The sequence below is a fragment of the Rikenella microfusus DSM 15922 genome (assembly GCF_000427365.1).
In the GTDB taxonomy this organism is placed as follows: Bacteria; Bacteroidota; Bacteroidia; order Bacteroidales; family Rikenellaceae; genus Rikenella; species Rikenella microfusus.
This window is the reverse complement of sequence record NZ_KE386488.1, coordinates 2,087,609-2,202,951: the sequence shown is the minus strand read 5'-3', so window position 1 is coordinate 2,202,951 and position 115,343 is coordinate 2,087,609. Positions and strand designations below refer to the sequence as shown.

The 115,343-nt window shown below is 58.8% G+C and carries 87 protein-coding genes (2 of these 87 running past the window's edge); 49 read left to right on the top strand and 38 right to left on the bottom strand.

Annotated features, from left to right (window positions below; genetic code table 11):
- Positions 1 to 592, bottom strand: partial view of a S28 family serine protease gene (locus RIKMI_RS0110135; protein ID WP_027291514.1) — the beginning only. The gene continues 704 nt to the left of window position 1, outside the view; the window shows 592 of its 1,296 coding nt (coding positions 1-592); it begins with the start codon at positions 590 to 592; its stop codon lies off the left edge, out of view.
- Between the two features lie 10 nt (positions 593 to 602).
- Positions 603 to 1,748, bottom strand: coding sequence for a glycosyltransferase (locus tag RIKMI_RS13865; protein ID WP_037291845.1), 1,146 nt, complete (start codon positions 1,746 to 1,748; stop codon positions 603 to 605).
- Positions 1,749 to 1,852: 104 nt separating this feature from the next.
- Between RIKMI_RS13865 and RIKMI_RS0110125 the strand changes: the two genes are divergently transcribed.
- The 5 genes from RIKMI_RS0110125 to RIKMI_RS15290 all read left to right on the top strand — a co-directional run bounded on the left by RIKMI_RS0110125 (position 1,853) and on the right by RIKMI_RS15290 (position 6,927).
- A complete protein-coding gene (locus RIKMI_RS0110125) occupies positions 1,853 to 3,523 on the top strand; it encodes a formate--tetrahydrofolate ligase (RefSeq protein WP_027291513.1) in 1,671 nt (556 codons plus the stop codon).
- Positions 3,524 to 3,650: 127 nt separating this feature from the next.
- Positions 3,651 to 4,727 carry a metallophosphoesterase gene (locus RIKMI_RS0110120; protein WP_027291512.1) on the top strand — a complete coding sequence of 359 codons (1,077 nt, stop codon included), beginning with the start codon at positions 3,651 to 3,653 and terminating at the stop codon, positions 4,725 to 4,727.
- A 5-nt stretch (positions 4,728 to 4,732) separates the two neighbouring features.
- Positions 4,733 to 5,323 carry a hypothetical protein gene (locus RIKMI_RS0110115; protein WP_027291511.1) on the top strand — a complete coding sequence of 197 codons (591 nt, stop codon included), beginning with the start codon at positions 4,733 to 4,735 and terminating at the stop codon, positions 5,321 to 5,323.
- Complete coding sequence (locus tag RIKMI_RS0110110) at positions 5,320 to 6,504, top strand: PP2C family protein-serine/threonine phosphatase (RefSeq protein WP_027291510.1); 1,185 nt, start codon at positions 5,320 to 5,322, stop codon at positions 6,502 to 6,504. Before RIKMI_RS0110115 ends, RIKMI_RS0110110 begins: the two co-directional genes overlap by 4 nt.
- Positions 6,505 to 6,795: 291 nt before the next feature.
- Complete coding sequence (locus tag RIKMI_RS15290) at positions 6,796 to 6,927, top strand: hypothetical protein (protein ID WP_336433351.1); 132 nt, start codon at positions 6,796 to 6,798, stop codon at positions 6,925 to 6,927.
- A 66-nt stretch (positions 6,928 to 6,993) separates the two neighbouring features.
- Here RIKMI_RS15290 and RIKMI_RS0110095 read toward each other — a convergent pair whose 3' ends face one another.
- The 3 genes from RIKMI_RS0110095 to aroQ form a co-directional block, all read right to left on the bottom strand.
- Positions 6,994 to 7,239: a GlsB/YeaQ/YmgE family stress response membrane protein gene (locus RIKMI_RS0110095; protein ID WP_027291509.1), complete on the bottom strand. Its 246-nt coding sequence runs from the start codon at positions 7,237 to 7,239 to the stop codon at positions 6,994 to 6,996.
- Positions 7,240 to 7,674: 435 nt separating this feature from the next.
- The gene (gene pyk / locus RIKMI_RS0110085) at positions 7,675 to 9,108 is read right to left on the bottom strand and encodes a pyruvate kinase (protein ID WP_027291508.1); all 1,434 of its coding nucleotides are present in this window, start codon (positions 9,106 to 9,108) and stop codon (positions 7,675 to 7,677) included.
- 520 nt (positions 9,109 to 9,628) lie between these two features.
- The gene (gene aroQ, locus RIKMI_RS0110080; protein WP_027291507.1) at positions 9,629 to 10,057 is read right to left on the bottom strand and encodes a type II 3-dehydroquinate dehydratase; all 429 of its coding nucleotides are present in this window, start codon (positions 10,055 to 10,057) and stop codon (positions 9,629 to 9,631) included.
- Between the two features lie 111 nt (positions 10,058 to 10,168).
- Between aroQ and xerD the strand changes: the two genes are divergently transcribed.
- From xerD to ilvC, 5 genes are all read left to right on the top strand, one after another.
- Positions 10,169 to 11,143, top strand: coding sequence for a site-specific tyrosine recombinase XerD (gene xerD, locus RIKMI_RS13855; RefSeq protein ID WP_051214582.1), 975 nt, complete (start codon positions 10,169 to 10,171; stop codon positions 11,141 to 11,143).
- 118 nt (positions 11,144 to 11,261) lie between these two features.
- Complete coding sequence (gene ilvD, locus RIKMI_RS0110070) at positions 11,262 to 13,085, top strand: dihydroxy-acid dehydratase (RefSeq protein WP_027291506.1); 1,824 nt, start codon at positions 11,262 to 11,264, stop codon at positions 13,083 to 13,085.
- 55 nt (positions 13,086 to 13,140) lie between these two features.
- Positions 13,141 to 14,868, top strand: a complete 1,728-nt coding sequence (gene ilvB / locus RIKMI_RS0110065) for a biosynthetic-type acetolactate synthase large subunit (RefSeq protein WP_037291841.1) — start codon at positions 13,141 to 13,143, stop codon at positions 14,866 to 14,868.
- A 24-nt stretch (positions 14,869 to 14,892) separates the two neighbouring features.
- Complete coding sequence (gene ilvN, locus RIKMI_RS0110060) at positions 14,893 to 15,453, top strand: acetolactate synthase small subunit (protein ID WP_037291838.1); 561 nt, start codon at positions 14,893 to 14,895, stop codon at positions 15,451 to 15,453.
- Between the two features lie 1,059 nt (positions 15,454 to 16,512).
- Entirely contained in the window at positions 16,513 to 17,562 is a 1,050-nt protein-coding gene (gene ilvC, locus RIKMI_RS0110055; protein WP_027291503.1) for a ketol-acid reductoisomerase, read from the top strand.
- Between the two features lie 563 nt (positions 17,563 to 18,125).
- Here the strand turns inward: ilvC and RIKMI_RS0110045 are convergent.
- Positions 18,126 to 19,289 carry an acyltransferase family protein gene (locus RIKMI_RS0110045; protein WP_027291501.1) on the bottom strand — a complete coding sequence of 388 codons (1,164 nt, stop codon included), beginning with the start codon at positions 19,287 to 19,289 and terminating at the stop codon, positions 18,126 to 18,128.
- 552 nt (positions 19,290 to 19,841) lie between these two features.
- Here RIKMI_RS0110045 and RIKMI_RS0110040 point away from each other — a divergent pair.
- The 6 genes from RIKMI_RS0110040 (at position 19,842) to RIKMI_RS0110010 (ending at position 26,612) form a co-directional block, all read left to right on the top strand.
- Positions 19,842 to 20,417, top strand: a complete 576-nt coding sequence (locus RIKMI_RS0110040; protein WP_051214581.1) for a superoxide dismutase — start codon at positions 19,842 to 19,844, stop codon at positions 20,415 to 20,417.
- A gap of 190 nt (positions 20,418 to 20,607) precedes the next feature.
- Positions 20,608 to 21,276, top strand: coding sequence for a redox-sensing transcriptional repressor Rex (locus RIKMI_RS0110035; protein ID WP_027291499.1), 669 nt, complete (start codon positions 20,608 to 20,610; stop codon positions 21,274 to 21,276).
- A 9-nt stretch (positions 21,277 to 21,285) separates the two neighbouring features.
- A complete protein-coding gene (locus RIKMI_RS13850; RefSeq protein WP_051214499.1) occupies positions 21,286 to 21,993 on the top strand; it encodes a hypothetical protein in 708 nt (235 codons plus the stop codon).
- Between the two features lie 161 nt (positions 21,994 to 22,154).
- Entirely contained in the window at positions 22,155 to 22,964 is an 810-nt protein-coding gene (nagB, locus tag RIKMI_RS0110025; RefSeq protein ID WP_027291498.1) for a glucosamine-6-phosphate deaminase, read from the top strand.
- 1,305 nt (positions 22,965 to 24,269) lie between these two features.
- The gene (locus RIKMI_RS0110015; RefSeq protein WP_037291832.1) at positions 24,270 to 24,728 is read left to right on the top strand and encodes a type I restriction enzyme HsdR N-terminal domain-containing protein; all 459 of its coding nucleotides are present in this window, start codon (positions 24,270 to 24,272) and stop codon (positions 24,726 to 24,728) included.
- A 3-nt stretch (positions 24,729 to 24,731) separates the two neighbouring features.
- On the top strand, positions 24,732 to 26,612 hold the full coding sequence (locus tag RIKMI_RS0110010) for an ABC-F family ATP-binding cassette domain-containing protein (protein ID WP_027291495.1): 1,881 nt from the start codon (positions 24,732 to 24,734) through the stop codon (positions 26,610 to 26,612).
- A gap of 87 nt (positions 26,613 to 26,699) precedes the next feature.
- Here the strand turns inward: RIKMI_RS0110010 and RIKMI_RS0110005 are convergent, their stop codons facing one another.
- Positions 26,700 to 28,622 carry a RecQ family ATP-dependent DNA helicase gene (locus tag RIKMI_RS0110005; RefSeq protein ID WP_027291494.1) on the bottom strand — a complete coding sequence of 641 codons (1,923 nt, stop codon included), beginning with the start codon at positions 28,620 to 28,622 and terminating at the stop codon, positions 26,700 to 26,702.
- A gap of 56 nt (positions 28,623 to 28,678) precedes the next feature.
- Entirely contained in the window at positions 28,679 to 29,242 is a 564-nt protein-coding gene (locus RIKMI_RS13845) for a GNAT family N-acetyltransferase (RefSeq protein WP_051214498.1), read from the bottom strand.
- 217 nt (positions 29,243 to 29,459) lie between these two features.
- Here RIKMI_RS13845 and rpe point away from each other — a divergent pair, with 217 nt between their 5' ends.
- The 20 genes from rpe to RIKMI_RS0109900 all read left to right on the top strand — a co-directional run bounded on the left by rpe (position 29,460) and on the right by RIKMI_RS0109900 (position 56,534).
- Positions 29,460 to 30,110, top strand: coding sequence for a ribulose-phosphate 3-epimerase (rpe, locus tag RIKMI_RS0109995; protein ID WP_027291493.1), 651 nt, complete (start codon positions 29,460 to 29,462; stop codon positions 30,108 to 30,110).
- A gap of 34 nt (positions 30,111 to 30,144) precedes the next feature.
- Positions 30,145 to 32,139: an ABC-F family ATP-binding cassette domain-containing protein gene (locus tag RIKMI_RS0109990; RefSeq protein ID WP_027291492.1), complete on the top strand. Its 1,995-nt coding sequence runs from the start codon at positions 30,145 to 30,147 to the stop codon at positions 32,137 to 32,139.
- Positions 32,140 to 32,374: 235 nt separating this feature from the next.
- A complete protein-coding gene (rlmB, locus tag RIKMI_RS0109985; protein WP_037292534.1) occupies positions 32,375 to 33,145 on the top strand; it encodes a 23S rRNA (guanosine(2251)-2'-O)-methyltransferase RlmB in 771 nt (256 codons plus the stop codon).
- Between the two features lie 199 nt (positions 33,146 to 33,344).
- Positions 33,345 to 34,091 carry a polyprenyl diphosphate synthase gene (gene uppS / locus RIKMI_RS0109980; RefSeq protein ID WP_037291828.1) on the top strand — a complete coding sequence of 249 codons (747 nt, stop codon included), beginning with the start codon at positions 33,345 to 33,347 and terminating at the stop codon, positions 34,089 to 34,091.
- Between the two features lie 31 nt (positions 34,092 to 34,122).
- Positions 34,123 to 36,720, top strand: a complete 2,598-nt coding sequence (locus RIKMI_RS0109975; RefSeq protein WP_051214497.1) for a BamA/OMP85 family outer membrane protein — start codon at positions 34,123 to 34,125, stop codon at positions 36,718 to 36,720.
- Positions 36,721 to 36,791: 71 nt separating this feature from the next.
- A complete protein-coding gene (locus RIKMI_RS0109970) occupies positions 36,792 to 37,316 on the top strand; it encodes an OmpH/Skp family outer membrane protein (protein WP_027291488.1) in 525 nt (174 codons plus the stop codon).
- A gap of 96 nt (positions 37,317 to 37,412) precedes the next feature.
- Entirely contained in the window at positions 37,413 to 38,204 is a 792-nt protein-coding gene (gene murI / locus RIKMI_RS0109965) for a glutamate racemase (RefSeq protein WP_027291487.1), read from the top strand.
- Positions 38,205 to 38,512: 308 nt separating this feature from the next.
- Positions 38,513 to 41,671 (top strand): FtsK/SpoIIIE family DNA translocase, encoded by a 3,159-nt coding sequence (locus tag RIKMI_RS0109960; RefSeq protein WP_115356432.1) that lies wholly within the window; start codon positions 38,513 to 38,515, stop codon positions 41,669 to 41,671.
- A 2-nt stretch (positions 41,672 to 41,673) separates the two neighbouring features.
- Positions 41,674 to 42,306, top strand: a complete 633-nt coding sequence (gene lolA1 / locus RIKMI_RS0109955) for an outer membrane lipoprotein periplasmic chaperone LolA1 (protein ID WP_027291485.1) — start codon at positions 41,674 to 41,676, stop codon at positions 42,304 to 42,306.
- 521 nt (positions 42,307 to 42,827) lie between these two features.
- Complete coding sequence (locus RIKMI_RS0109950; protein WP_027291484.1) at positions 42,828 to 43,049, top strand: DUF2795 domain-containing protein; 222 nt, start codon at positions 42,828 to 42,830, stop codon at positions 43,047 to 43,049.
- Between the two features lie 82 nt (positions 43,050 to 43,131).
- Positions 43,132 to 44,124 carry a transcription antitermination protein NusB gene (locus RIKMI_RS13840; protein ID WP_051214496.1) on the top strand — a complete coding sequence of 331 codons (993 nt, stop codon included), beginning with the start codon at positions 43,132 to 43,134 and terminating at the stop codon, positions 44,122 to 44,124.
- Positions 44,117 to 44,605, top strand: a complete 489-nt coding sequence (locus RIKMI_RS14400; protein WP_027291483.1) for a DUF1573 domain-containing protein — start codon at positions 44,117 to 44,119, stop codon at positions 44,603 to 44,605. Before RIKMI_RS13840 ends, RIKMI_RS14400 begins: the two co-directional genes overlap by 8 nt.
- Positions 44,606 to 44,714: 109 nt before the next feature.
- On the top strand, positions 44,715 to 45,041 hold the full coding sequence (gene yajC / locus RIKMI_RS0109935; RefSeq protein WP_027291482.1) for a preprotein translocase subunit YajC: 327 nt from the start codon (positions 44,715 to 44,717) through the stop codon (positions 45,039 to 45,041).
- 505 nt (positions 45,042 to 45,546) lie between these two features.
- A complete protein-coding gene (tgt, locus tag RIKMI_RS0109930; protein ID WP_027291481.1) occupies positions 45,547 to 46,677 on the top strand; it encodes a tRNA guanosine(34) transglycosylase Tgt in 1,131 nt (376 codons plus the stop codon).
- A gap of 16 nt (positions 46,678 to 46,693) precedes the next feature.
- Positions 46,694 to 47,800: an LptF/LptG family permease gene (locus RIKMI_RS0109925; protein WP_027291480.1), complete on the top strand. Its 1,107-nt coding sequence runs from the start codon at positions 46,694 to 46,696 to the stop codon at positions 47,798 to 47,800.
- A 382-nt stretch (positions 47,801 to 48,182) separates the two neighbouring features.
- The gene (gene purL / locus RIKMI_RS0109920) at positions 48,183 to 51,935 is read left to right on the top strand and encodes a phosphoribosylformylglycinamidine synthase (protein WP_256620814.1); all 3,753 of its coding nucleotides are present in this window, start codon (positions 48,183 to 48,185) and stop codon (positions 51,933 to 51,935) included.
- 479 nt (positions 51,936 to 52,414) lie between these two features.
- Positions 52,415 to 52,795, top strand: coding sequence for a hypothetical protein (locus RIKMI_RS0109915; RefSeq protein WP_027291478.1), 381 nt, complete (start codon positions 52,415 to 52,417; stop codon positions 52,793 to 52,795).
- 13 nt (positions 52,796 to 52,808) lie between these two features.
- A complete protein-coding gene (locus RIKMI_RS0109910; RefSeq protein ID WP_027291477.1) occupies positions 52,809 to 53,522 on the top strand; it encodes an ABC transporter ATP-binding protein in 714 nt (237 codons plus the stop codon).
- A 432-nt stretch (positions 53,523 to 53,954) separates the two neighbouring features.
- A complete protein-coding gene (gene ettA / locus RIKMI_RS0109905) occupies positions 53,955 to 55,631 on the top strand; it encodes an energy-dependent translational throttle protein EttA (RefSeq protein WP_027291476.1) in 1,677 nt (558 codons plus the stop codon).
- A 105-nt stretch (positions 55,632 to 55,736) separates the two neighbouring features.
- Entirely contained in the window at positions 55,737 to 56,534 is a 798-nt protein-coding gene (locus RIKMI_RS0109900) for a 1,4-dihydroxy-6-naphtoate synthase (protein WP_027291475.1), read from the top strand.
- A 4-nt stretch (positions 56,535 to 56,538) separates the two neighbouring features.
- On the opposite strand, the gene RIKMI_RS0109895 is transcribed toward RIKMI_RS0109900, so the two are convergent.
- The 3 genes from RIKMI_RS0109895 to RIKMI_RS0109885 all read right to left on the bottom strand — a co-directional run bounded on the left by RIKMI_RS0109895 (position 56,539) and on the right by RIKMI_RS0109885 (position 58,988).
- The gene (locus RIKMI_RS0109895; protein WP_147288483.1) at positions 56,539 to 56,826 is read right to left on the bottom strand and encodes a hypothetical protein; all 288 of its coding nucleotides are present in this window, start codon (positions 56,824 to 56,826) and stop codon (positions 56,539 to 56,541) included.
- Between the two features lie 415 nt (positions 56,827 to 57,241).
- On the bottom strand, positions 57,242 to 58,093 hold the full coding sequence (gene folP, locus RIKMI_RS0109890; RefSeq protein ID WP_027291473.1) for a dihydropteroate synthase: 852 nt from the start codon (positions 58,091 to 58,093) through the stop codon (positions 57,242 to 57,244).
- Between the two features lie 61 nt (positions 58,094 to 58,154).
- The gene (locus tag RIKMI_RS0109885; RefSeq protein ID WP_027291472.1) at positions 58,155 to 58,988 is read right to left on the bottom strand and encodes a GIN domain-containing protein; all 834 of its coding nucleotides are present in this window, start codon (positions 58,986 to 58,988) and stop codon (positions 58,155 to 58,157) included.
- A 61-nt stretch (positions 58,989 to 59,049) separates the two neighbouring features.
- Here RIKMI_RS0109885 and pdxA point away from each other — a divergent pair, with 61 nt between their 5' ends.
- From pdxA to RIKMI_RS0109860, 4 genes are all read left to right on the top strand, one after another.
- Complete coding sequence (pdxA, locus tag RIKMI_RS13830) at positions 59,050 to 60,249, top strand: 4-hydroxythreonine-4-phosphate dehydrogenase PdxA (protein WP_084135258.1); 1,200 nt, start codon at positions 59,050 to 59,052, stop codon at positions 60,247 to 60,249.
- A gap of 95 nt (positions 60,250 to 60,344) precedes the next feature.
- Positions 60,345 to 61,724, top strand: coding sequence for a histidine--tRNA ligase (gene hisS, locus RIKMI_RS0109875; RefSeq protein ID WP_027291471.1), 1,380 nt, complete (start codon positions 60,345 to 60,347; stop codon positions 61,722 to 61,724).
- Between the two features lie 70 nt (positions 61,725 to 61,794).
- The gene (locus RIKMI_RS14395) at positions 61,795 to 63,297 is read left to right on the top strand and encodes a GDSL-type esterase/lipase family protein (protein ID WP_051214495.1); all 1,503 of its coding nucleotides are present in this window, start codon (positions 61,795 to 61,797) and stop codon (positions 63,295 to 63,297) included.
- Between the two features lie 99 nt (positions 63,298 to 63,396).
- The gene (locus RIKMI_RS0109860; RefSeq protein ID WP_027291470.1) at positions 63,397 to 64,437 is read left to right on the top strand and encodes a peptidoglycan DD-metalloendopeptidase family protein; all 1,041 of its coding nucleotides are present in this window, start codon (positions 63,397 to 63,399) and stop codon (positions 64,435 to 64,437) included.
- A gap of 481 nt (positions 64,438 to 64,918) precedes the next feature.
- Here the strand turns inward: RIKMI_RS0109860 and RIKMI_RS13810 are convergent, their stop codons facing one another.
- The 5 genes from RIKMI_RS13810 to RIKMI_RS0109835 all read right to left on the bottom strand — a co-directional run bounded on the left by RIKMI_RS13810 (position 64,919) and on the right by RIKMI_RS0109835 (position 71,315).
- Positions 64,919 to 66,184 carry a BaiN/RdsA family NAD(P)/FAD-dependent oxidoreductase gene (locus tag RIKMI_RS13810; protein WP_051214494.1) on the bottom strand — a complete coding sequence of 422 codons (1,266 nt, stop codon included), beginning with the start codon at positions 66,182 to 66,184 and terminating at the stop codon, positions 64,919 to 64,921.
- Complete coding sequence (locus RIKMI_RS0109850) at positions 66,177 to 66,926, bottom strand: copper homeostasis protein CutC (protein ID WP_027291469.1); 750 nt, start codon at positions 66,924 to 66,926, stop codon at positions 66,177 to 66,179. The genes RIKMI_RS13810 and RIKMI_RS0109850 overlap by 8 nt, the downstream gene beginning before the upstream one ends.
- Entirely contained in the window at positions 66,920 to 68,635 is a 1,716-nt protein-coding gene (locus RIKMI_RS0109845; protein WP_027291468.1) for a M23 family metallopeptidase, read from the bottom strand. Before RIKMI_RS0109845 ends, RIKMI_RS0109850 begins: the two co-directional genes overlap by 7 nt.
- A gap of 531 nt (positions 68,636 to 69,166) precedes the next feature.
- Entirely contained in the window at positions 69,167 to 70,594 is a 1,428-nt protein-coding gene (locus RIKMI_RS0109840) for a CCA tRNA nucleotidyltransferase (RefSeq protein ID WP_027291467.1), read from the bottom strand.
- Positions 70,581 to 71,315, bottom strand: coding sequence for a pyridoxine 5'-phosphate synthase (locus RIKMI_RS0109835; RefSeq protein WP_027291466.1), 735 nt, complete (start codon positions 71,313 to 71,315; stop codon positions 70,581 to 70,583). Before RIKMI_RS0109835 ends, RIKMI_RS0109840 begins: the two co-directional genes overlap by 14 nt.
- Before the next feature lie 487 nt (positions 71,316 to 71,802).
- Here RIKMI_RS0109835 and RIKMI_RS0109830 point away from each other — a divergent pair, with 487 nt between their 5' ends.
- Positions 71,803 to 72,591, top strand: coding sequence for an NAD(+)/NADH kinase (locus tag RIKMI_RS0109830; protein ID WP_027291465.1), 789 nt, complete (start codon positions 71,803 to 71,805; stop codon positions 72,589 to 72,591).
- Positions 72,592 to 73,526: 935 nt separating this feature from the next.
- On the top strand, positions 73,527 to 73,901 hold the full coding sequence (locus tag RIKMI_RS0109820) for an MmcQ/YjbR family DNA-binding protein (RefSeq protein WP_027291463.1): 375 nt from the start codon (positions 73,527 to 73,529) through the stop codon (positions 73,899 to 73,901).
- A gap of 277 nt (positions 73,902 to 74,178) precedes the next feature.
- Here the strand turns inward: RIKMI_RS0109820 and RIKMI_RS0109815 are convergent, their stop codons facing one another.
- On the bottom strand, positions 74,179 to 74,760 hold the full coding sequence (locus RIKMI_RS0109815) for a DUF3109 family protein (protein ID WP_027291462.1): 582 nt from the start codon (positions 74,758 to 74,760) through the stop codon (positions 74,179 to 74,181).
- A gap of 315 nt (positions 74,761 to 75,075) precedes the next feature.
- Between RIKMI_RS0109815 and RIKMI_RS14390 the strand changes: the two genes are divergently transcribed.
- Both RIKMI_RS14390 and RIKMI_RS0109805 read left to right on the top strand, forming a co-directional pair.
- Positions 75,076 to 75,618, top strand: coding sequence for a DUF4293 domain-containing protein (locus RIKMI_RS14390; RefSeq protein WP_051214493.1), 543 nt, complete (start codon positions 75,076 to 75,078; stop codon positions 75,616 to 75,618).
- A 145-nt stretch (positions 75,619 to 75,763) separates the two neighbouring features.
- Positions 75,764 to 76,531: a class I SAM-dependent methyltransferase gene (locus RIKMI_RS0109805; RefSeq protein ID WP_051214492.1), complete on the top strand. Its 768-nt coding sequence runs from the start codon at positions 75,764 to 75,766 to the stop codon at positions 76,529 to 76,531.
- A gap of 39 nt (positions 76,532 to 76,570) precedes the next feature.
- On the opposite strand, the gene trxA is transcribed toward RIKMI_RS0109805, so the two are convergent.
- The 3 genes from trxA to RIKMI_RS0109785 all read right to left on the bottom strand — a co-directional run bounded on the left by trxA (position 76,571) and on the right by RIKMI_RS0109785 (position 79,022).
- On the bottom strand, positions 76,571 to 76,936 hold the full coding sequence (trxA, locus tag RIKMI_RS0109800; RefSeq protein WP_037291821.1) for a thioredoxin: 366 nt from the start codon (positions 76,934 to 76,936) through the stop codon (positions 76,571 to 76,573).
- Between the two features lie 657 nt (positions 76,937 to 77,593).
- The gene (locus RIKMI_RS0109790; protein ID WP_027291459.1) at positions 77,594 to 78,325 is read right to left on the bottom strand and encodes a LolA family protein; all 732 of its coding nucleotides are present in this window, start codon (positions 78,323 to 78,325) and stop codon (positions 77,594 to 77,596) included.
- Between the two features lie 67 nt (positions 78,326 to 78,392).
- On the bottom strand, positions 78,393 to 79,022 hold the full coding sequence (locus tag RIKMI_RS0109785; RefSeq protein WP_084135256.1) for a rubrerythrin family protein: 630 nt from the start codon (positions 79,020 to 79,022) through the stop codon (positions 78,393 to 78,395).
- Positions 79,023 to 79,273: 251 nt separating this feature from the next.
- Here RIKMI_RS0109785 and RIKMI_RS0109780 point away from each other — a divergent pair, with 251 nt between their 5' ends.
- From RIKMI_RS0109780 to RIKMI_RS0109770, 3 genes are all read left to right on the top strand, one after another.
- The gene (locus tag RIKMI_RS0109780; RefSeq protein ID WP_027291457.1) at positions 79,274 to 80,650 is read left to right on the top strand and encodes a dipeptidase; all 1,377 of its coding nucleotides are present in this window, start codon (positions 79,274 to 79,276) and stop codon (positions 80,648 to 80,650) included.
- Positions 80,651 to 80,695: 45 nt separating this feature from the next.
- On the top strand, positions 80,696 to 81,625 hold the full coding sequence (era, locus tag RIKMI_RS0109775) for a GTPase Era (protein ID WP_051214491.1): 930 nt from the start codon (positions 80,696 to 80,698) through the stop codon (positions 81,623 to 81,625).
- An 82-nt stretch (positions 81,626 to 81,707) separates the two neighbouring features.
- Positions 81,708 to 82,589 (top strand): arginase family protein, encoded by an 882-nt coding sequence (locus RIKMI_RS0109770; RefSeq protein ID WP_027291455.1) that lies wholly within the window; start codon positions 81,708 to 81,710, stop codon positions 82,587 to 82,589.
- Positions 82,590 to 83,077: 488 nt separating this feature from the next.
- On the opposite strand, the gene RIKMI_RS0109765 is transcribed toward RIKMI_RS0109770, so the two are convergent.
- From RIKMI_RS0109765 to prmC, 7 genes are all read right to left on the bottom strand, one after another.
- Positions 83,078 to 85,921: a PD-(D/E)XK nuclease family protein gene (locus RIKMI_RS0109765; RefSeq protein ID WP_027291454.1), complete on the bottom strand. Its 2,844-nt coding sequence runs from the start codon at positions 85,919 to 85,921 to the stop codon at positions 83,078 to 83,080.
- A 3-nt stretch (positions 85,922 to 85,924) separates the two neighbouring features.
- The gene (locus RIKMI_RS13800; RefSeq protein ID WP_051214490.1) at positions 85,925 to 87,454 is read right to left on the bottom strand and encodes a beta-N-acetylhexosaminidase; all 1,530 of its coding nucleotides are present in this window, start codon (positions 87,452 to 87,454) and stop codon (positions 85,925 to 85,927) included.
- A 17-nt stretch (positions 87,455 to 87,471) separates the two neighbouring features.
- Positions 87,472 to 88,575 (bottom strand): metallophosphoesterase, encoded by a 1,104-nt coding sequence (locus tag RIKMI_RS13795; protein WP_051214489.1) that lies wholly within the window; start codon positions 88,573 to 88,575, stop codon positions 87,472 to 87,474.
- A gap of 70 nt (positions 88,576 to 88,645) precedes the next feature.
- Positions 88,646 to 89,152 carry a KdsC family phosphatase gene (locus RIKMI_RS0109750; protein WP_027291453.1) on the bottom strand — a complete coding sequence of 169 codons (507 nt, stop codon included), beginning with the start codon at positions 89,150 to 89,152 and terminating at the stop codon, positions 88,646 to 88,648.
- Positions 89,153 to 89,597: 445 nt separating this feature from the next.
- On the bottom strand, positions 89,598 to 90,827 hold the full coding sequence (locus tag RIKMI_RS13790) for a THUMP-like domain-containing protein (RefSeq protein WP_051214488.1): 1,230 nt from the start codon (positions 90,825 to 90,827) through the stop codon (positions 89,598 to 89,600).
- A gap of 204 nt (positions 90,828 to 91,031) precedes the next feature.
- The gene (locus RIKMI_RS13785; protein WP_245584957.1) at positions 91,032 to 91,613 is read right to left on the bottom strand and encodes a regulatory protein RecX; all 582 of its coding nucleotides are present in this window, start codon (positions 91,611 to 91,613) and stop codon (positions 91,032 to 91,034) included.
- A 108-nt stretch (positions 91,614 to 91,721) separates the two neighbouring features.
- A complete protein-coding gene (gene prmC, locus RIKMI_RS0109730) occupies positions 91,722 to 92,558 on the bottom strand; it encodes a peptide chain release factor N(5)-glutamine methyltransferase (RefSeq protein WP_051214487.1) in 837 nt (278 codons plus the stop codon).
- A 29-nt stretch (positions 92,559 to 92,587) separates the two neighbouring features.
- Between prmC and ribD the strand changes: the two genes are divergently transcribed.
- Positions 92,588 to 93,703 (top strand): bifunctional diaminohydroxyphosphoribosylaminopyrimidine deaminase/5-amino-6-(5-phosphoribosylamino)uracil reductase RibD, encoded by a 1,116-nt coding sequence (gene ribD, locus RIKMI_RS13780; RefSeq protein WP_051214486.1) that lies wholly within the window; start codon positions 92,588 to 92,590, stop codon positions 93,701 to 93,703.
- 273 nt (positions 93,704 to 93,976) lie between these two features.
- Here ribD and RIKMI_RS0109720 read toward each other — a convergent pair whose 3' ends face one another.
- From RIKMI_RS0109720 to RIKMI_RS0109695, 6 genes are all read right to left on the bottom strand, one after another.
- Complete coding sequence (locus RIKMI_RS0109720) at positions 93,977 to 95,167, bottom strand: cation:proton antiporter (protein ID WP_027291451.1); 1,191 nt, start codon at positions 95,165 to 95,167, stop codon at positions 93,977 to 93,979.
- Positions 95,168 to 95,748: 581 nt separating this feature from the next.
- The gene (locus tag RIKMI_RS0109715) at positions 95,749 to 96,813 is read right to left on the bottom strand and encodes an agmatinase family protein (RefSeq protein ID WP_027291450.1); all 1,065 of its coding nucleotides are present in this window, start codon (positions 96,811 to 96,813) and stop codon (positions 95,749 to 95,751) included.
- Positions 96,797 to 97,651, bottom strand: coding sequence for a 3'(2'),5'-bisphosphate nucleotidase CysQ (gene cysQ, locus RIKMI_RS0109710; protein WP_027291449.1), 855 nt, complete (start codon positions 97,649 to 97,651; stop codon positions 96,797 to 96,799). The genes RIKMI_RS0109715 and cysQ overlap by 17 nt, the downstream gene beginning before the upstream one ends.
- Before the next feature lie 899 nt (positions 97,652 to 98,550).
- Entirely contained in the window at positions 98,551 to 100,896 is a 2,346-nt protein-coding gene (locus RIKMI_RS0109705) for a DUF4906 domain-containing protein (RefSeq protein ID WP_084135255.1), read from the bottom strand.
- A gap of 783 nt (positions 100,897 to 101,679) precedes the next feature.
- Positions 101,680 to 103,500, bottom strand: coding sequence for a peptide-N-glycosidase F-related protein (locus RIKMI_RS13775; RefSeq protein ID WP_051214485.1), 1,821 nt, complete (start codon positions 103,498 to 103,500; stop codon positions 101,680 to 101,682).
- A complete protein-coding gene (locus tag RIKMI_RS0109695; RefSeq protein ID WP_027291447.1) occupies positions 103,497 to 105,761 on the bottom strand; it encodes a GH92 family glycosyl hydrolase in 2,265 nt (754 codons plus the stop codon). The genes RIKMI_RS13775 and RIKMI_RS0109695 overlap by 4 nt, the downstream gene beginning before the upstream one ends.
- A 78-nt stretch (positions 105,762 to 105,839) precedes the next feature.
- Between RIKMI_RS0109695 and thiM the strand changes: the two genes are divergently transcribed.
- Positions 105,840 to 106,622, top strand: coding sequence for a hydroxyethylthiazole kinase (gene thiM, locus RIKMI_RS0109690; RefSeq protein WP_027291446.1), 783 nt, complete (start codon positions 105,840 to 105,842; stop codon positions 106,620 to 106,622).
- A 112-nt stretch (positions 106,623 to 106,734) separates the two neighbouring features.
- On the opposite strand, the gene RIKMI_RS13770 is transcribed toward thiM, so the two are convergent.
- From RIKMI_RS13770 to RIKMI_RS0109665, 5 genes are all read right to left on the bottom strand, one after another.
- The gene (locus RIKMI_RS13770; protein WP_051214484.1) at positions 106,735 to 108,039 is read right to left on the bottom strand and encodes a glycoside hydrolase family 16 protein; all 1,305 of its coding nucleotides are present in this window, start codon (positions 108,037 to 108,039) and stop codon (positions 106,735 to 106,737) included.
- A 36-nt stretch (positions 108,040 to 108,075) separates the two neighbouring features.
- Positions 108,076 to 108,642, bottom strand: a complete 567-nt coding sequence (locus RIKMI_RS0109680; protein ID WP_027291445.1) for a cob(I)yrinic acid a,c-diamide adenosyltransferase — start codon at positions 108,640 to 108,642, stop codon at positions 108,076 to 108,078.
- 670 nt (positions 108,643 to 109,312) lie between these two features.
- Entirely contained in the window at positions 109,313 to 110,494 is a 1,182-nt protein-coding gene (locus RIKMI_RS0109675; RefSeq protein WP_027291444.1) for a peptide-N-glycosidase F-related protein, read from the bottom strand.
- A gap of 728 nt (positions 110,495 to 111,222) precedes the next feature.
- Complete coding sequence (locus RIKMI_RS0109670) at positions 111,223 to 114,549, bottom strand: glycoside hydrolase family 2 TIM barrel-domain containing protein (RefSeq protein ID WP_027291443.1); 3,327 nt, start codon at positions 114,547 to 114,549, stop codon at positions 111,223 to 111,225.
- A gap of 25 nt (positions 114,550 to 114,574) precedes the next feature.
- Positions 114,575 to 115,343, bottom strand: partial view of a hypothetical protein gene (locus tag RIKMI_RS0109665; RefSeq protein WP_027291442.1) — the 3' portion only. Its footprint extends 35 nt past the window's final position; 769 of the gene's 804 nt are visible here — the last part of the coding sequence; the start codon falls outside the window, past its right edge — the gene reads right to left on this strand; it ends in the stop codon at positions 114,575 to 114,577.

Sequence of the window (115,343 nt, the reverse complement as noted above, 5' to 3'; positions counted from 1 at the left end):
CGTCCTCGACCCCGAAACAAATCGGCCCCACGTAAGCCACCGTCACGTCCACGTCCTGCGGATAGTACATCCGGTAGATCAGCGAATTTTCGCCCCCCTTGCTGACCCCCGTGCCGACCCACTTTTCCGGATAGACCGCCGCGAGCGCCTGCCGCACGGCATGCAGGTCGGCAGCCGCGTTTTCGGCGTTCAGGTAATCCCAGTTGCGCGGCGAAGGCGTCGATTCCCCGAAATAACGGTGCTCCACGAAGATCTGGTTCGCGCCCAGTCTCGACGAAAGCTCCTCCCGGTAACGCGGATTCAGCGCCCGCGCTCCGCCGTAGCCTTCCGTCACGATCACCGTCGGGCGGTCGAAACCGGCATGGGCCACCACGAAACGCTGTTCGAAGTGCCCTTTCGAAGGGTTCTTGTGGTCGAGCGGCTGGTCGAACATCACCACATAACGCTCCTCGAAAAAGCCTTTGTCCAGTTCCTCGACCGAAACCACCCCTTTCAGGGCGATCAGCCTGTCGTACAGCTCCGTGGCCCCGGCCACGGCCAGCCCCGCCAGCAGCAGAGCCAGGAATGAGAAAGTAAGCCTGAAGTATTTCATAAACAATCGGTTATTTTTCGATTTCCTCATACAGTCTGAAAAAAGTCCCGGTCAGGGCCTCCCACCCGAAACGTTTTTTTTCGATTCCGATACAGGCGCGGAACTCCTCCGCCTTGCGCTGATCGTAAAACCGGGCTATCGCCTCCGCGATGGCTCCGGGGTCCACATCGACGACATAGCCCGTCCGTCCGTCCGGAACGATCTCCGGCAGGCCGCCCACGCGGGTGACGACCATCGGCACGCCGAAATGGTAGGCGATCTGCGTCACTCCGCTCTGCGTCGCGCTCTTGTAGGGCTGTACCACCAGGTCGGCGGCCCCGAAATAGTGGCGCACCTCGTTTTCGTCGATATACCGGTCGTGGACGATCACCTCATCCGCCAGTCCCAACGACCGGATCAGGGTATCGTATTTCTCCTTGTTCCCGTAATATTCCCCGCCGATCAACAGTTTTTTCCCGCCGGTCTTTCCCTCCGCCCGGAGCCTCGCCCAAGCCTCCAGCAACAGGTCGAGTCCCTTGTAATCCCGGATAAAACCGAAAAAGAGGACATAATCCGTCGCCGGGTCGAGCCTCAGGGCTTCGCAGGCCTCCGCCTTGGATACCGGCGGGCCGTAAACGTCGTAAATCGGATGCGGCGTCATCGCCTTCAGCCCCCGGTAACCGAACGAATCGAGGTCGCGCCCCACCTCGTCCGACATATAGACAACCGCGTCGGTCTGCCGGAGAAAATAACCGGTCAGCGGCCGGTCGCCGGGCCGGTGCTCGTGCGGCACGATATTGTCGGCCAGAGCGACGACGCGCGTCCGGGGCGAATGGCGCCGCACGGTACGCGCGATCGTTCCCAGCGAAGGCCCCATGAAAGGCATCCAGAAACGGGGAATGAGCAGATCGGGCCGCTCGCGGGCGATCTCTCGTCCCACGGCAGGCCAGTTCAGCGGGTTCACCGAATTGATGCGCCGCTCGATGGCGACCCCCTCCGGAGCCGCCATCCGGGTATATTGCGTCCGGCCCGGAAAGAGGAACGCAGGATATTGCAGCGTGAAGCTGACGATCTTCACGTCGTGTCCTTCGCGCCCGAAAGAGGCGGCCAGTACCTCGTTGAACTTAGCGATTCCTCCCCGGTAGGGATGCGCCGGACCGAGTATGCGGATTTTCATACGATGCTCCTGTTTCTGATTTAAACCACTAATATACGAAAAAGGTATTATATTTGATTGGTCAATCTACCATGAATATTAAAATTCCAAACCATACAACCGCTATGAAGACAGATATCGAAATCGCCCGCTCGGTGCGGATGAAACCGGTCACGGAAGTGGCCCGGCAGCTGGGTATCGCCCCCGACGACCTCGAACTGTACGGAAAATACAAGGCCAAAGTGCCGCTGTCGTATATCGACCGGGAGAAACGAAAAAACGCCAAACTGATCCTCGTATCGGCCATTTCGCCCACTCCGGCCGGCGAAGGCAAGACGACGGTCTCCATCGGGCTTTCGCAGGCGCTGAACCGGATCGGCAAACGCTCGTGCGTAGTACTGCGCGAACCTTCGCTGGGGCCGGTTTTCGGGCTGAAGGGAGGAGCCACCGGAGGCGGCCTGTCGCAGGTACTCCCGATGGAGGACATCAACCTCCACTTCACGGGCGACTTCGCGGCGATCGAAAAGGCGCACAACCTGCTGGCCGCCTTGATCGACAACAACATACAAAGCAAGACCCGTTCCCTGGGGCTGGATCCCCGCACGATCTCCTGGAAACGGGTGATGGACATGAACGACCGGTCGCTGCGCCACATCGTGGCGGGTCTGGGCGGCACGGCGTCCGGAGTGCCGCGCGAGACGGGCTTCGACATTACGGCCGCCTCGGAAGTGATGGCGATCCTCTGCCTGGCCACGAGCATCGCCGACCTGAAACGGCGTCTGGGAAATATCTTCGTCGGCTTCACTTACGACAAAAAACCGGTTTACGCCCGCGACCTGCATGCGGAAGGGGCGATGGCGGCGCTGCTGAAAGACGCGATCAAACCGAACCTGGTGCAGACCCTCGAAGGGACTCCGGCGCTGATCCACGGCGGGCCGTTCGCCAACATCGCCCAAGGGACCAATACGGTGGTGGCCACCGAGATGTCGCTCTCGCTGACGGACTATACGGTGACGGAAGCAGGCTTCGGCTTCGACCTGGGGGCTGAAAAATTCCTGGACATCAAGTGCCGGGCCGCGGGCCTGTCGCCCAATGCGGTGGTGCTCGTGGCGACGGTGCGGGCGTTGAAATACCACGGAGGCCAACCGCTGAAAGAGCTGAAAACGCCGGACGTGGAAGCGCTGGAACGGGGTATCGTCAATTTGCAGAAACATATCGAGAACATCGGCCTGTTCGGTCTTTCGCCGGTGGTGGCGATCAACAAGTTCGCCACGGACAGCGACGAGGAGCTGCAATTCATCCGGGATTATTGCACGATGCGCGGAGTGCCGTGCGCGGTGGCGGACGTATGGGGACAGGGCGGCGCCGGAACCGAAGAGCTGGCCGGACTGGTGGCGGAGACGGCCGACCACTGCTGTCCGCAGTTCAAACCGCTCTACCCGCTGGACGAACCGGTGACCCGAAAAGTGGAAACGATCGCCAAAAACATATACGGGGCCGAAGCCGTCGATTATACGCCGAAAGCGAAAAACGCCCTGAAACGCATCGCCGATCTGGGACTGGACGCTCTGGCGATCTGCATGGCGAAGACGCAGAAGTCGCTGTCGGACAATCCGGCTCTGCTGGGACGGCCCAAAGATTTCGTCATTACGGTGCGCGACATCGAAATCGCCGCCGGGGCGGGATTCCTGATCCCGATCACGGGCGAAATCATGCGTATGCCGGGCCTGCCTGAAGAACCGGCGGCCGAACATATCGACATCGACGACGAAGGCAACCTTTCCGGACTTTTCTAAATCGCCCGGCGACCGTCAGCGGCCCGGCCGTCCTGAAAGACGGCCGGGCCGCTGACGGATCGGACGAGAATCGCCGGATACCCTGACCACCCGATTCTATCCACAAACAAACCGACCCAAACCGAATATGAAACTCAGATTTTTCTGTCTGGCCGCCCTGTTGTCGGGCGCGAGCCTCATGCCCGCCGACGCGCAGGTGCTGCCGCTGCGACCCAAACTCGAAAACCCGGAATCGTTTTCGATGATCCTGCTGCCCGATCCGCAGAGTTATACCAAATTCGACGCCAACCAACCCATTTTCGAACTGATGACGGCCTGGTGCGTCAATAACGCCGACTCGCTCCGGGTGAAAACCGTGATCTGCACCGGCGACCTGGTGGAACAGAACGAAACGCGCATCCCGGACGGCGTGAACGGCAACCAGACCAGCGAGGAGCAATGGCGTGCCGCTTCGCGCGCTTTCGAACGCCTCGACAACCGGCTGCCTTACGTGCTCTGTACGGGTAACCACGACTACGGCTACTACCGTTCGGAAAACCGGATGAGCCGGTTCCCGGACTACTTCCCCAGCGAACGCAACCCGCTGTGGCGCAAGTCGCTCGTCTCGACCGGACTGAACTACAAAGGGATCCCCACGCTGGAAAACGCCGCTTACGAGTTCGAAAGCGACACCTGGGGAAAACTGCTGGTCGTATCGCTGGAATTCGCCCCCCGCGACGAGGCCATCAAGTGGGCCAAAGAGCTGGTCGCGCAACCGAAATACAAGGACTCCAAAGTAATCCTGCTGACCCATTCTTACCTGTCGTGGACAGGCAGGCACATCGAGAAAGAAAATTACCTGATTTCGCCGGCCAATTACGGGAAAGCCATCTTCGAAAAACTGGTCGTCCCGTCTCCCAACATCCGGCTGGTGCTGTGCGGCCACGAATGCGAAATCAGCGATTACGAGGGCAATGTCAGCTTCCGCACCGACCGCAATGCGGCGGGCCGGACGGTCGCCCAGATGATGTTCAACGCCCAGACGGCCGATAACCAGTGGCACGGAAACGGCGGAGACGGATGGTTGCGCATCCTCGAATTCATGCCCGACGGAAAGACGATCAAAGTCCGCACCTTCTCGCCCCTGCTGGCCGTTTCGGCCCTGTCCTGCGACAAGGCATGGCGCACGGCCCCTTACGACCAGTTCGACATCGTTCTCGATTGACGCATATGGCATCCCAGGAAGAACTGCTCGGCCGCATCGAACGGCTCGAAGCCGAAAACCGCCGACTGCGCGAACGCGAAAAAGACAGCATCGAAACGCTGCATACGCTGGTCCGCAAACTACCCTCCCCCTCGGCCGCGATCGGAGCCGGGGCCGGAATCCTGCTCGCCAACGAACCTTTCGTCCGGGCAGGCGGCTACAAAGCCGCCCAGCGGGCCGAAAACGCCCCCTCCCTGGCCGGAGTGCCGTTAAGGGACATACTGCCGGACGAACTCTGCGCCCTGGCGGAAACCGTCCATGCGTCGGGCGAAGACACAGAACGGGAAGACATCGTCTGGAACGGTACGCCTTACACCTTTTCGGCCTATAACATTCGGCGCGGGGAACTGACCATCGTGCTGCTGAGAAATCTGGCCGATCCCGACATCCGCGTCGAGGAGCTGACGGCACGGTTGCAGCAGACGGCCGACCGCAGCATCCGGATGATCCAGCAGGTCGCTTTCCTGCTGGGCGAAGAGGTATCGGAAAACGCGAAGAGCATCGGGTCGGTGATTCGGGCATTGAAAGTCGCACCTGAAAACGGACAACGGCGATGAATACCTCCGGCCTTTTCGTGGAAACGGTCTGTAAACAGGCCTGCTGCGGCAACGAAGCCCCGTGCGGCGACAGTTTCCTGCAACGGCAGTTTCCGGCCCACGGCCATACGGTACTGGTACTCTCCGACGGGATGGGCCACGGCGTCAAGGCCCACCTGCTATCGACGCTGACCGCTTCGATCTTCATGGGGATGGCCGGCGCGCCGCAATCCATCGAGGAGACGGCGCGTACCGTGATGCAAACCCTGCCGGTATGCAGTATCCGGAAAATCAGTTATTCCACGTTTACCATCGTGGATATCGACCACCGCAGCGGCATCGTCCGCCTGATCGAATACGACAATCCGCAGGCTTTCGTATTCCGGGGAGGCGAGCCGCTGGAGATCGGGCGCAAGGCTCACCCCTACAGCCACCCGCAAACGGGCCGCACGCAGACTTTCCATACCGGCAGTTTCGCCATGCGCCGCGGCGACCGCATCGTGCTGACGACCGACGGCGTGACGCAGAGCGGCCTGGGCACCGACCGGTATCCGTTCGGCTGGGGCCGGGACAATGTCGCAGCGTACCTCGGCGAATTGCTGCGCGGCGATCCGTCCGTTTCGCCGTCCGCCCTGGCCGGACGGATACTGGACCGTGCGGTGGGCAACGACGCGGACATCCCGAAAGACGACATCAGCTGCGTGGCCGTCCACATCCGCGAACCGCGCAAAACGCTGCTGTGTTCCTGCCCGCCGTCGCTCACGTCGGACATCGCTTCGCTGGCCGAACGTATCCGGACTTTCGACGGCCGGAAGATCATCTGCGGCCACCTGCTGGCGGAGCAGATCGCGGGCTATTGGAAGACGGGGCTGCGGCGGCAACTGACTTCGACCGACCCCGAACTGCCGCCCCAGTGGGAGATCGACGGGGTGGACCTGACGACCGAAGGATTGCTCACGTTGAGCAAAGTATTGGAAATCCTGGAAAATTATGCCGAGATGCCGACAGGACGAGGCCCGGCGTACCATATTTGCGAAATACTGCTCTCTTCGGACCGGATCGAGCTGGTGGTGGGCATGCGCAAAAGCAATACCGCGGCGGCGGACAAAGAGACGCTGATCCTGCGGCGCAAGGTATTGGGAGCGATCGCCCGGACGCTGGAAACGCGTTTCGCCAAACAGGTCGTCGCCACCTATTTATAAGTCTGTTTTTCTTCTCAGGCATGTGGAAATGGTATGCCATACTCCCGGCCCTGTTCGCCGCCCTGACCGCCATACTGTTCAAAGTCGGAGCGCGAAGCGTGAATTCGAATCTCGCACAGCCGTGCGTACCGCCGTGATTCTGCTGATTACGTGGGAGATCGTCATTTTCTCCGGTCACTTCCACGAAGCCAGAACACTGTCCGGACACAACCTGCTCTTTTTGGTGCTGTCGGGAATCGCCACGGGGCTTTCCTGGCTCTTCTATTTTAAAGCACTACAGCCTCCAAAGTCGTGCCGAGCGACAAACTCAGCGTGACGTTCACCATACTGTTAGGGATTGTCGTCCTCGGCGAACCGGCCGACCCGAAAACGTTAATCGGCGGATTGATGGTCCTTGCGGGTTCCATTCTGATTATGCTTTAAAAGGACGAGGCGAGCGTCCCGAAATAATTCCGGGACGCTCGCCTCGTTTTACATATCGCTGACGGATCAGTTTTTCTTCCGTACCAATGCGGCGAGCCACAGCAGAATGATCGCTCCGACCAGCGCCGTCAAAAGGCTGCCGAAAGTCCCGACGGGAATCAGGCCGAACAGGCTGAAAAGCCATCCGCCGAGAACGCCGCCGAGAATACCGATAATGATATTGACGATAAATCCGGAACCGCTGCCTTTCACGATCAGGCTGGCCAGCCAGCCGACTACCAGGCCGATCAATATAAACCAAACGAAATACATAAGACGATAATTTTAAAGATTCGACATTCGCTTTTACTATAGCACATAACGACAACAACCGTGCCGTATCCGATCAATCGTCCGATTTTTCACGGCCCGCTGTACGGAACCGTTCTCCTGGTGAACAACCGATGCCGTCACCGCACCCAAAGGCCGCTTGCCGACTACGGTGAGCGGCGAGGAAGAAACCGCTTCGCGGTTCGCGGTAAGACTTCCGCAGACGCCGCGCATCCTGAAGCTGTCGAAAGATTCCGGTCTTTAGGTACGAAAAACGGCTGCCGCTTTATGTAGCAATTACATCAGCGGCAGCCATTTCCGTATCCCAAGAAGTTCCGGCGAACACGTCTGGATTAGCGAAGCTCCCGGAAATCTCTTCGGACCTTTTTCTTTCAAAAAGGGACAATCACACGCGGTAAGGTAACGGAATTTCGGAGTTTATTCGATCATCGCCTTATTGAGCAGGTGGATCACCTTGCTGATCTCCATGAACGACGCCCCTTTGGCGGCGCCGAACGATCCGCCCACCACGACCACCAGGTCGTCGTTGGCGATCTTGCCCTCCCGCTCCAGTATCAGCAACATCTGGTAACTGAACCGATCGTGGGCGATCGCCGGTTCCGCATATTCCGCATATACCCCGTAGGAGAGCGCCATCTCGCGCATCACATGCTTGCGGTAACAAAGGGCATAGACCGGTTTTTCGCCCCGGAAAGCCGCCAGATAACGCCCCGTGCGACCGGACAGGGTGTCGATCAGCACCGCCTTGACCGGCAGGTTGGTACATGCCCTCACCGCCGAACGGGCCAGCTGTGCCGTAATTTCGTTATTGATGCGCACCATATTGACATCGATGATCGGAGCGACCTCCTGTTCGATCGCCAGCGCGATCTTCGCCATCGCCTTCACCGCTTCCACCGGGTATTTGCCGTTAGCCGTCTCGCCGCTCAGCATGATCGCGTCCACTCGTTGGAAAATGGCGTTCGCCACGTCGCTCACTTCCGCCCGCGTCGGCCGCGGATTATTAATCATCGAATGGAGCATCTGGGTGGCGATAATCACCGGCTTTTTGCTCTCGATACACTTCTGCACGAGGTTCTTCTGTACGATCGGAATCTGCTCCGCATTCAGTTCCACGCCCAGGTCGCCGCGGGCCACCATCACCGCATAAGTGTGATCCAGTATCTCGTCGATATTGTCCACCCCCTCCTGGTTTTCGATTTTCGAGATGATTTTGATCGTGCTGTGTTCCGCGTCCAGGATTTTCTGGATGTCGAGCAGGTCTTGTTTGTGCCGCACGAACGAGTGGGCGATGAAGTCGAGGTTCATGCGAACCGCCCAGTGGATATATTCCCGGTCGCGTTCGGTCAGTGCGGGCAGGTGCAGATGCACGGCGGGAATATTGACGCTCTTGCGTCCTTTGATGACGCCGCTGTTCCTGACCCGTGCGATCAGCGCGCCGTCGATTTTGTCGGTCACTTCGAGGGCTATGTCGCCGTCGTCGATCAGCACCGCCACGCCGACGGGCACTTCGTCGAAAATATCGCGGTCGTTCAGGAAAATGCAGTCCCGCGACGACAACAGGTCGTTGTCGTCCGTCCCGCGCAGGGTGAGCAGGTCGCCTTCTTCGACGGCGATGCCTTCGTCGGTCATTCGCGTGGTACGGATCTCCGGTCCCTTGGTATCCACCAGAATGGCGATCTTCTCGGATACGGCCCGCGTGTTATTGACGATATTCGTGGCCCCTTCGAAGGACGTGTGGGCCGAATTGATGCGCACCACGTTCATCCCCGCTTCGTACAACGAACGGATAAATTCCACGTCGCAACGACGATCTGAAATGGTAGCTACTATCTTGGTCTTCTTTTCCATCTCGTTTTTATTGTTTTTTAACCGTCCGTATATTCGTACGATTCTTAACGATGCGATTCTTAAGAATCGCCGGCTTTTGCGCCCAAGCCGCTTTGCGGCTTCGGGGGCGGGCGCAAAGCCGAAAGTGTAAAACAGTTTAACCGTATGGTTAAATGTACTGTCTTTCACCGACGGGCGTTTATTCTTTTCTTACCCGCTCATGCCGCGGGGCACTTAACTTTTTTTTTGCGCGACCCAAAAAGTAAGCAAAAAAAGTCGCCGGGAATGCGATTCCCCGCTCCCGACTCCCGTCGGATCGGGAAATCGCACATTCCCGGGCCGGCAGCCTCTACCCGTACTTCGTACTTGTAAGAAGCCGGGAGTACTTTTTAAACCTACGGTTATTCATAAAATCCGGACGCCCGGGAGCGGTCGCAACTTTCGGCGCGTAGAGCGACGAATTGCGGGCCTCCCGATGGGGAGGCGTCCGGCCCGCCCGCTGACGCGGAAACTTATTTTATTGTACGAAGTAAACGGACGGTTATAAAAAGCTATATACAGCGAGCCGGTAGGATTGCATGCCGAACCCCATTACCGATCCCGCGCAGCGCGGCGCGATGAGCGACACATGGCGGAACTCCTCGCGGGCCATGATATTGGAGATATGCACCTCCACCGTTTTCAGCCCGCAGGCCGCCACCGCCCCGATCGCATCCGCGATCGCCACCGACGTGTGCGTATAGCCCCCCGCATTGAGCACCACCCCGTCGTACCTGCCCCGCGCGTCATGCAGCGCATTGATGATCTCCCCCTCCACATTCGACTGGAAATAGTCCAGCTCCGCCCGGTCGCCGAACTCCGCGATCAGCTCCGTCAGGTAATCCTCGAACGTCTGCGAACCGTAAACCTCCTTTTCTCGCAGGCCCAGCAGGTTCAGGTTAGGCCCGTTGATAATCAGCAGTTTTTTCATGATTTCTCCGATTGAAGCCCAAAAATAGTGCAATTTTGGATAACTTCGCCCGCCGTAAGCCGTTATTTTTTCATTACGGCGGCATTACGCCGAACGGCATACGAACGGGAAATGAGCGATCAGACGACAGAAAACACCTGGAGACAATCCATCGACGACTACCGGGATTACCTCCGTTTCGAACGCGGCTTGTCCGCCAACAGCATCGAAGCCTACCTGCGCGACGTGGACAGGCTCCGCGCCTTCATCCTCGAAAACGGCACCCCGAAAGAACCCGCCGCCGTCATCGCGGCCGACATAGAAGCGTTCATGGCCAGCATTTACGACAGCGGCGCCGGCGACACCACCCAGGCCCGTACCCTGAGCGGCGTGCGGAGCTTCTTCGCCTTCCTGCTCCACAGCGACCGTATCGAAACGTCGCCCACCGAACTGATCGAATCGCCCAAAATCGCCCGCAAACTGCCCGACACCCTCTCCTACGAAGAGATCCGCCGGATGATCGACGGCATCGACCTGAGCGCCCCTCTCGGACACCGCAACCGGGCCATCCTCGAAGTGCTTTATTGCTGCGGCCTGCGCGTGAGCGAACTGGTAAACCTGCGGCTGAACGACATCTTCGCGGAAGAAGGGATCGTGCGCGTCACCGGCAAAGGGAACAAACAACGGCTCGTCCCCATCGCCGACACCGCGCTCCGTCAGGTACGGCACTACCTCGACCAGCGGCGCACGATGCCCGTGGCGGCAGACTCGGCCGACATCCTGTTCCTCAACCAGCACGGCCGGAAACTGACCCGCGTGATGATCTTCACCATCATCCGCAAAAGCGCCGCAGCCGCAGGCATCGCCAAAACCGTCAGCCCCCATACCCTGCGCCACTCCTTCGCGACCCACCTGTTGCAGGGCGGCGCCGACATCCGGGCCGTGCAGGAACTCCTCGGCCACGAATCCATCCTGACCACCGAAATATACACCCATCTCGAAATGCGCGACCTGCGCAGAGCGATGGAAATGCACCCGCTGGCCCACCCCGCAACCGACGAAAACAGCATGGTGGAAACCCTCCATGAAAAACACACAAACAACTGAAAATAAAATATAAATAGAAACAAAAAACCATTTGGTTTTCGTAATCCCCCGGAACAAATCTTTGACCGGGGGATTTTTTATTTCTTCATTTGCGTGACAAAGATTGCTAACACGAAGAATGAAACCATTACGCAGCGATGTAACCACGAAAGGACGCCGGATGGCCGGCGCCCGGAGCCTCTGGCGGGCCAACGGCATGAAAGACGCCCAATTCGGACAGCCGGTAATCGGCATCGTCAATTCCTTCACGCAGTTCGTACCGGGACATACCCACCTGCATGAAATCGGCCAACAGATCAAACGCCTGATCGAAGCCGAAGGCTGCTACGCCGCCGAATTCAATACGATCGCCATCGACGACGGGATCGCCATGGGACACGGCGGAATGCTTTACTCGCTCCCCTCGCGCGAGGTGATCGCCGACTCGGTGGAATACATGTGCCAGGCCCACGGCGTGGACGCCATCGTCTGCATCTCGAACTGCGACAAAATCACCCCCGGCATGCTGATGGCCGCCATGCGGCTGAACATACCGGCCGTCTTCGTCAGCGGAGGCCCGATGGAAGCCGGCATGGTGGACGGCCAGGCCTACGACCTGATCGACGTAATGGTCAAAGGAGCGGATCCGACTATTTCGGACGAAAAACTGACCCGGATCGAACAGGGCGCCTGCCCCACCTGCGGCTCCTGTTCGGGCATGTTCACGGCCAACTCGATGAACTGCCTGACCGAAGCGCTGGGCCTGTCTCTGCCGGGCAACGGCACCGTCGTAGCTACCCACGCCAACCGGCGGAAACTGTTCGAAGCGGCAGCCAAACTGATCGTCAAAAACGCCCGCGAATACTATTTCAACGACAACGACAAAGTACTGCCGCGTTCCATCGCGACCAAACAGGCGTTTCTGAACGCCATGAGCCTGGACATCGCCATGGGCGGATCCACCAACACGGTGCTCCACCTGCTGGCCGTAGCGCAGGAAGCCGGCGTGGACTTCACGATGAAAGACATCGACACGCTGTCGCGCAAACTGCCCGTACTCTGCAAAGTGGCGCCGAACCACTCTTCGTACCACATCCAGGACGTGAACCGCGCCGGAGGCATCATGGCTATTCTCGGCATCCTGCTGCGGGCCGGACTGATCGACGGCACCGTTTCCCGCGCGGACGGCCTCGATCTGGCGCAAGCCATCGCGAAATACGACATCCACAACCTCGGCACGACGGCCGAAGCCGCGGATACCGAACGATACCTCTCCGCGCCCGGCGGTAAATTCAATATCACCCTGGGGTCGCAGCACGCGATGTACCCGGATTACGACAACGACCGCACGGCGGGCTGCATCCGCGACATCGAACACGCCTACATGAAAGACGGCGGGCTGGCCGTGCTCTACGGCAACATCGCAGCCGACGGCTGCATCGTCAAGACCGCCGGAGTGGACGCCTCGATCCTCGTTTTCGAAGGGACGGCGCGGGTCTTCGACTCGCAGGAACAAGCCAGCAAAGGGATCCTCGACGGCACGGTCAAAGCGGGCGACATGGTGGTCATCCGCTACGAAGGCCCCAAAGGAGGACCGGGGATGCAGGAGATGCTCTACCCCACCTCGTACCTCAAGACCGTGAAACTGGACAAGGCCTGCGCCCTGCTGACCGACGGACGCTTCTCCGGCGGCACTTCCGGGCTTTCCATCGGCCATTGTTCGCCCGAAGCGGCGGCCGGCGGCCTGATCGCGGCGGTCGAAGACGGGGACAAAATCCGCATCGACATCCCGAACCGCTCGATCACGCTGGCCGTGGAAGACGACATACTGGCCGGACGCATGGACCGCCTGCGCGCGAAAGGGTTCCGGCCCGACCGGGAACGAGTCGTCAGCAAGGCGCTCAGGGCGTATGCCAACATGGTCTCTTCCGCGGACAAGGGCGCCATCCGGATCGTTGAGTAACAACGCCGGAAGAGACCCTGCCACAACTCTTAACGCATCATCCAGGGGACGAATCATGAAATATACCGAAAAACAGAATATCACCGGAGCGGAAGCGTTGCTCGCATCGCTCATCAATCAGGGAGTAGAGACCGTGTTCGGCTACCCGGGCGGGAGCATTACGCCCGTTTACGACCGTCTGCAAGACTATCCCGAACTGCGCCACCTGCTGACGCGCCACGAACAGGGAGCCGTGCACGCCGCGCAAGGCTACGCGCGGGTATCCAACCGGACAGGGGTCTGCATGGCCACCTCCGGACCGGGCGCCACGAACCTGCTGACCGGCATCGCCGACGCGATGCTGGATTCCACCCCGATCGTCTGCATTTCGGCTCAGGTACCCTCCACCGCGCTGGGCACCGACTTCTTCCAGGAAGCCGACATGATCAACATGACCGTGCCGATCACCAAATGGAATTACCAGATCACCCGGTTCGAAGAGATGGTACCCACCATCGCCAAAGCCTTCTATATCGCCCGGGCCGGACGCCCCGGACCGGTCTATATCGAAGTGACCAAAGACGCCCTGCTCTCCCGCGGGGACTACAAATGGACGCCGTGCACCGGCATCCGGAGCTACAACCCCGTGCCCGCCGTCGATCCGCAGGCGGCCGCGGACGCGCTCGCCCTCATCAACGAAGCCGAACGGCCGCTGATCCTCGTGGGCAACGGTGTGAAGATCTCCGGAGCGGAAGAGGCCGTAATCCGGCTGGCCGAAGCGGGCAACATCCCGGTGGCATCGACCCTGATGGGTCTCTCGTGCATACCGAGCGACCACCCGCTTTACATCGGGATGGTCGGCATGCACGGCAACGTGGCCGGCAACCTGATGACCCAGGAAGCCGACCTGCTGATCGCCGTGGGCATGCGCTTCAGCGACCGCGTGACGGGCAACCTGAAGACCTACGCTCCGAAAGCGCGGGTGATCCACATCGAAATCGACCCGGTGGAGATCAACAAGAACGTGCGGACGGACCTGCCGATCGTTGCCGACGCGCGCGCGGCGGTGGAAGCCATCCTGGACGCCGGCCCGGTAACGAACAAACCGCGGGCAGAATGGTTCGCGAAAGCCGCCATGCACGCGGAAACGGAACAGGAAAAGGTCATCGACCGGCAACTGCGCCCGAAACGGGACGAACTGACCATGGGCGAGGCGGTAGCGGCCGTGGCGCTGGAGAGCGGCGGCGAAGCGGTCGTCGTGACCGACGTGGGGCAGCACCAGATGATGGCGGCCCGCTACTCCACCTATAAACATACCCGCAGCCTGGTCACTTCGGGCGGGCTGGGAACGATGGGCTACGGTCTGCCCGCCGCCATCGGGGCCAAAGTGGCGCTGGAGGAGAATCCGGCCACCGCAGGCCGCGACGTGGTGGTATTCCTGGGCGACGGCGGTTTCCAGATGACCATGCAGGAGCTGGGAACCATGATCCACTGGGGTATTCCGGTCAAAGTCGTGGTACTCGACAACTCGTTCCTCGGCATGGTACGCCAGTGGCAGCAGCTTTTCATGGAAAAACGCTACAACGCCACGGAACTGGTCAATCCCGATTTCGTCAAAATCGCCGAAGCCTACGGAATCCCGGCACGACGCGTCGCCCGGCGGGACGAATTGCAGGAGGCCGTACGGACGATGCTCCGGAGCGACGGCCCGTACTTCCTCGAAGTGATCGTCGGCAAGGAAGACAACGTATTCCCGATGGTTCCGGGCGGAGCCTCGCTGAACGACCTGCTCTATTGCGAATAACCCCGATTTACCGAACGACAGACTATGGCACCAATCAAAGATACGGATCCCGCGATCCGCGAATACATCATCACGGTATTTACCGAGAACCAGGTCGGGGTACTGGGGCGCATCACCTCCATCTTCACCCGACGCAAGATCAATATCGAGAGCCTCAAGGTCAGCGAAACGCCGGTCAAAGGGATCAGCATGTTCACGATCCACGCTTTCACCACCGAAGATACGGCCTGCCGTATCCTGAGCGGCATCGAACGCATCATCGAGGTACTGCGGGCCGACAAATACCGCACCGACGAGTTCACGGCGCAGCAGATCGCGCTTTACAAGGTCTCGCCGGAGCTGTTCCTGCGCGGAGGGGACGCCTGCCTGAAAGCGCACAACGCACGAGTGATCGAAATCAATCCGGAATATGTGGTGCTGGAACGCACGGGAGCCAAGGAGGAGATCGAAGCTTTACGGAGTTATCTGGCGCAAAGCGGTATGCTGATGCAGTTCACCCATTCGGAGAACATCGTGCTGCACGACGCTACGGTGGAAAACGCCCTGAGCGGCATCATCGACCGGCGCGACTATCTGGGCGACTGAGCGCAGGGAAAGGCGGTTCCGCTTCGCCCGACCGCGCTATCTGGAGGTCCTCGTAACAGCGGTCCGGGCCGGTTTCCGCCCATGACAGAGGCCGGCCTTTCTCCGGTTTCGGATACCCCCCACCAGCCCTGCGCCAAGAGCAGTTCCGGGCTGACCGCTACGCGGCTGACAATTAACAGTATGGTTAAATGGCAGGGAGATGCTTTGCAAGCTTTAGGTCGCGCGGGCCGCAGCCTCCCGCAGCGGCGGCACGGTACCGCTGGGCACTCCGGCCGGATTGTAATTACCCCATTCCCGTGGTCCGTGGCTTTTGAGTAAACAAATTGACGGTTCTTTAGAGTCCGGACGCCCGGGAGCGGTCGCAACTTTCGGCGCGTAGAGCGACGAATTGCGGGCCTCCCGAGGGGAGGCGTCCGGCCCGCCCGCTGGCTCGGAAACTTATTTTAATTGTAGGTTTAAAAAGTACTCCCGGCTTCTTACATTGGTGTCGCAGTACGGGTAAAGACTGCTGACCCGGGAATGTGCGATTTTCCGTTCCGACGGGAGTCGGGAACGGGGAATCGCATTCCCGGCGACTTTTTTGCTTACTTTTTTGGTCGCGCAAAAAAAGTAAGTGCCCCGCCGACATGAGGCGTCCGGCACAGCCACTGTCCCCGCGGCACGAGCGGGCGGAGAAAAAACAAACGCCGTCGGCGAAAGACAGTACATTTAAACCTACTTTTAATTGCAGATTCAAGGTCGGAACCAGCGGAGCCGCAACAAACGCAGTACAGTTGCAGGCCCTCGCCGGAGATGACTCCAGGCGACAATAAATAAATTTAACCGTACAATTTAGCGGGCGGGCCGAGCCTCCTCCCAACGGCGCCCGACCGGGAAATCACCCCCGCAGGCAGACGAATAAGAACCACCGATACATTTAAAAACCGTTCCGTCGAACCCGAAATTCCGCCATGCGGAAATTTATGTCCGACATACGGACTAACGGATAAATTACGTACCTTTAGCAGTCCGCATACGACCAATACAAACAACCAATACTACATAAATCAACACTCGAAAATGGCAAAAATCAATTTCGGCGGTGTGGAAGAAAGCGTGATCACACGCGAAGAATTCCCCCTGAGCAAAGCGGCAGAAATCCTCAAAGACGAAACGATCGCAGTGATCGGATACGGCGTGCAAGGCCCGGGTCAGGCCATGAACCTGCGCGACAACGGTTTTAATGTGATCGTAGGTCAGCGCAAGAATTCCAAGACCTGGGACAAAGCGGTAGCCGACGGCTGGGTGCCGGGCAAGACCCTGTTCGAGATCGAAGAAGCCTGCGAAAAAGGGACCATCATCCAATACCTGCTTTCGGACGCCGGACAGATCGCCCTGTGGCCCACCGTGAAAAAACACCTGACCCCCGGCAAGGCCCTCTACTTCTCGCACGGTTTCGGGATCACCTATAAAGAAAAAACAGGTATCGTTCCGCCGGCCGACGTGGACGTCATCCTCGTTGCCCCGAAAGGTTCGGGCACCTCGCTGCGCCGCATGTTCGTGGCAGGGCGCGGGCTGAACTCCAGCTACGCCGTATTCCAGGACGCTACCGGCAAAGCCAAGGACCGCGTGATCGCGCTGGGTATCGGCGTAGGTTCGGGTTACCTGTTCGAAACCGACTTCAAACGCGAAGTGTTTTCCGACCTGACCGGCGAACGCGGTACGCTGATGGGAGCTATCCAGGGGATCTTCGCCGCCCAGTATCAGGTACTGCGCGAACACGGCCATACGCCGTCGGAAGCCTTCAACGAAACCATCGAAGAGCTGACCCAGAGCCTGATGCCGCTGGTAGCCGAAAACGGGATGGACTGGATGTACGCCAACTGCTCGACCACCGCACAGCGCGGCGCGCTGGACTGGTGGAAGCCGTTCCGCGACGCTACCCTGCCGGTATTCGAAAAACTGTACAGCGAAGTGGCCAACGGCAACGAAGCGCAGCGTTCGATCGACTGCAACTCGAAACCCGACTACCGCGAAGGTCTCGAAAAAGAACTCAAGGAACTCCGCGAGAGCGAAATGTGGCAGGCCGGCGCCGTTGTCCGTCAGCTGCGGCCGGAGAACAACAAATAACCCCGGTTACATATCTTGTATAGAAAGGTCGGCTCTCCGTACGGAGAGCCGACCTTTGTCGTGCAATAGCATCGGTGCCGTCATTGCACATTTCCACATAAACTATTTACACTAAGGTATTTACGACTGATTTTCAATATACCCGATTATATACTCCGATATACCCATTCGTTTGCGTCGATACTTTTTCGGCTCGTGCCGGACCCTCCGGATCTTTTGCCCGGGTTTGCACCGCCTTATGCCGTCCGACACGGAGCCGACCGAGGAAGCCTGTATCTTCCTATATTTTGTTATATCAATGTATCTAATCGGGATATATTCCTCCTTCAAGCGGAAAAAACGTCAGTCCCCTGTGCCGAGCGGCACCGCAGGGCCGTTTGAAGAGATCGTTATCCGGTTACGGGAAAAGTCGTATATACTTTAAGCACCGTAACCGGCTTTCTCCAAGATTCCCATACGATTCATGGTTCGGCTCTACGCCTTGCACCGCCTCGCGCCGCAAGCCCAAACAAAAACAGACCGAAAACAGATACCGCGGAGATTTAGAAGATAATGCTTTCCCTTTATTTTCTGCCAGTCATCACTTTCAACAATCCTGGAGTATATCGCCGCAAAAGATAAAAACTCATCAACAGGAACGTTAGCGTCGCACCCACGGCCAAAGCATAGACAAGAAACACACTGAATCCGGAATCCGGCCGGACTAAATAAAACACGCCTTTCAAAACCAATGCGATAATAATACCATGGGTTATGTAAATAAAAAACGAAGAAGACGCCAAGAAACGATTCACTTTACAAATCCCGCATTTCAACAACCAGACAGCCAAATTATAAGCAAAAATCAAACCGACCAATATATTCAGTCTTTTTATCGTAACGGCAACCTCCGGCCAACAATAAGCCGCCGTTATATACAACAAAGCCAGTAAAGGATATAAAATATTCGTCCATCGAGAAAATCGTCCGAACTCCGCAAGCATATCTTTCCCATTCACACTCATATAAGCCCCCCATGAGAAAAAGAAAAAAGCGGAAAGAAGCTGATCGACACGTCCCAAATCAAAATAAACTACCATGAACCATAGAATGCCCAACAGCCATATCAGGTAATGACGCATCCGCTTTAACAGCCAGTATAGAATCGGCGTACACAAAACAACAATCATCAAATCACGAATGAACCACAACGGTCCGTCTATGGGTGCAGTAGTACCCCAAATATTCCCGAAATTATTAATCTCCTGAGGAAGATTCCAATAACTCGAGAAAATCCGAGAAAGAGAAAAATCCCATTCCAATTTATGAACATTGGGAAAAAGAGCAGAAAAACATGGCATCAAATAAATTAACGGAAGCAATAAAGCGACAGTGTTCCAAATAACATACGGGATCAGTAACGTATGTACCCTATTTTTCAATTTCCGTATATAAATTTTTGTCGTCCAATCCCTCCCCAGAAAAAACACAAAACCAGATATGAAAAAATAAATCGGCACACTTTGCTGCCGTAGAAAACCGCTTATAAAATGATTAATCGCGACAAAACCGGAATAAATATTCACACTGTATTCTTGTCCGTGAATAGCCAACTCCTGTATATCAAACGTATGGATAATCAAAATGACCACAGCCAAAGGAAAACGCAATAAATCCAAACTTTGTGAGCGTAGATCATTTCGGGCAATTTCATGCGGTTTTATCGAGACTCGGCAGTTTTCACTCATCTCCCGTCTAACAAACTCTTCGTCTTTTCTGACTCCGCAAAAGACAGATTGCAGGAAAAAAGAAAGTGTGGAGTCGTTAGTTTATCCGGCAGGAGGCTCTGGTAAGCCCAAGTCACAAATAAACAATACCCCACACCTGTATATAGTATACGCTCAGAACGAGGCATACGCATACAAGTGACGAGTGTTATTGCTATCCTTGCGACTTTGAAATTTACCAGATTTCCTGCCAAGGACAAAAGCTAAACACTTTCATCGAAATATGTCGTGCCGGAACTCCCCGAAAGAAGACCCGACGCCGCAAAGATAGAAAATGTTTCGCAGCAAAACACTCCGTGGGGTATTGCAATGACAAAAGTCGGCGAAATTTTCCGAAAATCAGATATTGTACGGAAACTATGTTCTGACTATGTTGTCATTTACGTCTGGCATAGCATTTGAGACATCTATGCCGAAAAACGGAAAATCATGAAAAAACACCTGTTGCTCTGCGCCCTGGCCCTCGGTTCGGCCATCCTGACCGTATCCGCGCAAACCGTCCGCAAACACGAAATGACGCCCTTGCCCTACGCCCTCGACGCATTGGCGCCCGCCATGAGCGAAGAAACACTCGAATACCATTACGGCAAACACTACAAAGCCTATATCGACAACCTCAACGCCCTGCTCCCCGGAAGCCCTTACGCCGCCCTCTCGCTGGAAGAAATCGTAACGAAAGCCCCTGACGGTCCGATCTTCAACAACGCGGGGCAGGCTCTGAACCACCGGCTCTTTTTCCTGGGCATGTCGCCCGCACCCCAGTCGCGGCCGGACGGCGCATTGGCCCAGGCCATCGACAAAGCGTTCGGATCGTTCGAACAATTCCAGGCACAGTTCGCCAAAGCCGCCGCAGGACTGTTCGGGTCCGGCTGGGCATGGCTCGCCGCCGACAAAGCCGGCAACCTCAGTATAACGACCGAACCGAACGCCGGGAACCCGCTGCGTTACGGCCTGACCCCGCTGCTAGGCCTCGACGTTTGGGAACACGCCTACTACCTCGACTACCGCAACCGCCGGACCGACTATATCGCCAACTACTGGGATCTGGTGGATTGGAAAATCATCGGAGAACGATACGACCGCAGATAAAGACTTTCACCCTGCCGGAACCTCCCGGGCACGCCGTTCCGCATCATTTTCCGAAGAACCGGGACACACCCGGAACCAACATCAGACACGCCATGCAAAAGCGGCACGCGGTCGGGAAAAAAGTATTATATTTGCCTACTGTTAATCGCATCACACACCATTTAAACGACCGAATACACCCCACCGCCCCATGACCACCGACGCCGCGCACACAGTTGCGAAAAGACTTCCCGAACGGACTATCGAACGCCTGAGCGAATACCGGCGCATGTTGCTCGAATGCCTGCGACAGGGGCGCACCCATATCTATTCGCACGAACTGGCTTCGATGCACGGCATCACGGCCGTGCAGGTCAGACGCGACCTGATGCTGATCGGATTCAGCAGCGACACGAAAAAAGGGTACGACGTGGGAGTGCTGATCGAATTTATCGGCACCATCCTGGACAGCCCCGACGGACTGAACGTGGGGATCATCGGGATGGGTAACCTGGCGCAGGCCGTCACGCACTACTTCAACGGAAAACGCTCCAGACTCCGGATCACCGCGGCTTTCGACATCGATCCCCGGAAAGTGGGCCGGACTGTGGCCGGAGTGCCCTGCTACCATATGGACACTTTCGCGCAGGAAGTACCCCGGCACGACATACGGGTCATCATCCTGACCTCGCCCTCGTCGGTGGCCGCCGGCATGGTCGGGCCGATCACCGACGCCGGAATACGCGGCGTACTGAACTTCACCTCCACCCCGCTGACCTTTCCCGACAATATCTACGTCGAAGACTACGACATCATCACCCTGCTCGAAAAAGTGGCCTATTTCTCCAAAGACCCCGAACCCGCCGAGGACTCCGAATAACCCCGCCCCATGCAGATACACTACGGATTCGACAATTTGCCGCACCTGCGGCGGACGGCCGTCGCCGTGGGGTCGTTCGACGGCGTACACCGCGGGCACCGGCTGCTGATCGACCGGCTCAACGAAATCGCGCATAACGATCCGTCGGCGGACGGGGAATCGGTCGTGGTGACCTTCGACCCCCACCCGCGTTTCGTCCTCAGAGGCGAAAACCGCCTGCTGAGCACCCTGCCCGAAAAGCTCGAACTGCTGGCGGAAACCGGCGTCGATCACACGGTGGTCGTGCGCTTCACCCCCGAATTCAGCCGGATAGACAGCGAAACGTTCACGCAGGATTACCTGAAAAAACGGCTGAAAGCCGAAACCGTGCTGTCGGGCGAAGGCCACCACTTCGGCCACAACCGTTCCGGGTCGGCGGCGATGCTGGAACGGGACGGGATACGCACGGCCAACCTGGGCCGGTACGAAAACATCAGCTCGACATCGATCCGCGCCGCGATCGAAGCAGGCGACATGGAAACGGCGGCTTACATGCTCGGCGGCCCGTACCTCGTCCTGACCGAGCCGCCGCACGACCCGACCAAACTGCTCCCGCCGGAAGGCGAATACCGCGTTCTGTTGCCGGACGAAGGCGGAGCCGAACGGTTGGTCCGGATCGACCGTTCGCTCTTCGACCGGCCCGACCGGCCCCGCCGCCTCCGTATTCTTGGAAAATAACGGCACTTATCTTACATTTGTACAGGTTATCCCCCGGAATACCGGAACGGCCGCCCCGTCCCCGAATGCGCCAGGGCGTCCGGGCGCCGGATTCCGCCCGCTTCAATCGAATCCGGACGAAGCCGAACGCGAACAAAAATTAACCGAACAAACATATCCCTATGCGACTGATTATCGAACCCGACTACGCCCACATCTCGCGCTGGGCCGCCAACTACATCGCCCATAAAATCAACGCTTTCGGGCCGACTCCCGAAAAGCCGTTCGTGCTGGGCCTCCCGACCGGTTCCACACCGCTGGGTACCTATAAGGAGCTGATCGCGCTGCACAAGGCCGGCAAAGTGTCTTTCGCCGACGTAGTAACTTTCAATATGGACGAATATTGCGGCATCCCGAAAGAACATCCGCAGAGCTACTATACCTTCATGTGGACCAACTTTTTCAGCCACGTGGACATCCGGCCGGAAAACGTCAATATCCTGAACGGCAACGCCCCCGACCCCGCCGCCGAATGCGCCGCCTACGAAGCCAAAATCGCGGCCCTGGGCGGTATCCGGCTTTTCATGGGCGGCATCGGGCCCGACGGTCATATCGCTTTCAACGAACCGGCCTCGTCGCTGACTTCGCGCACGCGGATGAAGACCCTCACCCTGGATACCATCATCGCCAACTCGCGCTTCTTCGACAACGACGTCGATAAAGTCCCGAAGACGGCTCTGACCGTGGGCGTAGGCACCATCATGGACGCAGACGAAGTGCTGATCCTCGTGAACGGGCACGGCAAGGCCCGCGCCCTGCGCCACGGAATCGAAGAGGGCGTAAACCACATGTGGACCATCAGCGCCCTGCAACGGCATCCGCACGGCATCATCGTCTGCGACGAAGACGCCACGGCCGAACTGAAAGTGGGGACATACAAATATTTCAAAGACATCGAAGGCAAAAACCTCGATCCCGACACCCAATTGTAAACCCTCCCGTCGCCGCCGCGTACCGCAACCGCCGCGCGGCGGCTTCCGGACGGCGGAAACGAACCGCGAACGGATCGGGCGGCTCCACCCGACCGCACGGAACGAGAGGCACGGAAAGAAAAAATCTGCAAAACCGGCACGATTTTCTCCCCGACGATCCGTTCCGTAAAACGGACACGGCAGCTGCCGGAACGAATCGTTCCGGTAGCTGCTTTTTTATGTCTCCATCCTTTGTCTGTTTATTCATCAAGCAAAAGCGCCGACCCCGGGAATATGCGATTTCCCGGTCCGACAGGAGTCGGGAGCGGGGAATCGCATTCCCGGCGACTTTTTTGCTTACTTTTTTGGTCGCGCAACCGACGCAGCAGCCGAGAGCCATCGGGGTTGGCTTCGCCTTCCTCCTCGTCGTTCGGCAGTGCTTAAGCCGGCTTGCACTACTCTCACCGGCAGCGTCGGTTGCACGAATGGCCGAGGCGCCAAGAGGAACCGAGCAGCGTACCGAGGCCAGAGGCCGCTTGCGGACTTTGGCGAGGCAGCGCGAGGAAGCCGCCGGCAAACCGTAGGTAAAAAAGTAAGTGCCCCACGGCATAAGGCGTCCGGAGAAGCCGGTACTCCCGCGACATGAGTGGGCGAAGAAAGAACAAACGCCTGTCGGTGAGAGACATTACGATTAAACATAGGTTTAAAAATACTTCCGGCTTCTTATATTGGTATCGAAACAGGGGCGGAGACTACTGGCCCGGGAATGTGCGATTTCCCGGTCCGACGGGAGTCGGGAGCGGGGAATCGCATTCCCGGCGACTTCTTTGCTTTCTTTCTTGGTCGCGCAAGAAAGAAAGTGCCTCCGCGACATGAGCGGACGAAGAAAGAACAAACGCCTGTCGGTGAGAGACATTACGATTAAACCTACGGTTTATTACAATGTTCTCCCTTAGTCAGGCCGGAGCCGGCGTAGGCCTGCAAGCAGTCCACGCTGGCTCCGGCCTTGAATTTGCAAATTAAAAGTACATTTGTTTGTTCAAAGCGCGGTCTGCGGGGAACGGAGTATTTATACTCCGACTGGAGTGCCCAGCGACACCGGGTCTCCGCTGCGGGAGGCTGCGGCCCGCGCGACCATAGGTCGCAGGCTAACATAAACGTTACGATTTTAATGTACTGTTAAAACTAAATTTCCGCGTCAGCGGGCGGGCCGGACGCCTCCCCCTCGTGAGGCCCGGTGCCGCTCGGCACAGGGGGCCGGGCTGTAATTACCCGAGACCTCCCGGGCGTCCGACCGTAGAAATAATTGTACTTTTGTAGCGAGTTATGACCGGAAACGCCAAATACCCGCCACTGAACCTGCCCGCCGCCAACCTCAGGCTGCGCCGCACCGGCCCCAAACCCGAAGTCTGGGACATGCTACGGGGCAAATGGCTGGTACTCACCCCCGAAGAGTGGGTACGACAGCATTTTATCCGCTTTCTGGCCGATACCTGCGGCATCGACCTCTACCGCATCGTGCAGGAGCGGCAGCTGCTCATCGACGGTTTTTCGCTCCGTGCGGACATCGTGGTCTATTCCCGGAAAGGCGAACCGCAACTGATCGTGGAATGCAAAGCCGCCGGCGTGGCGATCACCCAGGACGTATTCGACCAGGTAGCCCGCTACAACATACGATTGAGCGTCCCCTACCTCGTGGTCACGAACGGCCTGCGCCACTACTGCTGCGAGATCGACCGCGCCGCCCGCACCTACCGATTCATCAACGAAATACCCCGCCTCTGAAATATGGCCATCCACATGCAGGTCTCCGCGCTCACCAAGTCGTTCGGCGAGCGCGTGCTTTTCGAAAACATCTCCTTCGGCATCGCCGAAGGGCAACGCATCGGGCTGATCGCCGCCAACGGCACCGGTAAAACCACCCTGTTGAACATTATCGCCGGACATATGGACTACGACAGCGGCGAAGTGGTTTTCCGCCGCGACCTCTCCGTCGGCTACCTCGAACAGGATCCGCGTTTCCCCGCCGGCCTGACCGTCCTGGAAGCCTGCTTCCACGGGCAGAACGAAATCGTGCGAACCATCGCCCGTTACGAACAGGCCCTCGCCCGCAACGACACCGCGGCGATAGACGGCCTGCTGGCCCGAATGGAGGCCCTCGGAGCGTGGGATTTCGAACAGCGGGCCAAACAGATCCTGACCCGGCTCCGCATCGCCGACCTCGAACAGCGCGTGGAGACCCTTTCGGGCGGACAACTCAAACGGGTGGCGCTGGCCGCGGCCCTCATCGTGGAACCCGACCTGCTGATCCTGGACGAGCCGACCAACCACCTCGACCTGGAGATGACCGAATGGCTCGAAGAGTACCTCGCCGGACGACGCATGAGCCTGCTGATGGTCACCCACGACCGTTATTTCCTCGACAGGGTCTGCAACGAAATCATCGAAATCGACGACCGGCGGCTGTACAGCTACAAAGGCAATTACAGCTATTACCTCGAAAAACGGCAGGAGCGGCTCGACGCGGCGGACGCGACCGTGGCCCGGATGAAAAACCTGTACCGCCGGGAACTGGAGTGGATACGCCGCACGCCGTCGGCCCGGTCGGGCAAGGCGAAATACCGCATCGACGCTTTTCAGGACATTAAGGACAAGGCACACACGCGGCGCAGCGAAGAGACGGTGCAGCTGGACGTACGGCAAACCTATATCGGGAAAAAGATTTTCGAAGCGCAGCACCTCTGCAAACGGTTCGGCGACCGGGTGATCCTCGACGATTTCAGCTACCTGTTCTCGCGGTACGAGAAAATGGGCATCGTCGGGAACAACGGAACGGGAAAATCGACCTTCATCAAAATCCTGCTGGGGTTGGAAACAGCGGACAGCGGAACAATCGACATCGGAGAGACGGTGCGATTCGGCTATTACAGCCAGCAGGGGATGGAATTCGCCCCCCAGGCCCGGGTCATCGACATCGTTACGGCCATCGCCGAGCACATCACCCTGAGCGACGGCAAACAGATCAGCGCATCGCAGCTGCTGACCCGGTTTCTCTTCTCGCCGCAGGCCCAGTACGACTACGTGGCCAAACTGAGCGGCGGCGAACGGCGGCGGCTCTACCTCTGCACGATCCTGATGTCGAACCCGAATTTCCTGGTGCTGGACGAACCGACCAACGACCTGGACATTCGGACCCTCAACGTGCTGGAAGAGTACCTGTCGGCCTTCTCGGGCTGTCTGATCGTAGTCTCGCACGACCGTTATTTTATGGATAAGGTGGCCGACCACCTGCTGGTGTTCAACGGACAAGGGAACATCAGGGATTTTCCGGGCAGCTATACCGATTACCGTACCTGGCGCAAGGAACAGGAGGCCGCGGCGGCGCAGGGGGCGGCCAAAACCGTCAAACCCGCGGCGGTCGCCCCGACGACGGCATCGAAACCGAAAGAGCGCGTCAAGGGAAAACTATCGTTCAACGAAAAGCGGGAATTCGAACGGTTAGAAGCGGAAATTCCGGAACTGGAAGCGGAAAAAGCGGCTCTCGAAACGGAGATGAGCAGCGGCACGCTCTCCACGGAGGAGTTGATCGCCAAATCGGAACGCATCGCCGCGCTGATCGAAGAAATCGACGCCAAATCCATGCGCTGGCTCGAACTTTCCGAACTCTGAGCCGGCCGCGGGCGGCAATCCCCCGCCATTCCCGCATCCCGGCGATGCCGTCGGGCGCGGTTTTGTCCCGACCGTCGTTCCTCCGGCTCACCGGTTCAACGCCAGCCCCCCGTCGTCCGACTGCCGTACCCGCCCCTCCGCGAGCAACCGGCGCAGCACTGTCAGCACCATCATCGGACGCCCGGGCACCGCGGCCACCAAAGCATGCAACGTAATCGACCTGCCGGCAGGCACCTCCGCGAGCACGCGCAGCAATTCCGTCCTCAACCCGGCAAAAGCGTCGCTCTCCCGGAACAGCTCTTCCCGGCGCCTCGACAGGCAGACATCGCAGACCCCGCACGGTTCGGGATCCCGCTCGTCGAAATACTCCCTCAACAACACGCTGCGGCACTGCGAACCGTTCTCCGCATACTCCGCCATCGCCGCCGCGCGAAGCTCCTCCATCTCCCGCCGCCGGTGATAAGTGGCCGGAGCGATCGCCACATCCTCCGCCGGCAGCCGTTCCTCCTGCAGAATCAGGAGCGGCGAACTGCGCCGGGGAATATAACGGATCACCCGCATCACCGACAGCTGGTACAGCAACTCCTTGACCCGCTTCTCCGTATAGCCCGACATCCGGGCGATATACGCCTCGTCCACCGCCACGAACTCCGTGAACAGCCCCGTATAAAGCCGTAGCACGACGCGCAGGAAACCGTCCAGTTCCGTGCGATCGACCTGCAATTTGTACAGCTCCTCGCGCGAAAGGCGGAACATGATCCGCGTCGGGTTGTCCAGTACGTCCGTCAGCGTCATGTAACCGTTCAGCTCCAACAGTTTGATCGCATTGAAAACCGTCAGCGGAAACATTTTGAACCGTGCCGAAAACTCCCGGATGTCGAAATCGAAAATCGCCTCCTTACCTCCCCCCACCGTCACCTGCAAATGGTTGAAAATCGCTTCGTACACCTTCCGAACCGTATCCAGCGGCGGATAAGAGGTCTCGATCCGCTGCCGGGCCGCCCGGGCGTCCATCCCGTTGTACAGGAGCACCGCATACGACGGCAAGCCGTCCCGCCCGGCCCGGCCCGCTTCCTGATAATAGGCCTCCAGCGAAGCCGGCATCTGGTCGTGCACCACGAAACGCACGTCCGCCTTGTCGATCCCCATGCCGAACGCATTGGTCGCCACGATCACCCGTACCTCGCCCCGCAACCACGCCTCCTGTTTCGAAGCCCGCATCCGGAACCCCAGCCCGGCATGGTAGAAATCGGCCGCAACCCCTTCCGCCCGCAACTGTTCCGCGATCTCCTCCGTCGCTTTGCGCGTGCGGGCATAGACGATCCCGCTGCCCGCCACGCCCCGAATCACCCGCAGCATCTGCTCCAGCTTGTTCTCCCCGTGGCGTACCACGAAACTGATATTCGGCCGCGCGAACGATCCCCGGAATACCTGCGGATCGTCCAGTTTCAGGTGTTCCCGGATGTCCGCCAACACCAGCGACGTCGCCGTGGCCGTTACCGCCAGAAAAGGCGTCCGGGGCAACCACTCCCGCAGCCGGGCGATCTTCAGGTAAGCCGGCCGGAAATCGTACCCCCACTCCGAGATGCAGTGCGCCTCGTCCACCGCCACCAGCGACACCTCCATTTTCCTTACCCGCGCATGGAAAATACGGGTATCGATCCGTTCGGGGGCGATATAGAGCAGCTTGACATCCCCATAGACGCAGTTGTCCAGCGCGACGTCGATCTCGCGGGCCGAGAGGGCCGAATGGATCGCCACGGCATTGATATGCCGGCGGCGCAGGGCATCGACCTGGTCTTTCATCAGGGCGATGAGCGGCGTAACGACGATCGTCACGCCCGGCAGGGCCAGCGCCGGCACCTGGTACGTCAGCGACTTGCCGCCCCCCGTAGGCAGCAGTGCCACCGTATCGCGCCCGGCCAGCACCGACGAGATGATCTCCCGCTGCAACGGCCGGAACGCCTTGTAACCCCAGTATTTTTCGAGTATCTGCTGAATATCCGCCATTTTTCCTTGATTCCGTTTTCGGTGCCCGTCTGCATACGGAGCGGCGCCCTACCCGTTCATTCCGTTTCCGGCGCCGGAACGGCTCCCGCCGGACGGCCGTCTGCCATGACCACCCCCGCCAAGTCGCGGCAGAATGCCGCATACTCCCCGCCGGTCAGCTCCCTTTGCGTCGTCAGCACGACCAACGGGTGCGCCCCGTACCCCTCCCGATAAGGTGGATGCCGGTGGGGATAGGGATTTTCATAAAACCCGCACCCGCGATAAAACCTCAGACGCGCTCCCGACACCGCGTCCACGACCGGGTCTATCTCCAGCAACACGATTTTGGCGGAAGAACGGACGAAATCCCGCAGTATCCCGCCTCCGTATCCTTGTCCCCGCCGGGCGGGACTGATCGCGAAATGCTCGATATAACGATAATCTTCGAATTCCCAATACGACAAAAAACCGACGAACGCGCCATCCGTCCCGTAACCGACCAAACGGTACCGGTTCCCGGCGAACGCCCTGAGCTGCTGCTCCTCGGTCCGCTGCTCGAACAGCGGGAAACTCGCGGCATACAACCCCCTGAACGCAGTATAAAACCGGTGGCCCGGACCTTCGATCTCGAAATGCTCCATATTTTGTCTATTCGTTTCCATTTTCGGGAACGCCCCTTCTCCGTGCCGTCCTGCGCCTCCCGCCGGCCGAGACAACGGCACGGAACCCGGAACCGGCGCATCTGCCCGGCGAACCCCGAACAAAATTAAGCAAATTAATGCTACCTTTGCCACGGCCCGGCCGGACAAGCATCCGGAACGCTCCGGGCACCATATCCCAATCAAGACCGGACACGCCATGCCACGCATCATCTCCCCCTCGTTCCTCTCCGCCGATTTCCTGCATCTGGGCGACGCCGCCCGGACGGTGAACGACAGCCGGGCCGAATGGTTCCACCTCGACGTGATGGACGGCGTATTCGTCCCGAACATCAGTTTCGGCCTGCCGGTAGTGAGCGCCCTGCGCAAAGCGACCGACAAAGTGCTGGACGTGCACCTGATGATCGTGCAGCCGGAACGCTACGTGGCCGATTTCAAGGCCGCCGGAGCCGACTACCTGACCGTCCACGTCGAAGCCTCGACCCACCTGCACCGAACCCTCCAGTCGATCCGCGACGCCGGTATGCGGGCCGGGGTGGCGCTGAACCCCCACACGCCGGTAAGCGCCATCGAAGAGGTGGCGGCCCTCACGGACATGGTGCTCATTATGAGCGTCAATCCCGGTTTCGGCGGCCAGCGGTTCATCGCCTCGTCGCTCGACAAGGTGAGCCGCGCTAAAGATCTGCTCCTGCGCAAGAACAGCCCGGCCCTGATCCAAGTGGACGGCGGAGTGAACGCAGACAACGCGGCGCAGATTTTCGCCGCCGGGGCCGACGTGCTGGTGGCCGGCAACGCCGTGTTCGGCGCCGAAGACCCCGTGGCGGCCATCCAGCAGTTGATCGAGGCGTAAGGCGCCTCTCCACCCTCCAAGCAGAACAACATCCATGCTATCCGTAGATAATCTGACCGTTTCGTTCGGCGGAACCGACCTGTTCCGCGACATTTCGTTCCTGGTCAATGCCAAAGAGCGCATCGGGCTGGTCGGCAAGAACGGAGCCGGCAAATCGACCCTGTTGAAAATCATCGCGGGCCTGCAAACGCCGACCTCGGGCGCCGTGTCCAAAACCGAAGACTGCACCGTCGGTTACCTGCCCCAGCAGATGCGCGTGGCCGACGATACCGACCTGGTGACCGAATGCGGCAAGGCTTTCGCCGAAATCATCTCCCTCGAAAAGGAGATCGAATACTGCACGGCCGAAATTTCGGCCCGCACCGACTACGAATCGGACGAATACGAGAAGCTGCTCCACCGGCTCCACGACGCCACCGAAAGATACCACCTGCTGGACGGGGACAACCGCGACGCCGAGGTCGAAAAGACCCTGCTGGGACTGGGTTTCAAACGCGAGGAGTTCAACCGCCCCACCTCCACCTTTTCGGGCGGGTGGCGCATGCGCATCGAGCTGGCGAAACTGCTTCTGAAGCGCCCTACCCTGTTCCTGCTCGACGAGCCGACCAACCACCTCGACATCGAGAGCATCCAGTGGCTGGAAACCTACCTGCAAAACTACGGCGGGGCGGTGATCCTCATTTCGCACGACCGGGCGTTCCTCGATAACGTCACCAACCGCACCATCGAGATCTCCTGCGGGCGGGCCACCGACTACAAAGTGCCGTACAGCCGCTACGTCGAACTGCGGGCCGAACGGCGCCAGCAGCAGATCGCCGCCTACGAGAACCAGCAGCGGATGATCGAAAAGACCGAAGAATTCATCGAAAAATTCCGCTACAAGCCGACCAAATCGAACCAGGTGCAGTCGCGCATCAAACAACTCGACAAGATCGAACGCATCGAAGTCGAAGAGGAAGACAACGCGACGATGAACATCCGGTTTCCCCCGGCCCCGCGTTCCGGACAGGTGGTCGTCGAGGCCAAAGAGGCGGGCATGACCTTCCCGGCCCGCGACGGCAAGGCCGAGAAACACGTCTTTTCGGGCGCGAACATCGTCGTCGAGCGGGGTGAAAAGGTAGCCCTCGTGGGACGCAACGGCGAAGGGAAGACCACTTTCGTCCGCCTGACGCTGGGCGAGCTGGCCCCCACCGAAGGATCGGTCCGGACGGGACATAACGTGCATATCGGTTACTTCGCCCAAAACCAGGACGACCTGATGGACGGCGAATTCACCGTCTTCGACACCCTCGACCGCGTGGCCGTCGGCGATATCCGCACCCGCCTGAGAGATATTCTGGGAGCATTCCTGTTCCGGGGCGAAGACATCGACAAGAAGGTCAAAGTGCTGAGCGGCGGCGAGCGGTCGCGGCTGGCGATGGCCCGGCTGATGCTTGAGCCGTACAACCTGCTGATCCTCGACGAACCGACCAACCACATGGACATGCGCTCGAAAGACATCCTCAAACGGGCGCTGACAGCCTACGACGGCACGGTACTGGTCATCTCGCACGACCGCGAATTCCTCGACGGCCTCGTAAGCAAAGTTTACGAGTTCCGCGACGGGCGGGTCAAGGAACATCTGGGCGGCATTTACGACTTCCTGCGCACGCGGCAGATCGAAAACATGCGCGAAATAGAGCGCAACGCCCCCGCCCCGGCCAAACCGGTCGCCGCAGCCAAAGACAAAAGCCGGAACGGGCAGCCCGCCCCCCGAAAAGAAGAACCGAAAAAGCCGGAACTCTCCTACGCCGAAAAGAAAGAACGCGACCGGCAGATCACCCGGCTGCGGAACTCGATCGGCAGGCTGGAGACCGAAATCGCGGAGCTGGAACAGGAGACCTCCGCGCTGGATGCCCGGCTGATGGATCCGGCCCAATACACGATGGCCCTGTTCGAAGAATACAACCAACTGAAAACCAAACTGGACGCGAAGATGCAGGAGTGGGCCGAAGCGACCGAAAAACTGGAAAAATATGGCATACAATAAGGATCATACGGTAAAAACGAGTTTTTTCCGCCGCGCATCGGACGCCGAAGCCCGCGGACTGCCCGAAACGCAGGAACGCGAAACGCCGCGCCCGCACCGCAGGGAGGAAAGGGAATCCGCCCGAAGCGAACGCCCCTACGGAAAACCCGCAGGCCGTGCTTCCGGCAGGCCGGCAGGCGAACGGAAGCCTTATCCGCCGAAGCCCGGCAACGATAAGGAACGTGTGCCGGAAAATATGATTTTCGGCATCCATCCCGTCCGGGAGGCGATCGAAGCCGGAACCGAAATCGAAAAAATCTATTTCCGCAAGACCGCGGGCGAATCGCTGACAGCCGCCGACCGCACCAACGCCGGCGCCGCGAACGCCCTGCGGGAACAGGCCGAAGAAGCCGGCATCCACATCCAGGAAGTGCCCGTCGAGAAACTGAACCGGCTGACCCGGAACGGAAACCACCAGGGCGTGGCGGCCGTCATCGCCGCCATCTCATACAAGGACATCAACGAGCTGGCCGAGGAACTGGAGGCGCAGATCGCCGCCGGCGAAGCCCCGCTCGTGATGCTGATGGACTCGGTGACCGACATCCGCAACTTCGGGGCCATCGCACGCAGCGCCGAATGCGCCGGCGTCGCCGCCCTGATCATGCCCGCCAAAAACTCCGCCCCGGTGAACGCCGAGGCGATCAAAAGCTCGGCCGGCGCGCTGACCCTGATTCCCGTCAGCCGCGTCGGTTCGCTGAAAGGGGCCGTCGCCCTGCTCCGGAACATCGGCATGCAATGCGTGGCCGCCACCGAAAAGAGCGACACCCTTGTTTACGAAACGGACTTCACCCGCCCGACCGTCATCGTCATGGGAGCCGAAGACAAGGGCATCTCGCGCGACATACTCAACCTGTGCGACATGCGGGCCTGCATCCCGCTCGCGGGACGGATCGAATCGCTGAACGTCGGCGCAGCGGCAGCCGTCGTCCTTTTCGAAGCCCGCCGGCAACGGTTCGAACGGGGATAAACGCGCCCCGCCGGCAACGGCTTCCCCATAAGTCCCCTACATGCAGGCCGCCCATAAAAAAGGGAAGCTATGGCTACAAAGCGGAAAAAAGTTCTATATTTGCGTGTTGCACGTCCTCACAGGCACATGCACGGCAGGGCGTTTCCTTTCCCGCCGCCTGCGGGCGGAACCGACGGAGAGGAAACCGTGTTGATTATCTATGACACAGAACGACAACCACATATCTCCCGAAACAGCACTCGATAAAGTGCCCCGGCACGTAGCCGTCATCATGGACGGCAACGGACGATGGGCGAAAGGCCGGGGCGAAGAACGCCTGTTCGGACACCGGCACGGCGTGGACGCCGTGCGCGAAGTCGTCAAAACCGCGGCCGAAGCGGGCGTCGGCTATCTGACCATTTATGCCTTCTCGACGGAAAACTGGGGCCGGCCGACCGACGAAGTGGACGGTATCATGGAGCTGATCGCAGGCGCCATACTCTCCGAACTCGATACCCTGACCGGAGCAGGCATCCGGATGAACTTCATCGGCGACCTCGCCTCGCTGCCGGAATCCCTGCGGGCCAGCATCCGCACCGCGCAAGCGGTCCGTATTCCGGACCGGCAGCTGCGCATGACCCTGAACGTAGCGCTCAATTACAGCGCGCGGTGGGAAATCACCGAAGCCATGCGGCAGATCGGCACCCTCGTGCAGCAAGGAGACCTCTCCCCGGACGAGATTACCCCGTCCCTGATTTCGGACCATCTGGCCACGCGCGGCATCCCCGATCCCGAACTGCTGATCCGCACCAGCGGAGAACAAAGATTGAGCAACTTCCTGCTCTGGCAGCTTTCCTACACCGAACTATACTTCACCGACACCCTGTGGCCGGAATTCGGACGCGACCAGATGCTGGCCGCCCTGCGGGAGTACGGACGGCGCGAACGCCGCTTCGGACGCCTATAACCCACCCAAACCCAGATCACAAGACAGACTAATGAGGATTGCAAGACGACTGATTTTCGCGACGCTGATCACCCTGATATGGGCCGCCTTTCCGGCCCGTGCCCAACAGATAGCCATCCCCGACTCGATATCGCGCGCCATGGCCACCGTCATGCCGATCTACGACTCGCTGCTCGGCGGTTCCGTGGAAAAAGAACTGAACGTCCTTCCCCGCGTGGATTACAACGACACACCCAAACCCTATATCGTCGGTAAAGTACGCGTCCACGGCGCCGTGGCGGTCGATCCCCAGATGGTCATAGACAATCTGGGCATTTCGGCCGGCGACACCATCCTGGTACCCGGCGACGCTATCACGATCGCCACCCGGGGACTGCTCGACCGGCGGTTTTTCGCCAACCTGAAAGTCGCCACCTCTTTCCGGGCCGACACCATCGACCTCGACCTCTACCTGCGCGAACGGATACAGGTCCGCGGCTGGGACTTCATCGGCATCAAAGGCAGCGAAAAGAAAGAATTGCAGGAAAAGCTGCGCCTCAGGCAGAACGGGGAACTGTCCGACTACCTGCTCTCCACCTGCATGGACCTCATCCGCAAATATTACGACGACAAGGCATTCCGCAACGCCAAGATCAGCTATACCGTCACGCCCGACACCCTGATCAAGACCGCCGTGGTCGTACACTTCAACATCGAGAAAGGAGACAAAGTCCGTATCGGCGAGATCAAGTTCGAAGGGAACGAAAACCTGTCGTCCAAGAAGCTGGCCCGCTCGATGAAAAAAACCCACAAAGTGGGCATCAACTTCCTGCGCAGCTCCAAATTCAAGGAAAAAGATTTCGAGGAAGACCTCGAAAACGTGCGCAACTACGCCCGCTCGCAAGGGTACCGGGACGCCGTGATCGTCGCGGACTCCACCTACGCCATCCCGGACAAGCCCAAACGTATGGGCGTTTATATCAAGCTCCAGGAAGGCGACAAATACCACTACCGGAACATCACCTGGCTGGGCAACACGATCTACCCGACCTCGATTCTGGAACAGACCATCGGCCTGAAACCGGGAGACGTCTACGACAGCGAAACCATGAACTCGCGGCTCAACGGGCAGGATCCGACCGACATGTCCATCGCCAACACCTATAAGGACCAGGGCTACCTGGCTTTCATGGCCGATCCGGTCGAGACCGTCGTCCCGGGCGATTCGGTGGACGTGGAGATCCGGATCATCGAAGGCAGCCAGTTCCGGATCAAGAACGTCACCTTCGACGGAAACACCCGTACCAACGACCACGTCATCCGGCGCGAACTCTCCACCATGCCGGGCGAACTGTACAGCCAGGCGCTGCTGATGCGCACCTACCAACGGCTCGCCTCCATGGGGCAGTTCGACGCGCAGACCCTGCTGCCGAACGTCAATCCCAACATCCAGCAGGAACTGGTGGACATCAACTACTCGCTCAAGGAGGTCCCCAACGACCAGCTCGAACTCTCCGGCGGCTGGGGCGCCGGCATGTTCATCGCTTCGGTCGGTATCAACTTCACCAACATCTCGCTGCGGAATTTCTTCAACAAGAAAGCCTGGAGACCCTATCCCGCCGGAGACAACCAGACCATCGGACTGAAAGTACAGACCAACGGCAGTTATTACCGCGCCCTTTCGGTCAGCTTTACCGAACCGTGGCTCGGCGGACGCAAGCCCACCTCCCTCTCGGTATCGTTCTACACCTCGCGCGAGACCAACGCCTACTACGTCGGCCAGAAAGCCACCGCCCACTTCGGGACGATCGGGGGGAGCATCGGCATCGGCAAACGGCTCAACTGGCCCGACCCCTACTTCACTCTTTCCGTCGGCCTGACCATGCAGAGCTACCGGCTCCACAACTGGTCCTACTTCCTGGTCTCGAACGGTACGTGCAACACCTTGGCCCTGAACCTGGGAATTTCCCGCAACTCGGTGGACGACATCATGCAATATCCCACCTCCGGATCCAAATTCGACCTGTCGGTGGCGCTGACCCCGCCGTGGTCGGCATTCGACGGCAAGGATTACAGCCAGCCCATGACCGACCGCGAACGTTACCACTGGATCGAATACCACAAATGGAAATTCAACGCCCAATGGTTCGTGCCGCTGTCGGCCAACAACAAACTCGTACTGATGGCCCGTGCCCAGTTCGGCTATCTGGGCAGCTACAACAAGAACAAGCCTTCGCCGTTCGAAGGTTTCCAGATGGGCGGCGACGGCCTTTCCGGGTACAGCCTCTACGGGGTGGAAACCATCGGCCTGCGCGGTTATAAGACCAACGCCCTGACCCCGATGGCCGACTACGGCGTCTATGCCCGGATTTTCAGCAAATATACCGTCGAGATGCGTTATCCGCTGGTACGCACGGGCGGAACGCTGGTTTACGCGCTGGCCTTCGGCGAAGCGGGCAACGCCTTCACGAGCCTCGAATCGTTCAAACCGTTCAGCCTCTACCGTTCGGCGGGGATCGGCCTGCGCGTCTACCTGCCCTACATGGGTATGCTGGGCATCGACTGGGGTTACGGCTTCGACAAGACCACCGACTCGAACGGCAAAGCCGCCGGCAGCCGATTCAGCTTCTCGCTGGGCCAGACTTTCTAATGTCGAAAAAAAGCACGACGTTTGCAATAAGAACACTAATCGGAAAATTTAACAAAACAAGATCCAACATTATGAAAACCACACAGAAACTGACCCTGGCGCTGGCCGCAGCAGCTTTCCTGCTGATCGGGACCGGCTCGGCGAACGCGCAGAAATTCGGCTACCTCAACTCGCAGGAACTGCTCTCCTCCATGCCCGAAACCGATTCCGTACAGACTCAGGTAGCGGATCTGGGGAAAGAGCTGGAGAGCCAGTTCAAAGCCATGCAGGCCGAAATGACCACCAAGGCCCAGGACTTGCAAAGCAACCTGAGCACGCTGTCGGAAACCGTCCGTAAACAGAAAGAAAAAGACCTCTTCGATCTCCAGACCCGCCTCGAAGAGTTCCAGCAATCCGCCCAGCAGGAGATCCAGACCAAACAGATGACCCTGCTCAAACCGGTCATGGAAAAAGCGCAGGCCGCCATTACCAAAGTGGCGAAAGAACAGGGGCTGACCGCCGTATTCGACCTGGCGGCGGGCGGCATCGCCTACTACAACGAATCGCAGATGGTCAATATGCTGCCGCTGGTCAAACAGTCCCTCGGCATCCAATAATCCCGCAAAACAAGCGGATACTGCCGGGCGCGTCCGAAAATTTTCGGACGCGCCCCCTTTTTTCGTATCTTTGCTGACCGGCAAACACAGGCAAACATGACATCCGGCAAACACTCCCCGATCGGCATCATCGACTCCGGCATGGGCGGCATCAGCATCTGGACCGAAATCGTCCGGGCGATGCCGCACGAAGATACCGTTTACTGGGCCGATACCGCCCACTGCCCGTACGGCGGCCGGACAAAAGACGAAATCACCGCCCTTGTCAGCGCAGGAGTCAAAAACCTGATCGCCCAGAAGGCGAAAATTATCGTCGTCGCCTGCAACACCGCCACCACCGCCGCCATCGCCGCGCTCAGGGAACGCTGGCCGGACCAGTCTTTCGTCGGACTGGAACCCGCCGTCAAACCCGCAGCACTTTCGACCCGCAGCGGAACGATCGGCATTCTGGGCACCGCTTATACCCTGGGCAGCGACATGTTCAGGCGAACGGCAGAAAAATACGCCTCCGGCATACGGGTCATCGCCACAGCCGGGAACGGCCTGGTCGAACAGGTCGAAAACGACCGGGAAACGACGCCGGAAACGGAAAACCTGCTGCGAAAATATATCGAACCGATGCTGGAGGCAAGAGCCGACAAACTGGTACTCGCCTGCACGCACTTTCCCCTGCTCACGGATACCATCCGCGAAATCATCGGCGACCGGGATATGGATATCATCAACCCCGCCCCTGCCGTCGCGCGGCACACGGCAGAACTGCTGCGCGAACGGCACCTGTTGACCGACCGAAAGAGTCCCGGCAGCCACCGTTTCCTCAGCAGCGGAACCGAAACGGATATCGAAAGGCTCCGGGCGAAAGCCGAACAATACAAAAACAAGAGGTAAGCGCATACGATTTTCCAAAAATCAGGTAAGGATTTCCCCTACGACTCTGCGACGCCGCAGAGCATTCCGCCCAAGGGGACGCGGGTCGGAATCAATGGAAAAACAGGCCTCGGCATCAAATAGAGGCGACTATATACGACTTTACACCGGTTTCCCAACCCCCTCGGCTCCGCACCGGACGGAATGAGGCGATGCGAACCCGGGCAAAAGAGCCGGAAAAACAATGCGGTGTAAAATAGTATATCATTACCCAAATAGATTTACCCACAGAACACCCACGAACCGGCAACCGGAAGAAACGACACAAAATGGCAGCGAAACGACAGGCAGACAAACTCGCGGAACGGGCTATGCAAGACCGGCGCACCGCACGCGCTTCCGGGCCAACCCCGTCCCGTCCCGCTCCGCGCCGGGCACCGACTGCAAAAACAGCAGTCTCCCGCCCCGACCGGCTTCGTACCGACCGGGTACAGCGGGTGGCCAGCCGGCGGCCGGACACAACGGATGCAGCCGCCGGTCGTCGCGCAGGCGGAACCACGCCTCCTGCCCCGAGACGCAGCCCCCGCCCCGTGCCGCCGTCCCGCAAGCCGGCCCCTCTCCCCGAAGAAGAAGGAACCACCGACCAGTACATCTGGCTCAGTCTGATCCTGCTATTCCTGGCCGGCTACCTCGCCGTATCGACCGTTTCCTACCTGATATACTGGGACGTGGACCAGAACATCGCCACCTGGGGCAACCTCTTCACCGACATCCGCCAGGACGCCATGAACTGGGGCGGACGCATCGGGGCCATTCTCTCCGACAGCATCGTCGGCCGATGGTTCGGCATTTTCGGCGAGCTGCTGCCGCTCATCGTCTTTTTTATAGCCATCAAACTTCTGAAACTCAAATCTCTGCGTCTGCGCAGAGCCATCCGTTCGACCATCTTGCTGATGATCGTCGGTTCGATCGCCGCCGGACACTTCTTCGGACCCGACCCGCACGTTTTCGGCAGCGGCTGGGGAGGTACGCACGGCGTACTCATCGCCCGGTGGCTGGACGCCATGATCGGCTACGAAGGGACCTCGCTATTGGTGATCGCCGCCTTCTGCGGGACTCTATACTACGCCAACAGCCTGCTGATCCGCAGCTGGGCCGCCGGATTGAGAGCCTATAACCGGCGCAAGACGGAAGAGAGACGCACGCGTCGGGAACTGGAACACCTCGAAGCCCAGGAAAAAATCCTCCGCATGCGGGCGGCCATGGAACAAAAACGGCAGGAACTGGCTTTGCAGGAGACCGCCCTGCCCGGCCCCGCCGAACCGGAACGACCCGATGCAGCGACCCCTGCCGAAACCACGGAAACTCTCTCCGATACCCCGGCGGAACCGGATGCGGCTCCTGTTCCCGTTCCGAAACCGGTCGTACTTCCCGCCCCGGAACCGACCGGAATCACCGGACAGGCACTACCCGACACAGCCTGCCCCGAACCCGCCGACCGGGCACGGCTGGTACAGAACTACAACGGTTCGTGGGGCTACCTGATCGGCTACGACGAATGGAGCCAACCGATCATCTACTCTTTCGACCGGGAGGCATACTACTATAACTATTACGGCCAGGCGGCAGCGGAGCCGAATACGACCCGGCTGCCGGAATCGGACGAAAGCGAGGAGGAGGCCGACGATATCCCGTTCACGCTGGAAACCCGTCCCGCAACGCCCGTCGCGCAGGAATCCGCCCCGTCGGCCATGCCCGTCGGCGAACCGCAATTCGCCGCACGGGAACCGGTCGTGCAACCGGCGGTACCCTCCCACACGGGCACCGCCGTACCGCCGGACGATACGTTCGACGCGCCGCAGCCCGCCCCTTCGCGGCCTCCCGTACAGACCTTCGCCCCGCAGGAGGACGACCCCGGCTTCATCGTCGAACAGCCCGAAGAAGAGCAGGTGGACGACGAAGTCATCAACAGCAGCGACCTTTACGACCCGACGCTGGAGCTTTCGCATTACCGCAAACCCCCGGTCGAGCTGCTGGACGACCACACCAAACGAGTGATCGTCACCGACGAAGAGCTGGTCGAAAACAAAAACCGCATCGTCACCACGTTGGAGAACTTCGGCATCCGGATCGACACCATCGAGGCCACTATCGGGCCGACCGTCACCCTGTACGAAATCGTCCCCGCGCCGGGCGTGCGTATCAGCAAGATCAAGAACCTGGAGGACGACATCGCCCTGAGCCTCTCGGCCCTCGGCATCCGCATCATCGCGCCGATCCCCGGCAAAGGGACCGTCGGGATCGAAGTGCCGAACAAGGACAAAGAGGTCGTTTCGATGTACTCGGTCATCAAATCGCCCAAATTCCACGATTCCCGCGCCGACCTGCCCGTCGCCCTGGGCAAGACCATCCAGAACGAGACCTTCGTATTCGACCTGGCCAAGATGCCTCACCTGCTGGTAGCCGGCGCCACCGGACAGGGGAAATCCGTCGGGTTGAACGCCATCATCGCCTCGCTGCTCTACAAAAAGCACCCCGCCGAGCTGAAATTCATCCTCGTCGATCCGAAGAAAGTCGAACTGACCCTCTATTCCAAACTCGAAAAACATTTCCTGGCCAAGATGCCCAGCGAAGAAGAGGCGATCATCACCGACACCCAGAAAGTCATCTACACCCTCAATTCGCTCTGCATCGAGATGGACGCCCGCTACGACCTGCTCAAAGCGGCCAAAGTGCGGAACATCAAAGAGTACAACGAGAAGTTCATCAACCGGCGTCTCAACCCCGAAAAAGGACACCGTTACCTACCCTATTTCGTGGTGATCGTGGACGAATTCGCCGACCTGATCATGACCGCCGGACGCGAAATCGAAACCCCGATCGCCCGTATCGCCCAGCTGGCACGCGCCGTGGGCATACACCTGATCATCGCCACCCAGCGCCCCACGACCAACATCATCACGGGGGTCATCAAGGCCAACTTCCCGGCCCGCATCGCTTTCCGCGTGACCAGCATGATCGACTCGCGCACGATCCTCGACCAGCCGGGCGCCAACCAGCTCGTCGGACGAGGCGACATGCTGATCTCCACAGGCAACGAGACCACCCGCGTGCAGTGCGCCTTTATCGACACGCCGGAAGTGGAACGGATCACCGACCACATCGAGCACCAGCAAGGCTACCCGTCGGCCTACGAACTGCCGGAATACACGCCCGAAGGCGAAGAGCCGTCGGCTGCGGGCGGCGACGTGCTGGCCAAACGAGACTCGCTCTTCGAAGAAGTGGCACGATATGTGGTAGCCAACCAGCAGGGATCGGCATCGACCATCCAACGCAAATTCTCGATCGGCTTCAACCGCGCCGGGCGCCTGATCGACCAGCTGGAAGCCGCAGGCATCGTCGGACACAGCGAGGGCGGCGGCAAACCCCGGCAGGTGCTGGTAACCGACCCGATGTCGCTCGAAATGATACTCGATAACCTCTCATAAGCATGAAAAAACTCTTATGCGTCTGCCTGCTGGTTTTGGGTGCCGGCGGCGCCCGCGCCGACCGGCAGTCGGAGGGCATCCTCGGCAAACTCCGCGAAAAGGTACGCTCCTTCACCAGTTACGAACTCGCCTTCACCGCCTCGGTCGAAGGCGACGGCACGGTGCGGGGGACGCTGGTCGTCAGCGGCCGCCGGTTCGCCGCCCGTGTCCGGGGCCAGGAACTCTATTACGACGGCTCGACCCTCTGGAACTACATCCCCGGGCAACAGGAGGTGACCATCGAGCGGCTGGACCCGAACAACCCCAGCGTATTGTCCAACCCCTCGAAGCTGATGAACATCGACCCGGCGGACTACAACCACCGCTCGCTGCCCGATTTCACGACCTCCGGGGGCAAAACCCTGCAAATCGTGGAACTGACGCCGAAAGAGACCACGCCGGACTACACCTCGGTAACTCTGTACATAGACCCCGCGACCTCGCTGCCCGAACGCATCTCGATCGCCACCCCTTCGGCCGACAAACCGGTCGAACTGACCCTGGAGGAACTGCGGCCCGGTATTCCCGTATCCGAAGCGACCTTTCGGTTCGACGCCGCGGCGCATCCCGGTACCGAAGTCATCGATTTCCGCTGACGGACCTCACAAAATCCGCCCCCTTCCACGAAAATCCCCCGCAGCCGGGGCACGGAATATTCTCCGGACAGCCAAACCGCCGGAATCGCGAACCGGAAAACGCCCGCCCGGACTGCCGGCATACTGCGTTATACGAAATAAACCCATAAGACAAGCATATACGACTTTGCTCGACCTTATCTGCATCGCTGATTTTCGATGTATTTCAGTCGGTGAGCATCGAAGCCTCTCCCGCAAGCTCAATACATGAACGCATATCATCGGGAAAAACAAGGTAATTATATGCTATTTTATACTGCATGGTTCTTTCAGCTCGCGCCGCCCCCCCCGACGGCTGGAAGCCGTCCGGCGCAGAGCCGAAGAGAGTGTGTCGGAAAACTTGTGTAAAATCGTAATATCGCCGCCAAAAATAATATACAGGAAAGAACGTATCCCGAAAAAAATATTACTTTTGCGAATTCCGGAACCACCGGGGCCGCAGGCCCGCCGGAGATGAGAGAGTAAACAAATACGCGAGAACTATGTACTGGACACTTGAACTGGCATCCAAACTCGAAGATGCGCCCTGGCCCGCCACCAAAGACGAGCTGATCGACTATGCCGTCCGTTCGGGCGCCCCGCTGGAAGTGATCGAGAACCTGCAGGAGATCGAAGACGAAGGAGAGATCTACGAAAGCATCGAAGACATCTGGCCGGACTATCCGAGCAAAGACGACTTCTTCTTCAACGAAGACGAATATTGACATACACGCACCGAGGTTCCGCAGGCTCGATCGCGGCGGAATCCTTTTTTTCACCGTACATTACCATATACCGTCGTTTCACATGCTTAGTCGCCGACTGCTTCGTATCAAGACCGTCAAATCGCTTTACAGCTACTTTCAATCGGGCGAGGATTCGCTGATCCGTTCCGAAAAGGAACTGTCGGCCAGTATCCGCAAGAGCTACGAACTATACCTGATGATGATCGCCCTGATAGGCGAAGTCGCCGAAGTGGCCCGCGAAAGGATCGCCATCGGACAGGCCAAACTGATGCCCACCGAAGAAGACCTGCACCCGAACCGGCGCTTCGTGGACAACCGCGTGATCGCCCGCATCGAGGAAAGCACGACGCTCGCGGACGCCATGACCCGTTACAAAGCGGGATGGCAGGGCCAGCAGGCGCTGATCAAACGGCTCTACCAGGATATGGTCGCCGCACCGTACTACAAGCGATATATGGAAGCCGCGGCGCCGGCGGACAGCCGGGAGGCTTTCGCCGCCGACCGCAGGCTGGTGACCGACTTCCTCTCGACCCATATCGAAGACAACGACTATTTCGAAGAGGCGTTGGAAGAGATGTCGATGTTCTGGATCGACGACATCTCCTATTGTCTGGGCCTCGCCATACGGACCATCGGTTTCCTGAACGAAAACTCGGCCGATCTGGACGTCATGCCGATGTACAAGAACGAAGACGACAAGGAATATGTCGAAACCCTGTTCCGCAAGGCGTTGGTCAGCCACGAGGAATACTTCGGGTACATCGACAAATTCACCCAGAACTGGGACTTCGACCGCATCGCGTTCATGGACAAAATCATCATGCTGGCGGCCATCACCGAACTCGTCCAGTTCCCGACCATCCCCGTGAAAGTGACCCTCGACGAATTCATCGAAATCTCGAAATACTACTCCACCCCCGGTAGCAGCGTCTTCGTGAACGGGATTCTGGACCGGGTGGTCGTCTGGCTGACCGAAGAAGGCAAAATCGCCAAAACGGGGCGCGGCCTGATCGACACGACGATTCCGAAAGAAAAAAACACGCCCCATGCGTAAATCCATCTTCCGCATTTGCGTTCTCTGCCTGACCGGCAGCCTCGCCGCCTGCGGCGCTTCCCCCTCGGCCAGCGATTCGAATTCCGACTCCGTGGCGGAGGGGAACCTCATAACGGTAACGCTGCCTTTGGCCGACAGCACCGGAATCGACGCCCGAGGCGACTACGTATCCGCACGGTCGTACGACACGATTCCCATGGGGCGGATCGCCGAAGGCGACGTGGTCGAAGGCAAATTCCGCGTGGCGAACGTTTCGGACAAACCGCTGGTGATCGTCCAGGTCATCACCGGATGCGGCTGCACGACAGCCGATTACGACCCGGCGCCGATTCCGGCCGGAGATACGATCGTCATGACCTGGCGGTTCGACAGCCGGGGACGCTACGGACAGCAGTTCAAATCGATCGAAATCATCACGGCCGAACGACAGTGCGCCACAGTCTATCTGGACGGCGAGGTCTATATGCCCGCAAACGAGTAGGAAAAGTACGGAAAGAAGAAATTTGCACGGCATTTGCACTAAACGGCACGGAATTCCGTTATACTTACGGACGAAACAATAAAAACAACTAAAATAAAACCCAAAATTCATGACACTCAACACAATCATGCTTCAGGCAGCCCAGGGCGGCGCAGCGCCGGCAGGCGGCAACTGGTCGTTCATCGGGATGATGGTACTGATCTTCGTAGTGATGTACTTTTTCATGATCCGCCCGCAGCAGAAACGCCAGAAAGAACTCAACAAGTTCCGCAACTCGCTGGAAAACGGCACCAAAGTGGTTACCGCCGGAGGAATCTACGGTACGGTGAAAGAAGTGAGCGACGACACGGTGCTGATCGAAGTGGACAACGGCGTGAAACTCCGTATCGCCAAAAGCATGGTTATGCGCGACCCGTCGGATATGATGCAGAAATAGTCCCGGCCGCAGGACCCGATACGGGCCGGCTTCCCTTTTCGGAAGCCGGCCTTTTCATTTCGGTAATACCGCCTCCCGGCAACCTTTCAAAACGGAAAGGTTATCCCCGTCCGCCCTTTCCGAAGCCCATCGGGAAACCGATACATCGCGAGACAGCCGTGCCCATTACACCGCCGCGCTTTTGATAATGGCCATTATATACTATTTTACCCTGCTTCGTTTTCTCGGCTCGCGCCGGACCCTCCGGGCCTTTTACCCGGGTTTGCACCGCCTCATGCCATCCGGAGCCGAAACGAGGGCTGTGTAAAGTCGTATATCGATACCTTTATAATTTCGATGCACGCCATTCCCGGTCGGCTCTGCACTGGAAAGCGCAGAGCCGATCGGGAAAGATGTCCCCCGACCCGATACGACAAAACCGGGTAACTTTTTATCGGTAAAAAGCACCCGCCGCAGAATCGCAAAGAATAAAAGCCCTAAATTTGCGTTCTGATTTACCGAAGGCATGCGATTCACCCTCGAACATACAGACCCCCGTTCATCGGCAAGAGCCGGCGTGTTCCGCACCGACCACGGCGAGATACGCACCCCCATTTTCATGCCCGTCGGCACCGTAGGCAGCGTCAAGGGCGTGTTCCACCGCGACCTGGTCGAGGAAGTCGGCGCACAGATCATCCTGGGCAACACCTACCACCTCTACCTGCGTCCCGGCACCGAGACCCTGTACAAAGCCGGCGGCCTGCACCGTTTCGCCGGGTGGGACCGCCCCATACTGACCGACAGCGGCGGATTTCAGGTCTTTTCGCTCACCGGCATCCGTAAACTCACCGAAGAAGGGTGCCGTTTTCAGTCCCATATCGACGGCTCTCGGCATTTGTTTACGCCGGAAAACGTCATCGACACCCAGCGGCTGATCGGGGCCGACATCATGATGGCATTCGACGAATGTCCGCCCGGGACGGCGGAATACGGTTACGCCGCCCAATCATGGGCGCGGACATCGCGCTGGCTGGAACGGTGTTTCGACCGGTACCGCCGCACCGAGTGCCCCTACGGTCACCACCAGTCGCTCTTCCCGATCGTACAGGGGTGCACATACGCCGACCTCAGGCGGCAGTCGGCCGAATTCGTACAGCAGTTCGACGCGGACGGCTATGCCATCGGCGGACTCGCCGTCGGAGAACCCGCCCCGGTGATGTACGAAATGATCGAAACAGTGAACGCCGTCCTGCCCCAGGACCGGCCCCGTTACCTGATGGGGGTCGGCACGCCGGTCAATATCCTGGAAGCCATCGAGCGCGGCGTGGACATGTTCGACTGCGTGATGCCCACGCGCAACGGCCGCAACGGGATGCTGTTCACCTCCGAAGGCATCGTCAATATCCGGAACCGGAAATGGGCCGAAGACTTCTCGCCGATCGATCCCATGGGCCACACTTTCGTGGACACGCATTACTCGAAAGCCTACCTGCGGCATCTGACCGTAGCCGGCGAGATGATGGCGGCGCAAATCGCGTCGCTGCACAACCTGGGATTCTACCTGTGGCTGGTGCGTGAAGCACGCGGACATATCGTGGCAGGCGACTTCGCGGCATGGAAAACGGAAATGGTCGAAAAATTGGGACGGAGACTCTGAAAACCGGATACATACCATGATTAGATTCCTCAAAAGCCTCCGGCTCCAGATCATCGACCGGTATATCATGCGCCGGTTCCTGGGCACATACCTGTTCGCCATCGCGCTGATTATCCTGATCGTGGTGATCTTCGACGCGGCCGAAAAGATCGACGACTTCCTCGAAGGACATGCCCCGATCTCCGAAATCATCCTGGGTTACTACGTCAATTTCATCCCCTATTTCGTCAATCAGTTCAGCGGTCTGTTCACCTTTATCGCAGTAATCTTCTTCACCTCCAAGATGGCCTACAACACCGAAATCATCGCCATCCTGTCGAGCGGGGTGAGTTTCCGGCGCATGATGTGGCCCTACTTCGTGTCGGCCCTGTTGATCACGCTGCTGAGCCTGAGCCTGAACCTGTTCCTGATCCCGGAAGCCAACGCGAAACGGCTCGCTTTCGAGACACGTTACATGGGAAAACACAAATCGGTTTACGAACCTCATATTTACCGCCAGCTGGAACCCGGCACTTTCGTCTATATCCGGGGATTCCAGGGGCAGAACAAAGTAGCCGAATATTTCGCCATAGAGACCTACGACGGCGGCAACATCGTCAGCTCGCTGGAGGCCCAGAACGCCCGTTTCGACACGGTAACCGGCCGCTGGCGGGCGAACAAATACCTGACCCGCCACTACGAGGGGGAACGCGAAGTACTGACCAAATACGACTCGCCGCTGGACACGGCCGTAAACCTCACGGCCGACGAGCTGGGCCGCACGCAGGATCTGGTGCAGACCATGAACTCTGTGCGGCTGCTCCACTTCATCCGCCAGCAGCAGGCCAAAGGATCGGACATGGTGCCGATCTTTCAGGTCGAAGCCTACTCGCGGTGGGCCTACCCCATCTCGACTTTCGTGCTGACCCTCATCGGCGTGTCGCTCTCCTCGCGCAAGGTACGCGGCGGTACCGGCCTGCATATCGGAGTCGGGATCGCGCTCTGTTTCACATATATCGTCCTGATGCGTTTTACGGGCGAGTTCGCCAAAGGCGGCGTGATGCCGCCCGTGGTGGCCGTCTGGCTGCCGAACGTCGTCTATGCGGCGATCGGCATCTATCTTTACCGGAAAGCGCCGAAATAGCGGAATCGCAGGGTTTGTGCCGCAACGCGGACGGGCTGACTACGGTCCCTCCCTGACAAGAGCGGACCAGGAAAAGGCAGGGAAATACCTTTGCGACCTCCCGGTCGCGCGGGCCGCAGCCTCCCGCAGCGGAGACCCTTGGAAACAACCGTCCGGTTAATCGTCCGCATAACCAGCCCGGAGCCACCACAGGAGAAGGCCTGCCCACGACACGGGATATGGTAATCGTAATATTTTGTGCCCGAGCCGCTTCGCGGTTTCGGAGTGCAGCACAAAACGGAACCGGCGGCAGCATAAAATTGCAGTTATCCGAAATATTCCGACAAAAGTAGTTTGTGCATGGCGCGGCGACGACGCAACCGTAAAATCGGGAAAAAGCCGTATATTTGAAGACCGAAATCAACACCATCACATGATACTACTGTTCCGTAACGACAACACCATCTATGCCGTGCAGGCTACCACGGCGCTCGGTAAACCAGACATGGACAAGCTGCGCTGGCTTTTCGGCGGCGCCGAGTGGCTCGACGTCAGTTCCGTAAGCGGCGTTTTCATCGGGCCGCGCCGCGAAATGATTACCCCGTGGAGCACCAACGCCGTCGAAATCACCCAGAACATGGGGATCGAAGGCATCACGCGCATCGAGGAGTTCCGGATCGCGGACAGCGAAACGGCACAGTACGACAAGATGCTGAATCGGATGTACCGCACCATCGACGGCGAAGTCTTCACCATCGACAAGGAACCCGAACCGATCGTCCGCATCGAAGATATCGAAGCCTATAACAAAGAGCAGGGGCTCGCGCTCAATACCGACGAGATACAGTACCTCAAAGACCTCGCCCGCAAGATCGGCCGTCCGCTGACCGACAGCGAAGTATTCGGCTTCTCGCAGGTCAATTCCGAACACTGCCGCCACAAGATTTTCAACGGGCAGTTCGTCATCGACGGCGAAACCAAGCCCGACACCCTTTTCAAACTCATCAAAAAGACCACGACCACGAACCCCGGACGCGTGGTTTCCGCATACAAAGACAACTGCGCGTTTTTGCAGGGGTCGGTGGTCGAACAGTTCGCCCCGGCGTCGCACGAAGGCCCGGATTATTTCGAAACCGAGGATTTCGAGAGCGTCATCTCCGTCAAGGCCGAAACCCATAACTTCCCGACCACCGTCGAACCATTCAACGGTGCGGCCACCGGCACCGGCGGCGAGATCCGCGACCGGATCGCGGGCGGCAAAGGCGCGTTTCCGCTGGCCGGTACCGCCTGTTACATGACCGCTTACCCGCGGCTGGACGGAGGACGGAACTGGGAAAAAAATATCCCCGAACGTCCGTGGCTGTACCAGACCCCGGAGGATATCCTCATCAAGGCCTCCAACGGCGCCTCCGACTTCGGCAACAAATTCGGACAACCGCTCATTACCGGATCGCTCTACACGTTCGAACACCGGGAGAACGGCAAAACTTTCGGGTTCGACAAGGTCATCATGCTCGCCGGCGGCATAGGCTACGGTAAAAAAGCCGATTCGCTCAAGGACGAACCCGTCGCCGGAGACAAAGTCGTCCTGCTGGGCGGCGACAACTACCGCATCGGGATGGGCGGCGGCGCCGTATCGTCCGTAGCCACCGGCGAATACGCCAACGCCATCGAACTGAACGCCATCCAGCGTTCCAACCCCGAAATGCAGCGGAGAGCCTATAACGCCATCCGCGCCCTGAGCGAAGAAAAGGACAATCCGATCATCTCGATACACGACCACGGCGCCGGCGGCCACCTGAACTGCCTCTCGGAACTGGTGGAAGCTACCGGCGGGCGCATCGACCTCGACAAACTGCCGGTCGGCGACCCGACCCTTTCGGACAAGGAGATCGTCGGCAACGAATCGCAGGAGCGCATGGGGCTGGTGATGGACGAAAAACACGTCGGCAAGCTGCGCGCGATCGCCGACCGCGAACGTTCGCCCATGTACGTGATCGGCGAGACGACGGGCGACATGCAATTCACCTTCGTGGACAACCGCACGGGCGAAAAACCGATCGACCTGCAACTCAGCGCGATGTTCGGCGAAGCGCCGCGCACGGTGATGACCGACCATACGGTGATAGACACCTACGAAGCGCCGGCGTACGACGCGGAAAAAATCGGCGACTACCTTGCCGACGTGCTCCAGCTCGAGGGGGTGGCCTGCAAGGACTGGCTCACCAATAAGGTAGACCGTTCGGTAACGGGCCGCGTGGCCATGCAGCAGACGGCGGGAACCTTGCAGCTGCCGTTGAACGACTGCGCCGTGGTCGCGCTCGACTATCAGGGACGGCAGGGTATCGCGACGGCGCTGGGACACGCTCCGGCGGCAGCGATGGCCGACCCGGCGAAAGGCTCGGTGCTCGCCATCGCCGAAGCGCTGACCAATATCGTCTTCGCGCCGATCTCCGGCGGGTTGGAAGGCGTTTCGCTGAGCGCCAACTGGATGTGGCCGTGCAAGAACGAAGGCGAAGATGCGCGGCTGTACCGTGCGGTTCAGGCGGCGAGCGACTTCGCGCTGGAACTCCGGATCAACATTCCGACCGGGAAAGACTCCCTGTCGATGACCCAGAAATATCCGGACGGGCAGGTCGTTCTGGCGCCGGGGACGGTGATTATCACCTCGGCCGGGGAGGTTTCCGACGTGAAGAAATGCGTCAAGGCCGCTTTGGACGAAAACTACTGCGCTACGGGCAGCGCGCTGGTCTATGTCGATATGACCGGCGGCGAAGATTTTCTGCTGGGCGGCAGCGCGTTTGCCCAGGTGGTGAACGCGGTGGGTTCTTCGGCCGACGTGCCGACCGTCAGGGATGCGAAGTATTTCGCCAAGGCTTTCAACGCAGTGCAGCAACTCGTCGAACAGGGGCATGTGTTGGCCGGACACGACGTTTCGGGCGGCGGCCTGATTACCGCGCTGCTGGAGATGGCTTTCGGCGGGAACAAGGCCGGGCTGGAGGTGGACCTCAATCCGCTGCGCAACGACGACCTCGTGAAACTTCTTTTCAGCGAAAAGCCGGCCGTCGTGCTTCAGGTGGCCGATGCGGAGGCGGTGCTTGCCGAACTCGACAAATACGGTGTGGCCGGACAGAAAATCGCTACGGTCAACGGCACGCGGAAATTCACCCTGCGCCACGGCTGTTGCGAGCGACTCGCGCTCGACATCGACAAGATGCGCGACGTGTGGTACAAAACCTCGTACCTGCTCGACCGTAACCAAAGCACTCCGCAGCTGGCGCTGGAGCGTTACGAAAATTACAAGAAGCAGCCGCTTTGGTACGAGTTCCCGGCGTCGTTCACCGGCAAGTTGGCCCAATACGGTATCGATCCGAAACGTAAGGCCCGGACGGGCATCCGGGCGGCCATCATCCGCGAAAAAGGGTGCCAATGCGACCGCGAGACGGCATGGGCCATGCACTTGGCGGGCATGGATGTGAAAGACGTGCACATGACCGACCTGATTTCTGGACGGGAGACGCTGGAGGATGTGAATCTGATCGTTTTCGTGGGCGGGTTTTCGAACTCCGACGTGCTCGGTTCGGCCAAAGGATGGGCCGGGGCCTTTCTTTACAATCCGAAAGCCAAAGAGGCGCTCGAACGTTTCTATGCCCGGCCGGATACCCTTTCGCTGGGCATCTGCAACGGTTGCCAGCTGATGGTCGAACTGGGGCTGATCGCGCCGAAGACGGACGAAGAGAAACCGAAGATGCTGCACAACGATTCGCACAAGTTCGAGTCCCGCTTCCTGGGCGTGAAAATCCAGCCGTCGCCGAGCGTGATGCTCCGTTCGCTCGAAAATTCCGTCCTCGGCATCTGGGTGGCGCACGGCGAAGGCAAGTTCCGGCTGCCGTATGCCGAAGAACATTACCATATTCCGATCAAATACCTTTATCCGGAATATCCGGCGAATCCGAACGGCAGCGATTATAACGCCGCGGCCATCTGTTCGGCGGACGGCCGCCACCTGGCGATGATGCCCCACCTGGAACGCGCCATGCGGCCCTGGAACTGGGGATATTATCCCAGCGAGGCGCCGCGCAGCGCAGACGAGGTTACCCCGTGGATCGAAGTCTTCGTCAATGCCCGCGAATGGATCAAGGCACATACCCGGTAACCGTTGGCGTCCTGCCGGGATTTCCGGACAGCATCAGGGGCGGGAATTCCCGCCCCTGACTTTTGGAACCCGGTTATATTTTATGGATAACGTCGAACGTGTCCGGGCATGAAACATTTCCCGACCGGCCCTGCGTCGGAGCGGTTTTCGACCCTCGGAGGGGCAAAGCCGAGAAACGATGTGTTTAATCCTGCGGTTTTACCTTTGCCGGCTCCGGGCCGGCGGACGTACCGCACGGCGCCAGCCTTTCGCCCCAAGCGGTTTCGAGTCAGGCCCGTTGCGATATATTTTATAAGGTAATTATATACTATTGTACACTGCCTGATTCTTTCGGCTCGCGCCGGACCTTTCAGGTCTTTCGCCGGGTTTGCACCGCCTCATGCCGTCCGGCACCGAGCCGAAACGGGGTTTGTGTAAAGTCGTATATAGTCGCCTTTTATAAATAACCAGTCCATTTTATCGACCCGATCATTTCAGCTATGAACAGGTATCAACTCTATACCCGGCTCCGTCATGCCCTGACCGCGGCCCACTGGCGGGGATACGCGGTACATTCGCCGATGATGTACCGTTTCATCCGGGAGGTGGTGTTGCCCACCCCGCGGCGCCGACTTCCGGAGGCCATTATCGACCGTTACGGAACCGAAAACGTCGCAACGGTCGATTCGGTCGCCGACCTGAAAGCCGTGCAGGACAAACAGGTCGTCATTCTCCGGGAACCGTTCCGTTCGGCGGCCGAACGGGAGGAGTTCGAAGCGTGGTTCGTCCGGACGCATGCGGTAGCCGCCCATTTACAGGGGCTTCTGGTGCTCTTTTTCGATCCCAAGTTGCAGAAACAGTTTTTCCGCATCAGAAATTAACTAACTTGCAGGCATGGAAAATCGCGAAGAGATCATCTCGATCGAACGGATACGCAAAACTTACGAAGTCGGCACGCAACAGGTACACGCGCTGGCGGGGGTCGATCTGACTATCCGGCGGAACGATTACGTGGCGATCATGGGGCCGTCGGGATCGGGCAAATCGACGTTGATGAATATCCTGGGCTGTCTCGATACGCCGACTTCGGGCCGCTACGTACTCAATGGAACGGACGTGAGCCACATGGACGAAGAGGAGCTGGCCGAAGTACGGAACAAGGAGATCGGATTCGTATTCCAGACATTCAACCTGCTGCCCCGTTACACGGCATTGGAAAACGTGGCGGTACCGCTGATCTATGCGGGCGTGTCGAAATCCAAACGGCTGCGACGAGCGGAGGAGGCGTTGCGCAGCGTGGGATTGGGCGACCGCATGGAACACAAGCCGAACGAGATGAGCGGGGGCCAGCGGCAACGCGTGGCGGTAGCGCGGGCGCTGATCAACGATCCTTCGATCATCCTGGCGGACGAGCCGACGGGCAATCTGGATACGAAAACTTCGATCGACATCATGCATTTGTTCGAGCGTATCTACAAGGCCGGAAATACGGTGATCGTGGTGACGCATGAGGAAGATATCGCGCTCCACGCCCGACGAATCGTACGCCTGCGGGACGGAGCGATAGAATCCGACCGCATCAACGAACATCCTACATTGGAAAACTAATCGTTCGTTTATCCGTTACATTAGAGTTCTGAGGCAACCGTTCTTTCTTTGAAAAGCAAAAACCGACGAGCAACCTCGGCCATCGAACTCGTTCGGGTAGCCGAGACTCCGGGGGAAGGCGAAGCCGAATTTCCGAGCAGTCGTGTGCGTCTCGGGTTTCACAGTTTTCTGCGCTCCGGACGCTGGTTTGTATGAAACGATAGCCCGCACCCAAAACCTGAACTTCGGCCTGTCGCCCTCCTCCCGTGGCGCAAAGCGCCAGGGCGACAAGGCCGGCGGTTCTGCGAACCGCAAAACAACGGGCTGTCGTTCCGATCGAAAAAGCCTGAATAAAAACGCTCTATTCACGCTGGCAGCGTCGGTTGTGAATAAAGAGAACAGTACCCTCAAACCTAATGCACGGATAGACGAACGAATAAATATAGATAAGAAATGGCAGACGATCAGAAGATTATATTTTCGATGGTTGGGGTCAGCAAAGTCCTCAACAACAATAAGAAGATACTCAACAACATCTACTTGTCCTTTTTCTACGGTGCCAAGATCGGCATCATCGGTCTGAACGGTTCCGGGAAATCGACCCTGATGAAAATTATCGCCGGGATCGACAAAAGTTATCAGGGCGAAGTCGTCTTTTCGCCCGGTTACTCCGTCGGGTATCTCGAACAGGATCCACAACTCGATCCCGCGAAAACCGTCCGGGAAATCGTCGAAGAAGGATGCGCCGACGTCGTAGCCCTGCTCAAAGAGTACGAAGAGGTGAACGCCCGGTTCATGGAGCCGATGGACGACGACGAGATGGCCCGCCTTATCGAACGGCAGGGCGAACTGACCGAACGGATCGACCACGTGGACGGCTGGGAACTGGACTCCAAACTGGAACGGGCCATGGACGCGCTGCGATGCCCCGACGCCGATCAGAACGCAGCCACCCTGTCGGGCGGCGAGCGGCGGCGCGTGGCCTTGTGCCGACTGCTCCTGCAGGAACCCGACGTACTGCTGCTGGACGAACCCACCAACCACCTCGACGCAGAATCCATCGACTGGCTCGAACAGCACCTCTCCCAGTATAAAGGGACCGTGATTTGCGTGACCCACGACCGTTATTTCCTCGACAACGTAGCCGGCTGGATCCTCGAACTCGACCGCGGCGAAGGAATCCCGTGGAAAGGCAACTATTCGTCGTGGTTGGAACAGAAATCGAAGCGGCTGGCCCAGGAAGAGAAACAGGAATCCAAACGGCGCAAGACCCTCGAACGCGAGCTGGAATGGGTGCGCATGGCGCCCAAGGCCCGCCATGCCAAGAGCAAGGCGCGTCTGGCCGCCTATGACAAGATGCTCAGCGAAGACGCCCGGCAGAAAGAGGAAAAACTCGAAATCTTCATTCCGAACGGGCCCCGACTGGGCGACGTGGTGATCGAAGCCCACGGCGTTTCGATGGGGTACGGCGGCCGGATGTTGTACGAAAACCTCGACTTCGCCCTGCCCCCGGCAGGCATCGTAGGGGTCATCGGCCCCAACGGAGCCGGGAAAACGACCCTTTTCCGCCTGATTATGGGGCTGGAAAAACCCCTCAAAGGGGAATTCAAGGTCGGCGAAACGGTCAAACTGGCCTATGTGGATCAGCAGCACAGCTCGATCGACCCGGAGAAAACGGTATACGAAGTGATTTCACAGAACAGCGATCTGCTGACCCTCGGCGGGCGGCAGGTGAACGCGCGGGGCTACTGTTCGCGGTTCAATTTCACGGGCGGCGACCAGGAGAAAAAATGCGGCGTGCTGTCGGGCGGCGAACGGAACCGGTTGCACCTGGCCCTGGCTTTGAAAGAGGAAGGCAATGTACTGCTGCTGGACGAACCGACCAACGACATCGACGTGAATACCCTGCGGGCATTGGAAGAGGGACTGGAAAATTTCGCCGGATGCGCCGTGGTCATCAGCCACGACCGTTGGTTCCTCGACCGTATAGCCACCCATATCCTGGCTTTCGAAGGCGATTCGCAGGTCGTATTTTTCGAGGGCGGCTATTCCGAATACGAGGAAAACAAACGCAAACGGCTGGGAGATACGACTCCCCATCGAATCAAATACCGCAAACTGATGGAGTAAGCCGCCCGGTTCCGTCGAAAGGCCGGAAAAATACCGGCGGGAAGTAAAAGCGGTACAGGCCACGTGCAGGGCCGCCGAAGTGATTCATATAGCCAACGCACTGTTATGAAGTTGCATATATCGCCTTGTCCGAACGATACGTTCACGTTCCATGCCATGATCCATGGCCTGGTAGATACCGAGGGGCTGACGTTCGATCCCGTGTTCGACGACATCGATGCGTTGAACGGGGCGGCGGTGCGTCGCCCGGAAGACGAAGAGGTCGTCAAGATCAGTTATGCGGCCCTGCCGCAGGCCGCAGGCGCTTTCCGCCTGTTGGACAGCGGGAGCGCCTTGGGCCACGGCAACGGCCCCCTGCTGGTCTGTAAACATAAAATTTATCCCGACGAACTGTCCGACGCGCTGATAGGGATTCCGGGAGAAATGACCACCGCCAACCGGTTGCTGTCGATCGTCTATCCCGAAGCCCGGAGGAAGAAAACCTGTCTTTTTTCCGAAATCGCGCCGGCGGTGGCCGACGGGGAGCTGGACGCAGGCGTACTGATCCACGAAGGGCGGTTTACTTACGCATCGCTCGGACTGAGGCTTATCGCCGATCTGGGACAGGAGTGGGAGACGCTGACGGGACTGCCTATCCCGTTGGGCGGCATTCTCCTGAACCGGAAATATCCGGCCGAGACGGCCGAACAGGTTTCCCGGATTATCCGGCGCAGCATCGAATACGCCCGGCGGCATCCGGAGGCTTCGGCCGGGTATGTAAAGGCCCATGCGCAGGAGCTGGAACCGGAAGTACGGCAGAAGCATATCTCTTATTTCGTGAACGATTATTCCCTGTCGCTGGGCGAGGAGGGGCGCAGGGCGGTCGAACGATTGACGGGTTTGGCCGAGGCGGAGTGGCGGTAAGTCGTTAACCGCGGTTTCTGCGGATGGCGAGGGTTTGGGATACGGTCTCAACCAAATGGAAAAAGAAACGGCCCTGCACGATAAATACTTGGAGGCACCGCACCTGTAAGCCGTTGGCACGGTTGTTCGTGTTAGTGGGATTGAGGCCCTGCGTGTTGAAGTTCAGGTTGTGGGCGTTATACCCGCTAGCGGCGACCGTGGACGACCAGCTGTACCCGTTGTTGCCGACGTTGTTCAATGCGCCGCTGGCGTTGTTGCGGTAGCCCGGGGCGGGACGTACTTCGAAAAACACGGGCAGTCGCTGCAATATTTCCCGGCCGGAACCGTCATGAGGGGAACCGGCCGGAAAGCGTATAACTAACGATCCCGAAAGGATAGTCAGTGGACTGCTGAATTTACCGTTCGCTCTGCCCGTAACCTGAGCGGTTATCGGACACTCCGGAAAAGCAGGAACCGTTTCTTTGCGCTCAAAGTTACGAACGGAATTCGGCAGATTCAAAGGAAAAGGAGCGGAAATTCGGATAAAATGCAGAAAGTCTCCCGTCCGAATGCCGCCGACAGAGCGGAGATGCTGCCGGGACGGGCCTGTCGGACTGAAATACGGGTATGCGGTGAGGCGCATCGCACCCGTTCCTGAAAAGAACGTATCCCCGTCGTTTTCAGGGGGCTGCTCCGGGCGGTTCTTGGCCGGAGGAAATCCGGGGGACCTACCGGGCGGTGTAGGCGCGGAACAGCCGGATCGTTTCGACCGCTTCCCGCACGTCGTGGACGCGCAGGATCGAAGCTCCCTGCCGCAGGGCTTCCCAGTTCAGCACCGAAGTGCCGTTCAGCGCTTCGGCGGGAGTGATGCCCAGCGTTTTCCATACCATGCTTTTGCGCGACAACCCGACCAGAACAGGTAACCCGAATACGGCCAGGCAGTCCATCCGCCCCAGCAACTCGAAATTTTGCGCCGCGGTCTTGGCGAATCCGAAACCGGGATCGAGGATCAGGTCTTTGATTCCTGCCGCCCGCGCCTGTGCCGTTTTGCGGACGAAATAGCGCAGCACGTCGCCCGCGACGCCTCCCGTTTCGGACGGGTAGTCCGTCATCCGGGCCATGGTCTGCGGCGTACCGCGCATGTGCATGGCGATGTAGGGCAGCCCCAGACGGCCGACGGCCGGGATCATGTCCGGATCGAGTTCGCCCGCCGAGATGTCGTTCACGATAAAGGCCCCGAAGCGATCGTAAAGCTGCCGGACGACCTCCGGCCGGAACGTATCGACCGAAGCGGGGAACTCTGCGCCTGCCGCTTCGCGGACGATGCGCAGTCCCGTGTCGAGCCGTTTCAGCTCCTCTTCCGCCGGGATGTCGTCGGCTCCCGACCGCGACGAATAACCGCCCAGGTCGATGATACCCGCCCCGTCGCGGAGCGCTTTTTCCACGGCCGCGGCGATTTCGGCCCCGCTTTGTTTCCGGCTCCCGGCGAAAAACGAATCCGGGGTTACGTTCACGATGGCCATCGCCTGTTCATGTCCCGGCCCCACGGAGAATAGCCGGCCTCCGATATTGATTTCCATAGGATTTATTGGTAGAAAAAAGGCGGACGAATCGCCCGCCCGCAGTGCTGTTTTAGGAGATTCAATCGAGTCGTTTCACACCTTTGCCCGTGACCAGCCCGGCGCCTTTGTAACGGAAAGAACCCATCGTGCTCACCTGAGCCGTGCCTCCCCCGATCACGTTGGCCTTGACTTTGCCCATGCCCGATACTTTGGCGTTCACCGTACCGATGCTGAAATTTTCCAGGTCGGCCGAAGCCGTGCCGCTCACGTCCAGCACCGCTTCCTCGGCGCCGCCCGACAGGGTCAGCCCCGAAACGCCCGATACGGTGAATATCGCCGTCCCGGCTTTGATTTCGCCGTTGATTTTGGAGGTTCCGCTCTGGATCACCTCCGCTTTGCCTTCCGCCGTCAGTTTCGCGTCGCTCAGGTCCGAAGTGCCGGATACTTCTATGTTGATCGTTTCTGCCGAAGCCTCCAGCAGATTTACCGATGCGTTGCCCGAAGTGAGGATGCGCAGATTCCCGGTCGTGGAACAGATGCCCGTGCAGACCACGTTGCTGGCCCCCGTCACGTTGAGGTATTTCAGCTCCGTGACCGTGAGCCATGCCTGCGGTTTCTTCTTGCTGCCGGTGAAGTACTTGCTCATGTCGTTCTTGAATGTCAGCCGCACGTAGCCTTCGTCGGTGTATTCGAAGACGAGCTTGTCTTCCAGCTCTTTCAGGATTTCCACTTTGGCTCCGGCCTGCCGCGAAGCTCCGTCGGCCTGGGCCAGCTGCACGTCGAACGCCCCGGCGACGATCACGCCGCGGATGGGTTTGTCCGCGTATTTTTCGATGACGGCCGTCGCCTCCTGAGCGGCGGCGAAAAGGGGAGCGGCCACGGCGCACAAGGCCAGCAAAAACAACTTTTTCATCTTCGGTTCCCTGTTTTTTGATTAACTTTGTCCAAAGGTAGGTAAAATTAAGCATATTCTTATGGACAAGATAAAGGTGGGGATCACCCACGGCGACTTCAACGGGATCAGTTACGAGATCATCATCAAATCGTTGCTCGATCCGCGCATTTTCGACCTCTGCACGCCGGTGGTGTACGGGTCGGCCAAAGTGGCGGGGTATTACAAGGGGCTGATTCCGGATGCCGAAGGTTTCAGCTTCAATATCATAACCGACCCGGCGCAGGCCAACCCCAAGCGGGCCAACATGATCGTCTGCGTGGACGAGAACGTGAAGATCGATCCGGGGCAACCGACGGTGCTCAGCGGCCAGTACGCCATCGCGTCGCTGAATGCGGCGGTGCGCGACCTCAAGGCCGGCAAGATCGACGTGCTGGTAACCTGCCCGATCAACAAGAAGAATACCACGGGCGACGACTTCGGTTTCATCGGCCATACGGAATACCTCGCGGCGCAGTTCGGCGATACCGAACCGCTGATGTTCATGGTCAGCGACGTGCTGAAAGTGGGGCTCGTGACGATGCACGTGCCGTTGGCTAAGGTCCCGGAGGCGGTAACCACCGAGGCGGTGCTGAACCATATCCGCGCGATCCGGCGGTCGCTGGAACGCGATTTCAATATCGTGGGGCCGAAGATCGCCGTGCTGGGGCTGAATCCCCATGCCGGCGACGACGGCCTGCTGGGGCCGGAAGAGCAGGAGATCATCATTCCCGCCCTGCAATCGGCCCGGTACGAAAACATCCTGGCTTTCGGGCCGTTCGCTGCCGACGGTTTCTTCGGCAGCGGGGCTTATCGGAAGTTCGACGCCGTGCTGGCGATGTATCATGACCAGGGGCTGGCCCCGTTCAAAGCGCTGACTTTCGCGGACGGGGTCAATTTCACGGCGGGCCTCTCCGTCGTGCGCACCTCGCCGGCCCACGGAGTCGGGTTCGACATCGCCGGCAAGATGGTAGCCGATGCTTCGCCGATGCGGGCGGCCATTTACCAGGCGATCGATATTTATCGCAACCGGCAGGTGTTCGACCGGGCGGCGGCCGATCCGTTGCAGCATTTTTCGAAAAACGAGCGCAACGATCGGGGCGACGGCGCCGGACGCGGCGGCAATCGCCGCGGCGGTGCCGACCGCGATGCGGACGTGTCCGACCTGCTCAAAGATACGCCGGACACGGACGGGGCGGTCGCGGCGCAGGCGACCGTCGTAACGACCCGGGCGACGGAATGACCTTGTTCCGGAATCGGAGCCGGGCCTGCCATCCATGCGGCGGGTCCGGTATTTCATTGTATTTTTTGAGATCAATCGTGTAAGTAAATACGTCAATGGCTGTACAGAAACCATCCATACCCAAAGGCACGCGCGACTTTTCGCCCGTCGAAATGGCCCGCCGCAATTACCTGTTCGACACTATTAAAAGCGTTTTCCGCCGCTACGGTTTCCAACCGCTCGAAACGCCCAGCATGGAAAACCTCTCCACCCTGCTCGGCAAATACGGCGAAGAGGGCGACAAACTGCTCTTCAAAGTGCTCAATTCCGGTAATTTCCTCAAAGGAATCGATGCCGAAGAGGTGCAGGCCGCCGCGGAGAGCGACAACCCCGTCGTGCTGGGCAACAGGATTTGCGAAAAGGGGCTGCGCTACGACCTGACCGTTCCGTTCGCGCGGTATGTCGTGCAGCACCAGAACGAACTCGTCTTTCCGTTCAAACGTTACCAGATACAGCCCGTATGGCGTGCCGACCGACCGCAGAAAGGACGTTACCGCGAATTCTACCAGTGCGACGTGGACGTGGTGGGGTCGAAATCTCTGCTCAACGAAGTGGAGCTGATCCAAATCGTGCAGGAGGTGTTCGCCGCGCTGAAGATCCGCGTTACTCTGAAGATCAACAACCGCAAGATACTTTACGGCATATCGGAGACCATCGGCCATGCCGACAAGATGATGGACATCACCGTGGCCATCGACAAACTGGACAAAATCGGTCTCGACGCCGTGAATGAAGAGCTGGCCGGACGCGGGCTTTCGCCGGAGGCTGTCGCCGCCTTGCGGCCGATCCTCGAACTGAGCGGCTCGAACCGCGAGAAACTGGCCGCTATCACCGCCATCATCGGGGAAAAGTCGGCGACCGGCCTCAAGGGAATTCAGGAAGTGACGACCATTCTCGACTATGCCGAGGCGTTGGGCGTCGTGCTGCCGGTGGAACTCGACCTTTCGCTGGCACGCGGGCTGAACTATTACACGGGGGCCATTTTCGAAGTCAAAGCCATGGACTTTCCGATGGGGAGCATCTGCGGCGGGGGACGGTACGACGACCTGACGGGTATTTTCGGCCTGCCGGATACATCGGGCGTCGGCATCAGTTTCGGCGCCGACCGGATCTACGACGTGCTGCTCGGACTCGATCTTTTCCCGGCCGAAACGGCGCAGAGCGTACGGGCGCTGTTCGTCAATTTCGGCGGCGCGGAAGAACTCGGAGCGCTCAGATTGCTGTCGGAAGTACGCCGGGCCGGTATTGCCGCCGAAATCTATCCGGAAGCCGCGAAGATGAAAAAACAGTTCGATTACGCGCAGAAACGCGACATTCTGTATATGGTGTTCGTCGGCGAGAACGAGTTGGCGGCACGGACCGCGACGGTCAAAAATATCGTGACGGGGGAACAGCGCAGCATCCCGTTCGAGGCCGTAGCCGATTCCCTCCGGTAAAACCATGTGCCGATCCCGTTCCGGCGGCAGGGGACGCGGTTCGTATGCCTGCCGTACAATCATTTCCCATATGAAACTGTCTGTCGTTATATCGTTGTTTTGCCTGGTCGCGTGGCTGGGGCGTTCCCCCGTGCGTGCCGGGGAACAAAGCGCCGGGGACCTGAACCTGATCTTCATCGGAAACAGCATCACGCAGGGAGCTTTGTTGCGACAACCGGCGCAGGAAGCTCCTCCGGCGGTTACCGGGCGATTGCTGGAACAGGAGCCGGGGATAGGACGGGTGCAGGTAGCCAATCTGGGGGTGTCCGGATCGACTACGGTCGATTGGCTGCCGGACAGCGGATCCTTATTCTCCCGGATCGTCGAAGCGGGCGACCGTTTCGTCCGGGAGGATGCCACGTTGATTTTCTCCATCATGCTCGGTACCAACGACAGTGCCGTCGAAGGCCCCAATGGGGCTCCCGTCGGCAAGTCCCGTTACGTGGGCAACCTGTCGCAAATCATCGACAGCCTTGCCCGCCGTTATCCCCGTGCCCATTTCGTCCTTCACCATCCTTTGTGGTATTCGGCCAATACCTATAACGGCGCCCGGTATCTTCAGGAGGGACAAGACCGGCTCCGCAGCTATATTCCCGGTATCGATTCCCTGATCGACGCCTATCGCAGCCAGGGCCGGAACTATCTACACCGGGGAGCCACCCGGGGCTGGCGGCTTTTCGAACGCGAAGCCGCCGCTCTGTTCACTCCCGAAACGGGCCTTGCCGGCACGTTCTATCTCCACCCCAATAAAGAGGGGGCCGAACGCCTGGCCCGGCTGTGGGAAGAAAAAATCTACGATTTGTACCGTCGCCTCCATCCCCGGACGGTCGCCTTGAGCCACGAAGGTGCTTGCGTGCAGGTTTATCCGGCCGAACGAGGCCATGCCCGAAAAGCCGTGTTGATTTGTCCCGGCGGAGGCTACGGCATGGTGGCCGTCGAACACGAAGGCACGCAGATCGCCCGCTGGCTCAGCCGTAACGGCATTACGGCCGTCGTACTCAAATACCGCCTTCCCGAAGGAAATCCCCGCGTGCCCCTCGCCGATGCGGCCGAAGCGCTCGGGCTTATCCGCCGGTATCGCGAAGAATGGGGCGGTTATACCCAAATCGGCATTATGGGCAGTTCGGCCGGCGGCCATCTGGCTTCCGCCCTGGCCACCCGCGCCGTCGGGGATACGGCCCTCGATTTCCAGATTCTGCTCTATCCGGTGATCTCCATGGAGCCGGAGATTACTCATGCAGGCTCCCGCATCAACTTATTGGGGAATGCCCCTTCGCAGTCCGATATCCGGGAGTTCAGCAACGAACGGCGGGTTACCGATCGGACACCGCGTGCTTTCATGGCCCTTTCCGCCGATGATACGGGCGTGCCTGTCGAAAATTCCCTGCGGTATTTCGATGCTCTGCGGGAACACGGCATTCCCGTCAGCATGCACATCTATCCCGACGGCGGACACGGCTGGGGTTTTCGTCCCGATTTTCGCCGTAAAACCGGATGGCACCGGCAGTTGCTCCTTTGGCTCGATACTTTCTGACCGTTTGTTAATTGCTCGACCGTAAAAATATCCGGCTTCCCGATAATAAACCGTCCGTAACCTTCGTTTGCTAACCGCAAACGAATCCGGAAAACATATATGCGTAAAAATTCTATATTTCGTTTCGGCCTGCTGGCCGTCCTGACTTTTACGGCGGTCGTGCCCGCGAACGGACAGCGCCGCCGCGGGGGGCCTCCGGCTGCTCCCCGGCTCGAAGACCTGCCCCGCCGCCCGATGGATACCATCGCTACGGCCGACCCGGAAACCAAGGTCATTATTTTCAGTAACAATACGTGGGAATATTATCGCCCTTCGCTGGAGAGGATGGACGATCTGCCCGTTTACCGGAACAATTGGGATACCGCTTCGGTCTTCTCGTACCGCAATATCGAACTGAACGACCTGCCGTCGGTCATCGAACTCAGGATGATCGACAGCATCAGCCAGTTCTGTTGTCCGGTGCAGGGAAAGGTGCTTTCCAAATACGGCCCCCGCAGGCGCAGGAGCCATAACGGTATCGACGTGCCGATGAAGGTCGGCGAACCGGTTCTGGCCGCTTTCGACGGCAAGGTGCGCTATTCCAGATACAATACCGGCGGGTTCGGCAATCTGGTCATCATCCGGCATCCGAACGGCCTGGAAACCTGGCACGCCCATCTGTCCAAACTGAATGTCGAAGTGGGGGATTATGTCAAAACGGGCCAGGTGATCGGTTATGTCGGGGCCACGGGGCGGGCGTACGGGCCACATCTGCACTTCGAGGTGCGGTACTGCGACCAGAGTTTCGACCCGGAACATCTGTTCGATTTCGAAAAGGGGATGCTCAAGTACCAGACTTTCGCGCTGGAGCGGTCGTATTTCAATATCCATTCGCGGGCGTCCGACGAACTGGACGAGGAGGAGTGGGAAGATCAGGAGATTGCCAATACCCTGCTGGCCGAGGCGGACGATTCGACGACGATCCGGGCGGCGCAGCCCAAACCTGCCGGCAGCGGCCCGGTTTACCATATCGTCAGGAAAGGCGATATTCTCGGTCGAATCGCGCTGCGTTACGGGACGACGATTACGAAAATCTGCCAGCTCAACGGTATCGACCGCAACGGTATCCTGCGGCTGGGGCAGCGGTTGCGCGTCAAGTAGGGCCGTTGTTCGGCCGGGTTCGCTTTCCGTCCCGTTTTGTCCGTAGTCGATCGGACAAAACGGGACTTTTCGTTCGTGCCGGCTGTTACGAAATGGGGCGTCGTTCCTGCGGATCGGATCCGGGTTCCCGCCTTTCCGGAGCCGTCGTACCGATGTGAGGAACGGGGAAAATGGTCGGGTTGTTCAGATGGCGGATTGCCCGGTAATCGAACAGCTGAAATAAGATTCCGTGTCGGCGGAAGCCTCTGAGTGCTACGGGCTGCCCGCGCATACCGAACCCTGCATTACAATCGTCCCTATTAATTTTGGTAAGTATATACGACTTGACCCTATATCATATGCACACTTGATTTTCAGTATATTTCGGTCCGCGCCCACCCCCTTAAGCAGAGAAAAGCCCCGATCCCCTGTACCGAGCGGCACCGCAGGGCCGTTTAGAGAGATCATTGCCCGATTTTGGGTAATGTCGTATATACTTACCTTAATTTTTATGAGCCGGGACTCCGACCGTACCGACTGCCGATTTTCCGGCCAGATAGCCGGTCGAAAAGGCCACCTGGATATTGTAACCGCCGGTATCGGCATCGATGTCCAGCAGTTCGCCCGCGAAATAGAGGCCTCCGATTTTTCTCGACTCAAGGGTCAGCGAATCAACTTCCGACAGATCGACCCCGCCTGCCGTAACGATCGCCTCCGTGAACGGACGGTAGTCCCGCACCGGGAAACGCCACCCTTTCAGAACGGAAACCAGCCGTTCCGTATCCTGCGCCGAGAGTTTACCCAGCGGCAGCGACAACGGCAAAGCCGCCTTTTTCGCCATGATCTGCCTTAATTGGGGCGGCAGTAATTTCTGTAAAAGCAGTTTTACCGACGCTTCGTTGCCCAGGCTTGCCATTTCGCGGCCGATCCGGTTCCGTAGTTTTTCCGCGCTCAGGGCCGGTTTCAGATCGATGACCGCTTCCACCCGGTTGCCGTCCGAGAGAGCGTCCACCGCCGTGCGGCTCGCTTGCAGCACGATCGCCCCGCCCATAACCCCTTCGGCCGTGAACTCCATCTCGCCGAACCGCCTCTCCGCCGCCGAACCGTTCACGAGCAGAGACAGTTCCACGTTCCGCAGCGCCAAACCTTTCAGCCCCTTCGGCACCTCCGCTTCCAGCGGTACCAGCGCGGGCCGGAGCGGTTCGATCCGGTGGCCGGCTTTATAAGCCATTTCATGTCCCTCGCCGGTCGATCCGGTAGCCGGGTAGCTGACTCCCCCGGTCGCCAGCAGTACCGCCCGCGCCTCCAGGCGCTCGCCCGATTCCAGCACGACGCCGGCGACCGTATTATGCTCTATCCGCAGCGAGGCGACCGGCGCATGGCACCGGATTTCGGCGCCGCTGCGCGAAGTCCAGCTTACCAGAGCATCGGCCACATCCCACGCCTTGCCCGAAGCCGGGAAATAGCGTCCGCCGCGCTCGCAGGCCAGGGGTACGCCCAGCATTTCGATGAAACGGACAGCCGCCCGGTTGTCGAACATCCGGAACGCAGTGCCGAAAAAATCGGCTCCCTGCCGTACTTTCGCAAGGAATTCCTCCCGCGGACGGTCGTTGGTTACGTTGCACCGCCCCTTGCCCGTGATGCGCAGCTTACGGGCGGGTTTTTCCATCTTCTCCAGCAGCAGTACCCGCCGCGCGCCCGCCGCAGCCGCCGTACCGGCCGCCATCAGCCCCGCCGGGCCGCCCCCCACTACGATCAGGTCATACATGACGCAGCGCTTCGATCGACCGGGCGACTCTTTCGGGGTCGGTGATGTCGCGGGCGAACTCTTCGACCGTGACCGTTCCTCCCATCGAAACCCGCTCGTTACGGTACTCCATCCCTCCCTCGACACGATGCCGTGCCGACATATGGAACTCCTGCGCCCCCGTCCGGCGGGCCAGCTCCGCCACGTTGTTTTCATTCACGCCGCAACCCGGCATGATGACGATCCGCCCGGCGGCGCGTTCCACCAGACGGGCGATCAGTTCGGCCCCCTGAGGCGCGGTCGCCTCCTGTCCGGAGGTCAGGATACGGTCGAATCCCAGCGCGATGATCTGTTCCAGGGCTTCGAACGGGTCTCGGCAGACATCGAAAGCCCGATGGAATGTCGTCGAAAGGCTTCCGGCCGCCTGTTTCAACTCCCGATTGCGTTCCGCGTCGATGGTTCCGTCCGCCTTCAGGCAGCCGAAGACCACTCCGTCGGCTCCGGCGGCTTTCGCCGCCTCGATGTCGAGCAGCATCGTCTGAATCTCTGCCGGAGTGTAGAGAAAATCGCCTCCGCGCGGGCGGATGATGACGTTCATCCGGATGCCGATCGCCCGTCGGGCGGTCACCATCTCGCCGTAACTGGGGGTCGTACCTCCTTCCGGGATTCCGGCGCACAGTTCCACGCGGGCCGCGCCGCCCTGTTCCGCCGCGACGCAGCTCGCCGCCGAATTGGCGCATACTTCGATAACAGGCCTTACCATATATATGTACTTTTAAAAGTTTTCGTGTTTCCTTTGGCGTCGCGCACCGTCAGCACGACGGCATGCTTTGCCGGCGTTTCGCCCCGTGTCGGCGCGTGTTCCATCGTCCGGCTTTTCGGATCCCAGGCCAGCAATTCCCACCGACCGTCCACGGTCAGGGTGTAACGCACGATACCCGAAAGGTCGTCCGTCACCCGCCACCGCAGGGTTTTGCCTGCCGGAATCCGTACACCGGAACCATAAACGGCCCGGATGACCGGCGCGAGGGTATCTACCGCCACGGCGAAGCTGCCGAGCCGTTTGACCGAAGCGGTTACCAGCCCGGAAACTGCGTCCCAACGGCCGCCCATGTTCGTCGGTTTTCCGTCCGCCGCGACGGATACCAGCAGGGCTTTCGGCCGCAGGGATTCGGGCAGTCCGGCTGCTCCGATGCCGATCGTCGCGGCTTTCTGCAACGGCACGTCGGCAGAGCCGATCCGCACCACGGGTATGCCGCATACGGTGTCCCGGCAGGCCGAAAGATGCATCGATTCGTACAAAGCGCCTCCGGGAATCGCCACGGTCGCGTCCGGCAGCCGGAATGTCCTGCCTTCCCACCACGGGACGGGATCGCCCTGCGGTACTTCGGCGCATAAAGCGGTTCCCCGTTCGATCCGGAATTTCAGCACCGTCCGGTTGCCTGCGTCGTCCGTTACGGTCGTCTCGATCCGGCGGGACGCGCTGTCTTCGACGGAGATCGTCCCGTCGCCCGACCTCCGGCTCTGGCCGTAAACGGCCAGGCGGTTGTGCGGCGATACGTAGGCCCGCAATACGGAGGTACGCCGGGCTTTATGGTTCTCCGGATAATCGACGAAGGTATTGACATATGCGTTGGTGGCGAAATCGAGCCGGTCGATGGCGAACGAAAAGTTGGGGCTGCCGTCCACCCGCTGTTCGATGGCGTAAACGCCCATCGTATTGGATTTTCCGTCTTTGTAGTCGATCGTTTCGTAGGCCAGGTATCCTTTGCGGCCGAGGTACAGCACCGAATCTTCGGGAACGGCGGTACCGTCGGGCAGGGTCCGTACGGCTACGCTTTGCCGCAGGGTCCGGTAAGGTGCGCCGTTGGCTGAGTCCGTTTCGTACAACAGGATGCGGCTGATGGTCGGCGACACGCGGTCGGCCACTTTGAAAACGCCTTCGGCGACGAGGTTTCGGGGACGGCCCTGCGGGTCGCGTATCTCGAAATGGAGGTGGGGGCCGCCTGAAGATCCCGTATTGCCGAGGTAGGCGATCGGTTCGCCCTGCCGGACGGGAAACATCCCTTTTTCGGGATAGAGATCGACGCGGAACGACCGTTTAGCGTATTGCCGCTCCCGTACCCACCGGGCGATCCGGGGCGCGAAACGGTCGAGGTGGCCGTAAACCGAGGTTTCGCCGTTGGGATGGGTCACGTACAGCACATGGCCGTAACCGGTGGGCGATACGCCCACGCGCGATATGTAGCCGTCGGCTACGGCGTAAACCGGGCTGCCGACGCCTTGCAGGGCTTTGATATCCATACCGGTGTGGAAGTGGTCGGAGCGTATCTCGCCGATGTTTCCGGCGAGCGTAATGGCGAAACCGACCGGAGACCGGTAGTATTCCGGGCCGTAGCTTTTCCCGGCGGCTTGTCCGCCGGCCAGGGCGCCCGCCCCGACCGCGATGATGAGTATTTTTCTGAAAATCATATTTCTCAGTCTTTTATGGAGGGTGTATCCGGTACGGACCGGTCGGAATCATTCCGGGTTTTCTGCGCAGGCAGCTGCAATCGGTGTGGAACCGTACAATTATTTCTACGGTCGGACGCCCGGGAGGTCTCGGGTAATTACAGCCCGGCCCCCTGTGCCGAGCGGCACCGGGCCTCACGAGGGGGAGGCGTCCGGCCCGCCCGCTGACGCGGAAACTTAGTTTTAACCGTAGGTTTAATGGTAAGTCGGGCGCTTGGAAATGGCCACGGTTTAGGGTAATTACAGCCCGGTTCGTGTTTCGAGCGGTATCGGACTTACCGAGAGAAAAGTACCGGCCCGCCGCAGGCGCGGAAACTTAGTTTAACCGAACGGTGAATGGAGCCGTTTTAGCCGGCCTCCCCTGTACAGGCCGGGGCCGGTCGGTATGCGGGCCGGATAGCTGTCAAGCCCAGGTTATCGTCTTCCGGCGGGATATGGGCCGAAGGAATAGTCTACGATTCATATCCCGGTTTTCGGGCAGCCGCGTGTCCGTTATCGCGACGCCGGGGTCAGCCCTTCCTCCGCCGCCAGTTTTTCCATCAGGGCGTAAGCCGCATCGTATTCGTTCGGTATCTCGCCGTCCAGGATCGCGTTTTTGATCTGCTCCTTGATGATCCCTACCGTGCGGCACGGCGGAATCCCGTAAGTCTCCATAATGATTTCGCCCGTGATCGGCGGTTGGAAGTTGCGGATATGGTCTTTTTCTTCGATCTCTTTCATCTTGCGCCTCACCAGTGCGAAATTCGCCAGGTAACGACGCACCTTCGCGTCGTTGCCGGAGGTGATGTCCGCTTCGCACAGTGTCATCAGATCCTCCACATCGTCGCCCGCTTCGAACAGCAGCCGCCGGACCGCCGAGTCCGTCACCTCGTCTTCCGACAGGATGATCGGCCGCAGGTGCAGGAAGACCAGTTTCTGCACGTATTTCATCCGCTCGTCCATCGGCAGTTTCTGTTCGCGGAAAATGCCCGGAATCATTTTCGAACCGACCACCTCGTGTCCGTGGAACGTCCAGCCGACCCGCTCGTCCCAGGCTTTCGTGCGCGGTTTGCCGATGTCGTGCAGCAGGGCCGCCCACCGCAGCCACAGGTTGTCGGCGTGGGGAACGATGTTGTCCAGCACTTTCAGCGTGTGGATGAAATTGTCTTTGTGCGCCCGTCCGCGCACAGTATCGACTCCTTTGAGTTTCGACAGCTGGGGAAAAAACAGTTCCAGCAAGCCGCTTTCGTCGAACAGCCGCCAGCCTTTCGACGGTCTCGGCGACCGCATGATCTTTTCGACTTCGGCGGCGATACGTTCTCTCGAAATGATTTTGATCCGTTCGCGGTTACGACGGATGGCGGCGAAAGTCTCCGATTCGATCCGGAAATCGAGCTGCGTGGCGAACCGGACGGCTCGTACCATCCGCAACGGATCGTCCGAAAATGTGGTGTCGGGATCGAGCGGCGTACGGATCAATTGCGCCTCCATGTCTTCCATACCTTCGAACGGATCGACCAGCCGGCCGAAGTTGTCGGCGTTCAGGCCGAACGCCATGGCGTTGATGGTGAAGTCGCGTCTGCGCTGGTCGTCTTCCATCGTCCCGTCTTCGACGATCGGTTTGCGGGAGTCGGCCCGGTACGATTCACGCCGCGCCCCGACGAATTCCACTTCCCACTTTCCGACGCGCAGCATGGCCGTGCCGAAGTTCCGGAACACATTGACTTTGCTCTTCACTTCGCGTCCCAGCTCTTCGGCCACGGCGATACCGCCCCCTGTACCGCCGCCGACGATTACGATGTCGATATCGGTACAGGGACGCATCAGGTAATAGTCGCGCACGAAGCCTCCGATCGCGTATGCCTGCACGCCGCGCCGGTCGGCGATGGCGCCGATACGGCGGAAGAGAGGGTCGCTCAGCGCTCGGTTACCGTTTCCCATGGGCCGCGTTCTGGAGTTTTTGCAGATAGAGGCGCACTGTGTTTTCGAGACCGAGGTAAAGGGCTTCGGAAATCAGGGCGTGGCCGATGGATACTTCGAGCAGCCCGGGAATGCGGGCTGCGAAATATTCGAGGTTTTCGAGGCTCAGGTCATGACCGGCATTGACGCCGAGACCGCACTCACGGGCGGTTTCCGCGGCGGCGGCGAAGGGGGCTATGGCCCGTTCCGGGTCGGTCTTGTAACCGGTAGCGTAGGCTTCGGTGTAGAGTTCCACGCGGTCGGTGCCGGTAGCCACGGCGGCTTCGACCATTCGGGGATCGGCTTCCACGAAAATGGAGACGCGGATCCCGTTTTCCTTGAACCGGGCTACGATATCCCGAAGCATGTCGCGGTGCGCTACGGTGTCCCATCCGGCATTGGAGGTGATGGCGTCGGGGCCGTCGGGAACGAGGGTTACCTGTGCGGGCTTCACTTCGTTCACGAGTTCGATGAAGCGTTCGCCGGGATAGCCTTCGATGTTGAATTCGGTGGTCAGTATGGGTTTCAGTGCACGCACGTCGGCGTAACGGATATGCCGTTCGTCGGGACGGGGATGCACGGTGATGCCCTGCGCGCCGAATCGTTCGATGTTGCGGGCGGCTTCGAGCAGGTCGGGCATGTTGCCGCCGCGGGAATTACGCAGGGTGGCGATCTTATTGATGTTTACACTTAACTTGGTCATATTTTTCCCTATTTTTGCTCCTGTTTAAATCGTTCGTTTATCCGTTACATTAGAGTTCGGAGACAACCGTTCTTTCTTTGAAAAGCAAAAACCGACAAGCAACCTCGGCCATCGAACTCGTTCGGGTGGCCGAGACTCTGGGGGAAGGCGAAGCCGAATTTCCGAGCAGTCGTGTGCGCCTCGGGTTTCGCAGTTTTCTGCGCTCCGGACGCGGGTTTGTATGAAACGATAGCCCGCACCCAAGACCTGAACTTCGGCCTGTCGCCCTCCCCCCGTGGCGCAAAGCGCCAGGGCGACAAGGCCGGCGGTTCTGCGAACCGCAAAACAACGGGCTGTCGTTCCGATCGAAAAAGCCTGAATAAAAACGCTCTATTCACGCTGGCAGCGTCGGTTGTGAACAAAGAGAACAGTCATCTCAAACCTCAACTGCACGAATAAAACGAACGATTTAAGCGAACAAAGATAGCAAAATTTGAGCCACCCGATTATGAAAATCGCCTTATACTCCCGTCCCGAGAACCCTTCGTTGCCCGTTATGATCGACGAACTCCGGCGTCGGAGCCTCGATTTCGCGTTCAACCCCGACACCCCCGCCGGGTACGATCTCGCTCTGAGTTTCGGCGGCGACGGCACCTTTTTGAGTACCGTGCGCAGGATGGGAGAGAGTCACATCCCGATTCTGGGTATCAACTCCGGGCGGCTCGGCTTTATGGCCGCCGTGGCTCTGGAAGACATAGGCAAAGCGATGGACGAGCTGCAAAGCGGGCGGTACACCATCGAGGAACGCACCCTCCTACAAGCGAGAGGCGGCGTGAACGGATTGGCTGTCAATGAATTCACGATACAAAAAGACGGGACCGCGATGATTTCGGTAGAGATCGGCATCGACGGCGAGAACGTGGCGACCTACTGGGCCGATGGGGTGATCGTATCGACCTCCACCGGTTCGACCGCCTATTCGATGAGCGTCGGCGGGGCGATATTGGCCCCCGGATGCCGGTGCCTGATCCTGTCGCCCATCGCGCCGCACAACCTGAATATCCGGCCGCTGGTGGTGCCCGATACGAGTACCGTTACGTTGAAGATGACGACCCGAAACGGCAGCGGGGCGATCGCGACGATCGACAATCGGGAATGCCTTGTCGCGAACGGCACGGAATTCGAGCTGGCCAAGGCCCCGCATATGCTGCGAGTGGTGCGTCCGGCCGGCAACTCTTTCTATAAGACATTACGAAACAAACTGTTGTGGGGCGTCGATGCGCGGAATAATAATTAACATTAGGTTTAAAAAGTACTCCCGGCGACTTACATTGGTGTCGAAGTACGGGTAGAGGCTGCAAACCCGGGAATGTGCGGTTTTCCGTTCCGACGGGAGTCGGGAGCGGGGAATCGCATTCCCGGCGACTTCTTTGTCTCCTTTTTGGTTGCTCAACCGACGCAACAGCCGAGAGCCATCGGGGTTGGCTTCGCTTTCCTCCTCGCCGTTCGGCAGTGCTTAAGCTAACTTGCACTGCTCTCACCGGCAGCGTCGGTTGCACGAATGGCCGAGGCGCCAGGAGGAACCGAGCAGCGTACCGAGGCCAGAGGCCGTTTACGGACTATGGCGAGGAAGCCACAGGCAAACCGTAGGTAAAAAAGGAGATGCCTCGCTGGCATGAGGCGTCCGGAGAAACCGATGCCCCCGCGACAGGAGTGGGCGAAGAAAGAACAAACGCCTGTCGGCGAAAGACGTTACAATTAACCGTACGGTTAATCGTCCGCGTAGCGGTCAGCCCGGAGCCACCCCGGGCGAAGGGCTGCAACTCGCAAAGCTCGTTTGGCCCTCGCTGGCTCCGGCCTTGAATTTGCGAATTAAAAGTACGATTTAAGAAAAAATATATACGACTTTACCTAAATCGGGTAATGATCGTTATAAAGGGCCTGGGGTACCGCCGGCATCGGGGATAGGGGGCTTCGCTTAAAGGGGGCAAAGAACAAAATTATGTGAATATCAAGCACATATTCATATATACTTACCTTAAAAAATATAGCCGCTGGTTTGAAATGTAACTCCGGATCGGATTCCCCATCGGCGTATTCCATACGTTTGGGACAATAGAAAGAAAGGCGGAACGGGGCACGATGCGTCGGAGTGAGAAAACAGGTCTTCGCGTAGAGGGTTGCCCGCCACGCAAGGTACGACACGGAGCCGCAAAACTTGACAGAAAAATTATGAATATCGAAGAAATACGCGACTATTGCCTCTCGAAAGCCTGCGCCAGCGAGGCGTTTCCGTTCGACGAAGACACGATGGTCTTCCGCGTGGGCGATATCGCGACCCAGCGGGGCAAGATATTCGCGCTCTGCTCATTGCAGCGGTCGGATTACATCCTGCTCAAATGCGACCCGGAACGGGCCGTAGAACTGCGCGACCGGTATCCCGAAGAGATCGAACCGGGGTGGCACATGAACAAAAGGCTGTGGAACGGCGTTTTCCTGACCGGCCCGCACCTGACCGACGCCGATATTCGGACGATGATCGACCATTCTTACGAATTGGTCGCCGCATCGTTACCCAGACGACGCCGGGAAGAGTTGGGCCTGTAAGACCGAAAAAGAAGAGCGAATGACGGCGGAGTGCCCGCGCAGGCCGTACCTACGGTCGGCATCGGGCAGCGGAGGACGATAAATTCAGCACTCCGCCGGACTTCCGTAAAGAGTTCAGTCAAAGGTCGGGAAGGAACGTGATGCAGAGTCTGTCCCGGCGGAACGGTTCCGGACAGTCGGCCCCGGAGCCGGTTTCTCAAGAGGCTGCCCTGACAAGGTACAGTCGTACGTATGTTCCGGAAGCGATCCCCTTTCCGCCCGTCAGGAATGTCCGGCATCAGAGTTCGCCCATTTTCCGGAGTTCCGTTTCGCAGGCTTCCATCTCGTTATAAAAATCCGTACCGAAACGCCTGACGATCGGTTCGCGCAGGGTTTTGTACAGCGGTTCGCCGTGGGCGGCCCCCAAAACCTCGGCAGCCCGGCAGATGTCCCAGCGGTGGTATTGCAAACCGGTCATTCCGTTCGACAATCTAACCAGCCGGATCGGATACAGATGACAGGAGACCGGTTTGCGGAACGGCGTTTTACCTTCGCTCCATGCCTTTTCTATCGCGCACCATGTCACGCCGTTCTCCCGTATGGTATAAGCGCATTCGGCCCCATCGACCAACGGCGTGGTCAGGTCGCCCTCCTCGTCGAGCACCGCCACTCCCTGTTCTTCGACCGACTTTCGGCCCTCCGGTGTCATATACGGCGCGTAATGGTTCCATTCGTTTTCCAGCAGGGCGATCTCCTCTTCGTCGAGCGGCGCGCCCGCGTTTCCCTCTACACAACATTCGCCGCGGCATGCGCCGAGGTCGCAGCGGAAACGGGCGGTGAACAGGTCGAGGCTGATGATCTTGTCGTCTATCTGTATCATGGCAGGAGTGGTTCGATCGGGCAAAGGTAATAAGTATAGACGACTTTACCCCATTTTATCATTACACCTGATCTTTAACGGATTATGTCCGATGCCAACCCGCCTTCCGCAGAGAAGGCCCCCGGCCCCGCACCGGGCGGCAACGCGGGGCCTCCGGGGAGATCGCAGTCCGATATGGGGCAAGGGCGCATATGCTGGCCATATTTTCTTATCTTTGCCCGTACAAATACCGGCTCGGACAGACCGCATTCCGGCGAACTCCGGAGTCTTGTGCTGTCTGCGGCCGTTGTCGAATCCGATTTAACGAAAAGAATTATGTTGCAACGTATCCAGACCGTCCACCTGCTGATTGTCGTGGCACTGATGGCCGTGATGTTTTTCCCGAATTACGCGACCGTAAAAATGGGAGCGCCGCTGCCTGCCGGTACGGTCGAAACGGTGGGGGCCGACAGTACGATTACGCGGGTAGTCGTGCCCGCCGGCGTAGAGGAGGAGATCACGTTCAATCTCTGGGGAATTTATCAGAACGGGCAGAAAGCCGTGCCGACCACCTATATGGCGGTGCTGGTGATTCTGACGCTCGTCCTGGCTTTCGCGACCGTTTTCCTGTACCGGAAGCGGTGGATACAGGTGCGGCTCTGTTTCGCGATGGCGATCATGCTGTTGGGCATCGAGGCTTTCATCGCCCTGTATATCTATAAACTGAAAGAGATTCTGGACACGATGATGCGGGATTATGCGGTCAAGTATTCGGTGGCGGATGTGCTGCCGCTCGTGGCGTTGGTTTTCGTCTATTTCGCGTTCCGGGGCGTGTCGAAAGACATCGCTCTGATCAAATCGCTCGATCGTATCCGCTGATCCGGCCGATGAGAGGCGGAAATCCGGATTTCGGTGAAAGGCGGCCTTGTCGGGATGTACGGGCCGCCTTTCCGGTCTCGTCACCGGTATGCCTGTGTCACTGCCGGAACGTGTCTGAATACGCCGTTCATCTTTTCGAAACGCTATGGAACCCCAACAGATTCCCGTCATCGACCCGGCGCTTGTCGAAGATTTTTTCCGTCGGCTGCCCCGGCAAGGCCCCGGCAGCGAAGAGGCGACGCTTTGCGCATGGAAGCATGTCGGTTTTTTGCCGGAAGATGCCCGGATCGCCGATATCGGCTGCGGTACCGGGGGGCAGACGCTGACATTGGCCCGACATACCGGAGCGCAGATCACAGCTCTCGACATTTCGGCGAAATTCGTCGCCGACTTGAATGCCCGTGCCGCACAGGCGGGGGTCGATACCCGCCTGCGGGCGATCGCAGGGTCGATGGAAAATTTGCCTTTCGCCCCGGAGACATTCGATTTGATCTGGTCGGAAGGCGCCGTCTACCATATCGGCTTCGGGCGTGGTTTGCGCGAATGGAGGCAATATCTCCGACCGGGAGGCACTGTCGCCGTTACGGAACTGAGCTGGCTGAAACCCGTACGTCCGGAAGAGATCGAACGGTATTTCGCGGATAACGGCATCGCGCCGCATACTGCCGTGGAAAACCTGCGGATCATGGAGCGGGCCGGTTATCTGCCGTCGGCTCATTTCGTTCTGCCCGAAACTTGTTGGACGGATAATTATTATCGTCCGATGGAACGGGTCATGGACGCGTTTCTCGACGAACACGCCCATTCCGCACCGGCGCGACATTTCGTCGAACGGATGCGTGAAGAGATCGATTTTTACGACCGATACGGAGATTGTTTCAGTTATGTTTTCTATATCGGGCGCAGGGACTGAGCAACGCGTGGCGGGAACCGATGGTTCCCGCCACGCGTTTTATTCGACCAGCAGCACCTCTTCGATCATTCTTTTCAGATCGGGTTTGGCCATGGCCCCCTGCACCATCTGAGGACGTCCCGACAGCGGGCAGAACAGCAGCGAAGGGATGCTCCGGATGCCGAATGCTGCGGCCAGTTCCGGTTCGGCTTCGATATCCACTTTGTATATGTCCAGCCTGCCGGCATATTCTTCGGCCAGTTCTTCGAGTACCGGGGCTACCATGCGGCACGGCCCGCACCAGGATGCGTAGAAATCCACCAAAGAGGGCCTCTCGCCCAGATATTTCCATTCCGAGGGGTTCGATTCGTAATCGACGACTTTGCTCAGAAATTCGGTTTTGGTCAGTTCTCGGGTCTTCTTCATAATCGTAGTTTTTGTGATTCCTTTCAGTCTTTCGCAAAGGTAAGTATATCCGACCTTACCCTTTTTATAAGCAGTTACATACTATTTTACACGGTATGATTTTTCGGCTCGCGCCGGATCTTCCGGGTATTTCGCCGGGCTTGCACCGTCTCGTGCCGTCCGGCGTGGAGCCGAAACAGGGTCGTGTAAAGTCGTATATAGTCGCCTTTTATATTTACATGGGTTTTCAGCTGTTTCCGGACCTCGCCCACCCTCTCGGGCAGAGAAAGTTCCCGGCCGGTGTGCCCGCGGCACCGCAGGGCCGTTCGGGGAGATCGTTGCACGGTTTTGGGTAAAGTCGCGTATAACCGCCTCCGCAAATATCGTTCCATGCCCGTTTGCCAAGTAAAAAGCCCCTAACCGCATCGGGGGTTAAGGGCTTCGGCTCCGTACAGGGTAAAGGATAAATAACAAGAGGTATGAACCTGTCCGAAGTTTTCAGGCCGTTTAAAGGCAGATAAATAGATACGACTTTGTCCGAAATCGGGCCACGGCTTCTCCCCTCGGTTTCTCGCCCGGGTCGAAAGGACAGCCGGAGGAAGAGCAGGTCTTCCCGGTCAAACCGGACGATATCGTATGTACTTGCCGAAATAATTCCGGCGGCGTTTTAACCGGCTTCTATTCCGGTTTGGCGAACAGGCTGTCCGCAGCGGGATAGGCGTATTGCAGGGCCTTGATCTCCAGGGTCATCATGGGCGAGCCGTTCACCAGCATCTTGTACAGGGAGGGTAATTTCACCTTGCCGTACGACCGGTAGGCGCTGAAGTTCATCCGTGCGGACTGGGTTTGTCCTCCCTGCTCGATATCCATCGTGAGGAAAGATACCAGGCCGTTTTCTTTGTCGAAATAGACCACCATGTTGCCGACCTGCGGCTGCGGTTTTTTCGGCGTCATCAGCACACCCGTATAAGTACGGCCTCCCTCCTGTACCTCGCCGGCCAGTTTATAGGAGTAATCCTTTTTGTTCCAGCGGTAATTCTGGCTGACGTTGGTTTGTTCCCTGAGCTGGGCCATCATCTCGTCGGGCATCGGCATCGTACCCTGCCCCGGTATGCTGACCCAGCCCTTCTCCCCGTCGGTGACCATTCTCATCTTCTGGCCCGCCACTTCCATGTCCACGTTCATTTTGCCCGGCTCCTTGAGCACCATTGTCATCGGCATGGCCATACCCTGCACCTCGGCGACGACCTCCATCATCACGCAGGTCATTTCGGAAGGCGAGAGTCGGTCCAGTCCCGTGGCGCGTTCGTATCGTTCGATAACGGCGTCCGCGCCGTCGTTCTGTGCCTGTACCGGCATTGCCGCCAGTCCCGCGCAAAGAACGGCCGCCCAAAGGAGAATTTTTTTCATGGAAACGTGTGTTAAATTCGGATTTCTGCCGTTAAAGGTACGTTATTTATTCCGATTTGAATCGCAGTTATTGGCATAAAATGAATGAGCTGGCCGGTTCTTCGCAGATATTGCAGTTTTCGCGTAATTTCGCCGTCATGTACGGGCATCCGCACCGGGGACAGACGGACCACGAATTGACCACGTTCCAGTCGGAGCCTTCGTTTTCGAGTTTGTCCAGCGCATTGCGGCAATATTCGGAATGGAGAACGGATACCGCCGTGGCCCGGCGGAACAGCTGCTCCGCCTCGGTCGCTCCTTCCGCCGCGGCCGAAGCCTCGAAAATCGGGAATACCGTCTGCGACATGAAATGTTCGGTCCGAAGCGACATTTTCAGATTTTCCCGCGTGGAACCTATGCGGGGGAGCGGGAGATTCGTTTCCCCGACCGGTTCACCGTACCCGGACAGGGCTTTCCGCTGGCGCACCGCATGGATCTCTTCGGAGCGGGCGATCGCTTCGAGCAGGTTTGAAATATTCACGAACCCTTCTTTTTCGGCCTGCACCGCGAATGCGCGGTAACGTACTGCCGCCCCCGTTTCGCTGGTTACGGCGTTTTTGAGGTTCTCGATCGTTCTGTCCGGCCGGGACGAGCAGGCGACCAGCAAAGGCAACGCCACCGCGACCCATAGCCCGTGGATTTGAAATAGTGGTATCATTTTCGATTATTTTATTGAATAACTATAAAATTCGGATACCGGTGAATGTACGTTAGGAACTTTTATATATTTCCCGTTGTTGCTATAAAATAAATAACTTCTTATGTTTAAATAAAGACTTTTTACATTACAAATATAAGAAAACGGCAGTAAAAAGGCAAGCGAAACATGCACGAAAAGAGATTGTTTTGTCTGCCAGGAAAAAACAGTATCTTTGAAATCCGACATTTCGGAAACCAATGGATATTTTTATGAATACACTGACTGCATACCTGGAACGGAACCGCGAACGGTTTCTGACCGAACTTTTCGAATACCTGCGCATCCCTTCGATCAGCTCCGAGTCGGCGCACAAACCCGATATGGCGCGTTGCGCGGAATGGCTCAGGGAGGCGCTGCTCAAGGCCGGAGCCGACAGGGCCGAGATCTTCCCCACCGGGGGAAACCCGATCGTTTACGGCGAAAAGGTCGTAGCGGCCGGAGCACCCACGGTGCTGGTTTACGGCCATTACGACGTGATGCCGGTCGATCCGATCGAATTATGGAACACCGACCCGTTCGAACCCACCGTCAAAGACGGTCGGATATGGGGACGAGGCGCCGACGACGACAAGGGGCAGGGATTCATGCACGTCAAGGCGTTCGAGGCGCTGGCGGCTACGGACACGCTGCGTTGCAACGTCAAATTCATGTTCGAGGGCGAGGAGGAGATCGGTTCCGGTTCGCTGACGACCTGGTGCGCCGAACATAAGGAGATGCTGGCGGCGGATATCATTCTGGTGTCCGACACGTCGTTACTGGGTATGGACACGCCGTCGATCACCTGCGGGCTGCGCGGGCTGGCTTTCGTCGAAATCGAGGCGACGGGACCGAACCGCGACCTGCATTCGGGGCTGTACGGCGGGGCGGTGGTCAATCCGGTGAACGCCCTGTGCAAGATGATCGGTTCGCTGACGGACGAAGAGGGGCGCATCGCTCTGCCGGGTTTCTACGACGACGTGCGCGAGTTCAGCACGGCGGAACGCGCGGAGATCAATGCGGCGCCGTTCGACGAAAAGGCGTTCGCCTCGGCGATCGGTATCGTCGAACCGCGCGGGGAAAAGGGCTATACGACGATGGAACGCAAAGGGATCCGGCCGACGCTGGACGTTTGCGGCATCTGGGGCGGATATACGGGCGAGGGGGCCAAGACAATCATTCCCTCGACGGCGCACGCCAAAGTTTCGATGCGTCTGGTCGCCAATCAGGACTTCAAAAAGGTCACGGAACAATTTATCGCGCATATCGAACGAATCGCGCCGCAGTACGGCGTAACGGTGAAATGCACGCCCCTGCACGGCGGTTATCCCTATGTGGCGCCGACCGATTCGGCGGCCTACCGGGCGGCGGCGCGGGCGATGGAAGAGACGTTCGGCCGGCGTCCCGTGCCGTTTTACAGCGGGGGCAGCATCCCGATCATCAGTACGTTCGAACGCGTGCTGGGCATCAAGTCGATCCTGATGGGCTTCGGGCTTGACACGGACGCGATCCATTCGCCGAACGAAAATTACCCGCTGGAGAATTTTTACCGGGGCATCGAAACGATTCCGCTGTTTTACCGCTACTTTGCAGAAAACGACCGAAAATAGAGGCGGGGGCACGCGATTTGCCTTGTTCCGCGATAAAACGCAATTATGGAACCGACACAAACCATCCTGACCCCCGACGTCCCGCACAAGGCGGGTTTCGTGAATATCATCGGCAATCCAAACGTCGGAAAATCGACCCTGATGAACCGGCTCGTGGGCGAACGCCTGTCGATCATCACCTCGAAAGCGCAGACCACGCGCCACCGGATCATGGGGATCGTCAGCGGTCCCGACTTCCAGATCGTCTATTCCGACACGCCGGGGGTGCTCAAACCGAAATACAAACTCCAGGAGTCGATGCTCGGCTTCTCGACAGGAGCGCTGGGCGATGCCGACGTGCTGGTCTATGTGACCGACACGGTAGAGCAGCCGGACAAGAACGGCGAATTCCTGGCGAAAGTGCGGGCGATGGCGGCTGAAAACAGCACGCCGGTGATCGTGGTGGTCAATAAAGTGGACCTTACGACGCCCGAGAAGCTCGAAGAGCTGGTCGATTGGTGGCACCGGGAGATTCCCGCGGCCGAAATCATACCGGTTTCGGCGCGGGATGGATTCAACGTCGAACCGGTCATCCGGCGGATCGTGGCCCTGCTGCCCGAAGGGCCGGCCTATTATCCGAAAGACACCCTGACGGACAAAAGCCTGCGCTTTTTCGCCAGCGAGATCATCCGGGAGAAGATATTGCTGAACTACGACAAGGAGATTCCGTACTCCACGGAGGTGGCTATCGAATCGTACGAAGAATCGCCCGCTCTGGACCGGATCGGTGCGGTGATCTACGTGGCGAGGCAGTCGCAGAAAGGCATCATTATCGGCCATCGGGGGGCCAGGCTGAAACGGGTCGGCACCGAAGCGCGAAAAGACCTGGAGGCGTTTCTGGACAAGAAGGTGTTTCTGGAAATTTTCGTCAAAGTGGCCGAAGACTGGCGCGATAACGAACGGGCGCTTCGGCGGTTCGGCTATAATAACGACTGATTCGGGCCGGGCGCATCGTTCCCGGCGGGCGTTTTTGCCGGCAGATCGGCACAGGAAACGCGATATACGGAATTGCAGACCTATGGAACAAGAGACATCGGTACTTCGTCTGGTCTATCCGCAATGGCAGGGCGGGGACATCAGCCGTTTGGTGACGGAAATCCCGGATCCGGCCGAGGCGTCGACGGGATATTACCTCGGGGCGCAGTTATTGAATTTTCTCGCTCCGGACAACGGACAGAAAACGCGTGTCGTCCCGGTGGCGACGGATGCGGCGGAACGTCGGTCGGCGGACGGCGTGCTCGATCGCGACGTCATCGTCGCGCAAACCCGGGCGGCGATGGATATTCTGGAAATCGAACGGCCCCGCCGGATCGTTACGCTCGGAGGCGAATGTTCCGTCAGCGTGGCGCCTTTCACCTATCTGGCGAACGAATACGACGGCGATGTGGCCATGGTGTGGATCGACGCGCATCCTGACATTACGCTGCCCGGAGACGGTTACGAGGGTTTTCATGCGATGGCCGTAACCGCCTGCATGGGACTGGGAGACCGGAAAATCGTCTCGGAGCTGCCCGCGCGGATCGCACCGTCCCGGATTCTGTTCGTCGGACTGCGGGACTGGGAGCGCAGGGAGATCGAAATCCGCCAGCGGCAGTACGGCATCCCGCATCTGCCGCCTGCGGAGGTGGCACGCGACAGCGACGCGCTCATCGGTTGGTTGCGAGCCTGCGGGGCGTCCAAAGTCGTGGTGCATTTCGATATGGACGTGCTCGATCCGGCCGAGATCGTGCCGGCCGTGGGCGTAGTGCCCGGCGGGATGAAAATCGATGAGGTCGTGCGGGTGATCGACGATATCGCCCGGGAAAAAGAGATCGTCGGTCTGACCGTTGCCGAGGCGATGCCGCGGATCGCGATACGTCTGAAGAACATGTTGGGCCGTTTGCCTCTGCTGCGGGAGTAACGCGGGGCGCATAACGGGCAAAACTCGGTATAAGGGGCACCGGCCCCGAACACGAAAAATCGAATCTCCCGATAAAGCGGAGCGTATTTACCTAAACCGATATGAAAGTGCTAAAGCGATTCCGTGCATAGGTATTTTCGGAATCCGATTATACACTTTGGTATGCCGGACCTGTTCGGTGGTCATTTCCCTCTGTCGGCTCAACGCCGGACGGCACGAGGCGGTGCAAACCCGGTCAAAAGACCCGAAAGGGGCGGCGCAAGTCGAGAAACAGACGTAAAACGGCTGGTATCTAAATATATAGGTAATTATATGCTATTTTATACAGCATGGTTCTTTCAGCTCGCGCCGCACCCCGACGGCTGAAAACCGTCCGGCGCTGAGCTGAAACGGGATTTGCGCAAAGTCGTATATCGTCACCAAAATATATAATCGCTTTCGGGGAAAGCGCCGTTTCCGACGGAATCCGCGGCATGCGGGCCGCTCGTTTATCTGCGGCAGATGTTCCGGAAATCGCATACGGCGCATTTCTGTTCGTGTGCGGTCTGCACGAACGGAACCGAAGCGTCGAACAGGGTCGTGAAGAGCCGTTCCAACCCATCGGCGAGCGCCGCCGCCTGTTCCGGACGCAGACGTTCCACCGGCATCATGCCGTCGCTTTTGCAGACCGGGCGGGGCGAAAAGTCGGGTACTCCCATTTTACGGGCCACATAGAGCGCCGGGGATACGTCGGCATGTTCGACGGTTCCGAAAATCAATGCGTACAGCAATGTCTGCAATACCGCTCCGTTATGCGGCTCGTAGCGCAACTCGCCGTCCCGCGTAACCCCTTCGTCGGAAAAGAGGTTTTCCACGGATACGAATTCCGGGGTGTCGCCGCCGCTTTTGTAATCCACGATCCGCAGCGTACCGTCGTGCAACCGGTCTATACGGTCGGCTACGCCCGCCAGCGTGACGGAGCGTCCGCCGAAATCGAACGGATGTTTCACCGTCCGTTCCAACCCCTCGACGATAAAGGGGGCGCCTCCCTCCCGCGCGTCGAAACGGCGGATGTTCTCGACGTACCGGATCACGATATCCCGGTGCAACGACATGCGTCCGCTCAGTTCGATCTGTTGTCCCCGCGCTCCCATCACATCCGCCATCGACCGTTCGACGGCATCCCGTATGTCCGCCGCGGCGAGGGCCGCGATATGCCGCGCCGCGTCCGGCCGGCCGACCAGAGGGGCGTAAAGCAGCTCCAGGGCGCGGTGGAGCGTATTACCCACATCCAGGTGAGTTACTTCCTGCTCGATCTGTTCCGGAGTTTCGAGCCGTTCGATGTCGGCGAAATAGAACTTCAGCGGGCAGTCGATATAACGGTTCAGTTTCGAGGGGTAGAACTCCATGGCGGCGAGCCGACGCATGATCTCCGGCGATTTGGCCACGCTGATCGGTTCTACGGGCCGGTAGTCGATCCGCAGGTTGATATTGGAACGTTCCACCGCGTGCGGCGACTCGTATTCCAGCTGGTAGATGTAGCGGCTCTGTTCGCCCGTGCGCTTGTCGTCCGCCGCCGAACTGTACATCATCGTCAGCCGCCGGCACCGGGCGATCAGGCGGTAGAAATAATAGGCGTACATCGCTTCGTGGTCCTGCGGGGTAGGCAGGCCGAACGCCTGCCGCAGGTTGAAGGGGATGTAGGAGCTGCCTTCGCGGTTGCCGGGGAAAGTGTCGTCGGTGAGCGAGAGGAGGATCACGTTGTCGAAATCGAGGTTGCGGGTCTCCAGGATACCCATGATCTGGAGGCCGCTCAGCGGCTCGCCTTCGTAAGGTACGCGGGTTTTCGCCAGCGTCTGCCTCAGCAGGGAGATGTAGATGCCCGTCGGCAGTTCGATACCGCACTCCCGCACGGTGTTGCCGAGTCGGATCACATTATCCAGGATCGTGAAGATGAACTCTTTGCGTTGGCGGGCCTCCTCGCTGTCGGAAGGTACGGCGCCCAACCCGGAAAGTATATCTTCGATATATAGCTGCAATTGTTCCACGTCCGGGACGGGCCGGAAGATACGGCACAGCAGGTCGTTGTCTTCGAAAAAATCGGGCGGTACCCATACCGTCTGCCAGGTATTGATGCGGTCGGCCACGGCTTTGGCCGCGGCGGCGGCCTGTTCCGCCACGTAAGGATGGGCGAGTAGTCCCAGCACGTCGGTATGCGAGAAATGCCCTTCGCGCACGTGGCTCTGGAGCATCAGAAGCCGTTCCAACAGCATGTAAGGCACCGTGTTCGCCAGCGGGTAACCCATCGTGACGTTGAGGGCCGCGGCGGCGGGCGGAATGGAATGGAGCACCGGCAGGAGCAGGTTTTCGTCCGTCAGTACGATGGCCGTCTCTTTATCTATGAATCCCTGTTGCTCGTAGATTTTTTCCAGTTCGCGGTAGAGGGCTTTGCATTGCAGGATGTCGGACGGGGTGGAGATCACTTCGATCCGTTTGGGCCGTTCGAAGTTGTCCCGCGCGAGGTCCGGGGCGTCGTCGCCGAACCGGGCCGTATTGCGCCGGATGAAACGTCCGGCCTCCTGATCTTCCGAGCGGTAGAAATAGTTGTCGTAATCCCAGTAGAAGCGTCCGGCTCCGGTCTCTTTCAGGTACCCGAACAGCCGTTTTTCGCACTCGTTCAGGGCGTTGAACCCGACGAAACAGAAAGTTTTTCCCGCAAAGCGTTCGTCCGTATCGCCGGGCGCGAGGCTTTCGGCGACATCGCGGTAGATCATGCCGCCGTAGCCGATGCCCAGTTCCCGCAGCCGGGCCTTGTATTCCGAATAGATGCTGTGGAGCGACCGCCAGATTTTCAGGAATTGCTGTTGTTCGACCGATTTTACGCCCGGACGGTCGAGGGTCTGCCAGAAGCCGCGTACCAGCGCCATCGCTTCGTCGTTCTCGGCGAACAGGCCGCCGAACCGGGATTCGATCTCGCGCAGGTCGCTGACGTTGGCATAGAGTGCCGCGGCGTCGATCAGGTATTTGTCGATGGTGTCGAAATCCGAGAGAAGCATTTCGCCCCAGCGGAAGAAGCGGTCGAAAGGCTCCGGGTGGTAACGGTCGTAGATTTTGTACAGTTCGGCCACGAGCCGCAGGCGATCGCCGGTCTCCAGCGGCGACAGACTCCGGACGAGGTCGTCCATGGAGAGGTAGCGGGGCTGCCACATGGGACGCCCGCCGGTGATTTCGAGCAGCGCCTCGTTGAAAAAGAGGCGTGCCCGCTTGCCGGGAAAGATGATGTACAGGTCGGAAATGCCGGCGCCGTATGCCGCGTATAGCGATTCAGCCGTTTCTGTCAGGAATTTTTTCATGCGTCAGTCGAGTTCCTTGTCCGCGGGGCGCCGGAACGGGATGCCGACCTGTTCCAACAACCGGAGCTGGTGCGGCAATTTGGCCCGGAAACGTTCCCACGACCGGTTTTCGGGGCGGCTCCAGGCGGCTTCCGACAGGGCCAACGCCCGCGGGAACGCCATGTAGAAGGCTTTGTCGATGTCGGGTATGTATTCGCCCCACAGGGTGGCTTCCACCCCGATCGCCGTCGGGCCTTGCGGGTCGAAATCGTAGGCCCGGCGCAACGACAGCACCGGCATCCATTCCGCCGGACGCTCGTCGGCGGCCTGCGGATAGTCGAAATAGGCGTGTTCGCCCGGCGCCAGCACCAGCGGCCAGCCGTAGGCCGCCGCACTGTCGGTCACGGCGGGGGTCAGCCCCATCCGCCAGGCGAACATCGTCGCTTCGGCGGGATAGCGCGGCACGTTCGTTTCGTACCAGATCATCGGTTTTTTCCCGGCCTCCTCCAAGGTCTCCGATACCTGTCCCAACAGCCATCCCATCAGTTCGGCGTCGGTTTTCAACCCCAGGGCGGTTTTCCGGGCCTGGCATTTCGGGCATTGCACCCACCGGTCCAGCGGGGCCTCGTCGCCGCCGATGTGGAAACGCGGCGAGGGGAAAACGGCGGCTATCTCGCGCACGACGTCCCGGACGAACGCTACCGTGGAGTCATTGCCGGCACACAGCAGATCGGGCGATACGCCCGCCGTGGTCCGCACCTGAAGCGTGTCGATCGTCTGACACGAGAGCCACGGATAGGAGGCGACGGCCGCTACCGAGTGCCCCGGAATGTCGAATTCCGGCACGATCTCCACATGCCGCTCCGCGGCGTAGGCCGCCAGTTCGCGCAACTCCGCCTGCGTATAGTAACCCCGGTGGGGAATGCCGTCGCCGTCGGTTTCGGCACGGACGGAGCCGATTTCCGTGAGGCGGGGGTATTTGCCGATCTCGACGCGCCAGCCCTGGTCGTCGGTCAGGTGGAGGTGCAGCACGTTGAATTTATACAGGGCCATCGCGTCGATAAACCGCTTTAGGTCGGTTACGGGAAGGAAGTGACGGGCCGGATCGAGCATCAGTCCGCGGTGAGCGAAGCGAGGCTCGTCTTCGACGGTCACGCACGGAAGGTCGCCGTTTTCGTCGATCAGCTGCCGCAGGGTCTGGACGCCGTAGAATACTCCGGCCGACGAGCCGCCTGTAATGCGGACTTCGCGCGGAGTAATCGTCAAACGGTAGGCTTCGGGGTTCGGAAAGGCGTCCGCATCCACGGCCAGTTTGTAAAAGCGGCGTTGATAGTTGTCCGGGTGGCTTTTCAGGTCGTGTCGTATCACCGTGCTAATCGCCTGGCTGGCGAAGTCGAGCGTAGTGTCGCCTCCGTTCATGACGGAGGTCCTCGCGCCTTTCCGGTTCACGCCTTTGCCTGGGATGACCGAGGCGGGTTCCGGGACGATGTGCTGGGCGGCCGCGATGCCGACGGTGGCGAACAGGGCGACGATCAGCGTGAACGGATGTTTCATGTGCGTTGTCAATAGGTTTAAAAGAGTTGTCGTAATTTTCCTTTGTCGCCGACGACATAACAGGCGCCTTGTTCGATCAGCAGGCCCCGGCCGAGGCCCTGTTCCCGGTTTTTCCGGTTATTCACGTTCACGCCGATCACTCTGCCGTCGTAAAAGGCCGAAATATCCGGCTGAACGGTATGGCCGACGATGATCCGTTCGACGCCGTAACGGTTCAGGATCATTTGCAGCGTGTCGGCGGCGCAGGGCTTGTATTTGGGTTTTTCGCGGACTAACCCCCGATACCACAGGGGACCTTCGCTGCCGTACAAGAAGGCGTGCAACGGCGACCAGGCTTTGCGTGTCTTGTTCCTGCGGAACAGCATACGGCTCGTTTCCCGATTGACGAGGGGGATGTCCGGATTCAGTTCGTAAAAGGCTTGCCCCGCTCCGGCGTGTACGAACAGATTCGTGCCGATCACCTGAATCGTGTTTCGTGTGCCCAGCCAGCGGCCCAGTTCGGTATCCGGTCCGAACAATGAGGCGTATTCGATGCCGAGCGTGTCGGCCAGCGTTTTGTATTTTTCGTCGGTGTAGCGCAGGTCGTTCGACAGTACCATGGGTTCGTGGTTGCCCAAGAGGAACGATACACTTCCGCCGGTTTCATCGGCTTCGGCTTCCAGCTTGTACAGCAGCCAGAGTATCTGCGTGACGTCCGGCCCCCGGTCGAAAACGTCGCCGATGACCATCAGGCGGTTTTTTCCGTATCGCCATTCCAGTCGTTTGCCGATCACGCCGTTGGCTCGCAACAGGCTGACGAGGCTGTGCAGGTCGCCGTGCGGGTCGGAGAGTACGAGCAGTTTTTTCGGCGCTTCGTATTTCCAGGCCGGGCGCACGATGGGGTGCAGCGTCACATCGAAAGCGTAGCGGCCGTCGTGGCTCTCGACACGGAACCGGAAATCGGGAGGGAGCCGGGCGCTGTCCGTTCTTTCGATTTGTCCGGCGGAGGTGACGCGGATCGTTTGCGCGATTCCGTCGGCCCGGTAACGGATATAGGGGCCGTCGGCGGAGAGTCCTTCGGCCTGTGCGTTCAGGCAGGCTGCCGTCGTCAGGGCGATAAGCAGTTTTCGTAATATTTTCATCCGGGGAAGAGGTTAGCGGAGCGGAAAGGGTTGAGGGCGCAGGGTTGCCGGACGGTTTGCGCGTGTCGGATCAATATTCGAACCAGTCTCCTCTGGCCCGGAGCACTTGTTCGATGATGTCGCGCACGCATCCGCAACCGCCTTTGAAGGCGGAAACGTAGTGCACGACGCTTTTCACGGTGGCGTCGGCATCGGCCGGAGCGGTGGCGAGCCTGACGGCACGCATGGGTTCGATGTCGGGGAAATCGTCGCCCATGTAGATCGTCTCTTCGAGGGGGACGCCGCATTGTTCGGCGAAGTGGTGCAGGGATTCGATCTTGCTTTCTTTTCCGGTGTATATGTGCCGTATGCCCAACCCTTCCATACGTTTGCGGAGCTGATCGCCGTGTCCGCCGGAGATGATGCCGATAGGATAGCCTTTTTGTACGGCCCGTACTACGGCGAGTCCGTCGCGCACGCTGTATTCGCGTAAAAATTCGCCGTCGGGGGTGATGAGGATCCTCCCGTCGGTGAATACGCCGTCCACGTCGAATACGAATGCGCGTATCTTCGCTACTTCTTCCTTGAAATTACCCATAATTTACTGTTTTATCCGTTCGTTTATCCGTTACATTAGAGTTCGGAGACAACCGTTCTTTCTTTGAAAAGCAAGAACCGACGAGCAACCTCGGCCATCGAACTCGTTCGGGTGGCCGAGGCTCCGGGGGAAGGCAAAGCCGAATTTCCGAGCAGTCGTGTGCGCCTCGGGTTTCGCAGTTTTCTGCGCTCCGGACGCTGGTTTGTATGAAACGATAGCCCGCATCCACGACCTGAACTTCGGCCTGTCGCCCTCCCCCCGTGGCGCAAAGCGCCAGGGCGACAAGGCCGGCGGTTCTGCGAACCGCAAAACAACGGGCTGTCGTTCCGATCGAAAAAGCCTGAATAAAAACGCTCTATTCACGCTGGCAGCGTCGTTGTTCACAAAAAGAACGGTTGCCTCAGAACTCTAATGTAACGGATAAACGAACGGTTAATAAACAAAATTAGTCAATTCTGCTGACAAAAAAGACAGTGGGTTCTCCGTCTGCCAACGTGCAGAAAATATCCGTACTGCCGCCGAGGCCGACTCCCAGCGCATGGCCGATTTGTTCGGCCGAAAACGGGAAGTTACGGCGGTGTATGTTGATCCGCCGGATCCCGCGGGAACGGAGCAGCCGGGCGATTTCTTTCGGCTGGTACGGATGGCGGAACGTGATCCGGTAAGTCCTGCCCGTGAAATTATCCGGCAGTTCGTCCGCAAAGAGATACTCTCCGGATAGCCGTAAATTTCCCCGCATATGCGGCAGGTAAGTCGCGATATAGGCCCCGACCGTCCGTGTCTTGTAGAAGGCGACGTCCGGCACCAGCAGGAAACGGGCCTCGCCGACTTTCCCGCACTCCGTGAGTCCGGCATCCGCGGTCGTCCGGCTGAAATCGTAATGCATGGTTTCTCCCCGGCGTATGATTGTCGTCCGCATGTACGGCGCGGCTTCTTGACCTTCCTCAAAACCGATTTTGGCCAGCACCTCCTTACACTCTCCGTCCAGCGAAACGACCTCCATGCAGGTATTCTCTCCGAACAAGCGGTAAACCTCCGCCACGTCGAATAACGGCGACAGTTTCACTACGATCCGCCGGGCGTTCCGACGCAGGACAGGAAGCAACTCCAGTACATTGGGCGAACTGTCTTCCAACGAATAGACCCGACTTCCGTCCGCTTTCTTGCGCGAAGGGTCGATATATGCCAAATCGATACGTTGTCCGCAAGGCCACGACACGAGGAAATCTTCGGCGGAACGGTGGACGACTTCGATATTTCCGACTCCCAGACGCTCGAAATTCCAGCGGGCCGTTTCCGCACGCAACGGGTCCAGCTCCGCTGCGATCACCCGGTCGAAAACCCGGCTCAAGGCCAATGAATCGACACCCAACCCGCAAGTCAGATCGACGGCCAGTTTTCGTTCGCCTTCCGGAATGGAGGGCAGGATGCTTTCGGTCCGGGCTGTCGCAGCGGCTTCGCTGCTGGCCTGTTCGTAAGCGATTTGCGGCACGATGCAACGGGCGGCGTAGTACGCCGGCAATTTGGTACGGCATTTCTGGAGTATCCGTATTTGCCGGGTTACGGCCGGATTGCGCAGTTTGAGTGCAAGCCGGGCCGGATCGCCGTCGATGTGGCGTTCGATCAGTTCGCGGCTCTCTTTCGAGGTCAGTATGTCGAAATCGCTTTGTTCCAAAACAGGTAATTGGGTTGATTTTGTTTCGGTTTTCGGAGCCGCCTGCGGGGAACGCACCAATCGCTCCCGCGATTGGTGTTGCGGGCCTCCGCTGCCCTCAGGCTGCGGCCCGTCCGCTGGCGCGAAGACTTATTTATTGGTTAATCATCCGCGCAACGGTCAGCAGGAACGCCTCATATCCCGAACGGTTCCCGCTCCATAGCCTCAGACAGACTCCGTTTCCGGTTCGTAATTTTCGGCCATGATCCGTTCCAGAGTCTCCTGTACCTCTGCGAAATCGTATCCGCGTCCCACCGCCCAGCGAAAAAGTTTCGTACGCAGGTCGTATGCGCTTCTCGCCTTGTCCCGTTCCCGCACCAACCGCCGGTAGAGCATCGTCTCCAACCGATCGGCCTGCCGTTCCGGCTCGATCTCCGTCAGCGCCTCGTCGATGATCTCTTTCGGAATCCCTTTCGCCCGCAGTCCCAGCTCGATCTTGCGCCGTCCCCATCCCGAACCGTTCGCCTTGTCGCGTACATAGGCCCGTGCATAACGTCCCTCGTCCACGAACCGCTCCCGTACCAGCCGGGCAATGATCGGTTCGTAATCCTCCGGACGCATTCGCCAGCGGTACAGCGACCGCCGCACGTCGCTGATACACCGCTCGCACCTGGCGCAGGTAGCCATCAGCGATTCGAGGGCCTGTTCCGCGCTTTTGGCCGGTTGCGAATAGTCGATGTTTTCAGGACGCCTGCGTTCCCTGACCCGTTTGTAGCCGAATTCCTCGTCGCCGTAATAAACCATCATTCTACATGTTAAAAATCCCCGCAGACAGCGAACGGAGAACCGAATATCGCGCGGATTCGGCCCTGCGCCCGGACCGGCGGCGGGCCGACCGCTGACGCGGACCCCGGACTATCTTACTCCCCGCACGATCCGTTCGCGCCCGTGAATATCCTTCATTATCCGGACATCCCGGTAGCCCGACGACAGCAAAAGCTCCTCCGTCTCAGTGCCGAACCGCTCGTTAATCTCGAACCACAGTTCGCCGCCCCGCCCGAGCAGCGGCAGACGCGCGATCGCCCGATAGAACAACAGCGGATCGTCGTCCGGGACGTACAACGCCCCCTCCGGTTCGTAGTCCGTTACGTTCGCCCGCATCCGCGCCCGTTCCGACTCCAATACATAGGGCGGATTGCTGACCACCAGGTCGAATGCTTCCGTATCCGTTTCCGGCTCGTAACTCAATACGTCCCGTTCCGCGAAACGGATCCGCTCCCCGACACCGTTCCGTCGGGCATTGGCTGCCGCCGTCGCCAATGCGCCGGGGGAAATATCCCACGCTTCCACCCGGGCCTCTTTCCATTCCGCGGCCAGAGTCACCGCGATCGCTCCGCTGCCCGTTCCGATGTCCAGTATCCTTTTGCGGGGAGAGCCGTCCAGTATCGTCCGTACCAACTGTTCCGTTTCGCCGCGCGGGATCAGCGTGTCGCGCGAGAGGCGGAAAATCCGGCCGCAGAACTGTTCGTATCCGGTCACGTATTGCACAGGTTCCCATGCCTCCAGCCGTTCGAGGTCTGCGTTCCACTCCGTTTCGTGCGGGAAAGGACGGCTGCCGACGGTTATCCGTTCCAGTTTTCCGATCCCGTATTTATCCTCCAGCAACCGCCCCACGACCGCCTTCGCTTCGTGTTCGCCGTACAGCGGAACCAACCGGGCGACCGACAGATTATACGTTTCTCGCAGAGTCATATTGAACAAAGATAGTTAAATTTGTCGCCATGACCGAAGAAACATACATGAAACGGTGTCTGGAACTGGCGGCGCTGGGGGCCGGCAGCGCGTCGCCCAACCCGATGGTGGGTTGCGTGATCGTCCATGAGGGGCGGGTTATCGGCGAAGGGTGGCACCGCCGATACGGAGGACCGCATGCGGAGGTGAACGCCGTGGCCGATGCCGAGGCGAACGGTTACGGGGATTTGCTGTCCGAAAGCACGTTGTATGTCAATCTGGAGCCGTGCAGCCATTGGGGCAAGACGCCGCCGTGCGCCGATCTGATCGTCGAGAAACGGATTCCGCGCGTGGCGGTGGGGTGTATCGATGCTTATTGTGAGGTGAGCGGCCGGGGCGTGGCCCGGATGCGCGAAGCCGGCATAGAGGTAACGATGGGAGTATTGGAGCGGGAGTGCCTGCATTTCAACCGCCGTTTCTTTACGGCGCAGACGTTCGGCAGGCCGTATGTCATCCTGAAATGGGCGCAGACGTCGGACGGCAGTCTGGATGCGGTGCGTCCGTCGGCCGATTTGCCGGCCGCCTGGATGACGGGCGAGGCGGCACGCGTGCTGGTACACCGCTGGCGGGCGGAAGAGGATGCGATTTTAGTGGGAACTCGCACCGCAGAACTGGACGATCCTTCGCTGACGGTGCGGGCGTGGGAGGGACGCAATCCGCTGCGTGCGACGATCGACCGGCGGCTGGTATTGCCGCGCGGGTTGCGACTGTTCGGCGACGGTCGGGCGCGGACGGTATTGTTCACTTCGCCGGAGCGGAAAGCGGAAGCGGAGGCGGTTTTTTCGGACAGGCCGGAGGTTGCGGTCGAGGCGTTCGGCGATTTATCGGAGCTGTTGCGGACGCTGCGGCAGAAACCATACGAAGTACAATCTCTGATCGTCGAGGGGGGGCGGCAGGTGCTGGAATCGTTCATCGAAGCCGGTCTGTGGGACGAGGCCCGGGTATTCACGTCCGGACTGTCGGTACGCGAACTCTATCCCGCCGACCGGTTGCCGAATCCGGTCGGCGTGCCGGCTCCGGTATTGCCCGTTTCGGCACGAGAGGTCGGCGGAATACCGGCCGTCGGGCTGAAAATCTTTGAACGGGCCTGCAATTCGCCTGTCTGAATTTGATTTTTTAAGATAGATACGACTTTATTTTGTTGTATACGTAGCCTGGATTGCAGTTTATTTCGGCCCGCGCCCACCCCCTGAAGCGGCTACGCCGCTTGGGCGCAGGGCCGTTTAGGGAGATTATTTTTCATTTTTGGGTAATTTCGTATATACTTACCATATGTTATTTAATGCTCATGTGATTTTCTCGGTAAATTTCAATTCTTATTTTACCGCAAAGGGCGACCGTATCCGAGTCGCCCTTTGTCTGTTTTTGGGGAAACAGGTTTATGCCGCCTGCGTCTGTCTGCCGTAGGCTTTCATGGCCAGCCGTTTGACCCAGACGACGAAACCGCCGGTCAGAATCAGGTTCAGAACCAGCGTCAGTACCGAAATAATCAGGGCAGGGCCGCCGATATGATAGCCCAGCGCGATGAAAATGATGCCCGCGCCGACTTCCCCCCGCGTGAACATCCCCACCGACAGAGCGAGCCGCTCTTCGAACATCCGGTCGCGATAGAAAAACAGCGGTACCAGCTTCCCGATATTGGACAACAGCGAAACGATGACGACATGCAGGGCGATCGTCCCCCACGGCATCATCGGCTGCGAACCCAGAATGGAGGGTGCTCCGCCTTCGGCGACCGAATGGGCCGAAAATGCCGCCATCCCGCCGCCTGCGAAATAGGGCATGCTCAATCCGACCAACAGCATGAAGAAGAACGATACGCCGGTCGATACTTTACGTTCGGTCGGGGTGTCGATATGTTTGTGCCGCATCACCATACCCAGTACGAACGCGGGCAGCAGCACTTCGATATGGATATGGAACAGCCTGTTCACCAGCCAGGTCACGAAAATCACCGCCACAGCGTATAACAGTATGGCCCACCACGACTGCTTCATATCGAACCGCGCCAGATAGCGCCAGCCGAAGCCCAACAGGACCATCACCACGGCCAGAATCACGATCACTTCCAACCGGAACCCCACCATCATAATCTGGAGCGGGATCATCAGCAGAATCGTATCGAGGTCGTCGAAAATGGCGAGCACTTGTATTTTTCGATACATCCAACTGGTTTTCAATCCGATAGCCGCCAGCATCGTGAAGAGGATGCCGGCAGAAGTGGGGGCTGCGAAACGGCTCAGCAGCAGACTCTCTTTCCAGGCGTCCCAATCGCCGTGGCAGGTGCCTGGCAGCAGCACGAATACGTAATAAACGGCGACCAGCAACCAAGGCAGGGCGGCGGTAGCCATGGCGATGAAGTAGTCGCTCACGTAGCTCCGCCATCGCTCTTTTTCGACTTCGAACTCGCGTCCGACATTGATCATGATAAAGGCGAGGCAGACGTATAACAATATGTCCGTCGCTCCTTTGAAAGCGGCATAGCTCTCTCCGCCCATCAGGGCGGGCAGTGTCTGCGAGGCGGCCAAACCGATAATCAAAAAGAAAGAAAACAGTAAAATCTTACGCATATATCATCATGTTGCAATCGTTCGTTTATTCTGTACTGTTGGGTTCGAGGGTACTGTTCTCTTTAACGTCGCTACGCTCGTTTTGCCTGCGGCTTCCTCGTGCTACCGCCCAAGACCGTTCACGGTCTTGGGTCTCGGAACGCTACTCGGTTCCTCCTCGCCGCTTACCATAGCCCGCAAGCGGTCTCTGGATGCGCTGGCAGCGTCGGTTGTGACCAAAGAGAGCCGGACAACCGACGCAGCAGCCGAGTGCCGTCGAACTCGTTCGAATGGCCGAGGCGTCAGGAGGAAGACGAAGCCAAACTTTTTGAGATGCTCCGCATCTCCTGAACCTGGCGGGTATCCTTTTCTTCAGGATTTTTCGGTCGGAACGATAGTCCATTGTTTTGCGGTTCGCAGAACCGCCGGCCTTGTCGCCCTGGCGCTCTGCGCCACGGGGGGAGGGCGACAGGCCGAACCTCTGGTTTTATCGGACGAAATGGGGTTCCGGAGAGGCGTGTATGGTTGCTCGAAAATCTTTTTGGTTCTTCCTTTGAAAAGAAAGAACAGTTGCCTCGAACATGTGTGTCAAATAAACGAGGTTAAATACGTGTTTTAAGGGTCAGGTTGCAGAGTTTGTAGAGCATTCGCGCCCCTACATTGGCATTCCACTCCCCATCGTCGTTCGACGGGGCCACCTCCACCAGATCGAAACCCACGATCCGACGTCCCGAGTCCGCCAGTTTCGCCAGCAGATAGACCGCCTCCCGGTACGACAACCCTCCCGGTACCGGCGTCCCCGTCCCCGGACAGTTATCCGGCGAAAGGCCGTCGATATCGAAACTGACATAAACATTCTCCGGCAACTGTTCGATGATCGCCGAACACTGCGTGCTCCAGTCCAGCCCCTCGAAAGCGTTTCGGGCCAGCGTATAGTCGTCGAACTGCACCACCCGGCCCCCGCTGTCCGCCGCCAGAGCGGCCTCCGCCCCGCAGAAATCGCGGATGCCGACCTGTACCAGCTTCGAAAGTCGGGGCAGGCGCAGGGCATTGTACATGATCGAAGCATGCGAGCAGGCGAATCCCTCGTAAGCCTCCCGTAGATCCGCATGGGCGTCGATGTGCAGGATGCCGAACGCTTCGCCCCGCTTTGCCAGCGAGTCGGCCACGGCTCGCATCAGTCCCAGCGGCGTGCTGTGGTCGCCCCCCACCAGCCCCACCGTGCGGCCTGCGGTCAATAACGAAGCGGCCTGCGTGAAAACAATCTCATTCAGTTTTTCGGAACCCGCATTGACCTCGGCCAGCGCCGCAGCCACTGCTGCGTCCGTCGTCGAGCCTCCCGTTTCCAGGTGAGCGATCACCTCTTCCGCCCGCTTCCGCAATCGTTCCGACGCCGGGGCGATCCACGGGTCGGTCTCCGCCGTAGCGATACCCCGCCGCCAGCCCTCCGGATAGTGCGCGTCGCGCAACTCCACCTGGGTCGAAGCGTCGATGATGGCCTGCGGACCTGCCGCCGTACCGGGGTTGTACGACACCGTCACGTCCCACGGGGCCGAGAGAAGCACCAGCTCCGCTTCGGCCGGCGAGAACGGCAGCCCGAAATAATTGCCGTTCGCCACCCCTACGTCGTCCGGGGAAAAAAGCGCCGTATTACTGTTGCCACTCATATCCGCTCAGGTATTTGGTCAGACAGATGAAAGGCGGATTCTCGAGCGACTCCTCGTTGTACCGCAGCGGCTCTCCGCCGAGCGAGACCACCCGCACCCCGGCTCCCCGGGCAATCGCTTCGCCCGCCGCCGTATCCCATTCCGACGTGGGTGTCGTACGCAGGTAACAGTCCACCGAACCTTCCGCCACGAGGCACATTTTCAGCGAACTGCCGTACTCCACGATCTGCACTTCGCCGATCTGCTCCTGCAACCGACGGATATGTTCGCGCACCTGTTCCGATTCGTGCGACCGGCTCAGGGCCACTTTCATCGGCATGTTCCGTTCGCCGACCACCGGCAGTCTGCGTGCTCCGGCAAAGATACGGCTGATGGTATATTCGGCGCTCATTTCCGGCCGCACGGCGGTTTTGCAGAACGATCCCCGATCCGGATCACTGAAATAGATCGTTTCGGTGGTCGGAATATAAATCACGCCCAGATAGGGGCGGTTGTCCACCATCAGGGCGATATTGACCGTGAACTCTCCATTGCGTTTGATGAACTCTTCGGTACCGTCCAACGGATCGACCATCCAGAAAAGGTCCCAGCCGCGCCGCTCGTCGAAATACAGATCGCGTCCCTCTTCCGACAACAGCGGAATGCGTGTCGCGCTCAGGAAATGCTTGATCAGCGTATGCGCTTCTTTGTCGGCGATGGTGATAGGGGTGCTGTCGGCCTTGAGGCTGACGAAAAAATCGTCGTAACGGGTATATATCTCCATGATTTTGGCCCCGGCCCTTACTGCTGCATTGTAGGCCTCCGCGAGGAAAAAGTCAGCCTGCTCTCTCTCGATCATAACTTATCAGGTTAGCTGAGACAAAGGTACGGAATCACGGTCATATTTCCGAAAGCCGGACACGACAGCCGTCTTCCGGAATATAAAAACTGCGTCGCTCTTTTCTGCCCTTTTGTCCCGTTTTCCGAGTCCGGGTTCGTTACGCGGTCCTCTTTCGGGAGCGGTAAAAGTTGTAACGTGCGGCTTCTTAGGCGGGCGGTATCCGACGAAAAGCGGCGGGGCGGAGTAAATAAACCGTTAAAATGATTCGGAAATACCCCTTTCAGGCTTGCGCTTTACAGGGTTCCCGGCTTTCGATGGCTCGGCGCGCGTCCTCCTGCACGCTCTGCCGGCTCGCCCGCGACCGAGACAGCCGTCCGAAAAACAGAAACAAGCCTAATGGAGATACTTCCGACATTATTTAGGTAATTATATATATACTATTTGGTAACTCTATACGACCTTGTACCTCGGCCATTCGTGCGAGCCCGATGGCTCTCGGCTGCTGCGTCGGTTCAGGCTGGCCGCTACTGCAGACAATTAAATCTACTTTTAATTTGCATGTTAAAGCCCGGAGCCAGCGAGGGCGCGACCGCAGGTTGCAGCCGTTAACTTCGCTTCGCTCGTTGTCCTCCTCGCCGCTCGGCCATTCGTGCGAGCCCGATGGCTCTCGCTGGCAACGTCGGTTCGCCGGGGGTGGCTCCGGGCTGCCTAAGGGAGAATATCACAATAAACCGTACGATTAAAAATCAGTTTCCGCGCCAGCGGGCGGGCCGGACGCCTCCCCATCGGGAGGCCCGCAACCCTCGTAAACTCGGGGCGGTCTCCGGGCATCCGACCCGAATGAAAAATTAACCGGACGTTTGGTCACTCCCTATATCGGCCCGAAATCTGAGGCCCTTGGCTCCCCATCGTCCCGGCTACTCCTGAATACACCGTACTTCGTATGCGTGAGCACGATATGTAGTATAATTAGGATCAACAGAATTAGTACCGAAAATTAAATAATAACCATAAACATTCGAAATATGTTCAATAGATGACGACCATACATAACCGCTTTCCCCTCCCCACGCCAGTAATCCATCATTCCTTTGATAACCTCCTGAGGCAGCATACCATGTTCTTATTTGACCGCTTCCCGGTTTATAATATCTGCCGTTAGTAGAATGGGATTCAATCGGGGGAGTATTCATTTCCGTTTGTTGAATCCCGTTAACATAATAATAAAATGGATCTGCATAAGGAGCATTGCCAAAATCATTCCATGTACCGTTCGGTGCAACGCGCCATCCTGCCGGACAGGGATCATAGATACTTTTTTTTGTTCCTTCTCCCCATAAGATATCGTTATCGTATTCTCTACTAAGGGAGTACCAATCAAATGTACTGAGATTGTAAATGAAAGTCAGAGGATTTTTTATTGTAAATATCAAAGTATTGTTATCGGTGATTACTCCTTCTGTTGTAATATTTATTTTTTTATATCCAGTTTGGTCTTCTGTTAAAATAGTCGAACCATCGGCGCTGTATAGTTTACGCGCGCTTAGAATTGTGGCATTCGTACCGTCCCATTGGGGGAACGGGTCTTTGCGTCCCCACTGGTAAGCCAGACCGAAAGCGAGCGGCGCTTCCGAATCATTCGCTTGGGGAGGAATATAATAAGCCTTGGCCGCTCCCAGATTACGGTCCATAATTACGCGGTTCCTGGTCGGCGTAACGGCTTTTACGGCCGTCATAAACTCAGACCCGTAGGTATGCACCTGTCCGCCATCGACCGAGGCGTAAGAGTTTTCGCCCAAACCGTAATCTTTCGTGCCGTCGGGCCGGTAGTCCGTTACCCAGATATGCCAGCTCCAGAGAATGTCCCCCGTACAGTTTTCGCCGCTGTATGCGGCGACCACGGCATTGCCTCCGCGAGCGATCTTGCTGCTGGCATAGACCGTCGCCTGCGAGGGGGCGAACGCTACGTTGCGGATCAGCGGATTGACGCCGTCGCCCTCCTGCCACAACACGCCCATGCTTTTGGGAGCGATGGGCTGCGCCCCTGCGCCGCCGTTGCCCTGTATGCGGGGATCGAACGTTACGCTCGACCCCGGCACGACCATAAAGCAGTTGGCCGGAGACGCCACGCCGAAACTGGCGTCCTGGGCCGGTTCGTCGGCGGCATTGGCTTTTTCGTCCTCGACGCCGAGTTTGCCGCCTGCCGAAGCAAGCGAGAGGCGCATGTCGGCGGCGCTGGCCCCGGTGATGCGCACAGTCAGGTCGTAAATATTGTTCCTGCGCACGTTATAGTCCGAAGTCGTGTTGGCCCCTAAGTAAAATTTGTAGCTCAGGTCGGCCTTCTGTCCGTCTTTGAATGTGTATTCGCCTTGCAGGTCGATATAAGTGCAGTAATCGCCTTGTCCGTCGGGCGCGGTCGAAGCGTTCTTGCCGAACGAAGTGCTGCCGGTACCCGTCCCGCGCGTATTCTCGGCTACATACCAGCCGTATGTCCCCGCTGCGGGATCGGCGATTGCGGCGTATTCGGCGAAATTAGCGGGGTCGGCGGCGGGGTATCGTTCCGCGGTTTGTCCGAAATAGGTTCCGTTTTCGGGGGCGTTATGCAGTTGCAGGCTCCGGGGAACGAAACTTTCGCCTTGCGGTACGGCTGCCGACCAGGTGAATCTGATTTTGGCCACGGTGCGTTTCATCGACACGACAAACGGGGATTCCGCCGGAACGATGTCGCCGCGGTAGAGGCCGGTGATGACTAAGTAGCGGTGGTCGGCATCGTTTCCCGTGTGGACGGTGATTTCGGTCATTTCCCGGGTCAGGGCCAGAAATGTTTCCCGGTTCCCGGCGTAATCGCGGAAAAGGTTCTCGTCGAAAGTGTTGGCCACGAATGCCACGGTCTGGGCGGTTCCGGAGGAAAGGGTTACGGGGAAGTCGTCCGGATCGTACGAGTCGTAGTACCAGCTGCGTACGCATGTTCCTTCGGCGTCGAACTGGAGTACCCAGATGTTGGCCATGTCGTCTTCGCGCATGCCTGTCGCGGGAATGGTTTTGGAAACCGTCCCGTCCATTTCGCCGCCGTCGATCGGGATACCGGCGAACGATCCGGCGTCGAGGGTGATGTTGAAAACGGATTCGCCGCCTGTCAGTCCGCCTTTTCCGGTTCCCGGCTGTTTGGTGCAGGCGGACAATACTGACCCTAAAGCCAGTGCCGCAACCATAATAATGACATGGATTTTGCCTGTGCCTGCGAATGATGGAGATCTTTTCATAACGCTGTGCCGTATGTTCTGAGCCGCTTTGCGAAGGGGACGCTACCGGCTCTTTCTCGGGCAAAGGTACGAATTAATTTTATTTAATGACACAAAATAGAATGATCGGTTATTATGTTGTCAGTTTTGTGACTTCTTTACGGGGTGGCTAATGTCGAAGGGAGAGATTTGACGGCGGGATGAATCGCAATCTCTGTTTTGCAGATACGCCGCGACTTGGAACTGACAATCTGCCGCACGCCGTCTCGACGGTTTCAACCGTCAGGCGTCATAGCCGACGATTCTTACGAATCGCACCAATACATGGACAGTACCGGGGCTGACTGAGGGGAAACTGATATAATCGTATGATTATCTTTCATTCGGGTCGGGCGCACGGAAATGGCCGCGGTTTAGGGTTATTACGGCCAGCGAGCGGCACCGGGCCTCCCGAGGGGGGAGGCGTCCGGCCCGCTTGCTGATGTGGAACTTTAGTTTTAACCATATGGTTCAAAATAAGTTTCCGCGCCAGCGGACGGGCCGCAGCCTCCGAGCAGCGGAGGTCCGTAACTCGCATCCGCTCGTCGTTCCTCCGCAAGCTACGGCCCCTTGCGAAAAACCGTACGGTTAAATTATCTCATTTATCGGCTTTGCGCCCACCCCCCGAAGCCGCAAAGCGGCTTGGGCGCATAAGCCGGCGATTCTTCCGAATCGCATCAATAAAAAACGTACTTTTAATTTGCGGATTCAAGCCCGGAGCCAGCGAGGGCGCGACCGCAGGTTGCAGCCGCCGGACCTGTCGGGTTATTTCCTGCGTTTACGGGCTTTGTGCGCTTTCCCGGATTGTTTGTCCGGATGAGGATCGCTCAGAGCGGTACGTTCATCGCCGGCCGGAAGCCGATCGACCCGTTCGCCCACGATCGCACCGGACAGACACCAGTAGCTGAAGCTCGAACCCTGCGGTTCGCCCTGCGGGATGGTTACGGCGAACGTATGTCTGCCGGCAGGCAAGTCGCCCAGCGGGATATAGACCGGATTGGTTACCGTGCCGGGACACCAGTTCGACCGGCTCAGATCGCTGGACGACAAGCCGTTGCTGAAGTTTCCCGATGCCGGATTGCGGCGGCGGTACGAGGAGCAGTCTTCGCGCCACGGGATGAAAGCGAAGATCTTCCGCCCGTCCATGTAAACGGTATTCTCTTTCTGGTTGAACTCGTCGCCGCCGCCCCAGCCGCCGTGTCCGGTGGTCAGGTAGACGAGCTGCGCCCCCCGGACTGGATGCGGTATATCGACACTCACGCGGAGCGAATCGCTGCCCATGAACGACGGGTAATCCTGCCCGCCCTGCTCCATCAGGTTCAGCGAATTGAATACCGGGATGACGGTCCGTTCGCCTTTCTGCCCGCCGCCGGGATGGTATTTCAGGGTCAGGGAGAGTTTATGTGCCTTTTCCGTCCAGTTGCCGATGTAGGCGCCGATCCACGCTTCGCCCTGAAGAAGCGGAGCCAGGTGGGTGACGTCCTGGTGGTAGATCACCGAGTCGGCCCACACCTGGCCGGGAACCCGGTGCGAATTGTACCCGCCCACGCCGAAAGGCGTGAAGAAACGGATCAGCTCGACCGGCGTGTCGTAAGTGTCGGTAGCGATGATGCCTGGGTATCGTTTGCCGTTATGCGACTCGAATGCGGGGACGGTCGCCAGCCCCCCGACCAGCGCGTCGAGGAACGACTGTTCCTTGCCTGCGGGAATCACGAACACCGAACCGGTACGGTCGTAGGCGTCTTTGTCGGCTTTCTGGATTACTTGCGCGAAAATGTCCCAGCCTTCGGAGGATTCGGGCAGTCTGACCTTGCGGAGGATTACGGTGCCGCCGCTTAGACGATAAACGGTGTCGGCCAGCAGCGAATCGACGGCGCCGGGCGCATTGGAGGAGGAGATGCCGATATATTCATTGTCGAACACGGGGACGGAGATCACTCCGGCATTGTTGATGCGGTAACGGTACATGGGGGCATCCACCACGACCGCGAATGCGGGGATCGTTTTTTGCCCGGCAGGAATGTCGATTTTTTCGATCGATTGCGCTTTCAGCCCGATGCGTCCGTTGCGCGAAGTCATCAGCACCAGACCTTTCGGCAGGTCGGCGGCCGGTTGTACGGTACCCTGCACGCCGGCTTCGTCCGTAAACCAGTATTTAATGGTGTTGGATTTGATAACGGTCGTCGCCACCTTGCATCGATAACCGCAGATAACCGTGTCGCTCGGCTCGACGGTCAGCGCCGAGTCGAGCACGAACGGCTCTTCGGTGGCTATGGTCGTGCCGTCGGGCATCTCGGCCATGCTGTAATACTTGTGCGTGCCGTAGTCGATATACTGGGTCTCGCTTACGCGGCTCCGGTCGTTTTTTCGCAGGCGGGCGCCCCATTCGGGGTTCTGTTCGAGCATCAGGGCCGTGTCGATTTCCCGGTGGATCCGGCACTGATCGCCGTCGATGGTCAGTACGGTCCGGAAAGCCGACGGACGTCCTTCCTTGCCGGGGGAGGTATAGGTCACTTTCACCGCTTCGTCGGCCATTGTGCCTGCCGTGAGCAGGCCGAGGGCGGCGGTCAGTAGGATTTTTTTCATTTCTGGGGTTTGTTAGTACAGTAAATGGTCAGCCGGCCGGCATCGGTCAGCTGCTTGTGCGAGATGAAATATCCCCGGAAAGGTTTGCCGTCCAGCTCGATCTTTTCGATATAAATGTTCTCCGGCGTGCGGTTCACCGCCTCGATCACCAGTTCGGACCGTTTGTAATACTTCGGGTCGAGCCGAATCGTTACCTTATCGAACGTCGGCGTGGTAATGACATATTCGGCTTTGGCCGGACAAGCCGGGTAGATGCCCATCATCGAGAGGTTCTGCCAGGCGCTCATCGTTCCCGCGTCGTCGTTGCCCGGCAGGCCGCCCGGTTTGTTGCCGTAATACCGTTCGAGACACTGGTTCACATAATATTGCGTTTTCCATTCGCTGCCCTTGACGTAGGAGAAGTAGTACGGATAGCCCATGTCGGGTTCGTTGCCCATGTCGAAATAGCCTTTGTCGAAGCAGGCGCTCAGCGAATCGACGAACCGTTCGGAGGAGCCGTAGAGTTTGACGAGGCCCGGAATGTCGTAAGGGATGCTGAACGAGTAGTTCCACGAACTGCCTTCGTGGAAACCGTTCACCGGTTTGAAGTTTTCGCCTTCGCGCGGGTTGAAGCCCGGCATGAACGTTCCGTCGGGCAGCACGGGGCGCAGCAGGCCGTAGTTTTTGTCGAAATACTTGCGGTAGCCCATCGCGCGGGCGTTCAGCATTTCGTAATCGGCGGTTTTGCCCAGCGCCTTGGCCATTTGACCGAGGCTCCAGTCGGCCACGTAGTATTCGATCGCCTGCGATACCGAATTGTCGAACGGAGTACGGAGCGGAATGTAATGGTGTTCGGCGTAGAACGACTGGTCGCCGCGGATGCGGTTCTCTTCGGCCGGGGCGGCGGCGTTCTTAAGCATCGCCTGGTAGAGCGTTTCGGTATCTATCCCTTTGGTAAGGCCGAGGAACCAGCAGGCGGTCATGTAGGGCAGCGCGGCGTCGCCTTCCATGGTCATGAACTCTTTGGCCGCGATTTCGAATTTCGGCAGGTTGCCGGACTCCTTGTACATCTGCATCATGCTCAGGGCCATGTCGTTCTGCCGCTGCGGGAAGAACAGCGCCCCCATGAACGGCGTGAGGCGATAAACGTCCCAGCCGCTGAACATGGTCAGCCGGTCCGCGCCCTGCGGCATGCGGCGGATGCGGCCGCTTTCCATTTCCGGATAGTCGCCGTTCGCGTCCTGGAGCACGAACGGGTGTACCCAGTTGTGGTACAGGCCGGTGTAGAACTGGGTCTTCTGGTCTTCGGTCCCCCCTTCGAGGGTGGCCACGCCCAGCACTTCGTTCCAGGCCGTTACGGCATCGGCGTAAATGGCGTCGAAGTTTTTGCGGTGTTGTTCGCGGTCGAGGTTCTCGCGGGCATTCTCGATGCTCACGTACGAAACGCCGACGGCCACTTCGATAACCTCGCCGTCGGCAGTGGAATAGTTGAACGCTACGCCGATGTCGTCCCCTGCGATGGGTTGTTTGAAGCGGGTATAGACCTTATACTGGTTGCTGGTGCTGCTCCAGTCTTTGATCGCGCTGTGCGAGAAGTCGGGCTGCTTTTTCCAGTACTGAACGCTCTCGGCAGGCTTGCTGGTGCGCACTACGAAATAGACCGGAATCACCGATTGCGGCACGCCGTAACAGAAGTCGCCCATGATCTTGAACCCTTCGATTTCGCTGTCCGAAACGATCCTGGCATAGCCGCCCGATTCGGTGGTCAGCCCCTGTCCGATGTTGAACAGGATGTGCGACTCGCCGGCCGGAAAGGTGTAGCGCGAACGGGAAGTGCGGGTCGTGGCGGTCATTTCGGCCAGCACGTCGTAGGCCGAAATTTTCGCCGAGTAGTAACCGGCTTTGGCGACTTGGTTTTCGAGCGGCGAGGCGTATTTTTGGAAATCGACTTCCAGCGGGCCGGTCGTGGGCATCAGGATCAACGACCCGAGGTCGGGACAGCCGACGCCGCTGAGGTTCACGTTCGTAAAGCCGATCATCCACTTGTTGTCCCAGACGTAGGGGGTCGAGCACCAACTGTCCGTATGTACTTTGTGTTCCGGGCGGGGAATGGTGTTGAACGGCGACATGCTGACCATCCCCTGCGGAACGAGCGGTCCGGGCTGGGTGGTTCCGTAGTTGGAGGTGCCGATAAAGGGATTCACGTAGTCGGCCGGAGTTTTCTGCGCGTAGGCGTGGCCGACGGCGCAAAGGGCGGCTGCTGCGATAAACAGTTTTTTCATATTGGGTTATGGGTTGTGTGGAATTTGCTTATGGAGGCAAAGATATTTAATTTAGGGCGAATTTCAGAGTAGGTATCTATGGAACGGAACGAATCTTTGCGGCGCGACGTGGCCGCTATCCGGGAGCGCTCTCCCCTGGTGCACAACATCACGAATTTCGTGGTGATGAACAATACGGCGAATGCGTTGCTGGCCCTCGGTGCATCGCCGGTGATGGCCCATGCGCGGGAGGAGGCGGCCGACATGGCGCGTCTGGCGGGGGCGTTGGTCGTCAATCTGGGCACCCTGTCGCCGCAGTGGGTGGAGGGAATGGAACTGGCGATGCGCACGGCACGCGAGGCGGGGATACCGGTCGTTTACGACCCGGTGGGCGCGGGCGCTACGCCGTATCGCGACGAGGTGAATGCGAAGCTGCTGCGGGAGGCGCCGCCGGCCATCGTCCGGGGCAACGGATCGGAAATCATGGCGGTAGCGGCGGGTTTCGGGCTGGGGACGGCCGTGCGGACGAAGGGGGTGGATTCCACGGCGGGGTCGGATGCGGCCGTCGAGGCGGCCGCGGCGCTGTCGGAATTCCTGAAAGCGGTGGTGGTCGTGAGCGGCCCGACGGATTATGTCGTGCATGGAAACGAGGTTATGGAGAACGGCTACGGTACGCCGATGATGACACGGGTGACGGGTATGGGATGCACGGCGTCGGCTCTTTGCGGGGCGTTCGCGGCGGTGAACGGCGATCCGGCAGAGGCGGCGCTGAACGCGATGGCGCTGATGGGAATATGCGGCGAGCGGGCGGCGGCCGCTTCGGCGGGGCCGGGGAGTTTTCAGACGGCTTTTCTGGATGCGTTGTACGCATTCGAAGCGTAAGAAGGGGTATGGCATGAACGCTAAAAGCCCCGTACCGCCAACCGGCGGTACGGGGCTTTTAGCCGAGGACGATGGCCGTTCCGAGCGACCGATCGGAGGAGATTCGATGGTCTCAACGTTTCGACAGTACGATGTCGTCGAGCGAGACCGCTTCCTTGCCGTTGTTGGTAAAAGTGATGCGTACCGTGGTTTTATGCCCCGGATGGTCGGCCGGGGTGACGATGGAGAACCGGCAGGGCCGGAAGCGCCGACCGAGGCGGAAGTCGTCCGAGGCGGAACCGGCGGGTACGACTTCGCCCGATACCGGACGGATATTGGCGGCTTCGGCATGCAGACGGCCTGCACGTCCTTTCGCATAAAACGAGACTTCGTAGGGGCGGGAGGGATCGGCATAGACATATTGCGACACGGATTCGCCGGGAGCCAGCACCAGCCCGTAGCGACCGTTACGGGCGGCTTCCGGGCTGATCCGGCCGCCGCCTTCCCACGGGAACGACGCTCCGTCGTATTCGAATCCCCCGTTGGGCAGTTCGTTCGTTTCGTCCAGCCCCCACTGGTAATGGCGGACATAATCCACTTCGATACTCGTCATACCGTCGTGGCCGTAAGCCCCGAAGAACATGACCATGGCATGGTTGGGCGATTTGATCGCGTCCGGATCCCACGATTCGGCTACCAATCTCCCGTCGATATAGAACTTTAGTCCGGCGGGCGTCCATAGCATTCCGTGTCTCACCCACCGGTTCCGGTAGTCGCCCGGAATGACGAAGTGCCCGATGTTGCCTTCGAATTTACCGTCGGGGGCCACATTTCCGTGAAGGACGATTTCGGTGTTGATATATTCGCACAGGTCGATTTCGAATACTTGCCCGCGCGGCCGCCAGCCTTGCATACTGTCGGCGGTTTCGCTTCCCTGTTCGAGGTAGTAACGGGAGTCGGGCCCCGGCGAATCGAACCAAAAGGCGGTGTTCAGCCCTTTGGTGCCTTCGGCGGCGTTGCGGCGGATACGCGCTTCGAAATATCCGCCGATATTACCGGGCATCAGGTTCCGGTCGGCATTCCAATCGTAGGTTTGTATCGATGATATTTTGCGGCCGCTCTCCCAGAACGGGGATTCGGGGCTGCGGTCGTCGACTTTCAGGATGACCGAACTGTCGGTGAACTCCATATAGGGTTGCGGCAGACTGTCTTTCCGAAAGGCTTCGAAGTGGTCTTTACCCCAAAAATTGAGTTGCGAGTAGTAGTTGGTAGTCCATTTCGACCGGTCGAGTCTCTTTTCATTGAATTCGTCGGCCCAGACGAGCCGCATGCCTTTGGGCAGTGCGGCGGAGGTTTCCGGATTTTGGGCCGGGGCGGTTCCGGATGCCAGGATTGCGGATAGCGCGAACAGGGCGCCGGCGGTGGGGTTCGATTTCATATCGGAGTGGATAGATGGGGGCTTCTTCGGTGTGTGTTACCGGCGGGAATCTTTTTGGGGTTCCCAGCGCAGCTCTTCTGCGCCGAGGTCGTGTCCCAGTCGTCGGCCCAGTGCATAAAAATAGTCGGACAACCGGTTCAGGTATCTCCGAACGGTTTCGGGGACGGTCGGATAGAGGTCCGCCGCGTTTACGGTGCGTCGTTCGGCCCGACGGCAGACGGTGCGGCAGATGTGGCTGTAGGACAGGAAGGGATGGCCGCAGGGCAGGGTGAAATGGCGCAGTTCGGGCAAACCGTCCTGCAACCGGTCGATATGGGTTTCGAGTTGTTCGATGTCTGCGGGCCGGATTTGCGGCAGTTTCGGCATCAGGGTGTCTTCGGAGGCCAGCAGCGAAGCGCAGCTCATCAACCGGTCGAGTATCTGTTCCAACTGGGCCTTCTGTTCGCTGTGCCTGTCGTCCAGCATATCGTGCAGATACCCGGTGTGGGCGGTCAGTTCGTCCACGGTGCCGTAGGCCTCGATCCGGGGATCGTTTTTCGGCGCCCGCGTGCCGCCTGCCAACGAGGTTGTCCCTCGATCGCCTGTGCGTGTATAAATCTTCATACCTATACAGTAAATGGAATCGTTCGTCTATCCGTGCATTAGGTTTGAGGGTACTGTTCTCTTTGTTCACAACCGACGCTGCCAGCGAGTGTAGAGCGTTTTTATTCAGGCTTTTTCGATCGGAACGACAGCCCGTTGTTTTGCGGTTCGCAGAACCGCCGGCCTTGTCGCCTTGGCGCTTTGCGCCACGGGGGGAGGGCGACAGGCCGAAGTTCAGGTTTTGGGTGCGGGCTATCGTTTCATACAAACCCGCGTCCGGAGCGCAGAAAACTGCGAAACCCGAGGCGCACACGACTGCTCGGAAATTCGCCTTCCCCCTGGAGCCTCGGCCACCCGAACGAGTTCGATGGCCGAGGTTGCTCGTCGGTTTTTGCTTTTCAAAGAAAGAACGGTTGCCTCAGAACTCTAATGTAACGGATAAACGAACGGTTAAAAACAAAGGGTAACTATATACGATTTTACCCTAATTTATATGTATACTTGATTCTCAGCGTATTTCGGCCCGCGCCCACCCCCCGAAGCCGCAAAGCGGCTTGGGCGCAGGGCCGGTTAGGAAGATCATTATCTGATTTTGGGTAAAATCGTATATAGTTGCCAAACAAAGATACGGAAAAACCCGCACTCTTCAGTGAATGCGGGTCGGAGATAAAAACAAGCTATGCCCTTTTGCCTACAAATCGCAGACCACATAAGCGCTCACAAGCCAGTGGTTCAGCTTGTCGCCCACAGCCCGCTGCGCATCCGGGATGCTGACCGTGATCCGGTGTTTGCCCGGCTTCAGCTCCGGCAACGCCACGCATTCCGGCACGACGCACGACCCCGGACACCAGTTCGAACGGCTCAAATCCGACGATGCCAACGACTCCTCGATCTCCTTGGTTTCATATTCGCCGCTTTCGGCGATATAAGGCGCCTGACGCTTGATCAACCATACCCCGGAACCCGGATTGAAACGGCGGAACGAAGCGCAGTCGTCGCGCCACGGGATAAAATCGAGCACCGGCTCGCCGTCCACGAAAACGAGGTTCCGCTGCCTGGTAAACTCATCGCCGCCCGAATGGCCCCCGTGCCCCGTAACGACATAATAGAGCCGGGCATTCCTGGCTCCCTTCGGAACCGTAATTTCGGCCGTCAGATCTTTCGCGGCAAAAGAGGTAGAGAGATTCTGAGAACCGATATAGGGAACCGTATTCATCGCCGGAATAACGACGCTCGGCACCGCCTTGTCGCACTTGAGCGGGCTTTCGTCCAGCGTGATATCCAACGACACGAGGTACCCTTCGGTCGTCCAGCTGTCGATCCAGATGCCGATCCATGCCTCGCCCCGGAGCATCGGGACGAGCTGCGAAACGTCCTGCGTCCACTGCACCTGTTTTTCCCAGTAAGGGATGTAAACCGGCTTGCGGTGGAGCCTGTCGTCGCTGAAATGCCCCACCCCGAACGGAGTCATAAAGCGGAGCAGTTCGACATACGGAGCCTTGCCCCCCTGCGGCGTAACGCCCATATACGCGCTGTCGGCGCCGGGAGCCAGCGGCGCTTTCCCCCGGATCATCCGCATGGGATCGTCGCAGGCCGGAATGATAAAACACGAGCCGGATTTGTCCCAGCGGTCGCCGTTCGAGGCGAGGGTCAGCGTAACGGTGGCCTTCGTCGTGCGTTCGTATTCGGGAAAAACGACCTTTTTGAAGATATAGCGGCCCGTCCCCCCATGCAGTACGCCTGCGCTGTCGGGGCGCGTTTCGTCATACTCCCCGAAAGCATGCACGGGGGTATGGTCGAAAACCTCGAATTTCTGGGCCTGCGCCGTCAGTACGGCCGCAGCGAGAGCGGTGAAAAAGAACAATTTTTTCATGGATTTTCAATTCTGTTTAGCATATCGACGGTGTAAAGATAACCCTTACGCGGCTAATTTCGAAAGCAACCATATACGACTTTACCTGAAATCGAGTAACGATCTTCTCGAACAGACAGTGCCGGATCGATACGCAATTATCTGAAAATCAAGTTTGGTAATAAAACCGAACGATGTCGTATAAAGTCACCATTCCGAAATACGGAACGGAGAGAATCCGCCCCCTCTACCCTGCTCCTCCGCCCTGCGCCGGGACAAAAGATTTCGGAATCATCCCTTCGCATATTGTCGCAAGAAGGATCCGCCCATTCGGGACATCCCGAAGCCTGTCGGCCCGCAGCTCCTCGGCGCAAAGGCCCGCTGCCGGCCTGCACACGGGCCGGACTGGAACGCCCCCCTTGCCCTCAGACCGCCGTCTCCCCGCATGGCGGCTATACGGGCATCGCAACCTCCGCAATCCAGTCCGCAACGGGCGACCGGTCATTTCAACATACGTTTTTTCAGGAATTTACAGAATAAAAACAAAAAACCGTCCCGGGTTTTCAAAAAACACCGGGACGGTTACCGTCACTACATCCTGCGTTCAGCAAGGGGCATTTATATCTCTCTTTACACCACCTGTCTTTCGGCTCGCTCCGCCCCCGACGGACGACAACCGTCCGGCGCAGAATCGCAATAGGGTCTCTCGGAGCCGTTATCCCCGGTCGTGCAGAACGTATATCGGATGCCTAATATTTATACCCCGTCTGGCGCTGGATATTCGAGCCGCTCCGGACCGGCACCAGCGTGAAGCCCCACGAATAATCCTTGTTCGCCGGGAGCTGGTACTGCGGATAAGGCTGGGAATACCAGCTGTCGTCGCCCCCTACGCCCAGCATCTTGTAATCCAGGCAGAGTTCCACGAAATCGCGCGGGGCGATGTCGTTGATGTGCGTCTGTTTCGGTTTTACGTTACGGCCGGCCGCATCCGAATGATCTTCGTCCGGCGTGCGGTTGAACCACTGGTACGGTTTGTCCGACTCCTGCCCGTCGAAATCCTCCACCGAATTGCGCAGCGCGTTGAATTCCATCCGATCGTCCGCCTCCACCAGCAGCCCCTGCCCTTTCGGACGGTTCAGCGCCAGCCAGCGGGTATCGGTGTGGTGTCCCGTCTCCTGCGGACGCACGTAATCGAAATTCTCGACCCCGGCATTGCTGCGGTACAATCCTACGTTCGTGCCGTAGTTGCGGTCCTGATAATTCTCCTCCGGGCCGCGGCCGAAATATTGCAAATTGGCCATATCCGCCGGCAGACGCATTCGCATACCCAGGCGCGGCATCTGGCTCTTCGATTCCGGATTGCCCCTGAACGCATAGTCCACATGCACCGCGCCGCTCGGATACACCTTGTAAGCCACCGTGAGGGAACAACCTTCCGGCAGGGCGTATTTCGCCGTCACCAGCGCCGTCTTCCCTTCGGTCGTCGCCGTTACGGACGAGGCTTTCAGGTTCCGCGAAGCCTCTTTCCACACCTGGAGCCGCTTGGGCATGCCGCTGCCGTAATCGTTGTCGGTCGGCGCCCGCCAGAAGTTGGGTTGCAGGCCGAAACCGTCCTGCACGTACTCCTGGCTCCCGGTGCGGTACGAAACGATATTCCCCGTCGTTTTGTCCACCGTGAGACCGAAATTCGTCCCCACCACGTCGATCCCGTCCGGCCCTTCGTCCACGCTCACCTGTCCCTGCGCCGTATAGGTCCGTTTGGGTCCCTTGAGGTGTTCCAGTTCGAACTGTTCGGTCGCCACCGTCTCTCCGGCTTTCAGCGGGCCGTCGGCCGCCTTGAGCGAAACGGTGAAATCGACGAAATATTCCGTCCCCGGCTGCGCCGTGAGGCCGCTGAGCGGTACGGTAACGATTTTCGTCTCGCCCGGGGCGAGGTTCAGCCCTGCGAACGCCCCCTGCCGCACCACGCGGTTATTCGCGGTAACCGTATATTTCACGTTGTATTTCGACAGGTTCGTAAAATCGTACAGATTCTTCACTTCGAACTTCCCGGCTGCCAGATCGACGGGCCGGAACCACACGTACTGGTACATCTTCTTGACCTCTGCGATCCCCGGATGCGGCGTGCGGTCGGGACTTACCAGCCCGTTGCAGAGGAAATTGCCGTCCGAGGGACGGTTCTCGCCGAAGTCGCCGCCGTAGGCCCAGTACGGATTACCTTCGGCATCTTCGACCAGCAGCCCCTGATCGACCCAGTCCCAAATGAAACCGCCCTGCAAGTTGGGATATTTGTAGATCGCTTCCCACATGTCGCGGAAACCGCCGCCCGAATTGCCCATCATATGCGCGTACTCCGACGGAATGTAGGGCCGGTCGGTCTTCATCTGCCCCCAGCGTTCGAACGCGGCCGCCGAGGGGTACTGCGGACAGAAAATATCGGTGTTCCACTCCAGAATGGCCCGTTCGTACTGTACCGGACGAAGGGTATCCATCCCTTTGAGCCACAGATAGGTTTCATAGAAGTTGTAACCGTTTCCCGCCTCGTTGCCCAGGCTCCAGAACATCACGCAGGGGAAATTCTTGGTCTGGTGATACATGTTCTGCGTGCGGTCCATATGTTTGGCCAGCCACTGCGGGTTGTTCCCCAGCGTGCGGCCTTTGGCCAGGTCGTAGCCCATGCCGTGCGACTCGATATTGGCCTCGTTGCAGAGATAGAAACCGTATTCGTCGGCCAGTTCGTAGAAACGGCGCTGCTGGGGATAATGGGCCAGCCGGATCGCATTGATGTTGTGGGCCTTCATCAGGCGGAAATCCTCGCGGATCGTCGCCTCGTCCAGCACGTGGCCGTTCTTTTCGTGGTGTTCGTGGTAATTCACGCCCTTGATATAGACGCGTTTGCCGTTCACATAGTACTGGTTGCCCCGGACTTCGCTGGTACGGAAACCGACCTTCGCGCTGGTATATTCCACGAAGTGGCCGTCCACTTTGATTTTCAGCACGAGGTTGTAAAGGTACGGGTCTTCCGCGCTCCACCGGCGCACGTTCCTGTACGCATCCTTATTTTGCAGGGCGCTGCGGCGGAAACGGACGGTATCGCGGCCGTAACCGTCCATCTCGATCTCCTGATACGAGTAGTCGATCATCGTCCCGTCGGCGTCTTCCAGCTCGAACCAGACCTGCACCGGCCCGGACGGTTTCACGAAATTATTGACCATCGCCACGTCCAGGTTCAGGAGCCCGTCGGTATAGGCCGAGTCCAGGGTCGAAACCACATAGAAGTCCTCGATATGGGTGCGCGGCTGCGAATAAATATACATCTCGCGTTCGATCCCGCTGAGCCGCCAGAAATCCTGGCATTCCAGGTAAGAGCCGGTGCTCCAGCGGTAAATCTCCAGCGCGAGGGTGTTGGTGCCGTCGGTCAGGTAATCGTTGAGCTTGAATTCGGCGGCATCTTTGGAATCCTCCGTATAGCCGACTTTGTGCCCGTTCAGATAGACGTAAACGCCCGATTTGGCCCCGCCGATATGCAGGAACACGTCGCGGTCCTTGAGCAGCAGCGGCGCTTCGAACGTGGTACGGTACAGCCCCACTTCGTTGGCTTCCGGCAGTTTCGGCGGAGTCGGTTTATAGGGCGCGAACTCATAAGGCTGGTTCGTATAGATCGCGTCTCCGTAGCCGTTCACCTCCCAGGTCGCCGGTACGGACAGGGTGTCCCACGACGATACGTCGAACGACGGTTTGTAGAAATCCGCGGGGCGCTGCCGGTGGTCGGGCAGCCATTTGAACCGCCACGGCTTATTGAGCGAAATGTAATATTCGGAGGTCGTATAGTCGTTGGCGGCGGCTACGTTGCGGTTTTCGTAGGACATGAAGAATGCGCGCGGCTTCTCGCGTCCCACCTGCGCGATCTCCGGATTCTGCCATTCCGGCACGGCAGGTCCGGCGACCGTCCCGTCGCGGTCGGCCTGCCCGAACCGCCACTCGGCGGGGGGCAGCTGTCCGTATGCGTCGCTGCACAGCAGCGCCGAAATAGCGCCCGCGGCCATCGTTGCGGTCAGTTTCATTTTCAGGTTCATCTCTTTTCTGGTTCGGATTAGGGGTTTATTGATAGTATTCGATCTTGCGTTCGGTAATTTCGGCCGTTTTCATCGTTTCGTTGTAGGCGATACGCCGCACCCAGTTGCCCTGCGCGTCGTATTCGTAGGTAAAGACGGTACGGGTCTCTTTCGGCGACGCTTGTTCGTCCTGCACCGTCGCGCTGGCCGGCAGGCCGTTACCCTGATAGGTGTAGCGGACGACGACATGCCGATTATCCCTTTTCCCGCCATAAGAATAGGTATCGCGGCCGGTCAGCTCACCGATGCGGTTGTATTCGTTCACCTCGCGCATCAGCAACACGCCGTGCCCGCTGAAGTAGCGGGCCTCTTTGCAGTATCCGCGCCCGTTCAGGTCGTAATCTTCCCGGCCGGTCTCCGTGCCGTCGGCGAGGGTCGTTCCGGTACCGATCAGCCGGTCGTCCTTATCGTACCGGTAGGCCACCCGCGACACTTCGACGGAGTCTTTCCGCCGTACTGCGGCCGCTTTACGCGGGCTTCCGGCGGTGTATTCGTAAACGACCGTAACGACCGGCAGCGTATCGTCCACAACCTGTATCTCTTCGGTCAGGAAACCGTCGAGATTATACGCGTAAACGGTCTGCGGCACGTCGGTAGCCGCGGTATCCTTGAACCACTCCCCTGCATTGGAGTGGGCGGGATAGGTCGCCGTGCGCAGGGTTTTCGGATGGCCGTGGAAAACTTCCTGCCGGGCGGCATCCGTATGCCGGCCGTTTTCGGCAACCGGAGCACAGGAGATCGTACAAAACGCCGCC

Excerpts from the sequence above, each read along its gene's own strand:
- RIKMI_RS13865 (WP_037291845.1), bottom strand. The coding sequence starts at position 1,748 with ATGAAAATCCGCATACTCGGTCCGGCGCATCCCTACCGGGGAGGAATC.
- RIKMI_RS0110125 (WP_027291513.1), top strand. The coding sequence starts at position 1,853 with ATGAAGACAGATATCGAAATCGCCCGCTCGGTGCGGATGAAACCGGTC.
- RIKMI_RS0110120 (WP_027291512.1), top strand. The coding sequence starts at position 3,651 with ATGAAACTCAGATTTTTCTGTCTGGCCGCCCTGTTGTCGGGCGCGAGC.
- RIKMI_RS0110115 (WP_027291511.1), top strand. The coding sequence starts at position 4,733 with ATGGCATCCCAGGAAGAACTGCTCGGCCGCATCGAACGGCTCGAAGCC.
- RIKMI_RS0110110 (WP_027291510.1), top strand. The coding sequence starts at position 5,320 with ATGAATACCTCCGGCCTTTTCGTGGAAACGGTCTGTAAACAGGCCTGC.
- RIKMI_RS0110095 (WP_027291509.1), bottom strand. The coding sequence starts at position 7,239 with ATGTATTTCGTTTGGTTTATATTGATCGGCCTGGTAGTCGGCTGGCTG.
- pyk (WP_027291508.1), bottom strand. The coding sequence starts at position 9,108 with ATGGAAAAGAAGACCAAGATAGTAGCTACCATTTCAGATCGTCGTTGC.
- aroQ (WP_027291507.1), bottom strand. The coding sequence starts at position 10,057 with ATGAAAAAACTGCTGATTATCAACGGGCCTAACCTGAACCTGCTGGGC.
- xerD (WP_051214582.1), top strand. The coding sequence starts at position 10,169 with ATGAGCGATCAGACGACAGAAAACACCTGGAGACAATCCATCGACGAC.
- ilvD (WP_027291506.1), top strand. The coding sequence starts at position 11,262 with ATGAAACCATTACGCAGCGATGTAACCACGAAAGGACGCCGGATGGCC.
- ilvB (WP_037291841.1), top strand. The coding sequence starts at position 13,141 with ATGAAATATACCGAAAAACAGAATATCACCGGAGCGGAAGCGTTGCTC.
- ilvN (WP_037291838.1), top strand. The coding sequence starts at position 14,893 with ATGGCACCAATCAAAGATACGGATCCCGCGATCCGCGAATACATCATC.
- ilvC (WP_027291503.1), top strand. The coding sequence starts at position 16,513 with ATGGCAAAAATCAATTTCGGCGGTGTGGAAGAAAGCGTGATCACACGC.
- RIKMI_RS0110045 (WP_027291501.1), bottom strand. The coding sequence starts at position 19,289 with ATGAGTGAAAACTGCCGAGTCTCGATAAAACCGCATGAAATTGCCCGA.
- RIKMI_RS0110040 (WP_051214581.1), top strand. The coding sequence starts at position 19,842 with ATGACGCCCTTGCCCTACGCCCTCGACGCATTGGCGCCCGCCATGAGC.
- RIKMI_RS0110035 (WP_027291499.1), top strand. The coding sequence starts at position 20,608 with ATGACCACCGACGCCGCGCACACAGTTGCGAAAAGACTTCCCGAACGG.
- RIKMI_RS13850 (WP_051214499.1), top strand. The coding sequence starts at position 21,286 with ATGCAGATACACTACGGATTCGACAATTTGCCGCACCTGCGGCGGACG.
- nagB (WP_027291498.1), top strand. The coding sequence starts at position 22,155 with ATGCGACTGATTATCGAACCCGACTACGCCCACATCTCGCGCTGGGCC.
- RIKMI_RS0110015 (WP_037291832.1), top strand. The coding sequence starts at position 24,270 with ATGACCGGAAACGCCAAATACCCGCCACTGAACCTGCCCGCCGCCAAC.
- RIKMI_RS0110010 (WP_027291495.1), top strand. The coding sequence starts at position 24,732 with ATGGCCATCCACATGCAGGTCTCCGCGCTCACCAAGTCGTTCGGCGAG.
- RIKMI_RS0110005 (WP_027291494.1), bottom strand. The coding sequence starts at position 28,622 with ATGGCGGATATTCAGCAGATACTCGAAAAATACTGGGGTTACAAGGCG.
- RIKMI_RS13845 (WP_051214498.1), bottom strand. The coding sequence starts at position 29,242 with ATGGAGCATTTCGAGATCGAAGGTCCGGGCCACCGGTTTTATACTGCG.
- rpe (WP_027291493.1), top strand. The coding sequence starts at position 29,460 with ATGCCACGCATCATCTCCCCCTCGTTCCTCTCCGCCGATTTCCTGCAT.
- RIKMI_RS0109990 (WP_027291492.1), top strand. The coding sequence starts at position 30,145 with ATGCTATCCGTAGATAATCTGACCGTTTCGTTCGGCGGAACCGACCTG.
- rlmB (WP_037292534.1), top strand. The coding sequence starts at position 32,375 with ATGATTTTCGGCATCCATCCCGTCCGGGAGGCGATCGAAGCCGGAACC.
- uppS (WP_037291828.1), top strand. The coding sequence starts at position 33,345 with ATGACACAGAACGACAACCACATATCTCCCGAAACAGCACTCGATAAA.
- RIKMI_RS0109975 (WP_051214497.1), top strand. The coding sequence starts at position 34,123 with ATGAGGATTGCAAGACGACTGATTTTCGCGACGCTGATCACCCTGATA.
- RIKMI_RS0109970 (WP_027291488.1), top strand. The coding sequence starts at position 36,792 with ATGAAAACCACACAGAAACTGACCCTGGCGCTGGCCGCAGCAGCTTTC.
- murI (WP_027291487.1), top strand. The coding sequence starts at position 37,413 with ATGACATCCGGCAAACACTCCCCGATCGGCATCATCGACTCCGGCATG.
- RIKMI_RS0109960 (WP_115356432.1), top strand. The coding sequence starts at position 38,513 with ATGGCAGCGAAACGACAGGCAGACAAACTCGCGGAACGGGCTATGCAA.
- lolA1 (WP_027291485.1), top strand. The coding sequence starts at position 41,674 with ATGAAAAAACTCTTATGCGTCTGCCTGCTGGTTTTGGGTGCCGGCGGC.
- RIKMI_RS0109950 (WP_027291484.1), top strand. The coding sequence starts at position 42,828 with ATGTACTGGACACTTGAACTGGCATCCAAACTCGAAGATGCGCCCTGG.
- RIKMI_RS13840 (WP_051214496.1), top strand. The coding sequence starts at position 43,132 with ATGCTTAGTCGCCGACTGCTTCGTATCAAGACCGTCAAATCGCTTTAC.
- RIKMI_RS14400 (WP_027291483.1), top strand. The coding sequence starts at position 44,117 with ATGCGTAAATCCATCTTCCGCATTTGCGTTCTCTGCCTGACCGGCAGC.
- yajC (WP_027291482.1), top strand. The coding sequence starts at position 44,715 with ATGACACTCAACACAATCATGCTTCAGGCAGCCCAGGGCGGCGCAGCG.
- tgt (WP_027291481.1), top strand. The coding sequence starts at position 45,547 with ATGCGATTCACCCTCGAACATACAGACCCCCGTTCATCGGCAAGAGCC.
- RIKMI_RS0109925 (WP_027291480.1), top strand. The coding sequence starts at position 46,694 with ATGATTAGATTCCTCAAAAGCCTCCGGCTCCAGATCATCGACCGGTAT.
- RIKMI_RS0109915 (WP_027291478.1), top strand. The coding sequence starts at position 52,415 with ATGAACAGGTATCAACTCTATACCCGGCTCCGTCATGCCCTGACCGCG.
- RIKMI_RS0109910 (WP_027291477.1), top strand. The coding sequence starts at position 52,809 with ATGGAAAATCGCGAAGAGATCATCTCGATCGAACGGATACGCAAAACT.
- ettA (WP_027291476.1), top strand. The coding sequence starts at position 53,955 with ATGGCAGACGATCAGAAGATTATATTTTCGATGGTTGGGGTCAGCAAA.
- RIKMI_RS0109900 (WP_027291475.1), top strand. The coding sequence starts at position 55,737 with ATGAAGTTGCATATATCGCCTTGTCCGAACGATACGTTCACGTTCCAT.
- folP (WP_027291473.1), bottom strand. The coding sequence starts at position 58,093 with ATGGAAATCAATATCGGAGGCCGGCTATTCTCCGTGGGGCCGGGACAT.
- RIKMI_RS0109885 (WP_027291472.1), bottom strand. The coding sequence starts at position 58,988 with ATGAAAAAGTTGTTTTTGCTGGCCTTGTGCGCCGTGGCCGCTCCCCTT.
- pdxA (WP_084135258.1), top strand. The coding sequence starts at position 59,050 with ATGGACAAGATAAAGGTGGGGATCACCCACGGCGACTTCAACGGGATC.
- hisS (WP_027291471.1), top strand. The coding sequence starts at position 60,345 with ATGGCTGTACAGAAACCATCCATACCCAAAGGCACGCGCGACTTTTCG.
- RIKMI_RS14395 (WP_051214495.1), top strand. The coding sequence starts at position 61,795 with ATGAAACTGTCTGTCGTTATATCGTTGTTTTGCCTGGTCGCGTGGCTG.
- RIKMI_RS0109860 (WP_027291470.1), top strand. The coding sequence starts at position 63,397 with ATGCGTAAAAATTCTATATTTCGTTTCGGCCTGCTGGCCGTCCTGACT.
- RIKMI_RS13810 (WP_051214494.1), bottom strand. The coding sequence starts at position 66,184 with ATGTATGACCTGATCGTAGTGGGGGGCGGCCCGGCGGGGCTGATGGCG.
- RIKMI_RS0109850 (WP_027291469.1), bottom strand. The coding sequence starts at position 66,926 with ATGGTAAGGCCTGTTATCGAAGTATGCGCCAATTCGGCGGCGAGCTGC.
- RIKMI_RS0109845 (WP_027291468.1), bottom strand. The coding sequence starts at position 68,635 with ATGATTTTCAGAAAAATACTCATCATCGCGGTCGGGGCGGGCGCCCTG.
- RIKMI_RS0109840 (WP_027291467.1), bottom strand. The coding sequence starts at position 70,594 with ATGGGAAACGGTAACCGAGCGCTGAGCGACCCTCTCTTCCGCCGTATC.
- RIKMI_RS0109835 (WP_027291466.1), bottom strand. The coding sequence starts at position 71,315 with ATGACCAAGTTAAGTGTAAACATCAATAAGATCGCCACCCTGCGTAAT.
- RIKMI_RS0109830 (WP_027291465.1), top strand. The coding sequence starts at position 71,803 with ATGAAAATCGCCTTATACTCCCGTCCCGAGAACCCTTCGTTGCCCGTT.
- RIKMI_RS0109820 (WP_027291463.1), top strand. The coding sequence starts at position 73,527 with ATGAATATCGAAGAAATACGCGACTATTGCCTCTCGAAAGCCTGCGCC.
- RIKMI_RS0109815 (WP_027291462.1), bottom strand. The coding sequence starts at position 74,760 with ATGATACAGATAGACGACAAGATCATCAGCCTCGACCTGTTCACCGCC.
- RIKMI_RS14390 (WP_051214493.1), top strand. The coding sequence starts at position 75,076 with ATGTTGCAACGTATCCAGACCGTCCACCTGCTGATTGTCGTGGCACTG.
- RIKMI_RS0109805 (WP_051214492.1), top strand. The coding sequence starts at position 75,764 with ATGGAACCCCAACAGATTCCCGTCATCGACCCGGCGCTTGTCGAAGAT.
- trxA (WP_037291821.1), bottom strand. The coding sequence starts at position 76,936 with ATGAAGAAGACCCGAGAACTGACCAAAACCGAATTTCTGAGCAAAGTC.
- RIKMI_RS0109790 (WP_027291459.1), bottom strand. The coding sequence starts at position 78,325 with ATGAAAAAAATTCTCCTTTGGGCGGCCGTTCTTTGCGCGGGACTGGCG.
- RIKMI_RS0109785 (WP_084135256.1), bottom strand. The coding sequence starts at position 79,022 with ATGATACCACTATTTCAAATCCACGGGCTATGGGTCGCGGTGGCGTTG.
- RIKMI_RS0109780 (WP_027291457.1), top strand. The coding sequence starts at position 79,274 with ATGAATACACTGACTGCATACCTGGAACGGAACCGCGAACGGTTTCTG.
- era (WP_051214491.1), top strand. The coding sequence starts at position 80,696 with ATGGAACCGACACAAACCATCCTGACCCCCGACGTCCCGCACAAGGCG.
- RIKMI_RS0109770 (WP_027291455.1), top strand. The coding sequence starts at position 81,708 with ATGGAACAAGAGACATCGGTACTTCGTCTGGTCTATCCGCAATGGCAG.
- RIKMI_RS0109765 (WP_027291454.1), bottom strand. The coding sequence starts at position 85,921 with ATGAAAAAATTCCTGACAGAAACGGCTGAATCGCTATACGCGGCATAC.
- RIKMI_RS13800 (WP_051214490.1), bottom strand. The coding sequence starts at position 87,454 with ATGAAACATCCGTTCACGCTGATCGTCGCCCTGTTCGCCACCGTCGGC.
- RIKMI_RS13795 (WP_051214489.1), bottom strand. The coding sequence starts at position 88,575 with ATGAAAATATTACGAAAACTGCTTATCGCCCTGACGACGGCAGCCTGC.
- RIKMI_RS0109750 (WP_027291453.1), bottom strand. The coding sequence starts at position 89,152 with ATGGGTAATTTCAAGGAAGAAGTAGCGAAGATACGCGCATTCGTATTC.
- RIKMI_RS13785 (WP_245584957.1), bottom strand. The coding sequence starts at position 91,613 with ATGATGGTTTATTACGGCGACGAGGAATTCGGCTACAAACGGGTCAGG.
- prmC (WP_051214487.1), bottom strand. The coding sequence starts at position 92,558 with ATGACTCTGCGAGAAACGTATAATCTGTCGGTCGCCCGGTTGGTTCCG.
- ribD (WP_051214486.1), top strand. The coding sequence starts at position 92,588 with ATGACCGAAGAAACATACATGAAACGGTGTCTGGAACTGGCGGCGCTG.
- RIKMI_RS0109720 (WP_027291451.1), bottom strand. The coding sequence starts at position 95,167 with ATGCGTAAGATTTTACTGTTTTCTTTCTTTTTGATTATCGGTTTGGCC.
- RIKMI_RS0109715 (WP_027291450.1), bottom strand. The coding sequence starts at position 96,813 with ATGAGTGGCAACAGTAATACGGCGCTTTTTTCCCCGGACGACGTAGGG.
- cysQ (WP_027291449.1), bottom strand. The coding sequence starts at position 97,651 with ATGATCGAGAGAGAGCAGGCTGACTTTTTCCTCGCGGAGGCCTACAAT.
- RIKMI_RS0109705 (WP_084135255.1), bottom strand. The coding sequence starts at position 100,896 with ATGAAAAGATCTCCATCATTCGCAGGCACAGGCAAAATCCATGTCATT.
- RIKMI_RS13775 (WP_051214485.1), bottom strand. The coding sequence starts at position 103,500 with ATGAAAAAAATCCTACTGACCGCCGCCCTCGGCCTGCTCACGGCAGGC.
- RIKMI_RS0109695 (WP_027291447.1), bottom strand. The coding sequence starts at position 105,761 with ATGAAAAAACTGTTTATCGCAGCAGCCGCCCTTTGCGCCGTCGGCCAC.
- thiM (WP_027291446.1), top strand. The coding sequence starts at position 105,840 with ATGGAACGGAACGAATCTTTGCGGCGCGACGTGGCCGCTATCCGGGAG.
- RIKMI_RS13770 (WP_051214484.1), bottom strand. The coding sequence starts at position 108,039 with ATGAAATCGAACCCCACCGCCGGCGCCCTGTTCGCGCTATCCGCAATC.
- RIKMI_RS0109680 (WP_027291445.1), bottom strand. The coding sequence starts at position 108,642 with ATGAAGATTTATACACGCACAGGCGATCGAGGGACAACCTCGTTGGCA.
- RIKMI_RS0109675 (WP_027291444.1), bottom strand. The coding sequence starts at position 110,494 with ATGAAAAAATTGTTCTTTTTCACCGCTCTCGCTGCGGCCGTACTGACG.
- RIKMI_RS0109670 (WP_027291443.1), bottom strand. The coding sequence starts at position 114,549 with ATGAACCTGAAAATGAAACTGACCGCAACGATGGCCGCGGGCGCTATT.